General features: G+C 64.3%; 97 protein-coding genes and 2 pseudogenes (2 of these 99 running past the window's edge). 29 read left to right on the forward strand and 70 right to left on the reverse strand.

All coding sequences use genetic code 11. The features are described from left to right. The 3 genes in view from P5W98_RS16095 to P5W98_RS16105 are tightly spaced (each overlapping or abutting the next) and all read right to left on the reverse strand, a layout consistent with a single transcriptional unit that may run on beyond the window. Positions 1–280 carry the beginning of a cytochrome c gene (locus P5W98_RS16095; protein ID WP_421025315.1) on the reverse strand. The gene continues 980 nt to the left of window position 1, outside the view, so 280 of the gene's 1260 nt are visible here — the first part of the coding sequence; the start codon lies at positions 278–280; its stop codon lies beyond the left edge, outside the window. Further along, positions 277–990 (reverse strand): (2Fe-2S)-binding protein, encoded by a 714-nt coding sequence (locus P5W98_RS16100; protein WP_421025314.1) that lies wholly within the window; start codon positions 988–990, stop codon positions 277–279. The genes P5W98_RS16095 and P5W98_RS16100 overlap by 4 nt, the downstream gene beginning before the upstream one ends. Then, positions 987–3851 carry a xanthine dehydrogenase family protein molybdopterin-binding subunit gene (locus tag P5W98_RS16105; RefSeq protein WP_421025313.1) on the reverse strand — a complete coding sequence of 955 codons (2865 nt, stop codon included), beginning with the start codon at positions 3849–3851 and terminating at the stop codon, positions 987–989. The genes P5W98_RS16100 and P5W98_RS16105 overlap by 4 nt, the downstream gene beginning before the upstream one ends. Before the next feature lie 404 nt (positions 3852–4255). On the opposite strand from P5W98_RS16105, the gene P5W98_RS16110 reads away from it, so the two are divergent. Next, complete coding sequence (locus P5W98_RS16110; protein ID WP_421025312.1) at positions 4256–4537, forward strand: DUF4148 domain-containing protein; 282 nt, start codon at positions 4256–4258, stop codon at positions 4535–4537. Between the two features lie 58 nt (positions 4538–4595). On the opposite strand, the pseudogene P5W98_RS16115 reads toward P5W98_RS16110, so the two are convergent. The 7 genes and pseudogenes from P5W98_RS16115 to P5W98_RS16145 form a co-directional block, all read right to left on the reverse strand. After that, positions 4596–5180: pseudogene (locus P5W98_RS16115) on the reverse strand (ATP-binding protein); the annotation flags it as partial. After that, positions 5176–7670 (reverse strand): annotated as a pseudogene (locus tag P5W98_RS16120) (efflux RND transporter permease subunit); the annotation flags it as partial. The pseudogenes P5W98_RS16120 and P5W98_RS16115, both read right to left, overlap by 5 nt. Before the next feature lie 6 nt (positions 7671–7676). Beyond that, the gene (locus P5W98_RS16125) at positions 7677–9143 is read right to left on the reverse strand and encodes an efflux RND transporter periplasmic adaptor subunit (protein ID WP_421025311.1); all 1467 of its coding nucleotides are present in this window, start codon (positions 9141–9143) and stop codon (positions 7677–7679) included. 10 nt (positions 9144–9153) lie between these two features. Continuing rightward, entirely contained in the window at positions 9154–10440 is a 1287-nt protein-coding gene (locus tag P5W98_RS16130) for a TolC family protein (RefSeq protein WP_421025310.1), read from the reverse strand. 338 nt (positions 10441–10778) lie between these two features. Further along, positions 10779–11024, reverse strand: a complete 246-nt coding sequence (locus P5W98_RS16135; protein WP_421025309.1) for a hypothetical protein — start codon at positions 11022–11024, stop codon at positions 10779–10781. Between the two features lie 108 nt (positions 11025–11132). Further along, positions 11133–12449 carry an MFS transporter gene (locus P5W98_RS16140; protein ID WP_421026990.1) on the reverse strand — a complete coding sequence of 439 codons (1317 nt, stop codon included), beginning with the start codon at positions 12447–12449 and terminating at the stop codon, positions 11133–11135. A gap of 145 nt (positions 12450–12594) precedes the next feature. Next, positions 12595–14232 carry a gamma-glutamyltransferase family protein gene (locus P5W98_RS16145; protein WP_421025308.1) on the reverse strand — a complete coding sequence of 546 codons (1638 nt, stop codon included), beginning with the start codon at positions 14230–14232 and terminating at the stop codon, positions 12595–12597. Positions 14233–14346: 114 nt separating this feature from the next. On the opposite strand from P5W98_RS16145, the gene P5W98_RS16150 reads away from it, so the two are divergent. Continuing rightward, entirely contained in the window at positions 14347–15219 is an 873-nt protein-coding gene (locus P5W98_RS16150; protein WP_421026989.1) for a LysR family transcriptional regulator, read from the forward strand. 92 nt (positions 15220–15311) lie between these two features. Here the strand turns inward: P5W98_RS16150 and hutG are convergent, their stop codons facing one another. From hutG to hutC, 6 genes are all read right to left on the reverse strand, one after another. Beyond that, positions 15312–16121, reverse strand: a complete 810-nt coding sequence (hutG, locus tag P5W98_RS16155; protein ID WP_421025307.1) for an N-formylglutamate deformylase — start codon at positions 16119–16121, stop codon at positions 15312–15314. A 50-nt stretch (positions 16122–16171) separates the two neighbouring features. Then, positions 16172–17572, reverse strand: a complete 1401-nt coding sequence (locus P5W98_RS16160; protein ID WP_421025306.1) for a formimidoylglutamate deiminase — start codon at positions 17570–17572, stop codon at positions 16172–16174. A 35-nt stretch (positions 17573–17607) separates the two neighbouring features. Then, positions 17608–18834 carry an imidazolonepropionase gene (gene hutI, locus P5W98_RS16165; RefSeq protein WP_421025305.1) on the reverse strand — a complete coding sequence of 409 codons (1227 nt, stop codon included), beginning with the start codon at positions 18832–18834 and terminating at the stop codon, positions 17608–17610. 36 nt (positions 18835–18870) lie between these two features. After that, positions 18871–19560 (reverse strand): HutD/Ves family protein, encoded by a 690-nt coding sequence (locus P5W98_RS16170; RefSeq protein ID WP_421025304.1) that lies wholly within the window; start codon positions 19558–19560, stop codon positions 18871–18873. Next, positions 19557–21245, reverse strand: coding sequence for a urocanate hydratase (gene hutU, locus P5W98_RS16175; protein ID WP_421042689.1), 1689 nt, complete (start codon positions 21243–21245; stop codon positions 19557–19559). The genes P5W98_RS16170 and hutU overlap by 4 nt, the downstream gene beginning before the upstream one ends. 264 nt (positions 21246–21509) lie before the next feature. Beyond that, positions 21510–22223, reverse strand: a complete 714-nt coding sequence (gene hutC / locus P5W98_RS16180; RefSeq protein ID WP_421027105.1) for a histidine utilization repressor — start codon at positions 22221–22223, stop codon at positions 21510–21512. A gap of 317 nt (positions 22224–22540) precedes the next feature. Here hutC and P5W98_RS16185 point away from each other — a divergent pair, with 317 nt between their 5' ends. Continuing rightward, a complete protein-coding gene (locus P5W98_RS16185) occupies positions 22541–23161 on the forward strand; it encodes an alpha/beta fold hydrolase (RefSeq protein WP_421026987.1) in 621 nt (206 codons plus the stop codon). Between the two features lie 83 nt (positions 23162–23244). On the opposite strand, the gene P5W98_RS16190 is transcribed toward P5W98_RS16185, so the two are convergent. The 7 genes from P5W98_RS16190 to P5W98_RS16220 are packed head-to-tail and all read right to left on the reverse strand — an operon-like array spanning position 23245 to position 30059. Beyond that, positions 23245–24291 (reverse strand): ABC transporter substrate-binding protein, encoded by a 1047-nt coding sequence (locus P5W98_RS16190; protein ID WP_421026986.1) that lies wholly within the window; start codon positions 24289–24291, stop codon positions 23245–23247. A gap of 12 nt (positions 24292–24303) precedes the next feature. Then, positions 24304–25440, reverse strand: a complete 1137-nt coding sequence (locus P5W98_RS16195; protein ID WP_421026985.1) for an NAD(P)/FAD-dependent oxidoreductase — start codon at positions 25438–25440, stop codon at positions 24304–24306. Then, positions 25433–26857 (reverse strand): NAD(P)/FAD-dependent oxidoreductase, encoded by a 1425-nt coding sequence (locus P5W98_RS16200; RefSeq protein ID WP_421026984.1) that lies wholly within the window; start codon positions 26855–26857, stop codon positions 25433–25435. The genes P5W98_RS16195 and P5W98_RS16200 overlap by 8 nt, the downstream gene beginning before the upstream one ends. Then, complete coding sequence (locus tag P5W98_RS16205; RefSeq protein WP_421026983.1) at positions 26854–27183, reverse strand: (2Fe-2S)-binding protein; 330 nt, start codon at positions 27181–27183, stop codon at positions 26854–26856. Before P5W98_RS16205 ends, P5W98_RS16200 begins: the two co-directional genes overlap by 4 nt. Positions 27184–27235: 52 nt before the next feature. Next, positions 27236–28030 (reverse strand): ABC transporter permease, encoded by a 795-nt coding sequence (locus P5W98_RS16210; RefSeq protein ID WP_421026982.1) that lies wholly within the window; start codon positions 28028–28030, stop codon positions 27236–27238. Positions 28031–28057: 27 nt separating this feature from the next. Beyond that, complete coding sequence (locus tag P5W98_RS16215) at positions 28058–28975, reverse strand: ABC transporter permease (protein WP_421026981.1); 918 nt, start codon at positions 28973–28975, stop codon at positions 28058–28060. After that, positions 28968–30059 carry an ABC transporter ATP-binding protein gene (locus P5W98_RS16220; RefSeq protein ID WP_421026980.1) on the reverse strand — a complete coding sequence of 364 codons (1092 nt, stop codon included), beginning with the start codon at positions 30057–30059 and terminating at the stop codon, positions 28968–28970. Before P5W98_RS16220 ends, P5W98_RS16215 begins: the two co-directional genes overlap by 8 nt. 319 nt (positions 30060–30378) lie before the next feature. On the opposite strand from P5W98_RS16220, the gene P5W98_RS16225 reads away from it, so the two are divergent. Next, positions 30379–31215: an IclR family transcriptional regulator gene (locus tag P5W98_RS16225; protein ID WP_421073360.1), complete on the forward strand. Its 837-nt coding sequence runs from the start codon at positions 30379–30381 to the stop codon at positions 31213–31215. Positions 31216–31257: 42 nt separating this feature from the next. On the opposite strand, the gene P5W98_RS16230 is transcribed toward P5W98_RS16225, so the two are convergent. From P5W98_RS16230 to P5W98_RS16240, 3 genes are all read right to left on the reverse strand, one after another. Then, a complete protein-coding gene (locus tag P5W98_RS16230) occupies positions 31258–31452 on the reverse strand; it encodes a hypothetical protein (protein ID WP_421026978.1) in 195 nt (64 codons plus the stop codon). A 106-nt stretch (positions 31453–31558) separates the two neighbouring features. Further along, on the reverse strand, positions 31559–32965 hold the full coding sequence (locus P5W98_RS16235; RefSeq protein WP_421026977.1) for a sensor histidine kinase: 1407 nt from the start codon (positions 32963–32965) through the stop codon (positions 31559–31561). Positions 32966–32987: 22 nt separating this feature from the next. Beyond that, positions 32988–33665 (reverse strand): response regulator, encoded by a 678-nt coding sequence (locus P5W98_RS16240; protein ID WP_421026976.1) that lies wholly within the window; start codon positions 33663–33665, stop codon positions 32988–32990. Positions 33666–33868: 203 nt separating this feature from the next. Between P5W98_RS16240 and P5W98_RS16245 the strand changes: the two genes are divergently transcribed. The 3 genes from P5W98_RS16245 to P5W98_RS16255 all read left to right on the forward strand — a co-directional run bounded on the left by P5W98_RS16245 (position 33869) and on the right by P5W98_RS16255 (position 36678). Next, entirely contained in the window at positions 33869–34888 is a 1020-nt protein-coding gene (locus tag P5W98_RS16245) for an ABC transporter substrate-binding protein (RefSeq protein WP_421026975.1), read from the forward strand. Between the two features lie 85 nt (positions 34889–34973). Then, positions 34974–35768 carry an ABC transporter ATP-binding protein gene (locus P5W98_RS16250; RefSeq protein ID WP_421026974.1) on the forward strand — a complete coding sequence of 265 codons (795 nt, stop codon included), beginning with the start codon at positions 34974–34976 and terminating at the stop codon, positions 35766–35768. Between the two features lie 46 nt (positions 35769–35814). Beyond that, entirely contained in the window at positions 35815–36678 is an 864-nt protein-coding gene (locus P5W98_RS16255; protein WP_421026973.1) for an ABC transporter permease, read from the forward strand. A 122-nt stretch (positions 36679–36800) separates the two neighbouring features. On the opposite strand, the gene P5W98_RS16260 is transcribed toward P5W98_RS16255, so the two are convergent. After that, a complete protein-coding gene (locus tag P5W98_RS16260) occupies positions 36801–37457 on the reverse strand; it encodes a peroxiredoxin (protein WP_421026972.1) in 657 nt (218 codons plus the stop codon). Positions 37458–37812: 355 nt separating this feature from the next. Here P5W98_RS16260 and P5W98_RS16265 point away from each other — a divergent pair, with 355 nt between their 5' ends. After that, the gene (locus tag P5W98_RS16265) at positions 37813–38178 is read left to right on the forward strand and encodes a hypothetical protein (RefSeq protein ID WP_175196501.1); all 366 of its coding nucleotides are present in this window, start codon (positions 37813–37815) and stop codon (positions 38176–38178) included. Between the two features lie 17 nt (positions 38179–38195). Here P5W98_RS16265 and P5W98_RS16270 read toward each other — a convergent pair whose 3' ends face one another. From P5W98_RS16270 to P5W98_RS16290, 5 genes are all read right to left on the reverse strand, one after another. After that, positions 38196–39692 carry an efflux transporter outer membrane subunit gene (locus P5W98_RS16270; RefSeq protein WP_421026971.1) on the reverse strand — a complete coding sequence of 499 codons (1497 nt, stop codon included), beginning with the start codon at positions 39690–39692 and terminating at the stop codon, positions 38196–38198. 2 nt (positions 39693–39694) lie between these two features. Then, positions 39695–42856: an efflux RND transporter permease subunit gene (locus P5W98_RS16275; protein WP_421026970.1), complete on the reverse strand. Its 3162-nt coding sequence runs from the start codon at positions 42854–42856 to the stop codon at positions 39695–39697. 3 nt (positions 42857–42859) lie between these two features. Then, complete coding sequence (locus P5W98_RS16280; protein ID WP_421026969.1) at positions 42860–44563, reverse strand: efflux RND transporter periplasmic adaptor subunit; 1704 nt, start codon at positions 44561–44563, stop codon at positions 42860–42862. A 326-nt stretch (positions 44564–44889) separates the two neighbouring features. Next, positions 44890–46218: an MFS transporter gene (locus P5W98_RS16285; protein ID WP_421026968.1), complete on the reverse strand. Its 1329-nt coding sequence runs from the start codon at positions 46216–46218 to the stop codon at positions 44890–44892. 81 nt (positions 46219–46299) lie between these two features. Further along, complete coding sequence (locus P5W98_RS16290; protein WP_421026967.1) at positions 46300–47475, reverse strand: M20 aminoacylase family protein; 1176 nt, start codon at positions 47473–47475, stop codon at positions 46300–46302. Between the two features lie 123 nt (positions 47476–47598). Between P5W98_RS16290 and P5W98_RS16295 the strand changes: the two genes are divergently transcribed. Then, a complete protein-coding gene (locus P5W98_RS16295) occupies positions 47599–48549 on the forward strand; it encodes a LysR substrate-binding domain-containing protein (RefSeq protein ID WP_421026966.1) in 951 nt (316 codons plus the stop codon). A gap of 102 nt (positions 48550–48651) precedes the next feature. Next, the gene (locus P5W98_RS16300; RefSeq protein ID WP_421026965.1) at positions 48652–49728 is read left to right on the forward strand and encodes a phytoene/squalene synthase family protein; all 1077 of its coding nucleotides are present in this window, start codon (positions 48652–48654) and stop codon (positions 49726–49728) included. 53 nt (positions 49729–49781) lie between these two features. On the opposite strand, the gene mmsB is transcribed toward P5W98_RS16300, so the two are convergent. Together mmsB and P5W98_RS16310 are read right to left on the reverse strand one after the other, a co-directional pair. Beyond that, complete coding sequence (gene mmsB / locus P5W98_RS16305) at positions 49782–50672, reverse strand: 3-hydroxyisobutyrate dehydrogenase (RefSeq protein ID WP_421026964.1); 891 nt, start codon at positions 50670–50672, stop codon at positions 49782–49784. A 42-nt stretch (positions 50673–50714) separates the two neighbouring features. Then, positions 50715–52241 (reverse strand): CoA-acylating methylmalonate-semialdehyde dehydrogenase, encoded by a 1527-nt coding sequence (locus P5W98_RS16310; protein ID WP_421026963.1) that lies wholly within the window; start codon positions 52239–52241, stop codon positions 50715–50717. Positions 52242–52493: 252 nt separating this feature from the next. Between P5W98_RS16310 and P5W98_RS16315 the strand changes: the two genes are divergently transcribed. Then, positions 52494–53447: a LysR family transcriptional regulator gene (locus P5W98_RS16315; RefSeq protein ID WP_421026962.1), complete on the forward strand. Its 954-nt coding sequence runs from the start codon at positions 52494–52496 to the stop codon at positions 53445–53447. A gap of 152 nt (positions 53448–53599) precedes the next feature. Here P5W98_RS16315 and P5W98_RS16320 read toward each other — a convergent pair whose 3' ends face one another. Together P5W98_RS16320 and P5W98_RS16325 are read right to left on the reverse strand one after the other, a co-directional pair. Then, a complete protein-coding gene (locus P5W98_RS16320) occupies positions 53600–54010 on the reverse strand; it encodes a BON domain-containing protein (protein ID WP_421026961.1) in 411 nt (136 codons plus the stop codon). Positions 54011–54419: 409 nt separating this feature from the next. Continuing rightward, on the reverse strand, positions 54420–55301 hold the full coding sequence (locus P5W98_RS16325) for a LysR substrate-binding domain-containing protein (RefSeq protein WP_421026960.1): 882 nt from the start codon (positions 55299–55301) through the stop codon (positions 54420–54422). 114 nt (positions 55302–55415) lie between these two features. Here P5W98_RS16325 and P5W98_RS16330 point away from each other — a divergent pair, with 114 nt between their 5' ends. Then, positions 55416–56660, forward strand: a complete 1245-nt coding sequence (locus P5W98_RS16330; protein WP_421026959.1) for an MFS transporter — start codon at positions 55416–55418, stop codon at positions 56658–56660. A gap of 436 nt (positions 56661–57096) precedes the next feature. Further along, positions 57097–57798 (forward strand): carbonic anhydrase, encoded by a 702-nt coding sequence (locus tag P5W98_RS16335; RefSeq protein ID WP_421026958.1) that lies wholly within the window; start codon positions 57097–57099, stop codon positions 57796–57798. 77 nt (positions 57799–57875) lie between these two features. Here the strand turns inward: P5W98_RS16335 and P5W98_RS16340 are convergent, their stop codons facing one another. The 8 genes from P5W98_RS16340 to P5W98_RS16375 all read right to left on the reverse strand — a co-directional run bounded on the left by P5W98_RS16340 (position 57876) and on the right by P5W98_RS16375 (position 66588). Beyond that, positions 57876–58901 (reverse strand): VTT domain-containing protein, encoded by a 1026-nt coding sequence (locus tag P5W98_RS16340; RefSeq protein WP_421026957.1) that lies wholly within the window; start codon positions 58899–58901, stop codon positions 57876–57878. Positions 58902–58927: 26 nt separating this feature from the next. Beyond that, a complete protein-coding gene (locus P5W98_RS16345; protein ID WP_421026956.1) occupies positions 58928–59209 on the reverse strand; it encodes a hypothetical protein in 282 nt (93 codons plus the stop codon). Between the two features lie 504 nt (positions 59210–59713). Continuing rightward, positions 59714–61480 carry a gamma-glutamyltransferase gene (ggt, locus tag P5W98_RS16350; RefSeq protein ID WP_421026955.1) on the reverse strand — a complete coding sequence of 589 codons (1767 nt, stop codon included), beginning with the start codon at positions 61478–61480 and terminating at the stop codon, positions 59714–59716. A gap of 167 nt (positions 61481–61647) precedes the next feature. Then, entirely contained in the window at positions 61648–63051 is a 1404-nt protein-coding gene (locus P5W98_RS16355) for an MFS transporter (RefSeq protein WP_421026954.1), read from the reverse strand. 218 nt (positions 63052–63269) lie between these two features. Then, entirely contained in the window at positions 63270–64049 is a 780-nt protein-coding gene (locus P5W98_RS16360; protein WP_421026953.1) for an NTP transferase domain-containing protein, read from the reverse strand. Positions 64050–64070: 21 nt separating this feature from the next. Beyond that, positions 64071–65081: a flippase-like domain-containing protein gene (locus tag P5W98_RS16365; protein ID WP_421026952.1), complete on the reverse strand. Its 1011-nt coding sequence runs from the start codon at positions 65079–65081 to the stop codon at positions 64071–64073. Beyond that, on the reverse strand, positions 65078–65923 hold the full coding sequence (locus tag P5W98_RS16370; RefSeq protein WP_421026951.1) for a HalD/BesD family halogenase: 846 nt from the start codon (positions 65921–65923) through the stop codon (positions 65078–65080). The genes P5W98_RS16365 and P5W98_RS16370 overlap by 4 nt, the downstream gene beginning before the upstream one ends. Next, a complete protein-coding gene (locus P5W98_RS16375; RefSeq protein ID WP_421026950.1) occupies positions 65920–66588 on the reverse strand; it encodes a CDP-alcohol phosphatidyltransferase family protein in 669 nt (222 codons plus the stop codon). Before P5W98_RS16375 ends, P5W98_RS16370 begins: the two co-directional genes overlap by 4 nt. 380 nt (positions 66589–66968) lie before the next feature. Between P5W98_RS16375 and P5W98_RS16380 the strand changes: the two genes are divergently transcribed. Next, positions 66969–67400 carry a hypothetical protein gene (locus P5W98_RS16380; RefSeq protein WP_421026949.1) on the forward strand — a complete coding sequence of 144 codons (432 nt, stop codon included), beginning with the start codon at positions 66969–66971 and terminating at the stop codon, positions 67398–67400. Between the two features lie 50 nt (positions 67401–67450). Here the strand turns inward: P5W98_RS16380 and P5W98_RS16385 are convergent, their stop codons facing one another. Then, entirely contained in the window at positions 67451–67987 is a 537-nt protein-coding gene (locus P5W98_RS16385; protein ID WP_421026948.1) for a hypothetical protein, read from the reverse strand. Between the two features lie 309 nt (positions 67988–68296). On the opposite strand from P5W98_RS16385, the gene P5W98_RS16390 reads away from it, so the two are divergent. From P5W98_RS16390 to P5W98_RS16405, 4 genes are all read left to right on the forward strand, one after another. Next, positions 68297–68713 carry a hypothetical protein gene (locus P5W98_RS16390; protein WP_421026947.1) on the forward strand — a complete coding sequence of 139 codons (417 nt, stop codon included), beginning with the start codon at positions 68297–68299 and terminating at the stop codon, positions 68711–68713. A 4-nt stretch (positions 68714–68717) separates the two neighbouring features. Further along, the gene (locus P5W98_RS16395; RefSeq protein WP_421026946.1) at positions 68718–69881 is read left to right on the forward strand and encodes a porin; all 1164 of its coding nucleotides are present in this window, start codon (positions 68718–68720) and stop codon (positions 69879–69881) included. A gap of 376 nt (positions 69882–70257) precedes the next feature. Continuing rightward, positions 70258–70611 carry a sugar ABC transporter ATPase gene (locus tag P5W98_RS16400; RefSeq protein ID WP_421026945.1) on the forward strand — a complete coding sequence of 118 codons (354 nt, stop codon included), beginning with the start codon at positions 70258–70260 and terminating at the stop codon, positions 70609–70611. 116 nt (positions 70612–70727) lie between these two features. Continuing rightward, complete coding sequence (locus P5W98_RS16405; protein ID WP_421026944.1) at positions 70728–71234, forward strand: metal-dependent hydrolase; 507 nt, start codon at positions 70728–70730, stop codon at positions 71232–71234. A 298-nt stretch (positions 71235–71532) separates the two neighbouring features. Here P5W98_RS16405 and P5W98_RS16410 read toward each other — a convergent pair whose 3' ends face one another. After that, positions 71533–71736, reverse strand: a complete 204-nt coding sequence (locus P5W98_RS16410; protein WP_421026943.1) for a DUF6900 domain-containing protein — start codon at positions 71734–71736, stop codon at positions 71533–71535. 326 nt (positions 71737–72062) lie between these two features. Here P5W98_RS16410 and P5W98_RS16415 point away from each other — a divergent pair, with 326 nt between their 5' ends. Continuing rightward, the gene (locus P5W98_RS16415) at positions 72063–72746 is read left to right on the forward strand and encodes a helix-turn-helix domain-containing protein (protein WP_421026942.1); all 684 of its coding nucleotides are present in this window, start codon (positions 72063–72065) and stop codon (positions 72744–72746) included. Positions 72747–72758: 12 nt separating this feature from the next. Here P5W98_RS16415 and pcaQ read toward each other — a convergent pair whose 3' ends face one another. Then, positions 72759–73799 carry a pca operon transcription factor PcaQ gene (gene pcaQ, locus P5W98_RS16420; protein ID WP_421026941.1) on the reverse strand — a complete coding sequence of 347 codons (1041 nt, stop codon included), beginning with the start codon at positions 73797–73799 and terminating at the stop codon, positions 72759–72761. Between the two features lie 137 nt (positions 73800–73936). Here pcaQ and pcaH point away from each other — a divergent pair, with 137 nt between their 5' ends. Together pcaH and pcaG are read left to right on the forward strand one after the other, a co-directional pair. Further along, positions 73937–74641: a protocatechuate 3,4-dioxygenase subunit beta gene (gene pcaH / locus P5W98_RS16425; protein ID WP_421026940.1), complete on the forward strand. Its 705-nt coding sequence runs from the start codon at positions 73937–73939 to the stop codon at positions 74639–74641. After that, positions 74641–75231 carry a protocatechuate 3,4-dioxygenase subunit alpha gene (pcaG, locus tag P5W98_RS16430; RefSeq protein ID WP_421027104.1) on the forward strand — a complete coding sequence of 197 codons (591 nt, stop codon included), beginning with the start codon at positions 74641–74643 and terminating at the stop codon, positions 75229–75231. Before pcaH ends, pcaG begins: the two co-directional genes overlap by 1 nt. A 135-nt stretch (positions 75232–75366) precedes the next feature. Here the strand turns inward: pcaG and P5W98_RS16435 are convergent, their stop codons facing one another. Continuing rightward, positions 75367–75945 carry an NnrU family protein gene (locus P5W98_RS16435; protein WP_421026939.1) on the reverse strand — a complete coding sequence of 193 codons (579 nt, stop codon included), beginning with the start codon at positions 75943–75945 and terminating at the stop codon, positions 75367–75369. Between P5W98_RS16435 and P5W98_RS16440 the strand changes: the two genes are divergently transcribed. Further along, on the forward strand, positions 75905–76102 hold the full coding sequence (locus P5W98_RS16440) for a hypothetical protein (protein WP_421027109.1): 198 nt from the start codon (positions 75905–75907) through the stop codon (positions 76100–76102). The genes P5W98_RS16435 and P5W98_RS16440 overlap by 41 nt on opposite strands. Before the next feature lie 97 nt (positions 76103–76199). Here the strand turns inward: P5W98_RS16440 and P5W98_RS16445 are convergent, their stop codons facing one another. The 10 genes from P5W98_RS16445 to P5W98_RS16490 form a co-directional block, all read right to left on the reverse strand. After that, on the reverse strand, positions 76200–76430 hold the full coding sequence (locus P5W98_RS16445; RefSeq protein WP_035533873.1) for an H-NS family nucleoid-associated regulatory protein: 231 nt from the start codon (positions 76428–76430) through the stop codon (positions 76200–76202). 333 nt (positions 76431–76763) lie between these two features. Continuing rightward, positions 76764–82739 carry an excinuclease ABC subunit UvrA gene (uvrA, locus tag P5W98_RS16450; RefSeq protein WP_421026938.1) on the reverse strand — a complete coding sequence of 1992 codons (5976 nt, stop codon included), beginning with the start codon at positions 82737–82739 and terminating at the stop codon, positions 76764–76766. A 157-nt stretch (positions 82740–82896) separates the two neighbouring features. Continuing rightward, a complete protein-coding gene (locus P5W98_RS16455) occupies positions 82897–83994 on the reverse strand; it encodes an NADH:flavin oxidoreductase/NADH oxidase (protein WP_421026937.1) in 1098 nt (365 codons plus the stop codon). 317 nt (positions 83995–84311) lie between these two features. Beyond that, positions 84312–84995, reverse strand: a complete 684-nt coding sequence (locus P5W98_RS16460) for a type 1 glutamine amidotransferase domain-containing protein (RefSeq protein WP_421026936.1) — start codon at positions 84993–84995, stop codon at positions 84312–84314. A 201-nt stretch (positions 84996–85196) separates the two neighbouring features. Then, on the reverse strand, positions 85197–85799 hold the full coding sequence (locus P5W98_RS16465) for a TetR/AcrR family transcriptional regulator (RefSeq protein WP_421027103.1): 603 nt from the start codon (positions 85797–85799) through the stop codon (positions 85197–85199). 211 nt (positions 85800–86010) lie between these two features. Beyond that, positions 86011–86340, reverse strand: a complete 330-nt coding sequence (gene cyoD / locus P5W98_RS16470) for a cytochrome o ubiquinol oxidase subunit IV (RefSeq protein WP_421026935.1) — start codon at positions 86338–86340, stop codon at positions 86011–86013. After that, positions 86341–86952 (reverse strand): cytochrome o ubiquinol oxidase subunit III, encoded by a 612-nt coding sequence (gene cyoC / locus P5W98_RS16475; protein WP_421026934.1) that lies wholly within the window; start codon positions 86950–86952, stop codon positions 86341–86343. It abuts the gene before it with no gap. After that, positions 86952–88988, reverse strand: coding sequence for a cytochrome o ubiquinol oxidase subunit I (cyoB, locus tag P5W98_RS16480; protein ID WP_421026933.1), 2037 nt, complete (start codon positions 88986–88988; stop codon positions 86952–86954). Before cyoB ends, cyoC begins: the two co-directional genes overlap by 1 nt. 6 nt (positions 88989–88994) lie before the next feature. Further along, on the reverse strand, positions 88995–89882 hold the full coding sequence (cyoA, locus tag P5W98_RS16485) for a ubiquinol oxidase subunit II (RefSeq protein ID WP_035533912.1): 888 nt from the start codon (positions 89880–89882) through the stop codon (positions 88995–88997). 356 nt (positions 89883–90238) lie between these two features. Then, positions 90239–91786, reverse strand: coding sequence for an NADH-quinone oxidoreductase subunit M (locus tag P5W98_RS16490; RefSeq protein WP_421026932.1), 1548 nt, complete (start codon positions 91784–91786; stop codon positions 90239–90241). 628 nt (positions 91787–92414) lie between these two features. Here P5W98_RS16490 and P5W98_RS16495 point away from each other — a divergent pair. Continuing rightward, a complete protein-coding gene (locus tag P5W98_RS16495) occupies positions 92415–92894 on the forward strand; it encodes a hypothetical protein (protein ID WP_421026931.1) in 480 nt (159 codons plus the stop codon). Between the two features lie 47 nt (positions 92895–92941). Here P5W98_RS16495 and P5W98_RS16500 read toward each other — a convergent pair whose 3' ends face one another. From P5W98_RS16500 to P5W98_RS16520, 5 genes are all read right to left on the reverse strand, one after another. After that, the gene (locus tag P5W98_RS16500) at positions 92942–94351 is read right to left on the reverse strand and encodes a sugar efflux transporter (RefSeq protein WP_421026930.1); all 1410 of its coding nucleotides are present in this window, start codon (positions 94349–94351) and stop codon (positions 92942–92944) included. Between the two features lie 552 nt (positions 94352–94903). Continuing rightward, positions 94904–96580 (reverse strand): acid phosphatase, encoded by a 1677-nt coding sequence (locus tag P5W98_RS16505; protein WP_421027102.1) that lies wholly within the window; start codon positions 96578–96580, stop codon positions 94904–94906. Positions 96581–96764: 184 nt separating this feature from the next. Then, positions 96765–98234 carry a glycosyltransferase family 2 protein gene (locus P5W98_RS16510; RefSeq protein ID WP_421027101.1) on the reverse strand — a complete coding sequence of 490 codons (1470 nt, stop codon included), beginning with the start codon at positions 98232–98234 and terminating at the stop codon, positions 96765–96767. A gap of 20 nt (positions 98235–98254) precedes the next feature. Next, on the reverse strand, positions 98255–98830 hold the full coding sequence (locus P5W98_RS16515) for a cytochrome b (protein ID WP_421027100.1): 576 nt from the start codon (positions 98828–98830) through the stop codon (positions 98255–98257). Positions 98831–99140: 310 nt separating this feature from the next. Further along, entirely contained in the window at positions 99141–100604 is a 1464-nt protein-coding gene (locus tag P5W98_RS16520; protein WP_421026929.1) for a catalase, read from the reverse strand. A 351-nt stretch (positions 100605–100955) separates the two neighbouring features. On the opposite strand from P5W98_RS16520, the gene phaP reads away from it, so the two are divergent. Next, entirely contained in the window at positions 100956–101516 is a 561-nt protein-coding gene (phaP, locus tag P5W98_RS16525) for a TIGR01841 family phasin (RefSeq protein WP_421026928.1), read from the forward strand. A 164-nt stretch (positions 101517–101680) separates the two neighbouring features. Here the strand turns inward: phaP and P5W98_RS16530 are convergent, their stop codons facing one another. Both P5W98_RS16530 and P5W98_RS16535 read right to left on the reverse strand, forming a co-directional pair. Next, positions 101681–102370, reverse strand: coding sequence for a FadR/GntR family transcriptional regulator (locus P5W98_RS16530; protein ID WP_421026927.1), 690 nt, complete (start codon positions 102368–102370; stop codon positions 101681–101683). A gap of 132 nt (positions 102371–102502) precedes the next feature. Continuing rightward, a complete protein-coding gene (locus tag P5W98_RS16535; RefSeq protein WP_421026926.1) occupies positions 102503–103435 on the reverse strand; it encodes an aldose epimerase in 933 nt (310 codons plus the stop codon). 326 nt (positions 103436–103761) lie between these two features. Here P5W98_RS16535 and P5W98_RS16540 point away from each other — a divergent pair, with 326 nt between their 5' ends. Further along, positions 103762–105030 carry an MFS transporter gene (locus tag P5W98_RS16540; protein ID WP_421027099.1) on the forward strand — a complete coding sequence of 423 codons (1269 nt, stop codon included), beginning with the start codon at positions 103762–103764 and terminating at the stop codon, positions 105028–105030. Positions 105031–105103: 73 nt separating this feature from the next. Continuing rightward, positions 105104–105940 carry an NAD-dependent epimerase/dehydratase family protein gene (locus tag P5W98_RS16545; RefSeq protein ID WP_421026925.1) on the forward strand — a complete coding sequence of 279 codons (837 nt, stop codon included), beginning with the start codon at positions 105104–105106 and terminating at the stop codon, positions 105938–105940. A 4-nt stretch (positions 105941–105944) separates the two neighbouring features. Here the strand turns inward: P5W98_RS16545 and P5W98_RS16550 are convergent, their stop codons facing one another. The 4 genes from P5W98_RS16550 to P5W98_RS16565 all read right to left on the reverse strand — a co-directional run bounded on the left by P5W98_RS16550 (position 105945) and on the right by P5W98_RS16565 (position 111127). Then, positions 105945–106739, reverse strand: coding sequence for a TSUP family transporter (locus tag P5W98_RS16550; protein WP_421026924.1), 795 nt, complete (start codon positions 106737–106739; stop codon positions 105945–105947). Positions 106740–106952: 213 nt separating this feature from the next. Next, positions 106953–108719 carry an L-arabinonate dehydratase gene (gene araD, locus P5W98_RS16555; protein WP_421026923.1) on the reverse strand — a complete coding sequence of 589 codons (1767 nt, stop codon included), beginning with the start codon at positions 108717–108719 and terminating at the stop codon, positions 106953–106955. A gap of 225 nt (positions 108720–108944) precedes the next feature. Beyond that, the gene (locus P5W98_RS16560) at positions 108945–109892 is read right to left on the reverse strand and encodes a dihydrodipicolinate synthase family protein (RefSeq protein WP_421042692.1); all 948 of its coding nucleotides are present in this window, start codon (positions 109890–109892) and stop codon (positions 108945–108947) included. 116 nt (positions 109893–110008) lie between these two features. After that, a complete protein-coding gene (locus P5W98_RS16565; protein WP_421026922.1) occupies positions 110009–111127 on the reverse strand; it encodes a 4-hydroxyphenylpyruvate dioxygenase family protein in 1119 nt (372 codons plus the stop codon). A 268-nt stretch (positions 111128–111395) separates the two neighbouring features. On the opposite strand from P5W98_RS16565, the gene shiA reads away from it, so the two are divergent. Both shiA and P5W98_RS16575 read left to right on the forward strand, forming a co-directional pair. Continuing rightward, positions 111396–112715: a shikimate transporter gene (shiA, locus tag P5W98_RS16570; protein WP_421026921.1), complete on the forward strand. Its 1320-nt coding sequence runs from the start codon at positions 111396–111398 to the stop codon at positions 112713–112715. Between the two features lie 80 nt (positions 112716–112795). Further along, entirely contained in the window at positions 112796–113566 is a 771-nt protein-coding gene (locus P5W98_RS16575; RefSeq protein ID WP_421026920.1) for an IclR family transcriptional regulator domain-containing protein, read from the forward strand. Between the two features lie 21 nt (positions 113567–113587). Here P5W98_RS16575 and P5W98_RS16580 read toward each other — a convergent pair whose 3' ends face one another. Next, positions 113588–114460: a LysR substrate-binding domain-containing protein gene (locus tag P5W98_RS16580; protein WP_421026919.1), complete on the reverse strand. Its 873-nt coding sequence runs from the start codon at positions 114458–114460 to the stop codon at positions 113588–113590. A 171-nt stretch (positions 114461–114631) separates the two neighbouring features. Between P5W98_RS16580 and ampC the strand changes: the two genes are divergently transcribed. Then, positions 114632–115343, forward strand: the 5' portion of a protein-coding gene (gene ampC, locus P5W98_RS16585) for a class C beta-lactamase (RefSeq protein WP_421026918.1). Its footprint extends 452 nt past the window's final position; the window shows 712 of its 1164 coding nt (coding positions 1–712); it begins with the start codon at positions 114632–114634; its stop codon lies off the right edge, out of view.

Genomic DNA, 115343 nt, shown 5'->3' on the forward strand with positions numbered 1-115343 from the left:
TGCCGTGATCCTTGTCGGGCGTGACGTTCGAGCCGTAGAAGGTGCCGTACGGCGAGGCCAGCGGCGCGCCGCCCGCGAACGGCGCGCCGTCCTTGGCGGTGTGGCACGCGGCGCAGTCGGCGGCCTTCACGAGGTAGCGGCCACGCGCGACCTGCCCGGGCGTGGGCGTGAACGCCGCGCCCGAAGTGGACGATTCTTCGCGGCCGCAGGCCGCGAGCGTGAGCGCACAGGCGGCGAGCAACACGCCGTGCGCGAGGCGGTTCAGGAACGCGCGCTTCATGCCGCGTCCTTCACGAGACCGGGCGTGCTCATCACCACGTCCTTGACCGCTTCGTAGTAGCGCACGTAGCCCGTGCAGCGGCAAATGTGGCCGTCGAGCGCGGCCATGATCGTGCTTTCCACATCGGCCTTCTTGATGGGCTCGCGCTTGAGGCGCTCGAGCAGCACCGTGGCCGCGTTGACGAAGCCCGGCGTGCAGTAGCCGCACTGGAAGCTGAAGTGATCGAGGAACTTCTGCTGGATGGGCGACAGCTCCACCACCTCGCCGGCCTCGTTGCGCTTAGCGTGGCCTTCGACCGTGCGGATCGTGCGGCCGTTGAAGAAGTGCGCGCCGGTGATGCAGGTGCGCATTTCCTCGCTCGAACCGTCCGGCTTGTCGAGGATCACCACGCACGCGTGGCACACGCCCTGCCCGCAGCCGAGGCGCGAGCCCGTCAGGCCCGCGTACTCGTGCAGGAACTCGATCATCATGATGCCCTCGGGCACCTGCATCGGACCGACGGCCTTGCCGTTGATGGTGAGCGAGAGCGCTTTCGGCTTGTACTGCACGAGCGGGCGCTCGACGGGTGCGGGCTGCCGCGAGGTCTGCCGCGAGGTCTGCTGCGAAGTCGGCTGCGCGGTCGGTTGTGAAGCCGGCTGTGAACTTGACTGCGAAGCAGCCACGGCGGCGCTGGCGCTGGCCGCGGATGCAGCAGATTGGGCGAGCGTCATGCGAGCACCTCCAGGATTTTTTGCGGGGTCACCGGCAAGTCGGTGAAGCGATGGCCGATGGCGTGCGCGACGCCGTTCACGACCGCGCCCACCACGGGAATCATCACCACTTCGGCGATGCCCTTGGGCGGATCGGTTTCCGAAAGCGCCGGCAGCACTTCGCCGGTTTGCGTCCAGACGGCGACATCGGACGCGCGCGGCAGGTGGTAACGGTTGAAGTTCCACGTGCCGTTGCCCGGGCCATCCTCGTAGAGCGGCAGATACTCGTGCAGCGCATGGCCGATGCCCATCGCAAGGCCGCCCTGCAACTGGCCCGAGACGAGCTGCGGCGAGATCTGGTTGCCGCACTCCATGATCGAGTGGTGCGTGAGCAGCTCCACCTTGCCGGTGGCTTCATGCACGGCCAGCTCGACCAGTGTGCCGACCGCGCTGTAATAGGTCACCGCCGCATTGTTGCGGCTCATCGGCGGGATGAACGCGCGCTTGCGGTCCAGCACGCGATAGCCGTTCGCCGTCGACGGCAGCGCGGCGTGCGCAGCCGGCGTCAGCGACGCCGCGGGCTTGCCGTTCTCGCCCGCGCTGGCCTTGGCATAGCGCAGCGAGAGACCGTCGATCGGCAGACGCTCGACCGCGCCGCCCACATCGAATTCGGCTTCGGCCCATTGCCAGCGATTGAACACGTGCACGACCGCGCCGGTCGCGAGGCCCATCGCATGCGCCTGCTTTGCGAGCCGTTCGAGCGGCAGCGGCTCGAGGCCCGCTGCGGTCAGCTTGCCGTCCACCCAGCGCGCATCCTCGATGCGCACGACGAGCGGCGCGGCCTGCCCGCCGCCCAGACCTTGCGTCCAGATCGACATGGCCGCCGGCCACAGGCCGTAGCGGAACACCGCGCGCGCGGCTTCGCGCGTGCTGTGCGTGAAGTAGAACGCCGAGTTCGTAGCGCTCGACGGCGACGCGATGTTCGGCGTCCAGCGCGGGTTCGCGCTCAGGCGGTCCTGATCGGCCTGGCTCATGAGGTAGGGGTCGCCGCTCGAGACCATCGCCAGATCGGGCCAGTCGGTCACGGCCACGCGGATATCCGCCGCCGGCTTGCCGAGCCACTTCGCCACGGCCACGGCCTGGGTGGTCGACATGCCCGTGCCGATCTCCGCGCCCGTATGATGGAGCGTGATGACGCCATTCTCGTCGATTTCGACCTTTGCGAACGATGCTTCGGAGCCCGTACCAAAGTCCTTCTGCACGCAGGCGAAGCCCACGCCATAGCGCTTGCCCGGGTTCGCAGCCTCGTATTCGGCCTTGCGCTTCGCGCGCTGCGTCCACAGCGGATGCACCTTCGCGCGCTCCAGCACCTCGTCCACGCGGATCGCGCCGGCGGGAATCGCGCCCTGGGTGTTCTTCATGCCCGAGCGCAGCGCATTCTTCAAACGGAAATCGATCGGATCGACGCCGAGCTGCGCAGCGATTTCGTCGATGGCCATCTCGGTCGCCGCCATGCTCTGCAGCGTGCCGTAGCCGCGCGCCGAGCCCGCGTCGATCGCGCGCGAGGCGATCGCCACCGAGGCGAAGTCGTTCTTCGGGAAGTAGTAGATCGATTGCGCGGCCGTCGCGCCCACCATCGCCACCGAAGGCGAGAAGTTGCAGCGTCCGCCGCCGTTGGCCTCGAAGTCGCCCTTGAACGATTGCAGCAGCCCCGTCTTGCGGTCCACGGCGATGCGGTAATGCATCTTGAACGCGTGGCGTTTCAGGGAAGTCTGGAACTGCTCGTAGCGGTCGTTCGCGAAGCGCACCGGACGGCCGTCGCCATAGAGGGCGGCCACGAGCCCGTAGTATGGCACGTTGAAGTGATCCTTCGAGCCATAGCCCACCGTGTAGCACGGATGCAGGAACAGCTGCTTCACCGGGTAGCGGCTCTTCGCGGCCATTTCCGCGACGGACTGCGCGACTTCGAGCGGCGACTGCGTCGGCACCACGAGGTGCAGCGACTGCGTGGCGGCGTCGTACCAGCCGTTCGCGTTGTCAGGCTCGAGCGCGGCCGTATCGATCGACTGCGTGTTGTACTCGCGGTCGAACACGAGCCAGTCGGCGGAGGCGTGATCGAGCTCGTCGGCGATCTGGGCGGCCCAGGCCATGCCCTGCTCGTCGACCTTGCCGTGCGCATTGGCGTCCGGCCACACCGGCTGATGCTTGCGCATCGAGCTCGGGAAAATCGGCGCGTCCTTGAGGCTCGAATACACGTCGTCGTCATAGGGCGTCTTGCCGCCCACGCGCACGTAGCGGAAGGTCCCCCACGGATCGCGTTCGAGCGGACCAGTCACCGCGCCATAGCGGATCACATCGTCGCGGAACTTGAGCAGGTTCTTCGCGAAACGGAAGCGCGCGAAATCGTGATAGATGAGGATCGCGACCGCGTGGCCCAGATAGGCGGGCGTCTTGCCCGCGGGCAGCAGCATGTCCTCGCCATAGAAGGCCGGGAACGCGACGCCGTCGCGCGCGATGTCCTCGGCAGTGACGATGCGGTCAGGCTTGAGATCGTCGCCGAGCAGCGTCAGGTCGACGCCTTCGTAAAGGCGATCGGCCCGGGTCGCGCGCAAGATCAGCGCGTGGGCCTGCTGCCGCGGCCAGTGGGGCATGTCCGACGCGCGAACATCGCGCGCGAAGATCTTCGAGCCCGTGACTTTGGCGATGCCGTCGATGCGGAACTTGGGCGTGCCGTTGGCGGCATCCCATTTGACCGGTGTGAGGAGTTTTTCTTCGAAAAGGGCAGCGAATGCGCGGCTGCCGAAAGGCGCCACATATACCGCCACGCCCGCCAGCATGCTGGCTTTGAGAAAACCCCGCCGTGACAGGCCGTGGTTTTTCATGAGGGGACCTCCAGGTGCGTGCGCGACTCGCGAAGGCGACAGTCTGTGCCTTGCGGAGCGGCCCGCATTCTGGCATTGGCGCCCGCCCGAGCCCATAGCGATCGTCACATGCGGAACTTATTATTGCGCTTATAAAGCCCGTTCCATAAGGGTTTACGCGATGCGCGCCATTTCCGGCGTGTTGCGCCCAGCCCCCACCTGGCCCATGTCCGGCCGGTTCTGCCCCGCCTGCGATAGCGGGCAACCGGAGCGTGCCCACCGCGTCCTTTTCCTACGAAAACGTCATCTTGCGATCACGTTAGCGCACCGCCCAACCGTCATATTGAACACAGCTTCCAGCGAGGAAGCGAGCCAGTCCAACCCGGCTTCCCGGTTGCGGAAGTCCAAAGAGAAGGAGATTCAGCATGAACGCGAAGTTCCCGATTGCCATCGTCGCCCTTGCCGTCGCACTCGGCACCACTTCGGTAGCGGCGCAAGCGCAGTCGCAGACACAGGGTAAAACGCGCGCCGATGTCCAGCAGGAATTGATTCAGGCCCGTCACGACGGCCTCACGCAATCGAGCCCGACGACGTACCCGCCGAACGCGCAGCAAATCGCCCAAAACAAGGTGCGTCACGAGGCCGGCACGCATCGCGGCGAGCCTTCTGCCGCCGTCGATCAGCACGATCAAATGACGTCGCGCTAACGCTCGCGTGTAGTTCGAGCCCAATCGGCGGCCGCGCCTTCACACCGCGCGGCCGGCGCTAGACCTCGCGCGCCGGAAAGTGCAGCCAAAATGTCGTGCGGACATGCGGCTGGCTTTCGACGCCGCAAGTCCCGCCGTGGCTCTCCATGATGGACTTGACGATGGCGAGCCCCAAGCCCGTTCCCGATGCGGAGTTGTTCCGCGACGGATCCACACGGTAGAAGCGCTCGAAGATCTTCTCGCGATGCCCGGCGTCGATGCCCGCGCCCGTATCCGATACCCTCATTGTCGTTCCTGATCCCGATGCTTCGCACTCTATAACGATCGTCGATCCTGTTGGCGCGTGCGCGAGCGCATTGGAAACCAGATTGCTCAGCGCTCGCTGGAAGAGCATGAGATCGGCTTGCACCCAGCCCTCGCCGCGCACGACCAGTTCGACTGAAGCGTCCTCGGCCATGGGCTCGTAATAGCCCGCTACCCGCTGCGCTTCCTGCACGGCGTCGAGCTCGCGCAATCCCGGGGGATGCTGCGCACTCTCGGAGCGCGCGAGAAACAGCATGTCCTCGATCATGCGCGAGAGCCGCTGATATTCGTCGATGCTCGATTCAACGATGCTGCGGTACTCCCCGGCCGTTCTAGCCGCTGTCGCGGCTGATCTGATTCGGGCCCGGGCCGATCTTCACCGTCGCGAGTTCGGCGAGCGGCACGTAGGGCGCGAGCTCGGTAGTGGGGGCCGTCGTTGCGGCGTTTGCCCCGCTAACCGGCAGCGCGATGGGCAGGCGCTTGATGGCCTGCACATCGGAGCGCAACTCTTCCGGCAAACGCACCACGATATCGAAGCGCCGGTCGCCCTGAAACAGCGTGCCCGCCTTCTGGCCGCCCACGGCAGCCGCCACCGTGTCCTGCACGTCTGCCACGCTCACGCCGTAGCGCGCAAGCTTGTCGCGATCCAGTTCGATCGTGAGCACCGGCAGGCCGGTGGTCTGCTCGACCTTGACCTCGGTGGCGCCCGCCACCTTCTGCAGCGCCGCGGCAATCTCGCCGGCTGTCGTGTTGAGCACGTTCATGTCGTCGCCGAACACCTTGACGGCGACGTCGCTGCGCACGCCCGAAATCAGCTCGTTAAAGCGCAACTGGATCGGTTGCGAGAACTCGTAGACGTTGCCGGGAAACTCGGCCAGCACGGCCTCGATTTCCTTCATCAGATCCTCGCGCGATTTGCGCGGGTTGGGCCACTGGTCCTGCGGCTTGAGCATGATTTATCCGTCCGATGCGTTGGGCGGCATCGGATCCGCGGCGATTTCCGCCGTGCCCGTGCGCGCGAACACGCGCTCGATCTCGGTGAACTTCTCCTTGAGCGCCTTCTCGATCGCCTTCTCCATCTCCACGGACTGCGTGAGGCTCGTGCCCGGAATGCGCTGCGCGGAAATGGCGAGATCGCCTTCGTTCAGGCTCGGAATGAACTCGCTGCCAAGGCGCGTGGCCAGCAGCAAGGTAACGCCGACGATGGCCACCGCCGCAACCAGCACGCGCTTCGGGCGCTCCATGAAGCGGTCCAGCACCGGCTCGTAGGCGCGGCGGGCCCAGCCCATCACGCGATTTTCCTTTTCCTTCACCCGCGAGCCGATGAACAGCGCCACTGCCGCCGGGATGAAAGTCACGGTGAGCACCATCGCGGCGGCCAACGCCATCACCACGGTAATCGCCATCGGATGGAACATCTTGCCTTCCACGCCGCTCAAGGCGAAGATCGGCAGATAGACCACCATGATGATCAGTTGTCCGAATATCATGGCCCGGCGCGCCTCACGTGAAGCATGCATCACCTCGGCGAAGCGCTCGTCGCGCGTGAGCGGCCTGCCTGCGCGAGCTTGTGCGTGCGCGAGCCGCCGTATGCAGTTCTCGACAATGACCACCGCGCCATCGACGATGATGCCGAAATCGAGCGCACCCAGGCTCATCAGGTTCGCGCTGACTTTGGCGTTGACCATGCCGGTGAACGTCATCAGCATCGAAAGCGGAATGACAAGCGCCGTAATGAGCGCGGCCCGAATGTTGCCGAGAAAGATGAACAGCACGGCGATCACGAGCACCGCGCCTTCGAGCAGGTTCTTCTTGACCGTCTGCACGGCCTTTTCGACCAGAACGGTGCGGTCGTAAGCCGGCACGGCCTTCACGCCCGGCGGCAGCGAGCGGTTGACCTCGTCCATTTTCAGGGACACTGCCTTTGCCGCGCTGCGGCTGTTTTCGCCTATCAGCATGAATACGGTTCCGAGCACGACTTCCTTGCCGTTTTCGGTTGCCGCGCCCGAGCGCAACTCGCGGCCGATGCCCAATTGCCCGACGTCCTTCATGCGCACCGGCACGCCGCTCGCGTTGGTCAGGACGATATTGGCGATATCGTCCAGCCCGCGCGCCTGCCCCGGCACGCGCACGAGGTATTGCTCGCCCTCGCGCTCGATGTAGCCCGCCCCGACGTTTTCGTTGTTGCGCTCGAGCGCACGCACGATGTCCGCGAGCGTGAGTCCGTACGACATCATCCTCGTGGGATTCGGCGCGACGCGGTACTCCTTCACGTATCCGCCGATCGAGTCGACATCGGTGACGCCGGGCACGTTGCGCAGCTGCGGCTTCACGACCCAGTCTTGCAGTTCACGCAGATCCGCCGGGGTATAGGGCTTGCCATCCTCCTTCCTCGCGCTTTCCGAGGCCTCCACGGTCCAGAGGAAAATCTCGCCGAGGCCCGTCGACGTGGGGCCCATGGACGGCGTCGCGCCCGGCGGGAGCTTGTCCTTCGCCTCCTGAATGCGCTCGTTGACGAGTTGGCGCGCGAAGTAGATGTCCAGATCACCGTCACCTGAGAGAGGCCATAGCGCGAAATCGAACGCGTCTCCTGCAGATTCGGCAGGCCCGCCATGGCGGTCTCGATCGGCCAGGTAATGCGCTGCTCGGCTTCCAGCGGGGAGTAGCCCGGCGCGGAGGTGTTGATCTGCACCTGCACGTTGGTGATGTCGGGCACCGCGTCGATCGGCAACTGCCGGAAACTGGCGATGCCGAGGGCCGCCACCGCGACGGTGGCCAACATCACGAGCCAGCGATTCGCGATGGCAAAGCCAATTAACCGCTCAAACATGGTCGATCACTCCTCCACGCTGTCCTTCGTCAGCTCCGCATTGAGCACGAAGCTGTTCACCGCCGCATAGCGCTGACCGCTTTTCAGTCCGCCCAGCACTTCCACGTTCTGATCGTCGCGCCGCCCGAGTTCGACGGGCTGCGCCACGAACCCCTTCGGCGACTGCACGAACACCGAGGCCGCGCCACTGATCTCCTGAATCGCGCTGGCCTGAATGGCGAGCGGCACGTCCTGCTCGCCCGCCCCCACCGAGACGTTCACGAACAGGCCGGGCCGCCACGCGCCCTCGGGATTCGCGAGCACCACGCGCGCCGGCGCGGTGCGCGTCTGCTCGCCGAGCAACGCGCCCACGTATGCAATCGAACCGGTGGCGCGCGATTCGAACGCCGATGCGCTGACCGTGGCCTCGCGCCCGACCCGAACGTCGTTAAGGCGCTGCGCCGGCACGGCCATTTCCGCCCAGACCGAAGACAGATCGGAAATCACGAATACGTTGGCATCCGCCGCAATGGATTCGCCCGCCGTCAAATGCTTCTCGACGATGGTTCCGGCGAACGGCGCGCGCAGTTCATAGAGGCTCAGCGCGGACGCGGACGCAGCGGCATTGAGCGCGGCAAGTTTCTGGCGCGCATTCTGTGTTGCGATTTCGGCCTCGCGCAGTTGCACCTGTGCCTGTTGATAGTCCTGCTCCGCCGAGATTGTTTCCTGCCAAAGCGTCTTTTCGCGTGCGTATGCGGTACGCGCCGCCGCGAGACGCCGCTCGGCCGTCAGCAGCTCGCTTCTCCGGTCGGCGAGGTCCGTGCTCGCGATGACGGCAAGCACCTCGCCCTTCCGCACGCGCTGCCCGATCGAGACGTTCACGCGCTCGACCACGCCCGCGACACGCGGAACGACATGCGCAGTCCGGTCCTCGTCGAACTTGATTTCGCCTGGCAACTGGAAACTGCTGCGAATCTGCGCCGGCCCCACCGTGGCAAGCCCGATATTCGCCGCCTTGACCTGCGATGGGCTCAGCGCCACCACGCCATCCGCACGCGAAAAGTTGAGCGAACGGGAGCGCCCATCGACTCGAATGTTGATGGCCGCATCGAACACATGAGGCGTGCCGATTCCTGTCGTACTGCCAAACTTCCCATCCTTTCCAGTGAATTTCAGCAGCTCGCGCGACCCGTCGTAGCGCGTGATCGTGGCGCTGACCGTCGCGCGATCGGGAACCGGCTTGCCATCCACGAACGGATAGACGATCAGGCGCGCGTCTCCCGCCTTTTCTGCAAGCACGATCTCAGCGCCCAACGGGCCGTCGGCGACGATCCGGCCGCCGCGAGGGCCGAGGCCATCGGCCCTGGGTTCGTCGGGCGCGCCAGCGGTCGCGCCTTTCTGTGCAGCCAGTTCCCCAGATAACGCATACGCGCCAATGGCGACGCAAAATAAAAATGCAGTCGCCGCAGCGGCAATCTTCTGTTTGGGCAGCATGTTCGATCCTTCAGTTCAAGCAGGTCGCGCTGTCGCGACCTGCGACGAGCGGCGTGCCGACGAGTCGGCCGATTTCGGCATGGGCCCGATGGGCGGCGCTCGGCGCCCTTACGTATTGGGACTGCGCCTGAAACAGCGTGCGTTGTGCGTCGAGCACGTCGAGGAAACTGAATTTGCCCAATTCGAATCCGCGCAGCATGGCGTCCAGCGTCTGCTTCGCTGCGGGGAGGACCTCATTCCTTAGCCGACGCGCTTCCTGTGCGGCGTTCTCATAGCTCGACCAGGACTGCGCAAGCTCCAGTTGCAGGCGCGCCTTTTCGCTGTCGAGGTCCGCACTCGCCTTCTCGGTGTTGTGGGCCGCTTCGAGAACCGCACCCTTGTTGGTGTCGAAGATCGGCAATGGAATGGATACCCCGACTACTGCCTGGTTATCCGGAATACCTGACGTCCAGACCCGCTTCATACCGGCGCTGACGGTGATGTCGGGCATGCGCCGCGCTTTCTGCACGCTCACGAGCGCGTTGCTGCGCAGCACTTCGGCCTGCGTGACGCGCGACGCAGGCGACTCGTCGAGCCTCGACTGCAAGGCCGACAACGGCTCGATTTCAGGCAGCGCGTCGAGATCGCCCGTCACCGGGCGGTTGCGCACTTGCGGGCTTCCGGTGACGTTCGCGAGCTTCTCCATCGCGAGCGCCGCCTGCGTGCGCGCCGAAGCGAGCGCGATTTGCGCATCGGCGGCGGCCACGCGCGCCTTGGTCGATTCGACGGGCGAGATCTTGCCGGCGCGGGCGCGCTTGTCGGCCATATCGGCCGAGCGCAGCGCGGTATCGGCCGACTCCTGCGCCATCTGCATCTGGCGCTGGGCGGCGAGCATGTCGTAGAACGCGGTGATCACCGCTGCGCGAAGCTGCGCCGCCTGCCCGTCGAGCGAAGCCAGCGCCGCCTGGCGGCCATACGACGCCACATCGAGCCGCGCCTGGCGTTTGCCGCCCAGTTCGAAGGTCTGCTCGATCAATGCCGTGCTGGTGCGGTCCGTGCCGCCAAAACCTTCCTGCAACAGTGAGAGATTCGGGTTCGGACGCGCGCCTGCCTGCATGAGCGCTCCGCTGGACGCGTTTGCGCTGGCCACGGCGCTGCGCAACACTGGATTACTCGCAGCGGCAATGCCGAGCGCGTCGTCCAGTGAAAGCGCCTTAGGGGCGTCCTGCGCGGATGGAACAGGTTCCGCGAGCGGCTGGCTGTGCGCGGAATAGCACAGAGCCATGAGCGCGGCGGCAATGAGGTTGCGCGGATGCATGGGCGGATGGCATGAAGAATGACTTGCCGCCGATGCTACGGTCCCGATGCAATGCAAACATGATCCGAAAATGATATTTTTGTCATCTTTCAAGCGGTCGACGCACACTCTGCCCGGCACGCCAATTAATCAGCATGTCGAATTTTTATTGATGAATATGTGAATGTCCGGATACTGGCGAGCATTTCCCGGCGAACGGACCCGCAATGAGTTCAACCCGGCTTGATCAAATGGAAAGGCCGGACGGGCACAAGCTTCGGCGCCAATGACAAGGGGCCCTCACGGGCCCCTGCGGCGAATATCTGCCTTTCAGTCTTCCAGGCGAGGCGCCATCGCGCTCACGCCATGACCGGCTGTGCTGCCAGCCACTCATCGACGGATTGACGAGCCTTATGCTCCACCATGCTGACCACCATCAGCACGTCGATCTTGAGTTTGGGAAACGCAAGCTCCATGCAAGGCAACGCGACATCGCGCATTTCAGCTTCCGTCCCTTTGATTTCCGCGCGGCATAGCCACTGCGTGTCCGTTGCATCCGCTTTCGTATCGATATTGATTTGAAAACCCCGGTATTCAATTGCCATACACTCTCCACTACCTGTCAAAACGTAAGCTTTTCATCGCTGGATTGCGACGGGGACCGCGAATATAGCACTGCCTCGTGGTCCGTTCAGCGATACGGACAGTTGTGCTCAACGAGCACGCGATGGCCGCGGCATGCGCCAGCCCACGATCGAAAGCGAAATACCCGAAATGATCGCGGCGAGCGAAACGTAGCAAGCAGGCGCGAGCGTGTTGCCGGTCCAATGAATCAACACCTCGGCGATGGTGGGCGCGAAACCGCCGAACAGCGTCACGCCCAGGCTATAGGCAATCGACAAACCGGCCGAGCGCATCTGCACAGGAAAGATCTCCGACATGAGCGCGGGCATCGGGCCGGAATAGGCAGCCTTGAAAATACCGGCCGCGCCTTGCAGCACGAGCAGCCATTCAAGCGTGGGGTGCGCCTTTAGCCAGGCAAACATGGGGTAAGTGAGCGCCGCCAGCAAAACCGACGTGGTGAGCATGATACGCAGGCGTCCGATGCGATCGGACAATGCGCCCATGACCGGCGAAAGCGCGAATTGCAGGCCGCCGTTGAGCACGACCACGCCGAACGAGGTAGCCGCTGCCATGTGAAGCTGCTTCACCGCATACAGCGGCATATAAAGCTGGAGGATATACACGCCGACCGTCGACTGTGCGACGATGCCCACCGCGAGCAGCAAATCAGTCCAGCGGCGGCCGACATGCTCGTGCTTCACAGGCGCAACGTCCTGCCTCGAGATTGCTTCGCGGTTCGCGAGAAACTCGGGCGTTTCGTCAAGATGCGAACGAATGTAATAACCCACGGGACCCAGCACGAGCCCAAAGAAAAACGGCACGCGCCAGCCCCACGAGGCCAGCTCCGCGGGCGGCAGCCAGAGCGCCAGCAACGAGCCGAACGAGGCCGCGAGAATCGCCGCCGCGCCCTGGCTGGCGAATTGCCAACTCGCGTAATAGCCACGCCGCGTGCTGCTGTGCTCGACCATGAACGCCGTCGCGCTGCCGAACTCGCCGCCTACCGCGAAGCCCTGCACGAGACGGGCGAGCAGGACGAGCAACGGCGCCGCGATGCCGATCGTGGCGTACGTCGGCATCACGGCCATCGCGAGCGTGCCTGCCATCATGAACGCAATGGCGAGCGTCAGCGCGGCCTTGCGCCCTTTGCGGTCGCCATAGATGCCCAGCACGATGGCGCCGAGCGGACGCATCAAAAACGAAATGCCGAAGGTGCCGATTGCGAGCAGCGTCGAAAGCCATTCGTCGTGCACGGGAAAGAACTGCTTCGCTATCAACGGCGCGAAATAGCCGTAGACGAGAAAATCGAACCATTCGAGCGCGTTGCCAATGGACGAAGAAAACACGATGCGGCGCACCATGGCGCGCGTGAGCGGCGTCTTTTGGCCGCTGTCGCTTTCAGGCGCCATGACATCCGCAATGGATTGCGAACCACTCTTCATGTCTCGTCTCCCTGCTCTATTGCTTTGTTGTACTTAGTGATCTGGAAAAATCAAAAGCCGGCGCTCCAGCGCTGGCCGGCCGCGTTGCACGCATCGCCGGCCCTGCACGCAATCAGAACCCCGCGGCCAACCCGTCGCGGCGCGAATCGCTCGCTGCCACGTAGCCGCGCTCGGGATCATTGCGATCGAGCTTCCAGATGAACTGGCCAGAGCCGAAGTCCATATACGGATCGTCGATGCTCTTGATCTCGTGACCCCGCGCCGCAAGCTCTTCGGCAACCTGCGCGTCGAGCGTCGATTCGATATCGACCGAGAAATCGCGATTCACCTTCCAGCGCGGCGCATCGCAAGCGGCCTGCGGCTGCTGGCCGTAGTCGAGCATGCGCACGACCGTCTGCAGATGGCCTTGCGGCTGCATGTCGCCGCCCATCACGCCGAAGCTCATGACCGCCTCTTCGCGGCCCTCCACCTGCTGCGTGAGGAACCCGGGAATGATGGTGTGGAACGGGCGCTTGCCGCCTTCGACGACGTTGGGCGAGACCGGGTCCATCGAGAACCCGCAGCCGCGATTCTGCAGCGCGATGCCCGTTCCCGGCACCACCACGCCCGAGCCAAAGCCCATGTAGTTCGACTGGATGAAGCTCACCATCATGCCGCGTTCGTCGACAGCGGACAGATAGATCGTGCCGCCCGACCTCGGCATGCCGAAATCGAACTGCGTCGCGCGCTTGAGGTCGATGAGTTTCGCGCGCTCCTTGAGATAGGCGTCGTCGAGCATCTGTTCGGGCGTCACTTCCATCGAGCGCGGATCGGCGACATAGCGATAGACATCGGCGAATGCGAGCTTCATGGCCTCGATCTGCAGATGCTGCGACTCGATGCCATCGCGCGGCAACGACGTCACGTCGAACTGCTCGAGAATGCCCAGCGCGATGAGCGCGGCGATGCCCTGACCGTTGGGCGGAATCTCATGCATCCGATAGCCACGATATTCCTTCGAGATTGGCTTCACCCAATCGGCGCGATAGTTGCGCAAATCGTCGCTCGTGAGCGCCCCGCCGCCCTCGCGCGCGAACGCAGCGATGCGCTCGGCGATTTCCCCTTCGTAGAAGGCGCGCGGACCGAGCTCGGCGAGCCGCCTCAGCGTGGCCGCGTGGCCCGGCAGGCACACGCGCTCGCTCACCTCGGGCGCGCGGCCGCGCGGCATGAAGGTCTCGGCAAAACCGGGCTGGTCGTGCAACTCGGGAATGGCCGCCTGCCATTTGTGCGCGACGATCAAGGCAAGCGCGTAGCCGCGCTCGGCGATCTCGATCGCGGGCTCCATCAATTCGGCAAACGACAGCGAGCCGAACTTCGCGTGCAACGCTTCCCAGCCGGCAATCACGCCGGGCACGGTGACGGTGTCCCAGCCGCGCTTGGGCTGCATCGCGAGGCCGTTTTCCTCGCCGTACTTGCGCCGGAAGTAATCGGGGTTCCAGGCGGCGGGCGCGGTGCCCGAGGCATTCAGCCCGTGCAGTTGCGCGCCGTCCCAGACGAGCGCGAAGGCGTCACCGCCCAGGCCGCACGACACCGGCTCGACCACGGTGATGGCCGCCGCTGCCGCAATCGCGGCATCCACGGCATTGCCGCCCTTCCAGAGCATGCGCAGGCCCGCCTGCGCGGCAAGCGGATGCGAGGTCGAGACGATGTTGCGGGCGAACACCGGCAGGCGCGGCGTCGGATAAGGGTTCTGCCAGTCAAAGCGTGTCATGGCGGTATCGAACGGAAAGATTGGAAATAGCTGGAATGCCGATGCGTCGATTATCTTGAAGGCTTGAGCAAAAAAATATTAATATTTTGTTTTCAATACTTAAAATTTGCTTACATGCTTTCCCTGCGCATGCTGCGTACCCTGCACGCCGTGGCCCGTAGCGGCTCATTCGCCCTCGCAGCGGAACGGACCGCGCTCACGCAGGCGGCTGTGAGCCTGCAGATGCGCGGGCTCGAAGAAGCACTGGGCCGGCAGATCTTCGATCGCCGCGCGCGCCAGGTCGCGTTGACGCGCGAGGGCCGCGAAATCTGCGCGAAAGTCGAGCGCATTCTCGAACTGATCGACGAGTTGCCGGCTCGTGCCGACGACACGATTCGCGGCTCGGTCATCGTCGGCGCCGTGGTGTCGGTGATCGGCGCCCTCTCGCTCGCCGTCGCGCATCTGAAGACCGAGCATCCCGAACTCGAAGTGCGACTCACCTCGGCGCGCTCCGCGGAGCTAGCGCGCATGGTGGAAGAAGGCGACGTCGATCTCGCCGTGGTGGTTGGCAATGCGGACGGCGCGCTGCACGAATCGCTCGCATGGACGCCGCTTTATGAAGAGCCGCTCATGCTGGTGACGAGCCGCGCCACCGAGGGCGGCGAGACGGGAGGCACCGCGCGCCGCATCCTGCGCGAACGCAGCTTCCTGCGCTTCGACCGCCGCGTGCCGACAGGCGCCGTGATCGACGAAGCCTTGCGCACGCTCGGCATTAAACCGCAGGAATATCTCGAACTCAATTCCATCGAAACAATCGTTTCGCTGGTGCGCAACGATGTGGGCGTGAGCGTGCTGCCTGTGCTCCATAACGGCCACTGGCACGACGATGCCAACCTGCGGCTGATTCCGCTTTGCAATCCGCCGTTCATGCGCACCGTGGGCATGATCCATCGTAAGTCGAACAAGCGCACGCTGCTGTTCAACACGCTAGCGGAAATGCTGCGCTGAGTATTGGGATTTCCGAACGGGTTTCCGAAAGGAAAAAACCGGCTCTGGATCGATGATCCAGAGCCGGTTTTTATTGCGTACACGTTCCGTCTTCAGGCGATCGCGGCATTCAGCGCCTTCACGGCGTCGAGCGCGCCACTCACCATCTCGCGCAACGCCGGCTCGACCTTGTCGGCCAGCGCCGGCGCGTAGTCGAACGGAGCATGCTCGTTCATATAGGTGGACTGGCACATTTCGAGCTGGACCGCATGCACGCCGTCGAGCGGCGCGCCGAAATGGCGCGTGATATAGCCACCCTTGAAGCGCCCGTTCGCCACCCACGTGTATCCGCTGCCTGCCGCAGCCAGTTCGACGCGTGCCTGCACCGATGCATGCGCGGTGCGGCCTTCCTGCGTGCCGATATTGAAGTCGGGCAATTTGCTTTCGAAGAGACGCGGCAACACGCTCGCAATCGAGTGCGCCTCCCAGAGCAGCACGTTCGCATGCTTGCCGCGCAGACGCTTCAGTTCGGCATGCAAAGTATCGTGATACGGCTGCCAGTACGCGGCCACGCGGCGCTGGCGCTCGGCGGCATCGGGCGCGCAACCGTCACGGTAGAGCGGCTCGCCGCGGAACGTTTCGGTCGGGCACAGCGACGTAGTGGTCTGCCCCGGATACAGGCTTTCGTCGTTGGGTGGACGGTTCAGGTCGATCACATAGCGCGAGACGCGCGCGCCCAGAATCGTCGCGCCCAGCGACTTCGCGAAGGCGTAGAGGCGATCGAGATGCCAGTCGGTATCGGCGAGGCTCAGGGCCACATCCGTATATTGGCCGCGCAGCGACTCGGGGATGGACGTGCCCAGATGCGGGATCGAAACGATGAGCGGCGCGTCGCCGCGCTCGAGTGTGTAGAGGTCTGTCATGAGTCGGTCCGTTCAGTGGATTACAGCGCACATCGTCGAGCTTGCTGCGTTCATGTGTCGGCCAGCAAACGCGCAAGCGTCTTGCGATAGTCCGCGTAAAGGCGCTCTTCTGCGCGATGACGCCGGCCTTCGACCACTTTCTCGCCGGCAGTGTAGACGTCGAGCACGGGCGTTTCGCCATGCTCGCAGAACACGACCGAAGAGAGCCACGTCTGCGGCGTCTTTTCCGCGAGATCGGGATGCTGCGGATCGAGCACGATCCAGTCGGCGCGCGCGCCCGCTTCGAGCGCGCCCACTGCGCGGCCTGCAGCGCGTGCGCCGCCCGCGAGCGCGGCGGCAAACAGCCGGTCCGCCACGTTCGCCGCCTGCGGCGCGGCCAGCACGTTGCGCTCGCGCCGCACGAGACGCTGCCCATATTCGAGCAGGCGCAGTTCCGCGCGCCAGTCCACGCCGATATGGCTGTCCGAACCCACGCCGAACACGCCCTGCGCGTCGAGATAGTCGTGCGCAGGGAAAATGCCGTCGCCGAGATTCGCCTCGGTGGTGAGGCACAGCCCCGCCACCGCGCCGCTCTTCGCGAGCGCCTTGGTCTCCTGAGCGTCAACATGCGTGGCATGCACGAGGCACCAGCGCGCGTTCACGTCGAAGCGATCGAGCAGCCATTGCACCGGGCGCGCGCCTTCGGTCTCGACGCAAGCGTCGACTTCGGCGGTTTGCTCGGCGATATGGATATGCACGGGTGCGCCCGGCAACGCTGCATCGAGACCCTCGAGCAGCGTGCACAGCGACGCCTGCGAGACCGCGCGCAGCGAATGCGGCGCCACGCCGTAGCGCAATGCGCCATGCTCGGGCCGCTCGCCGCGCACGGCCTCGATGATCGAGAGCAGTTGCTCAGGCGTATTGATGAAGCGCCGCTGATCGTCGCGCGGCGCACGCGCGCCGAAACCGCTGTACTGATAGAGCACGGGCAGCATGGTCATGCCCACGCCGGTCTCGCTCGCGGCATCGACCACGCGCTGTGCAAGCTCGGCCGGGTTGGCATAGCGTTGCCCGTCGTGCGCATGATGCACGTAGTGGAATTCGCAGACCGACGTATAGCCGGCCTTGAGCATTTCCACGTAAAGCCAGCGCGCGATCGCGCCGAGATCGTCAGGCGTGATGCGCGCAGCGAAGCGATACATCAGATCGCGCCAGCTCCAGAAGCTGTCGGTAGGATTCGCGCGGTATTCGGTGAGTCCGGCCATCGCGCGCTGAAAAGCGTGCGAATGAAGATTAGGCATGCCTGGCATGAGCGGGCCTGACGCCTGGGCGACGCCCGCGGGCGCGGCCGGAAGGTCGGCCTGGACGCGTTGGAGGTTGCCCGCCGCATCCCATTCGAGCAGCACGTTGCGGCGCCACCCTTGCGGTAGCCAGGCGTGCGTCGCGAACAGCGCGCGTGAGTTGGAATTCATAGTCGATGCCTGCTTCAAGCGTTCAATTCATGCGTTCAAATCGTCTTCGAGCGACGCTCGAAGACCGTCTTGCCGCCGCGCACGACGCGTGCGCAAAGCGGCCGGCCGATCCAGTAAGCCAGTTCCGCGAGCGATTGCACGTCCCACACCGCGAAGTCCGCCGGGCGTCCTTCGGCGAGCGTGCCGTGCCGCTCGGCGTCGCCGAGCGCACGCGCCGCGTGTTGCGTCACGCCTTGCAGCACCTCGGGCACGGTCATGCGGAACAGCGTGGTCGCCATATTCATCATGAGCAGTATTGACGTGGTCGGAGACGTGCCCGGATTGCTGTCTGTCGAGATCGCAATCGGCACCTCGTAGCGGCGCAGCAAGTCGAGCGGCGGCAATTGCGTTTCGCGAATGAAGTAATAAGCGCCCGGCAGCAGCACCGCGACGCTGCCCGCGGCTTTCATCGCCGCCACGCCGGCTTCGTCGAGAAACTCCAGATGGTCCGACGACAAGGCGCCGTAACGCGCAGCCAGCGCCGCGCCGCCGCTGTTCGACAATTGCTCCGCGTGCATCTTGACCGGCAGATTGCGGCGCGCGGCGGCTTCGAACACGCGCTCGCTCTGCGCGACCGAAAAGCCGATGCGTTCGCAGAAAACGTCCACCGCATCGACGAGGCCTTCGTCGGCCAGCGCGGGCAGCATGCGATTACACACTTCGTCGATATAGTCGTCGGCGCGTCCCGCGAATTCGGGCGGCAATGCGTGAGCGCCGAGGAAGGTCGTGCGCACCGTGACCGGATAGCGCTCGCCGAGTTGGCGCGCGACGCGAAGCATCTTGCGCTCAGCGGCGAGTTCGAGGCCGTAGCCCGACTTGATCTCGACGGCAGTGACGCCCTCGGCGAGCAGCGGCTCGAGGCGCGCGGCCGATTGCGCGTAGAGCTCCGCTTCGCTTGCGGCGCGCGTTGCGCGCACCGTCGAGACGATGCCGCCGCCATTGCGCGCGATCTCTTCGTAGCTCACGCCCGCGAGGCGCTGCGCGAATTCGTCGGCGCGCTGGCCGCCGTACACGAGGTGCGTGTGGCAGTCCACGAGGCCCGGGGTCACCCACGCGCCCTTGAGGTCTTCGCGCGGCCACTGCGCGAACTTCGCCGGCAACGACGCCGCCGCGCCCTGCCACGCGATCTTGCCGTTCTCGACGGCGATGGCCGCGTCTTCGATGGTGTGCCGGGGGTCGCCCTGCGGGCACAGCTTCAGGTGATGCCAGACAGTCTGGTTCATGGAGATTGCGCGGCGCTGCGAGGCGCCGCGTCGCTATCAGGTTCTCGAAGGTTCTCGATTCGCTTGCGCGTTCACGATGTCGAGGGCCATGGCGAGCAGTGCGCCCTCGCCTCGCGTTTCGATCCGCACAGCACGCGCCAAATGCGTCGTGTCGATGCGCAGCGTGTCGCCGGCCGCGAGCGCCGTGAGCTCGCCGCCATTCACGCGCACCTTCGCTTCGCCCTGTGCGCAATAGAGCAGCACGGTGTCGGCCTCGATGCGGCGCGCCACGTTCTCGCGCCACACTTCGAACTGCGCGCGCGCCGCGTCGCGGCGCACCATCAGGTTGAAGTCGCGCGTGGGCCCGTCGACGAGGCGCGCATCGATCGGCGCTTCGCCGTCGAAGCGCGCAACATCGAGCGCCTGCGTCAGCGTATGCGTGCGCACCGGCGCACCGCCGTCCGCCGCCGTCTCGTCGAGCACCATGCCGGCGCCTTCGAGCAGCACCAGCGTGCGCGCCACGCCGTCGAAACGCGAGAACGGGCCGGCCTGCCCGACGTCCGCCACGCTCACGCGCCATGCGAACCCATCGGCGGCCTGGCCCGGCACGGCGCCCGGCAGATGCGCGAGCGCGATCTCGCGCGTGACGCCGCCGCCGTTCTTCCACGGCGACGCCACGAGATCCGCCCCGCGCAGCAGCGTGAGCCGCGCGGCGCCCGCTTCGTCTACCTCGCGGGCGATGCTCATCGGCCCAGCATCGGCAGCTTGAGCCCGGCTTCGCGCGCCGTCCGCTGCGCAAGCTCGTAGCCCGCATCCGCGTGACGCATCACGCCCGTCGCCGGATCGTTCAGCAGCACACGGCCCAGACGCTCGTGCGCCGCCTGCGTGCCGTCCGCCACGATCACCACGCCCGAGTGCTGCGAGAAGCCCATGCCCACTCCGCCGCCATGGTGCAGCGACACCCACGACGCGCCACCCGCCGTATTCAGCAACGCGTTCAGCAGCGGCCAGTCGCTCACCGCATCCGAGCCGTCCTTCATCGATTCCGTCTCGCGGTTCGGGCTTGCCACCGAACCCGTGTCCAGGTGGTCGCGGCCAATCACGATCGGCGCCTTCAGCTCGCCGTTCTTCACCATCTCGTTGAACGCCTGGCCCAGACGATAGCGGTCCTTCACGCCCACCCAGCAGATCCGCGCCGGCAGACCCTGGAACGCGATGCGCTCGCGCGCCATGTCCAGCCAGTTGTGCAGGTGCGGATCGTCCGGAATCAGCTCCTTGACCTTCGCGTCCGTCTTGTAGATGTCCTCAGGATCGCCCGAGAGCGCCACCCAGCGGAACGGGCCCTTGCCCTCGCAGAACAGCGGGCGGATGTACGCCGGCACGAAGCCCGGGAAGTCGAACGCGTTCTCCACGCCCATTTCCAGCGCCATCTGGCGGATGTTGTTGCCGTAGTCGAGCGTCGCCGCGCCGCGTTCCTGCAGCGTCAGCATCGCCTTCACCTGGTGCGCCATCGACTGCTTAGCCACCTTCACGATGCTTTCCGGCGCCACCTTCTGCGCCTCGCGCCACTGCTCGACCGTCCAGCCCTGCGGCAGGTAACCGTTGATCGGGTCGTGCGCGCTCGTCTGGTCCGTCACGCAGTCCGGCGTGATGCCGCGTGCCACGCACTCGGCGAACACGTCGGCGGCGTTGCCCAGCAGGCCCACCGACACCGGCTTGCCCGCCTTCTTCGCTTCCTCGACGATGGCCAGCGCCTCGTCGAGCGTCCTGGCCTTGCGGTCCACGTAGCGCGTCTTCAGGCGGAAGTCGATGCGCGTCTCGTCGCATTCCACCGCGATCATCGAGAAGCCCGCCATCGTCGCGGCCAGCGGCTGCGCGCCGCCCATGCCGCCCAGGCCGCCCGTGAGGATCCAGCGGCCCGACGGGTCGCCCTTGAAGTGCTGGTTCGCCACCGAGAAGAACGTCTCGTAGGTGCCCTGCACGATGCCCTGCGAGCCGATGTAGATCCAGCTGCCCGCCGTCATCTGGCCGTACATCATGAGGCCCTTGCGGTCGAGTTCGTGGAAGTGCTCCCACGTGGCCCAGTGCGGCACGAGGTTCGAGTTCGCGAGCAGCACGCGCGGCGCGTCGGCATGCGTGCGGAACACGCCCACCGGCTTGCCCGACTGGATCAGCAGCGTTTCGTCTTCGTTCAGGTCCTTCAGCGACGCCAGAATCTGGTCATAGCATTCCCAGTTGCGCGCGGCGCGGCCAATGCCGCCGTACACCACCAGCGCGTGCGGGTGCTCGGCCACTTCCGGGTCCAGATTATTCTGGATCATGCGGTACGCGGCTTCGGCCAGCCAGGTCTTGCACACCTTCTCGCTGCCGCGCGGTGCGCGGATCGTGCGGCTCGGGTCGAGGCGGGGATCGGTGAAGTTCGGATGGTTCATGGCATTCGTCTCGGGATAGAAGTTCTTGCGCGGCCCAGGCCCTTCTGCCCACACCGGGCGATGGCCGGAAACGGCGTCGCGGCAACGTGAGCACCAGTCTACCGCCGCCAAGTTGTATATACAACTCGTTTCGACAAAACAAGCGTAGGGAATTACCCTGGCGGGTTTTCCAGCGGGGACTCAAGGGATAGAAGGGATGGAACGCCGGACGAAGGCGCCTATTGACTAGACAAGATGATGGCAGCGGCGCGAAGCCGCGCCATTTCAGACGGTGCCGGCCAGATGGAAGCGCGAAGCCGGGTGCCAGAGCCGCACCGAAGTCGCGACGTGCTTGCCGACCCACGTGCGGCGCAGCAGCAACAGGCAGGGCTCGCCGATTTCCATGGCGAGATGCTGGCGCACGTGCGCGTCCGGCTTTTGCGCGTAGATGCGGAACTCCGCGCGCTGAATGGGCGCGAGGCGCACCATGTAATTGTTCGGCGTTTCGAGCGTGAAATCCTGCGCGAGATAGTCGGGAAATACCTCGGGATTGACGTAGCGATCCTCGTACTGAATCGGCTCACCCTCTTCGTAGTGCACGATGCGCGAATGAAACGCCGGCCCGGCGTCGAGTTCGAGCGCGGCGATGGCATTCGGGTCCTCGCTGGATTCCAGCGCGAGCACGCGCGCCGTGTGGCGATGGCCGCGCGCGGCGATTTCATCGGCGATGTTGCGGATCTGCAGGACCGTCGATTCGTACTGGCGCGGCGCGACATAGGTGCCCGAACCGCGCACGCGGTTCAGCACCCCTTCGGCCATGAGTTCGCGCAGCGCGCGCGAAACGGTCATGCGCGCAACACCGAACTCCTTGACCATCTCCGTTTCGGAGGGCACGACGTCGCCCGGCTTGAGCGCGCCGCTTTCGATCTGGGCGAGGACGTGGCGCTTGATCTGTTCGTATGCGGGCAAAGGCGTGCCGCGCGCCGGCTTGTTTTGCATAATCGTCATCTGGAAATGGGCGGGCGCATTGCCCGGCTTTCGGCCTTGTTTTCAACTGGGCACGAGCGCTGCGCTCGGGCAAAGCCAACCTGACCGGGGCACATTGTACCGTCAGCGATCGGTCGTGCCGCACGTGTTGGTCCATGCGTTCGCCGATGCCTCGCCCGTTCCGCCCCGCGCGAGGCGGCGCGAGCCTGGGCCCGTGCTAAGATCGGCGGCTCCCACTCCGGCGGCGACGCCTCAACGGCGACCCGGCGGCGCAGCCCGCGACCGCAACTGCGCGGAATCCGCAAGACCCACGCTACAGGCCTTCCAACGTGAACGCTCCCACCCAACTCCTGTTCCTGCCCGGCGCGTCGGGCGATCCCGCGTTCTGGCAGCCGCTCGCAGACCAGCTCGAGCATCCCGCCGAGCGTCGCTTCCTCACTTATCCGGGTTTCGGCGGCGCACCCGCGGACCCCGAGGTCGAGAATTTCGAGGATCTCGTGCGCCAGATCGTCCAGCAGATCGACCGGCCTAGCGCGCTGATCGCCCAGTCGATGGGCGGCGTGCTCGCGTTGCGTGCCGCGCTGGCCAAGCCGGCGCTCGTCACGCATCTGGTGCTTGCCGCCACCTCGGGCGGCCTGGACACCCAGGCGCTCGGCGCGAGCGACTGGCGCGAGGAATTCGCCGCGCAAAACCCGCACTTGCCCGACTGGTTCCTCACCTTGCGCGAGGACCTCACGAGCGAGCTTGCGTATGTCCAGCAGCCGGTCATGCTGCTGTGGAGCGACGCGGATCCCATCAGCCCGCTAGCCGTCGGCGAAAAACTGCTCGAACTGTTGCCGAACTCGGAGCTCGACGTGGTGAACGGCGGCGGCCACGACCTCGCATGCGAGCATGCGCGCGTGCTTGCACCGCTCGTCGACGATTTCCTGCAAGCGGGCGTCGCCGCGTAGTCAGCGCCCGAGACCGGTCTGGCTACGCGTCGCTGCCGTCACAAGACGCGTGCATGGCGAGCGGCATCCATGCACGCGTCAGTTCATTGCTCGATCTGCCGGTTCCAGCGCGAATCCCACTGTGCGCGATGCTGGTTGATCACGTCCCAGTCCACCACCGTCACCTTCTTCACGAGCTGGTTGAGGTCGCCAAGGCTCTTTTGCATGTCCGGCGGCATGGTCGCGTTCTGATTGGTGGGAATCTGCTTGCCGGCAGCCGCGGCCTTGCTTTGAGCAGGCGCCGAAAGCAGGAATTGCGCGAGTTTTTGCGCGAGTTGCGGATCGGAATTGTTCTTCACGACGCACAGGTCGACGAGCAGCAGCACCGCGCCTTCCTTCGGATTCGCATAGGCCACGGGCAAGCCCTTATCCTTCAGGTCGCCGACGGCAGTGGGCGTGAGCGGGAAGATACCGGCCTCGCCCGTCTGGATCATCTCCGAGAGCTTGGCGGAGTTCGGAATATATTCGACGACGTTCGGCCCCACCGTGCTCGGCCACTTCGTGAAGCCCGGCTCGACGTTGTTCTCGCTGCCGCCCATCAGGCGGTTGATGGCCAGAAAGCCGTGCAGCCCGAAGGTGCTGCTGGAAGCAGACTGGAACACCACTTTGCCCTTGTACTTGGGATTTTCAAAATCGAGCCATGAAGTGGGGGGCGCCCAGCCTTTCTCGGCGAACAGCTTGGTGTTGTAGCCGATGCCGGTCATGCCGAGTTGCACGCCCGCGCCCATGTCGCCCTTCATGCGCGCGAACGGATACAGTTCCTTGAGCACCGGCGAATCGTCGAGCTTCTCGCACACGCCCATGCTGACCGCGCGCGCCATCACGCCGTCGTCGAGGAAAGCCACATGAATCTGCGGGCTGTTGCGGTTCGCCATGAGCTTGGCCAGCACGTCGGACGACGTGCCCGGCACGACCACGACTTTGACGTTATTGGCCTTTTCGAAGTCGGGCAGGACTTGGCTCGTGTAGGCCTTCTCCATCGGACCGCCGTTCATGCCGATATAGATCGTCTTCGTCTGCGACCAGGCAGAGGTGGAAAGACCCAAGGCGCAAAGCGCAGCCAGCGAAGCCAATGTGCGTGCGAATTTCATCAAGTGGACTCCTTATTGGATGGGGAGAGCGGCATGAACGGAAGGCTCGGTGAAGCGGCCGATTGAAAACGGTTCGATGGGCGTGCTCGCTGTGCCTTCGATGACGAGCTCAGCAAGAACTTCACCCACGCCCGGCGCGAGCAAAAAGCCGCCGCCGGAAAAGCCGAAGGCGTGCAGCAAGCGTGGCGTGGTATGGCTGGGGCCAATGATGGGATTGCTATCCGGCGTTTCGCCTTCTACGCCGCTCCAGGTGCGAATCAGCAACGCGTTGCGCAGTCCGGGCAGCAGCGCGCAGGCTTCGCGCATGACGGCGCGCGTGGTATCGCTGGAAGGCTGCGCGTACTCGCCGTCGCCGTGTCCGCGGCCGCCGCCGATCACGCAGTTGCCGCGCTCGACCTGGCGCGCGTAGACGCCGCCGCCATACACGCCCAGGTTGTGCTGAATAAAACGCGGCAGCGGCTCGGTCACCCACATGTTCGGATAAATCGGCTTCATCGGCGCCACCTCCCCGAATGCGCCCGCGACGGTGTTGGCCCAGGCGCCGGCGGCATTGATGAACCAGTCGGCGCTGATGCGTGCTTCGCCAGCGCGCATCTGGAAGCGGCGCCCATCAAAGCTCAGGTTGCCGAGCGCGGTTTGCTCCTGCACGTGCGCGCCCGCGCGGCGCGCCGCCGCCGCGAAGCCGGGCGAGACGAGACGCGGATTCGCCTGGCCGTCGCTCGCGCACAGCGACCCGCCTATCGCGGCCTTGCCGACCCACGGGTAGCGGCGGCGAAACGCGTCGCCGCTCATGACCTGCGACTCGACACCGTGTTCGCGCGCCATCGCGGACCATGCGTGAAGCGCCTCGATGTCGCTCTCGCGGCGCGCGAGGCGCAAATGCCCCGATACAACGAACTCCCCGTCGATGCCGATCAGTTCGGGCAGACGGCTCCAGACGCGCCGGGCCCGTACCGCCAGCGGCAACTGCTCGGCGGAACGGCCCTGGGTGCGCACGCCGCCGTAGTTCACGCCGCTTGCCTGCGCGCCGCAAAAGCGGCGCTCGAACAGGCCCACGCTCAAGCCCTTGCGCGCGAGCGCGAGCGCCGCCGAAGCACCCACGAGCCCGCCGCCCGCGATCACCACCTGGAAATGGCGTGTGTCATTCATCGTGGGCTTCCTCGTCGACGACCTGAACGCCGTCCTCGAACAGCATGGGTGAAATCGGGATCGGCTTGATGGGCGCCTGGCTACGCAACCGGCCCACTTCGTGCAGCGGCTTGCCGGTTTCCGCGCTGAGCAGCGCCACGGCCGATTCGCCGCACATGCGTCCCTGGCAGCGTCCCATGCCGATGCGCGTGAGCGCCTTCAGACGATTGACTTCCGTTGCAAGGCCACTGCGGATACAACTGCGCAACGTGCCCGCGCTCACTTCCTCGCAGCGGCAGACGGTCAGATCGTCGGGCCAACTGGCGGCACAATCGGCGGGCGGCGCAAAGGCCTGCTCGATACCCGCACGAAAGCGCGCGATGCGTTCGAGACGTTTCTCGATGGTGGCCGCATCGTGCGACTGCCCCGCCGATGCGATGCCGAGGTCTTCGAGCACGGCGAGCGCGGCACGGCGGCCCGCCAGTTCCGCTGCATCCGCGCCCGCGATTCCCGCGCCGTCGCCCGCGAGATAGACCCCTTCGAAGGAGCTACGGCCTGCCGCGTCGCGCTCGGGCAGCCAGCAGCGGTTGAGCGCATCGAAGCCGAAGCGGCAGCCCGCAAGATCGGCGAGCTGCGTTTCCGGACGCAGGCCGTAACCGAGGCCGACGGCGTCGCATGCGAGACGCTGCTCGACACCTTTGGCCGAGCGCCAGCGAACCGCTTCGACGGCCTCGCGGCCATCGATGGCCGCGAGAGACACGCCATGCTCGACACGCACGCCGCGCGCCTTGAGCGAGGCCACGTAATAAACGCCCTTCGCGAACGTGGCCGGTTGATTGAGCAGCGCGGGCGCGGCAGCGGCCTGGCGCGAGAACGGGCTGGTGTCGAGAACCGCAGCCACCTGCGCACCCGCTTTTGCGTATTGGTAAGCGACGAGATAGAGCAGAGGGCCGGTCCCTGCAAACACGGTACGATGGCCGATCGCGCAGCCTTGCGCCTTGAGCGCGACCTGTGCGCCGCCGAGCGTATAGACGCCGGGCAGGGTCCAGCCAGGCAGCGGAACGATGCGGTCGGTCGCGCCGCTCGCGATGATCAAATGCGACCACGGCACGCTCGCTTCCCTGCCCTCGCCCAAGGTCTCGATCCGCCCGGGCTCGCACGACCAGGCGAGCGTATCGGGCCGGTAGTCGATCTTCGAAAGAATCTGTGCCATGGCTTCGTGAGCCGCGTGAGCCTTCGTCGCCTCGAAGCCGTAGAGCGCGGCCCTGGTGCGCGAAAAACCGCCGCCCGCCTCGGGTTGGCGATAGATCTGCCCGCCCCAGCGCGCGTTCTCGTCGATCACGGTCGGCCGCAGGCCAGCGGCGACGAGCGTCTGTGCAGCGCGAATGCCGGCCGGCCCCGCCCCGACGATAACGATACGAGGAGTCATCGTGCTCATTTCCCAATTCCTTCGTTATCCGGATTGTCTTGCGTGAGCACACGCATGCCTTCGCGCAACGGCGTCGAGCAAGCGCGCAGCCGTGTGCCGTCCTCGCAGCGGACCCAACAGTCCTGGCACGCGCCAATCAGGCAAAAGCCCGCGCGCGGCGCGCCGCTGAATTCGCTGCGGCGCACGCGCCGCTGCTGCGTGAGGATCGCGGTGAGCAGCGTGTCGCCCGCGAGCGCCTCGACCTCGACGCCGTCGAGAACGAAGGACACGCGTGCGCGAGCCGTTTCGGCAACACGGACAAACTGGGCAAAGGGAAGCGGCGTGACGGTGCTCATATGCGGTCAACTGGCTGGCGTCAAAAAGTCAGGCGAAGTATCGGCACTGCGTTCAGTGCCGCCCTATCAGGATGCGATTGAGCCCGTAGACGCGATCGAGCAGCAGCATCGCGCCCGCGGTAATAAAAATAACGAGCGCCGATACGGACGCCATCATCGGGTCGATCGATTCGGTCGCGTACATGTACATGCGCACGGGCAGTGTGACGGTCTGCGGCGACGTCACGAAGATCGACATCGTCAGTTCATCGAAACTATTGATGAACGCGAGCAGCCACCCGCCCGTGATGCCGGGCACGATCATCGGCAGCGTGACGCGACGGAACGTGGTCCACGCGTTCGCGCCGAGCGACGAGGCCGCATGCTCGATGCTGCGGTCGAGGCCGCTCACCGAGGCGAGCACGAGCCGCATCACGAACGGCGTGATGATGATCATGTGCGCGAGAATCAGCCAGGCGAACGATCCGGTTGCGCCGATCAGCGCGAAGAAGCGCAGCAGCGCGATGCCCAGCACGAGGCCCGGTATCACGAGCGGGGAAAGCAGCAGCGCGTTGAGAAAACCGCGCCCCGGGAAACGCGCGCGGCCAATCGCGAGCCCGGCCGGCAGCGCGATGGCGAGCGAGAGCGTGGCCGAGGCGAAGGCGAGCTTCAGGCTGTTGAAGAATGCCGTGATGAAGTCCGGGTAGTCGAGAATGGCACGGAACCAGCGCAGCGAAAAACCGTGCGTGGGCAGCGTCAGGGTTTCGTCGGGCGTAAAGGCCACGAGAATGACGATGACGAGCGGCGCCAGCACGAACAGGATGACCAGGCTATGGAACGTGAGAGCGAGCAGTCCGTTTTTGCGCATGATGTGTAATCCGACGATGCAGGAACATCAGCCCATGCTGCGGGCGTAGCGGCGCTCGAGCACGCGGTAGTACGTGAGCATCACCACCAGATTCGCGACCAGCAGGAGCACGGCGATCGTTGCGCCGAGCGGCCAGTTCATCGAACTGAGGAACTGGTCGTAGACGGCGGTCGCCGCCACTTTCAGGCGCCTGCCGCCCAGCAGGCCCGGAATCGCGAACGCGCTTGCCGAGAGGCCGAACACCATGAGGCTGCCCGAGAGAATGCCGGGCAACAGTTGCGGCAGCACGATGCGGCGCAGCGTGGTGGCGGGCGACGCCATCAGCGAGAGCGCCGCATGCTCCGTTTGCGGATCGAGCCGCTGCAGCGAGGTCCACACGGGAATCACCATGAACGGCAGCATCACGTGCACGAGCGCAATGACGATCGCGAAGGTCGTGTATTCGAGCTTGAAGGGCCCCGCGCCGAACAGGCCGAAGAACTGGTTCACGAGGCCGTTCGTGTTGAGCAGCATGCTCCAGCCAAACGCGCGCACCACCACCGAAACGAGCAGCGGCGCAAGAATCACGAGCAGGAATAGCGAGCGCCACGGATCCTGCATGCGCGAGAGAATGTAGGCCTCGGGCGTGCCGATCACGACGCACAGCAGCGTGGTCAACGCGGCAATGCCGAAGGTGCGCAGGAAGATCGTATGGAAGTACGACGAGCCGAGCACCTCTACATAGTTGTGCAGATCGAATGCGGCGACTGGGCCGCTCGACGGATCGAAACGGTAGAAAGTCAGCGCGAACGTCATGGCGAGCGGCACGAGCACGAGCGCGGCGAAGAGCAACAGCGCGGGCGCGCTCATGAGCCACAGCGGCAGATAAGCCTGCCAGCCCCCGTGTGCCGTGGCGCGCGGCGCGCGTTGCGGAGTGGGTTGAGAAGCGGGAAGCGTGCTAGACATGGGGGCCGTCCTGCCGGATGAAGCGAATCGCGTCGCTATGCCAGTCGATGCCCACCTGGTCGCCTTCCGCAAGCGGCTCATTGCCTTCGTTCTGGCAGCACACGAGCATCTCTCCGGCACGGCTGTCGAGCCGGTAGAGCCACTGGCTGCCGAGGAAGAAGCGGCTCGTCACGCGGCCCGCGAGACGTCCCGAGCCGCTTGCGCACAGCTTGAGCTTTTCGGGGCGGATGCACAGCGTGATCGCGTCGCCCACGCCTACCGCCCGAGCGCGCTCGGGCAACTGCGCCATCGAGCCCGTCTCCGCGAGGTCGTTGCCGAGATCGACGCGGATCGTGTCGCCCTCGCGCGCGACGATGCGGCCCGCGAGCATGTTGGCCTTGCCGATGAACTGCGAGACGAAGTCGTTCTCGGGGCGTTCGTAGGCGCGATACGGCGTATCGACCTGCGTGATGCGCCCATGCTCCATCACGACCACGCGGTCGCTGATCGAAAGCGCCTCCGACTGATCGTGAGTGACCATCAGCGTGGTCGTGCCGATCTTGCGCTGAATCGCGCGCAACTCGAACTGCATCTCCTCGCGCAACTTGGCGTCGAGATTGGACATCGGCTCGTCGAGCAGCAGCACCGGCGGCGCAATCACGATCGCACGCGCGATCGCCACGCGCTGGCGCTGGCCGCCCGAGAGTTCGCGCGGAAAGCGGTGCGCATAGGCATCGAGACGCACCAGCGCAAGCGCCTCGTGGATGCGCGCCTTGCGCTCGGCCTTCTCGACGCCGCGCATCTCCAGGCCGAAGCTCACGTTCTGCTCGACGCTCATGTGCGGAAACAGCGCGTAGCTCTGGAACACGATGCCGAGGCCGCGCTTGTTCGGCGGCATGTGGGTGATGTCGCGGCCATCGAGCGTGATGCGGCCGTGCGTGGCCTCCACGAAGCCGGCAATCATCTGCAGCGTCGTGGTTTTGCCGCAGCCCGAGGGGCCGAGCAGCGACACGAATTCGCCCTTTTCCACCGACAGGTTGATATCGGCGACCGCCTGCAAGTCGCCGAACGATTTCGACACATCCGTCAACGTGAGGAACGACATGGTCTGGCCTTCCTGAATCGATCGCATTGCGTTGAAGCGACTCTAGCTAGCCAAATTTTCGACCGTCAATTTAAAATTCCAATGAATGATAGAGATTTGTCTTATATTCCGTTTAATGGAATATATTGACGAACTCACGGCCACGTCATTTCATCAGGCGATCATCGGGAAATCCCTGAATGAATGCTCACAAGCAAATCCGCACAGGCTGCGGCACACGGATTCAGACAGCGCATCAAACCGTATGGTTACCGGCCAGATATTCCGCTGAATGGAATAAATCGACAGAGACGCAACAGCAATGGAAGAGAAAAGTGGCATGCAAAGCGACGACGCCCGCGGCGCGGGCGTCCTGCAACGCGCATTCGCGGTGATCCGCACGCTGGGAGAAAGCGAGGCGCAAGGCAGCCGCGTAACAACGCTCGCCAAGGCCGTCGGCCTCACGCCGGCAACGGTGCACCGCCTGCTGCAGGGGCTGATTGCCGAGGGCGTGGTCGAGCAGGATGAAGGCACGAAGCGCTATCGCCTGAGCGTGGACTTCTTTGCAATGGCCGCGCAGGCCGGCAATCCGAGCGGCATGCGCACGCTGTGCCGCCCCGCGTTGTTGCGCCTGTGCGCAAGCCTTGGCGACACGATCTTTCTGCTCGTGAAAAGCAGCTTCGATGCAGTGTGCCTCGACATGTGCGAAGGGCCGTTTCCGATCCGTTCGTTCACGGGCGACATCGGCGGGCGCGTCGCGCTGGGCGTGGGCCAGGGCAGCCTCGCGATTCTCGCTTTTCAGCCCGAGGCCGAGCGTGAGGAGATCATCCGGTTCAACGTGCCGCGCCTGCGCAGCTATGGCGTGCTCGACGAGGTCTATCTGCGCACGGAGATCGAGCGCGTGCGCAAGCTCGGCTACGCGGGGCGCAATACCGGCGTGCTGGAGGGCATGGCAGGCGTGGCCGTGCCCATCCTCGACCGCAACGGTTGCGCAGTGGGCGCGCTGAGCGTCGGCACGCTGGCTGCTCGCTTGACCGAGGAGCGCTTGCCGACAATCGTCGAATTGCTCAAACGTCAGGCGGAGATCATCGGCCCCCAGACCAATCCGTTCGACGTGGCGGTGCGCCGGCCCATGCACGGACTCACGCGCGCGATGACGACACAGCCATTGGCGTAAGCGGTATCCTCCTGGCTAAAGCCGCCCCGGCAGACCATCATTTCAATAAAAGCCCAACTGCCGAAGCTCGAGCACGGTTGCCATGATGCCTGGTGCCACGATGGCTTCTGGAATGACATGGTTGGTCAGATCGGCAGCCAGCGCATCGATTGCGATGCTTGTCGGGGTTATGGCCCGCTTCGTGCAGTCTTCGTGCAATGTTTCCGCGAGCTCCCAGATGGCGTTATGGCACGTCATGAAGACCACGCCTCGCGCGCGCTGCGCGGGGATGCTGTTGTCTCGCGTCGAATAAAATTGCACGAATCGCCCACGCCGATCGACTGGGCGCAAGTGCCTGGCGTGCTTACGTTTCGATAACCTTCTCCTGCCGCGGCTCGCGCAACCGCGCGAGCCGCACGCGCGCACGCACGCCGCGTCCGTTCGCGCCCGCATCCAGGCCGACTTCGCCACCGTGCGAATGCACGATCTCGCGCACGATTGCGAGGCCGAGCCCCGTGCCCTCCGTGTCCGATGCCGCCCTGAAGAACGGCTCGAACACGCGGGCACGCGCTTCGGCGGGAATGCCGGGTCCGTCGTCGAGCACCTCTAGCGTCACCGCGTCCTCGCGCGACTGCACGCCCACGGTGACGCGGCCTCCAGGCTGCGTATAGCGCAGCGCGTTATCCACGAGGTTGCTCACCATCGCGCGCAGCAGTTCGCGGTGCCCCGAAACGAGCGCCGCGCCATGCAGTTCCGCGCCGAGGTCGATGTCGCGCGCCTGAGCCAGCATCACGAGCCCCTCCACGGCCTCGTGCGCGAGTTGTGCCATATCCACGGGCACGCCAGGCCGCTGCGCGGTGTCGAACGCCTCGGCCTGCGCCAGCAACAGCAGCTTGTTTGTCAGCGCCACCATCGACCGATTGCTCTCGCGCATGGCCGCGAAAACCTCGGCAAGCGCCGGATCCAGCGTCCCCTGCGAGCACGCGTACTGCAATTGCGTGCCCAGCAGCGTAAGCGGCGTGCGCAACTGATGCGATGCATCGGCGATAAAGCGCCGTTGCGCGGCGTTCTGCGCACCGAGGCGCGCGATGCACTGGTTGATCGCATCCACCACGGGCCGCAGCTCCGCATGCAGCCCCTCGGAGCGAATCGGCACGAGGTGCATCGGATCGCGGTCGGCGACCTCGTTCTTGAGCTTCATGAGCGGACGCAGCTCGAACGTGAGGCCGATGCACGCCAGCGCCACCGCCAGCAGCACCATGCCGATCTGGCGCGCGAGCTGGGGCCGCCACAAAGCCGTCGTCATGGCGTCGCGCGAATGCTCCGTCTTGCCCACCGAAACGCGCACGCGCCAGACGCGGCCGTTGTCGTACATCGAGCGCAGCACGCTCACTGCGCGCAGCGCCTCGCCGTGCAGCGCGGCGTCGTACCAGACCGGCGCGTCGACGGCGGGCGCCGTTCCCGCAGCCGGAAAATCGGGCATGCCCGCGAGCAGCGGGCCATCTTCCACGCTGACGTGGTAGAACACCTGATCGCGCTGCGGCGACGCGAAAAGCTCGAGCGCCGCCGGCGGCACGTTCGCGCGCAGCGCGCCGTCGCTCCACTCCACCGAACCCGCAAGCATGCGAGCAGACGAAAGCAGCCTTCCGTCCTGCACGAGATCGGCGGTGTGGCGCGCCGCGCGATACTCGTAGGTGGTCGTGAAAATCACATACAGGCCGAGCGGCACCAGCATCCACCACAACAGCCGGATGCGCAGGCTACTCGTCATCGCGCGGGTTCCTCGTCATGCCTCAAGCCACTTCGTCGCGCTTGCGCAGCAAATAGCCGAGGCCGCGCAGCGTGACGATCGTGGCCGAGCTGCCTTCGAGTTTCTTGCGCAGCCGCGACACGTAGATCTCGATGGCGTCTTCGCTCGGATCGTCGGCGAGCGTGAAGATCGCGTCGGCCAGCGCGGACTTCGAGACGGTCTTGTTCAGACGCAGCATCAGCGCTTCGAGCACGGTGCGCTCGCGCGGCGTCACGTTGAGCGGCGCGCCGTCGAGCGTGAACCGCCCCGTGTTGATGTCGAAGACGAGGTCGCCGCAACTGACTTCGTTGGCGCGCGCCGGCGTCTGCCGCCGGATCAGCACCTTGACGCGCGCCACCAGTTCGCGCACTTCGAAGGGCTTGACGAGATAGTCGTCGGCGCCGCTGCCCAGCAGTTCCACCTTTTCGTCGATCGATCCGCTCGCCGTGAGCACCATCACCGGCGTGGCGTCGCCGCGCTGGCGCAGCCGCCGCAGCACGTTCTTGCCCGAAAGCTTCGGCAGGTTCAGGTCGAGCAGCACGACATCGTAGGCATTGGTGCGCAGGAGCGAATCGGCGGCATCGCCGTCCTGCACCGCATCGCAGGCAAAGCCCTGCTCCACCAGCGTCTTGACGAGCCAGTGAGCGAGCGTGGGGTTGTCTTCGATGAGCAACAGCTTCATGGGCGGGGCGTTGGATGGAAACCGTGTGCGGCGATTGTGCCGGATTGTGCCGCCCCGCGAGCATGGCCGCCTTGCGGGTTAACACGGACGTTCGTGAAGGGGTATCGAAGGCTGGCAGAAAGGTTAGCGTTTCTATAATCGGCCGCATCCATCAAAAAAGCGCGGCCCGCGAGGCCTCGCGCCATACTCAAGGAGACTCCACGATGCCCACGTTGCGCCAGATCGCCGCCGTATCGAGTGTCGCTTTCGCCCTCGCCGCCACCTCCGCCGCCGCGCACGCGGAAAAGATCACCATCATGGTGGGCGGCGCAACCAAAATCATCTACCTGCCCGCCAAGCTGACCGAGCAGCTCGGCTACTTCAAGGACGAAGGGCTCGACGTGGAAATCCAGTCGCAGCCGGCCGGCGTGGACGCCGAGAACGAGCTGCTCGCGGGCGCCGTGCAGGGCGTGGTGGGCTTCTACGACCACACCATCGATCTGCAAAGCAAGGGCAAGGAAGTCCAGACGCTGGTGATCTTCGGCCAGGTGCCGGGCGAAGTGGAGATGGTGTCGAACGCGGCGGCCGGCACGATCAAGAGCATGGCCGACGTCAAGGGCAAGACGCTCGGGGTGACGGGTCTGGGCTCGTCCACGAGCTTCCTCACGCAATACCTCGCGCAGCGCGCCGGCATTGCCTCGAACCAGTACACGCTGCTGCCCGTGGGCGCCGACGCCACCTTCATCGCCGCGATGAAGCAGAACCGCATCGACGCGGGCATGACGACCGAGCCCACCGTCTCGCGCCTCTTGCAGACCGGCGACGCCAAGGTGCTGGTGGACATGCGCACGCTCGACGGCACGCGCACCGCGCTGGGCGGCACCTACCCGGCATCGAGCTTTTATGTGCAGCGCGCCTGGGCGCAGTCGCACAAGGACGAAGCCACCAAGCTCGCGCATGCGTTCTCGCGCACGCTCAACTTCATCGCGACGCATAAGGCCGAGGAGATCGCGGAGAAAATGCCGAAGGATTACTACGGCAGTAATAAGGATCTCTATGTAAAGGCGCTGGCCGCTTCGCTGCCGATGTTCACGAAGGACGGCCGCATGCCCGCCGATGGTCCGGAGACCGTGCTCAAGGTGCTTTCCGCCTTCAACCCTTCGGTCAAGGGCAAGCATATCGATCTCGCGAAGACGTACTCGAACGATTATCTGCCGGCCGCGACCGCCACGGCGGCAAAGTAACGCCGCCACGCAAATCGACATCGACGCTGCATCAACACCCTATCGACCACGCACCATCGACGAAGCACTACCGAGGCAACGAAGCATGAGCTCCCTCCACGCGCAAGGCACGCCGGCCATCGAGCTGCGCAACGTATCGTGCCGCTTCATCTCTCCCGACGGCAAGGCGACGCTCGCCCTGCGCGATTTCAGCATGGCGGTCGCCCGTGGGGAGTTCGTTGCCATCGTCGGTCCCACGGGCTGCGGCAAGTCCACCACGCTCAGCATGATCACGGGCCTGCTCAAGCCCACCACGGGCGAAGTGCGCGTGATGGGCGCGCCCGTGAACGGCATCGATCCGCGCATCGGCTTCGTGTTTCAGGCCGACGCCGTGTTTCCGTGGCGCTCGGTGCTCGACAACGTGGCCGCCGGCCCGCTGTTTCGCGGCCGCTCGAAATCGGCGGCCTACGACGAGGCGAACGAATGGCTGCGCCGCGTCGGCCTCGACAAGTTCGGCAAGCACTATCCGCATCAGCTTTCCGGCGGCATGCGCAAGCGCGTCGCGCTCGCGCAGACCTTCATCAACAAGCCCGAAATCCTGCTGATGGACGAGCCGTTCTCGGCGCTCGACATGCAAACGCGCACGCTGATGCAGGACGAACTGCTGCAACTGTGGGGCGGCACGGGCTCGGTGGTGTTCGTCACGCATGACCTCGAAGAAGCGATTGCGCTGGCCGACCGCGTGTTCGTGCTCACGGCGCGGCCCGCGACGCTCAAGAAGGTGTACGAGATCGACTTGCCGCGCCCGCGCATCACCTCGGAAATCCGCTACGCACCGCACTTCGTCGAGCTGTCGCGCGATATCTGGCACGACCTGCGCGAAGAAGTGCAGATCGGCTAACCCGGTCGAATTGGCCAAAACATCAAGCAAGCTGGAGCGCTCGCTCATGTCCACCCCGCAACAAACCTTGCCGCAAGGCATCGACGCGGCCTCGCTCGACGCCGTCGAGCGCGCCGCGCAGCGCCGCATCCGCCAGCGCCATGCGCTCGTGATCGGCCTGCGCATTCTGGTGCTCGTCGTCGTGCTCGGCGGCTGGGAACTGGCCGCGCGTCATAAATGGATCGACCCGTTCTTCTTCTCGATGCCCTCGCTGATCTTCGAGCAAATCGTCGACTGGTTCGTGAACGGCACCTCGCAAGGCCCGCTGCTCACCCAGGTCTGGGTCACGCTCGAGGAAACCGGGCTCGGCTTCATCATCGGCTCGATCGGCGGCGTGTTCTGCGGCATCGTGCTGGGCCGCAACAAGCTGCTCTCCGACGTCTTCAGCCTCTACATCAAGATCGCCAACTCGATTCCGCGCGTGGTGCTGGGCTCGGTGTTCGTGATCGCGCTGGGACTCGGCATGGCGTCGAAGGTGGCGCTCGCCGTGGTGATGGTGTTCTTCGTGGTATTCGCCAATGCGTTCCAGGGCGTGCGCGAAGCGGACCGCTACATGATCGCCAATGCGCAGATCCTCGGCGCATCGCGCCGCCAGGTGACCACGTCGGTGGTGATCCCCTCGGCGCTTTCGTGGATTCTCGCGAGCCTGCACGTGAGCTTCGGCTTCGCGCTGGTGGGCGCCGTGGTGGGCGAATTCCTGGGCTCCAGGCAAGGCATCGGTCTGCTGATCTCGACCGCGCAAGGCGCGTTCAACGCGAGCGGCGTGTTCGCGGCGATGATCGTGCTCGCGGTAGTCGCGCTGATGGCCGACTACCTGCTCACCGCCGTGGAGCATCGTCTGCTCAAATGGCGGCCCACCTCCACGAACTGATTCTGATCGTCTCCTGTCAAGGCTGTCCGGGCGCGAGAGGCTGATATCCTCCGGCCTGTCATTCGCGGCGCACCTTTGTGCGCCGCTTTTTTTACCACTCCGCTACCCCCGAAAACCCCGCGCTACTTGGGCTGCTCGACCGTGCGCAGATACGGCTTGAGCGTCTTGAAGCCCTGCGGGTACTTCTGTTTGGCCGCATCGTCCGACACCGAAGTCGGGATGATCACGTCTTCGCCCGGCTTCCAGTTTACAGGCGTGGCCACCGTGTGCTTGGCAGTTAGTTGCAATGAATCGAGCAAACGCAGCACTTCATCGAAATTGCGGCCCGAGCTCATCGGATATACGAGCATGGCCTTCACCTTCTTGTCCGGCCCGATGATGAACACCGAGCGCACCGTGGCATTGTCGACCGCCGTGCGCGGCGCGCCGCCGCTCGCGTTCGGATGAATCATGTCGTAGAGCTTGGCGACGTTGAGGTCCGCATCGCCGATCAGCGGATAGTTGACCGCGTTGCCCTGCGTCTCCTCGATGTCCTTGACCCATTTCTGGTGGTCGCTCACCGGATCCACGCTCAGGCCGATGATGCGCGTATTGCGCTTGTCGAATTCGGGTTTGAGCCGGGCCATGTAGCCGAGCTCGGTCGTGCAGACGGGCGTGAAATCCTTCGGATGGGAGAACAGAATGGCCCAATGATCGCCAATCCATTCGTGAAAACGAATCGGTCCTTCGGTCGTTTCCGCAGTGAAATCGGGTGCATCTTCTCCTAGACGAATGGTCATCTCGAGCCTCCATGGGTGGTTGCACTACAGCGCCTCGCGGTCGTGCAAGGCGTGTTCTCGACTCTTGATTTTAGGAAGTCCAGCGGACGGTTTTGCGATTTGTTGAAGTGGCGTTCGGCGATATGGGGCGCGACCAAGGCGTGGCGGGATTGGGACCGGGTGCAGTTTGATTTCAGCCTGGTGTCAGTCCTGGTTTGCATACCACCCGCAGCCAGGCGACGCTATTCCCGTAGACTGCGCGCGCGGCACGTCTATTGCTCCAACGAGCTTGAGCCAGGCATGATATTGTGGAATCCCGGAGTCGTAGCGCGCATGTGCCCGTCAATCGAACTCTGTCACCTTCGCGAGCGTCGCCATGAGTGATGTACGCCACCATCTGAGCCCACGCGACCGCGTGGAGCTGCTCTGCTGGCTCACCTGCGGGAGCCTCGGAGCCTACTACCTCAACGAAACCTGGCCCAACGCGGCTTTTCACGTGCAGGCAGCGCACAAGTGGCTCGACCGCCACGCGCGTGAAGCCGACTGGCTCGCGATCGCGCGGCTGACCGCGATCGCCCAGGAAATCGCCAGACAGCACGCATGGTTCGTCGACGCCACCTGGGCGCGCGACGCCGTCGAGGAAATTCTCGACACCGACGACCTCAACTATCAGGCCAAGCTCGTCATGCAGGTACTGAAGGACTGCGAGCTCGCGCTCGCAGACCGCAGTTCCCCCGACTGACTCGCCACCCCCGCGCGTCAGGACTGCGGCGCGGGATGTTGCGGAGCCTGGCTCGCACCCGCCTGTGCCGGCGGCGTCCACCCGTAGCCGAGCGCCTTGTAGAGGTTCACGACCTCCGCGAGCCGCTGATCCTGCAACTGCGATTGCTGGATTTGCGCTGCGAACAGGCTGCGCTCGGCATCGAGCACTTCCAGATAGCTCGTGTAGCCGCCCTCGTAGAGATCGCGTGAAAGCGATGCGTACTGCGCAAGCGCGTCCACCTCGCGCGTGGTGGCCTCGAGCTGATCGTGCGCACGCGCGGCGCCCACCAATGAGTTCTCGACATCCGCGAAGGCCTGCTGAATCGTCTGCTCGTAGTTCAGCAGCGCTTCCTGGTGCGCGGCCTCGGCCGAATGCACGGAGCCCGCGATCGCGCCTCCCTGGAAGATCGGCTGCGAAACCGCGCCCGCGAACGACCATACCCGCGCAGGCCCGGTCCAGAGACCGGATAACGCCGTGCTGGCCGCGCCGAACATGCCCGTGAGCGAGATCTCCGGGAAGTACTGCGCGCGAGCGGCGCCAATCTGCGCATTGGCCGCGATGAGCGTCTGCTCGGCTTGCTGAATATCGGGGCGGCGCTCCAGCAGCGACGACGGCAACCCCGCCGGTATCGCCGGCACGGCAAGCTGCGAGATGGATTTGCCGCGCGGAATCGGCCCCGGATTCTGGCCGAGCAGCAAGGAAATCGCGTCCTCCTGCTGCGCGATCTGCTTCTGGATCGAATAGACCGATGCCTGCGCGGATTCGTATTCGGAGCGCGCCTGGCTCAGTTGCAGCTTCGAGACCACGCCGCCCCCGAAGCGCTCCTCGAACAGCTTGACCGAGTCGTCGCGGCTCTTGAGCGTCTCCTGCGCAATCACCAGTTGATTGTCGTAGTCGCGCAGTTGCAGATAGGCCGTCGCGACATTGGCGATCAGCGCAATGCGGGTCGCCTGTTGCGCCGATTGGGTGGCGAGATACTCGGCGCGCGCGGCTTCGGTCAGACGGCGCAGGCGCCCGAACAAGTCGAGCTCCCACGACGCCACGCCCTGAAGCTGCACCTGATTGCCGACCAGCGGCGGATAGCCGGGCGCGGGCACGCCACGGCTGCGCGAGCCGCCGAAATTCACGCTCACTTGCGGGAACAGTCCGGAGCGCGCGACGACATAGCGGCCGTAATACTCTTCGACGCGTGCCGCCGCAATGCCGAGATCCTTGTTCTGCGCCAGCGCCTTCGTGACCAGATCGTCGAGGACGGGGTCGTTGAACTGCTTCCACCAGTCGAGCGACGTATCGACCACTTCCGCATCGGACGATGCGAACCGGTAGGTGGACGGCGTGTCCACCGTGGGCCGATGGTAGTCGGGGCCCACTGCGCAGGCCGCGAGCCAGAGCGTGCTCGCGGCGATGAAGATCGGTTTCAATGCAGGCTTCAACGCGAATTTCAAGGCAGGCTTCAATGCGGGTTTCGCCGCGCGCATGATTTTCGGGCTCATGTTCAACCCTCCTGCGCGGGCGGCGCCGCCGGCGGCGGCAAGTCCGGTTCGGCTGTGGGTTTTTTGCGCGACGAGAGCGTTTCGAGACCCCAGAAGAACATCGGAATGAAGAACAGCGCAATCAGCGTGGCGCCGAGCATGCCGAACACCACGCCGGTGCCGAGCGAGCGGCGGCTTGCCGCCGACGCCCCGCTGGCGATGGCGAGCGGCACGCAGCCGAGAATGAACGCCAGCGAGGTCATGATGATCGGCCGCAGACGCAGCTTCGCGGCGTGCAGGGCCGCCTCGTACGGCGACATGCCCTCCTTCTCGCGCATTTCCACGGCGAACTCGAAGATCAGAATAGCGTTCTTTGCCGCGAGCGCGATCAGCACCGTGAGGCCGATCTGGAAGTACACGTCGTCTTCCATGCCGCGGATCAGAATGCCCACGAGCGCGCCGAACACCGCGAACGGCACCGCCAGCAGCACGCCGACCGGCAGCGACCACTTCTCGTACTGCGCGGCGAGAATCAGGAACACCATCAGCAGCGCGAAGCCGAACACGAGCCCCGCCGTCGAGCCGGCGGTCTTTTCCTCGTAGGCCTGGCCGCTCCACGCGAAGCTGTAGCCGTCGCCCAGCACCTCGTTCGCAATCTCCTCCATCGCCGCGATCGCTTCACCCGAGCTATGGCCGGGCGCGGCGTCGCCCGTGATCTTGGCGGCCGGGAAGTTGTTGAAGCGGTTGACGATGTCCGCGCCGTTCACGAACTTGTAGGTCGTGACGGCCTTGATCGGCACCATGTCTCCGGAGCGGTTACGCACGTAGAGCTGCTGGATGTCCTGCGGACGCAGGCGGTATTGCGGCTCGGCCTGAACGATCACCTGGAAGAGGCGGCTGCCCTTCGGGAACTGGCTCACGTACGACGATCCGAACATCGTCTGCAATGCGTCATAGACGTCCTGCACCGCCACGCCCTGCGATTCGGCGCGCTCGCGGTCCACTTCCACGAGCAATTGCCGCGAGTTCGTGTCGATGGTCGAGTTGACGCTGCGCAGCGCCGGATTCTGGCGCGCCTTCGCAATCACCTGGCGCACCTTCTCTTCGAGCTGCTGATAGCTGCCGTCGCCAGTGGTCTGCACCCAGAACTCGAATCCCCCCGTCGTGCCGAGGCCGGGGATCGAAGGCGGATTGACCGGTATCACCACACCGTCCTTGAAACTCGCGAACGCGCGACTGGCCGCGGTGATGAGGTCGCTGGCCGAGCCGTTCTTGCCGCGATCATGGAAGTCCTTGAGCGTGACGAACAGCGTGCCGGCGTTGGCCTTGTATTGCCCGTCGATCAGGCTGTAGCCGATCGGCGCGGCCACGGCCTTCACCGCTGGCTGCTTCATGAACCAGTCTTCGGCGCGCTTCGAAACGTCTCCGGTACGGTCGAGACTCGCGGCATCCGGCGTGATGACCGCGCCGAACAGATAGCCCTGGTCCTCGACCGGCACGAACGACGTCGGGATCTTCTTGAAGAGCAGACCGGTGGCGGCGCACATCACGGCAATCAGCAAGATCGAGAGCGTGACGCGGCGAATGGCCGACTGCACCGACTTGCCATAGCCTTCGGTCAGCCGCTCGAAGCGCTCGTTGAACCACGTGAAGAAACGGTTCTTCTTGTGTTCGCCCGGCTTGAGCAGAATGGCGGCCAGCGCCGGCGAGAGCGTAAGCGCGACGATGCCCGAAAGCACCACCGAGACCGCGATGGTCACGGCGAACTGCTTGTAGAGCTGACCCGTGATGCCCGAGAGGAACGCAACCGGGATGAACACGGCAAGCAGCACGAGCACGATCGCCACCACCGGGCCGCTCACCTCGTCCATGGCGCGCTTGGCCGCCTCCTTCGGCGGCAGCTTGAACTCGGTCATGTTGCGCTCGACGTTCTCGATCACGACGATGGCGTCGTCCACCACAATGCCGATCGCGAGCACCATGCCGAATAGCGTGAGCATGTTCACCGAGAAGCCGAACGCCAGCATGCCGATGAACGCGCCCACGATCGACACCGGCACCGCCAGCAGCGGCACCAGCGTGGCGCGGAAGCTTTGCAGGAACATGAAGACCACCAGGATCACGAGGATCACCGCATCGCGCAGCGTCTTCACCACCTCGTCGATCGACTCGTGCACGAACGTCGTCGTGTCGAGCGCGATTTCATACTTGAGGCCGGCCGGGAAGCTCTTGCTCAACTGCTCGAGCGTGGCGCGCACCTGCTTCGAAACCTGCAGCGCGTTGGCGCCCGGCTGCTGGTAGACCGCGAGCAGCGTGGCCGTCTTGCCGTTGTAGCGGCCGCGCATCGAGTAGTCCTTCGAACCCAGTTCGGTATGGCCGATGTCCTTGATGCGCACGATAGCCGCATCGCCCGACTTGGCGCGCAGGATGATGTTGTCGAACTGGGAGGGGTCGGTGAGACGGCTCCCAGTCGATACCGGGAAAGTCTGCAGCACCGGGTCGCCGGTTGGCGACTGGCCGAGACGGCCGGCCGAGAATTGCTGATTCTGCGCGCTAACCGCGCTCTTCACGTCGCCCACGGTAATGCCGAGCTTGGCCATGCGGTCCGGCTTGACCCAGACGCGCATCGCATAATCGGCGGAGCCGAGGATCGCCGACTGGTTCGCGCCCGGCAAACGCTTGATGGCGTCGAGCACATACACATTCGCGTAGTTCGCGACGTACTGCTGGTCGAACGTGTTATCCGGCGAATAAACGGCAATCACCATCATGAACGCCGACGAGCGCTTCTGCACCGAAACGCCCTGCTGCGTGACCGCCTCGGGCAGCGTGGGCAACGCAAGGTTCACCCGGTTCTGCACGTCCACCTGGGCGAGCGAGGGGTCGGTGCCGATGTTGAAGAACACGGTAAGCGTCATGTTGCCCGTCGAGGAACTCGACGAGTTCATGTACATCATGTTGTCCGCGCCGTTCACCTGCTGCTCGATGGGCGCGGCAACGTTCTGCGCGATGATGTCGGCGCTCGCGCCCGGATAGGTCGCTGTCACCGTGATCTGCGGCGGCGCGATGTCGGGAAACTGCGCGACCGGCAGGTTGAACATGGCCACGAGGCCAGCGAGGACGATGATGATCGACAGGACCGACGAAAAAATCGGCCGGTCGATGAAGAAGTGCGAGAACTTCATCGCTCAACCTCCCGCTGCGGGCGAGAGCGTTACGTCCACGCGGCGGGACTTGTCGGCCGGGTCCGTCGCGACGACCTTCGCAGGCTTGCGCATCTCGATGCGCGCGTCCTGCACGCCCGCAACGATCAGCGCCGTGCGCACGGTCGAGGCGCGCGCATGGGCGAGGCGCTCGTTGCTCGCGTAGGAGCCGCTCGAATCGGCGTAGCCCGAAATCACCACATGCGCCTCGGGCGATGCGGCAAGACGCTGTGCGACCGCGGCGAGCGCCGTGGCCGATTGGGCGTCGAGGCTCGCGCTGCCCGGCGCGAAATAAAGCTGCGCCAGCCCGGTTGCGTTCGCATTGGCGGCGGACGCCTTCGTCTGGCCTGCCGCGCCGGCGCCTGCCTTCGCGTTGGCCGCCTGTGCCGCCGTCGCCGCCTTCGCGTTGGCATTCGTGCCGCCGGCACTGCCCGCACCCGCCATACCGGTGTTGCCCGCGCCCGAACCGCCCGCGGCACTGGCAGCGTTGGCGGCGTTCGCGCCATTGGCATCGGCCGCGCCAACCGGCTGCCCGCCGATCTTCACCTCGTCCGACGGCATGGGTACCACCGTTTCCTTCACGGGTGCGCCCGGCATCAGCTTGAGCGTGTTGTCGATTACGACATGGTCACCCGCGTGCAGCCCCGAACTGATGACCCAGTCGTTACCGTTCCATTCACCGGTTTCCACCGCGCGCTGCTGCGCCTTGCCATCCTTATCCACGGTCCACACGTATGCGCCGCGCGGCCCCTGCTGCACGGCCACCTGCGGCACCGCCACCGCGTTCGCCCGATCGGCGCCCAGCAGCTTGATACGCACGAACTGCCCCGGCCGCAAGCTGCCGGTCGGATTCTTCACTTCGGCGCGAATCATGTACGTGCCCGTCTCTTCGCTCAGGGAAGCGTCGGCGAACTTGATGCGGCCGCGCTCGGGATACACGCTGCCGTCGGCGAGGACGATCACCGCCTCCAGTTCGCCGATCTGCGGCAGCTTGAGCGCGCCGCTCTTCACCTGCGAACGCAGGCTCAGCATCTCGTTTTCGGAAAGCGAGAAGTTGATCCACATGGGATCGAGTTTCGCAACGTAGGTGAGCAGACTATTAGTGGCGTCGATATAGGAGCCGTCCTGCTTCTTCGCAAAACTCGACAGCCCGGTGACGGGCGCCGTGATCGTGGTGTAGCCGAGATTCAGCTTTGCGCTCGTGACATTGGCGCGCGCCTGTTCGAGCGCCGCCGCGGCAGCCCGTTCCTGGCCCACGGAATCGTCGAGGTCCTTCTGGCTCAGCGCATTCTTGGCCGCGAGCGGGCGTACACGCGCCAGATTGGCCTGCGCCGTGTCGAGCCGCGCCTTTTGCCGCGCATATTCGGCGTTCGCAGCATCGAGCGCGGCCTGGAAGGGCTTGCGGTCCATCTGGAACATTACGTCGCCCTGATGAACCAGCGAACCTTCTTCGTAGATGCGCTTTTCAAGAAAGCCGTTGACGCGGGAGCGTATCTCGACTTGCTGCGAGCTCTCGGTCTGCCCCACGTAATCGAATACCACTGGCACGTCGCGCATCGCGACGTTGATTACGTCCACATTCGCAGGCGGCCGCGCCGACGCCTCAGGCGTCTTGTCGTGACATGCAGCGACCCCCAATGCCATTCCCACGGACAGGCACAGCCGTGCCACCCTGATTCCGCTCGTCATGCTTTTTCTCCGTTTTCGACGATCAGCGCTGGACCGACGAACACCGGACGAATCCCGTCATGCCGGATATGCCGAATATGCTGCGCCGCCAGAAAGCCCGGAGCGAAATCTTACTGTGTTTCTCTTTTTGGCTGCGTCGAGATTGTCTGCAAACGACAGGTGTTTGCCGGCAATCAAAACTGTCTACGAATTGCGAAATAATTGAGCGAAATGTTACGCAAACAGCAACAAATCAAGAAAAGTCGGAATGCCAACCTTTACAGCGGCCGAGGCAGCGCCCAGGCGGCCCCGTCCGCCTGACTGACGCCTTCGAGCCGCTGGCGTGCTCAGTCGAGCGGCCGGCCCGCCGGTTCGCGGATCAGCGGCAAGGCCAGCAGCGAAACGAGTCCGCATCCGATCAGATACCAGGCTGGCGCGAGCGGGTTATCGAGCAGCTTGATGAGCCAGGTCGCGAAGAACTGCGCGAAGCCGCCGAAGATCGACACGCCCACGCAATAAACGATGGACATGCCCGTCACGCGGATCGACTGCGGAAACAGCTCCGGCAGCATGACGATGTTGGGCACCGCGGTGAACGCGACGAGCGCGCCCAGCACGGCGACGACGGCGAGCACCGTCGGCACCGTGGGCATGGCGTGAATCACCATGAAGGCCGGATAGATCACCGCGACCAGCAGCACGCGCGAATAGCCGAACACCCGCTTGCGGCCAAAGCGGTCGGACAGGATGCCGGCGAACGGCGAGCACGCGGCCGTCACGAGCGCGGCCACGAGCGCCGCGCTCATGCCCACCGACATCGGCAGGCCGAGGATCTTGATCGCATAGGTGGACATGTAGAACAGCACGATATAGTTCGCCGCCGTGCCGCCGATGGTCGTCACGACGCCCGCGACGAGCGCCGCACGATGCTTCGAGAAGATCTCGAGCAGCGGGCGCGCAGTCTCGGTCACGGGCGCGGTCATGTCCACGGGTTCGGCGTGCTCGAGGGTTTCGTCGAGATGGCGGCGGATATAGACGCCCACCGGCACGATCAGCATGCCGATCACGAACGGCACGCGCCAGCCCCAGCTCTGCAGCGCCTCGGGCGAGAGCGCCGAGGAAAGCGCCACGCCAAGCAGCGCGCCGCACACCACGTTGAGCCCCTGGCTCACGAACTGCCAGCTGCCGTAGAAGCCGCGCGTGCGGTCGTCGGCGTATTCGAGCAGCATCGTGGTCGAGGCGCCCACCTCGCCGCCCACCGCGAAGCCCTGCACGAGCCGCGCGAGCACGATCAGCGCGGGCGCGGCGAGACCGATCTGCGCGTAGGTGGGCGCGAACGCGATCATCGCCGAGCCGAGCGCCATGAGCCAGAGCGTGAGCGTCATGGCCGCCTTGCGGCCCACGCGGTCGGCGAATGCGCCGATCAGCACGCCGCCGAGCGGCCGCACGATGAAGCCCACGCCGAAGCTGCCCACGGCCAGCAGCAATTGGTTCAGCGAACCGTGCACCGGAAAGAACAGCGTGCCGATGGTGGTCGCAAAAAAGCTGTAGACCGTGAAGTCGAAAAACTCCAGGCCGTTACCGAGCGTGATCGCGGCGATGGCCTTCGCGCGCGAGGCGCGCGTGTGCCCGTGCGCGTCGGCGTTCGCCTGCGAATTCAGCGAAGTGGCGTTCATCGTGGGTCTCCTCATGTCTTTGTATCTTGATCAGAAGCGTTGATCGAATGCGCTGTAGTGCACTTTGGACGATGGTCAGGCTCAGGCGCGCAAGAAGCGCTCGGCGAGCTTCACCCAGTACGTGGCGCCGGTTGCGAGACAGTCGTCGTTGAAATCGTAGCCGGGGTTATGGACCATGCAGCCGCCTTCGCCGTCGCCATTGCCGATGATCAAATAGCTGCCCGCGCAGTGCTCGAGCAGGAACGAAAAGTCCTCGCTGCCCGTGAGCGGCGGGAGATCGTCGATCAAGCCCGCCTCGCCCAGCCATTCGCGCGCGACGTCTTGCGCGAATGCCGTCATGTCCGCGTCGTTCACGAGCACCGGGTAGCGGCGCTGGTAATCGATGCGAGCGGTGGCGCCATAGGCGCTCGCCTGCGCGTGCACGAGCGTCGTGATGCGCTCTTCGAGCAGGTCGCGCACCTCGGGGCGCAGCGCGCGCACCGAGAGCCGCATCTGCGCGGTCTGTGGAATCACATTGGGCGCCTCGCCCGCGTGAATCGCGCCCACCGTGACGATCGCCATGTCGAGCGGCGGCACATTGCGCGAAATGATGGTTTGCAGCGCGAGCACCACGTTCGCGCACACCACCACGGGGTCGATGGCCTTGTGCGGCACGGCGCCGTGGCCGCCGCGCCCGTCGATGTCGATGATCACCGTGTCCGAGGACGCCATGAACGGCCCCGGTCGGAAGCCGAGCTTGCCCGTGGGAAAGCCCGGCATGTTGTGCATGGCAAAAACCGCATCGCAGGGGAAGTGCTCGAACAGACCTTCGTCGAGCATCCGCTTCGCGCCGCCGAGCCCTTCTTCGGCGGGCTGGAAAATGAGATGCAGCGTGCCGTCGAACGAACGCGACTGCGCGAGATGCTTCGCCGCCGCGAGCAGCGTGGCCGTGTGGCCGTCGTGGCCGCACGCGTGCATCTTGCCGGGCACACGGCTCTCGTAATCGAGCCCGGTGTTTTCCTGGATGGGCAGCGCGTCCATGTCGGCGCGCAGGCCAAGGCGCTTCGTGCCCGTCCCTACTTTCAGCGTGCCCACGACGCCGGTGCCGCCCAGCCCGCGGTGCACCTCGTAGCCCCATTCGGCGAGCCGCCCGGCCACGAGGTCGCTCGTGACGAACTCCTCGAAACCGAGCTCCGGATGCGCGTGGATCGCGTGGCGCAACGCGATCATTTCTGCTTCGATTTCCGCGATAGCCGGGGGGATCGCCATGGTGTTCATCCGTCGTCTCCTGTGTTCAAAGCATGGATTGCGTGACGTCTCAGGATAAACACGCCGTTTTCCCCCGGACAGTCCTAGAATGGTTAGCCTGCCAACCGCAGGTTCTCACTCGGGTTTCCACTTATGAAGTTCCACCAGTTCAGGGCGCTCGTCGCCATGGCCGACGCCGGCAGCATCCGCGCGGCGGCGCGCGCGCTGGGCATCTCGCCCGCAGCCGCCACCAAGGCCGTGCGGGAGCTGGAAGCCGAGCAGCAGATCGCGCTCGTGACGCGTAATGCGAATGGCATCGCCTTCACCGAGGCCGGCCAGGCGCTGCTCGTGCATGCGCGGGCCATCGTGCGCCAGATGTCGCGCGCCCAGGACGAACTCGACGCGCGGCGCGGGCGCGGCAGCGGCAAGCTCTCGATCGGCGTAACGCCGTGGCTCGCGCTCTCGTTCCTGCCCGACGCCGTGACGCTGTTTCGCGCGCGCATGCCGGGGATGCAACTGGAGTTTTATGAGGGACTGCTCAATATCGTCATGCCGCGGCTGCGCGACGGCACGCTCGACTTCTCGCTCGGCAAGCCAGGCCCGGCTTCGCTGCACGCCGAATTCACGCAGACGCCTATCTTCGCCACCGAATCCGCCGTGGTCGTGCGCAAGGGCCATCCGCTCGAGCACGCGCAGTCGCTCGAGGAACTACAGGACTGCGAATGGCTGCTCAACTGGGATCCGGCGAGCAAGGAGATGATCACCGACGATATTTTCCGCCGCCACGGCCTGCCGCTGCCGCGCACGGTGCATCTCGCCCATTCTTTCGTGGTGGCCATGGGACTCATCATGAACACCGACATGGCAAGCATCTTCCCGTGGCCGCTCGTTGAGACGCGCTTCGCGCGCGAGAACCTGCGCGCGCTCTCGCTCCAGGAGGAAGTGGACCGCACCGTGGTGAGCGTGGTCGCGCGACGCGGCGTGCCGCTCTCCGCCGCCGCCGAATGCTTTCTCGCCTGCCTCAAGGAGGCGATCCACGCGGGCGAGGCGTCCCAGGATCCGGAACGGCGCCGGCTTTATCACTCGCTAGAGCTACTGATTTGAGGCGCGTGGGCGGGCTTGCCGGCGTGCGTCGATCGAACCGCTCCGATCCCCCGTCACTCGTCCACGCTACAATGCGGCTGCCGTTCCACTGCCCCCATCGACATGCAGAATTCTAATCGGGCTTTCCTGCTCGGTCCGTTGCTCAAAGGCGTTTCCCGCTCGTTCTACCTCACCATGCGCGTGCTGCCCGCCGGGATGCGCGACCCGGTGGGCGAGGCCTATCTGCTCGCGCGCGCCGCCGACACCATCGCCGACACCTCGCTGATTCCGCCGCCCCAGCGTCTCGCGCTGCTGCTTGCGCTGCGCGAGCGCATCAACGGCACGGCTTGCAGTGCGGCGCACGACGATGCCCTGCAGCGCATCGCCGGCGAAGTCGCGGGCCAGCAAACGCAATCGGACGAGAAGTTGCTGCTCGAATCGCTCGACGGCGCGCTCGACGTGCTGGCGCAACTCGAGCAGGCCGACCGCACGGCCGTGCGCGAGATCGTCACGACGCTCACCGAGGGCATGGAGTTCGATCTGAACACCTTCCCCGACGAGCGCTCAGGCAAGGTCGCCGCGCTCGGCACGTGGGACGCGCTCGACCGCTACACGTATCTGGTGGCGGGCTGCGTGGGCGAATTCTGGACGAAGATGACCTATATGCATCTGCCCGGCACGCTCGACCCCGCGCTGCGCGAAACGATGCACCAGCGCGGCGTGCGCTTCGGCAAGGCGCTGCAAATGGTCAACGTGCTGCGCGATTGCGGCAAGGACCTGCGCATCGGCCGCTGCTACCTGCCCGCGACCATGCTCGCGCAGGCTGGCCTCACGCCCGAGGACCTGCTCCATCCCGGCACCTCGGCGCGCGCCCGGCCGCTGATGTTCGGGCTCGTGCGCATCACGCTCGATCACTTCCGCGCCGCCATCGACTACACGTTCGCCTTGCCGCGCCTGTCCGTGCGCCTGCGGCTCGCGTGCCTGTGGCCAATCCTCATCGGCCTCGAGACGCTGGAGCGGCTGGTCGGCAACGACGACTGGCTCGATCCCGCGCGCCCATCCAAAGTCACGCGCAACGATGTCTATCGCATTCTTGCGTGCTCGACGCTCGCAGCACCTTCCAATGCGCTGCTCGACCGATGGTTCAAGCGCCTGCTCGCACGTATCGAGGCACGCATGGCCGCAATCGAGAAGGCGTAAAAAAAACGGCGCGTGCCGTTAAAAGCACGCGCCGGACATGCACTGCGAACCGCTCAGCCCTTCTCGCCGCGATACAGCTTGATAATGGCCGAGAAGTCGAGCTTGCCGTCGCCGCGGCTGCTCATCGCCTGGTATAGCTGCTGTGCGAGCGCGCCCATATAAGCGGGCTGGTGGACGGTCTTCGCGGCATCGGTCGCGAGGCCCATGTCCTTGAGCATCAGATCCGTGCCGAAGCCTCCCGTGTAGCCGCGCGACGAAGGCGCCGTCTCGATCACGCCCGGGAACGGGTTATACGTGTCCGAGCTCCAGCAGCGCCCCGTCGACGTATTCATGATGCCGCCCAGCACCTTCGCGTCGATGCCGAGCGCCTCGCCAAGCGCCATCGCTTCCGCCACGCCCGCCATCGTCACGCCGAGCACGAGGTTGTTGCAGATCTTCGCCACCTGCCCCGTGCCGGTCTCGCCGCAATGGACGATGTTCTTGCCCATTCCGGAAAGCACGGGCTTCACGCTTTCATAGAGCGCGGCACTGCCGCCCACCATGAACGTAAGCGTGCCCGCCGCCGCGCCGCCCGTGCCGCCCGACACCGGCGCATCCACGAATGCGTTGCCGTTGTTCGCGGCGAGCGCGCCGAACGCCTTCGCGCTCGCCGGGTCAATGGTGCTCGAATCGATGATCGTCACGCCCTTAGCGATGCCCGCCAGCACGCCGTCCTCGGCGGTCAGCACGGTGCGCACGTGCGCCGCTGCGGGCAGCATCGTGACGACCCACTCCGCGCCCGCGGCGGCCGCCTTGGGCGACGCGGCTTTCGTTGCGCCCGCGTCGGCGAGCGTTTGCATCGCCTCGGCGCTCAGATCGAACACGGTAAGCGCGTGCCCTGCCTTGAGCAGATTGAGCGCCATGGGCGCCCCCATGTGGCCCAGCCCGACGAAACCGATTTTCATGAGCGATTCTCCCTTGATGGTTAATCAGGCAACTGCGGCGCTTCAGTGCAGGTTGATCGTCGTGTTCACGCCGGTGTTGAGGGTGGCGTCGTCGAACCAGCGCGCCGTCACGGTCTTGGTCTGCGTATAGAACTGCACGACCTGCTTGCCGTACGGACCGAGATCGCCGAGCTTCGAGCCGCGCGAGCCCGTGAAGCTGAAATACGGCACCGGCACCGGAATCGGAATATTGATGCCCACCTGACCAATGTCGATTTCACTCTGGAACTTGCGCGCCGCCGCGCCGCTTTGCGTAAAGAGCCCCACGCCATTGCCGAACGGATTCGCATTGACGATGGCGATGGCCTCGTCGAGCGTATTCGCAGTCAGCACCACGAGTACCGGCCCGAAGATCTCGTTCGTATAGATGTCCATATCGGTTTTCACATTGGTGAACACCGTCGGGCCAACGAAATTGCCATTCTCATAGCCGGGCACCTTCACGTCGCGGCCATCGAGCGCGAGCGTGGCGCCCTGCTTCACGCCCGATTCGATCAGGCCCAGAATGCGGGCCTTCGCGGCACGCGAGACGACCGGGCCGACGTCGGTCTTCGGTTCGTTGCCGGCATTGACCTTCAGCGTCTTCGCCTTTTCGACGAGTTCGGGCACCCACTGCTGGGCCTCGCCCACGAGCACGACCACTGAAGTGGCCATGCAGCGCTGGCCCGCTGCGCCGAATGCCGCGCCCGCGAGCGCGTTGAGCGCCTGCTCGCGGTTGGCGTCGGGCAGCACGACCGCGTGATTCTTCGCGCCCATCATCGACTGCACACGCTTGCCATGCTCGCTGCCCAGCCGATAGACATGCGTGCCCACCGCCGTCGAGCCCACAAACGAAATCGCCTTGACGAGCGGATGCGTGCAGATCGCGTCGACGACTTCCTTGCCGCCGTGCACCACATTGAGCACGCCCTCGGGAACGCCCGCCTGCACGGCCAGTTCGACGAGCTGCATCGTGGAGAGCGGATCCTGCTCGGACGGCTTGAGCACGAACGTGTTGCCGCAGACGATCGCCATCGGGAACATCCATAGCGGAATCATCGCGGGAAAATTGAACGGTGTGATGCCCGCGCATACGCCTAGCGGCTGCTGCAGCGTGTACGTATCGACGCCGCCGGCGACGTTCTCAGCGAACGCACCTTGTTGCAGCGTGCCGATCGAGCACGCGTGCTCGACCACTTCGAGGCCGCGGAAAATGTCGCCCTCGGCATCGGGCAGCGTCTTGCCCTGCTCCGCCGTGAGCGTCTGCGCAATGCGCGACATGTTCTCGCGAATCAGCGCCTGCAGCTTGAGCATGATGCGCAGGCGCGTACCGATCGGCGTGTTCTTCCATGTCGCGAACGCGGCATGCGCGCTCTTGACAGCCCTGTCGACTTCCTCGACGGTCACGAACGGGACGCGCGCCAGCACTTGCTGGGTGGCCGGATTGACGATATCGCGCCATTCGGTGGTTTTCGATTCGACGAACTCGCCGCCGATCAACAGCTTGACGGTCGAGACTTGAGCGTTGGAGGCCTGGGTGACTGCGTTCATCTTGAACTCTCTCTGTAAAGTCTGAACGGGCCGGCGTGAGCCGGATAGACAGGATTACGATCTAATTTCGGGGTGCTTCAGGCATGGCGTGAGCGCATCGGAGTGCGCAAACGAAGGCGTCGTGGCGGCGTGCTGATCGGCATCGCGTGTCTCCATCTTTATTTCATTGTAGGCGGGCGCTTATGAAGCGGTCTCCAACCGAGTATAGTTATTCGAATATCCACGTTGTAGAGACGAAAAAACCCATCCGATATGCAAAAAAGCACAATGAGGCCGATGGAGACGCTGAACTGGGACGATTTACGCTATTTCCTGGAAGTAGCGCGCACGCAGCGCGCCAGCGGCGCGGCCAGGCGCCTCGGCGTCGACCACACCACGGTCGCGCGCCGCGTGCGCGAACTGGAGGCGGCGCTGGGCACGGTGCTGTTCGACAAATCGCGCTCGGGCGGCTTCGTGCTCACGGCCGAAGGCCAGCGCCTGCTGGCCTATGCGGACACCATCGAAAGCACGGTCCAGTCGGCGAGCGAGCAATTCGCGCTCGGCGCGCAATCGCTTTCCGGCCATGTGCGGGTGGGGTCGACCGAAGGATTCGGCTGCTTCTTTCTTGCTCCCCAACTGGCCCGCTTCACCGGCAAGCACCCCGACATGTCGATCGATCTGCTACCGGTGCCGCATTTCGTGAGCCTCTCGAAGCGAGAAGCCGATCTGGCGATCATGCTCGAGCGCCCCGAACGCGGCCAATACGTCTATACGAAGCTATGCGACTACCGCCTGCGTTTATATGGGACATCTGACTATATCGAGCAGCATGCTCCCATCCGGACGGCGGCCGACCTGCGCCATCACGCGTTCATCAGCTATGTCGCGGATCTCGCGTTTAGCCACGAGCTGCTCTACCTCGAACGCACGGCGCCGAACGTCACGGCGAGCCTGTGCAGCACGAGCGTGATCGCGCAATATCATGCCGCGCTGCAAGGCAGCGCGCTCGCCATCTTGCCCTGCTTCATGGCCGAGCCCGACCCGCGGCTCGTGGCGATCCTGCCGGACGAAATCGTCGTGACACGGCGTTTCTGGCTATGCAGCCGGGAAGATTTGCGCAAGCTGCGGCGCATCACGTCTCTTTGGGATTATTTGCGTGCGGCTGCGGATGCGAACCAGGCGCTGCTAATGGGCGAGTCGTCAGAGATGCACTACATCGAGCCCTGACTGCACCAATGACATGAAGAAAAAGCCGTACATGCAATCCGGTTCACGGACTGCATGTACGGCTTCCGCAGTAAAAACCAAAATTGGTGAACCCGAATGCATCCGGAACGGACCGACTCCGTTCCGGATGCCATTCAGTCACGGTCCAACTATCAGGTCCCGACCGGACGGATCGTCAGCGCGTTCTTAACCGACGTCACGCCAGCAACCCCCTTCGCCACTTCCGTGGCGTGGTCGATCTGCGCCTGCTCCGGCACGGTGCCTTGCAGGACGATGGCGCCGTCCTTGGCGCGCACGGTGATGTTGGCCACGCTGATGTTCTTGTCCTTGGCGAGTGCGCCACGCACCTTGCGCGACAGCGCGCGGTTAGCGGCCTTTGCCTTCTTGAGTTCGGCCTTCGACTGCTTCACCTGGGCCTGGGCGGCGTCGGTCGGTGCAGCTGTCGGCGCGGCGGCTGCCGGAGCGGCGGCCGGTGCGCTTGCGGCGGTCTGCGCATACACGTGGAGCGAAGCGGCGACCAGCATCGTGCCGGCTGCCAGTTTGAACGCCTGAATAGCCTTCATGCGGTTTCTCCTGTTGTCACAGTTTTTTGATGGCCCTCGATGGACCGGTGCACTACATACCATTCACTGCCGGTTAAACAGCCGCTGCCAATGCGGCTGACTCCCCATTGATTCCCGGTCGAGTCCGCCACGAAGAGCGCATTGGGAAGTAACGATACTCCATTTACGTCAGACCTGACGCGAAACCTGCAATTGCCAGCCGCTATTGCCACTCAATGCTGCCACCATTGCAAATGCTATTGAACGGCATTTACGGCTAACGCTTCCCTTTCATGAATGACCGATACCGCTAATTCCATGTATGCGGCATTGCAGGTCCTTATTGACCAGCAACGCATACCGATAGCGTGCCGTTGACAGGCCCGGACACAGGTTTTACCCGCATTTACTCATAAAAAAATAGCATGCGTTAATTGACGAGCTGCGTTTTCACCCAGCGATAGAACTGCTGGATCGCCGCCTCGCGCGGATGACCCTCGCGCCACGTGAAGTAATAGTCCAGCGACGCGGGAATGCGCACCTGCCCCAGTTGCACCAGCTCGCCGCGATCGATGAAGCCGCGCGCGAGTTGCAGGCGCGCTGTGGCGGCGCCTTGCCCGGCCACCGTGGCCTGCAGCAGAAGACCGGCATCGTCGAATACCGGTCCGCGTTCGGGCTCGTCGCCCCCCACGCCTGCCGCTTCGAAGAAGTCGCGCCACGAGCGGCGCGAGAAGCGCAGCAACGGCATGGCGGCGAGGTCTTCGATACGAAACGCCGGGTAGCGCGCGAGCAACGCGGGACTGCAGACGGCCACCACCTGATCGTCCAGCAGCTTGCGGAACTGGAAACCCGGCTCGTCCACGCGCCGATGCCAGATGCCGATATCGAACGGATAAGGATCGGGCGGCGTGACGTCGGCGTGCATGCGCAACGAGAGATCGACGTTCGGATGGCGGTCGTAGAAGTCGCCCAAACGCGGTATCAGCCAGACCGAAGCAAAATCGGACATCACGCTCAATTCGAGCCGCGTGACGCCGCTCACGCCCGGACGCGTGGCGTCGAGCGCCTCGCGCAGTTCTTCGAGACTGCGCCTCACACGATCGGCAAGCTGCGCGCCGGCCGCCGTGGGAATCATGCGGCTGCCCACGCGGCGAAACAGCTCGACGCCCAACTCGGCTTCAAGCGCGCGCAGATGATGACTCACGGCGCTATGCGTCAAATGCAATTCTTCGGCCGCACGGCTGAAACTGCGCCGCCGCGCCGCTGCTTCGAGCGCGCGCAGGGCCTGCAAGGGTGGGAGCGGTCGGGACATGACGTCAAATTCTACTCACAATCGCGTCTGAAATCTCTCGCTGGCATCGGAACCGGCTTCTCGCCAATAATCGTGAGCCAGTTATTCCATTCGCTTTCAGGTCTCGTACGCACCATGACCGCACTCAGATTGCGCGTATTCGCCGTTTTCGCACTCGGCTATTTCATTTCGTATCTTTTTCGCGGCGTCAATCTGGGATTTGCCCCATTCCTGACGCATGAAATGGGCCTCACCGCCACCGATCTGGGCACGCTTACGAGCCTCTACTTCCTCGGCTTCGCAGGCGCGCAAATCCCCGCCGGCGTGCTGCTCGATCACTTCGGCCCGCGCCGCGTCACCGCGTGCGTGATGCTGGTGGCCGCCGCCGGCGCGCTCGTGTTCGGGCTGTCGCACAGCATGGGCGCGATGATGGCCGGGCGTCTGATGGTTGGCGTGGGCGTCTCGGTTTGCCTTGGCGGCGCATTCAAGGCCACCGCCCAGCACTTCCCGGTCGCCCAGCTCACGCTCGTCAACGGCCTCGTGATGGCGGTGGGCGGCCTCGGCGGCGTAGCGGTCGGCGCACCGCTCTCCTGGCTGCTGACGATCGCGCCGTGGCGCAGCGTGAGCGTCGGGCTCGCCGTGCTCACGGCGGCAGTCGCGGCCATTATCTGGATCGGCGGTCCGCATACGCGCGACACCCATCATCAAGCGAGTGTGCTCGATCAATTCAAGGGCACCGCCCACATTCTGCGCAGCCATGCGTTCTGGAAGACCGCGACGTTCTCTGCTTTCACGCAGATCGTGTTCTACGCGATGCAGTCGCTGTGGGTGGGCGCCTTCCTGCGCGACATGGCGCCCGCCGGCACCGCCGATGCGGCCTCGCGCGCGGCGTCGCTCATTTCCGTGCTCGGCGGCGCGTTCATCGTCGGCAACATCGGGTTCGGTGCGCTCGCACGCACCTTCGAGCATTATGGCGTGAGCGTCGCGCGCTTTTCCGGCGTGACCATGACGCTCTTCGTACTCGTCCAGACGCTGCTCGCAGCCCGCGTGCCGCTGCCCGCTGCGTTTCTATGGGCCGCGTATGGCGCATTGGGCGGCACCGGGATACTTACTTACGCCGTGCTCGCCGAACACTTTCCGCCGCGCCTGATTGGCCGTGTCAACACCACTTTCACGCTCGTCATCTTCATCGGAATTTTTTTCGCGCAGATCGCGATCGGCGCAGCGCTCAGCCGCTGGAGCGCCGTGGACGGCCGCTATCCGGTCGTCGCCCATCAAGCCGTCTGGGCCAGCCTGATCGGGCTGCAGGTGCTCGCCGGCGTATGGTACTTCCTGCCGAACCGGCGCGCCGGCGCCGCACACCCCGTCATGGAATCGTGAGTTCGAACGCATCGGCCATGCCTCGAGTCCTTCGGCATCCAAACTAATTTCCCGCGGCGCGAAATCGGTGCCCGTAATCGGTTCGATCACGTGCCAGCGGTTCCGCTTGCCCCCAGCCCCCTCCTTCCCCACCCCTCGCATATATTCGTGCGTCGAGTACAATGCTGCCCCGCCGGCCTCGGGTAGATGCGCGCCGTCCGGACTTCGGCGTCGCTCGCCAGGCCAACCGACTGACCGGTTGTATGACGAATAAGGCAAGCCTCGCGACACGATGTTTTATATGCGGCTTGCGCAGGCTCGTGATGATCGGGAAACCAGAAAACGCACGATCGGACGGAATTTTCCGAACCGAAACACAGCGACCGGACGTAACTCGGCATAAACTGCCGCTGTTGCTATTCGAATGTGTCGATTCATGACTAAGAGAGAAACTTCCATGCCAGACCATACCCATTCGCACGACGGTCATTCCGACTCGTGTGGTTGCGATTTGCTGCACCTTCTCGACGGCGTGGATGAGTTCGCTCGTAACGTATTCCCGGGTGACAAGGAGCTGTTTCGCAGCCTTGCCAACTTCCAGGCGCCGCATACGCTTTTCATCACCTGCGCCGATTCGCGCGTCTCGCCCGAACTGATCACGCAAACGCGCCCCGGCGAGCTGTTCGTCTGCCGCAACATCGGCAATATCGTGCCGGCCTACGGGGAAATGCTCGGCGGTGTCTCGGCGGTCGTGGAATTCGCGGTGCTCGCGCTGAACGTGCGGCAGATCGTGCTGTGCGGCCACACCGACTGCGGCGCCATGAAGGGCCTCGCCGATGGCCCCGAGGCCGCGGCGGACATGCCCACGGTGCAAGCCTGGCTGCGCAACGCCGAAGCGGCGCGCAGCGTCGTGCAAACGCGCGGGCTGAACCCCGATCAAGTGGTGCAGGCGCTCGTGGAGGAAAACGTTCGCCTGCAGCTCACGCACCTGCGCACTCACCCTGCGGTTGCGGCCCGCGTGGCGCAAGGCAAGCTTCAGGTGCAGGGCTGGGTGTACGACATCGGCCACGGCACGATTTCCATCTTCGACGACACCCACGGCCGCTTCGAATCGCTCGGCGCGGCGCGCGCCCGGATGCTCAAGGACACCACGGGCTGAACCGCCGAAACAGGTCATGCCGCGGCCCGGCAAGCACGGCCGCCTGATGTGCCGACAGGCGGCGACGAGCGGTCGAACTACTCCGGCACGCCGGCCCGAACTGTGAACTCCTGCTCGGCGCCCGCTTCGAACGCCTCGTCCTCGCGCGCATATGCGCCATGAAATTCCGCAGAAAGCGGCTCGACGGGATAGCCATCGCGCTCCCAGGCGTCGAGGCCGCCCTTGAGCGCGTGAGCGTGATGAATCTGCTTGCTGCGCAGCCGGCTCACGATGCGCTTGGCCGTCGCCTCGTTCGGGCACACGCAATACACCACAATCGCGCGCGCGAGCAGTTCGGGCGCGAGCACCTCGGTCGAGTCCAGATCGAGCGGACGCGCGCCCGGAACGCGATAAGCCTCCCTCTCGCGCACGCTTTGGGGGCGTGCGTCGAACACGAGCGGCGGCAGCGGCGATTTCATCATCTCGTCGAGCTGCGCGGGCGAAATCCGGTGGGTGGCCAGCCAGCGGCGCAACTGCATGCGGCGCACCCAGCGATAAGCGAGAAATAGCAGGCCCGCCAGTGCGAGCACGTCAAAAATGGTCCAGCCGTTGGCGCGCACGAACATCGCGAAGCGGGCAATTTGTGTGTGCAAGGCCGCCCCGCCGATGAGCCATGTGCCGGCCCAAAGCGTTGCCCCCACGGCGTCCCAGATCAGGAAAAGGCGCAGGTCCATCGACGTGGTGCCGAGCAGCGGCGCGGACATGAGTCCCAAGCCGGGCACGAACTTCGCCACTGCGAGGATGGGCGCGCCGTGGCGCTCGAACACATTGCGCGCCACACGAATCGTCGTATCGAGCGAAAGCGAAAAGCGGACGAGCGAATTGAGCAGGCGACGGCCGCGCATGCGGCCCGCCGTAAACCAGAGCGTATCGGCGAACAAGGTCGCGACGACCGCAGCCAGCAGCAGACTCGCATACGACGCTTCCTGTCCCGCGGCCATGGTGCCCGCCAGTATCAACACCGGCGCAGCGGGAACCGGCGCGCCCAGCTGCGTCACGAGCACGCTGAGAAAAACCACCCCGGCACCGAAATCGGGCGGGATGGCGGTGGGAAGCGTCCACATATCGGGATTTCCTGCGCGAAAACGTTTTAATCCGAAAGCAAATTGATGTGCAGATGCAGCACGAAGTTGGAGATTACCCTAACCGGGTGCATTTTTGCTTGCCACCTTGCTTCGCGTCGCGCAACACACCATCTCGCCCACATCAACTCAGCGCCGCGGCGGTTGCAACAGCCGTGCGAGCGCACGAACGACTCATGCGAGAGCAGATCGCTCACCCGTCCGGCCCCGCGGCGCGAGAGCAACGCGTGCGCCAACGGATCGCGGTACTGGAAGTAGTGCTCGTAATCGCCCAGAGTGCCGGCGGACATGTTCAACGCCACACGACGCGCATTTTCCTGCACGCCATCCCACACACAGGAACCCAGAGTCCGCGTGCAGCAGGTCGGGCATGAACCGCCCCACTTCGAGCCGCAGGTCGCCCTCGGGCAACGTGCGGTCGGCCATCAGCTTGAAGACGTCGGAGCGCAACGCCAGTTCGCGGCTAGTGAGAAGCATGCGCGACGTGAATGACCGTGAGTTGAAAAATGCCTGGATGGCTGCCGGGTCGGCCCGTTGCCATTGTGTGCACAAACATCGGAGCAGCCGCAAACATCAGAGCGTATTTAGCGTTCCCGGCCCATTCAAGAAAACCCGTGCGTGCGCGCGACCGAAGCCGGGAAAGAAAAACGGGCGGCAAAAGCCGCCCGGGAAAACACACGCCGGTTGAGTTTTCACGTCACCGGAGCTTGCACACTACGAGATGAATCCAATCGCCGAATCCTCAATAAAGACGACAAAACGCATACGAACATTCATCGCACGCGAGCTTCGATTCATTGAATCACGCGTGTCACGCCGCGTCCGCGCGGATCGGCGGCCGCCTCCGGCGTATCGCCGTCGATGCGGATCGCCTGGATGTCGCCGCTGAAGTCCTGACCCTTGAGCACGTAGCCCTTGGCCTCGACCTGCTTGGCGAGATCGCCGTCGATCGGATGGTACGGCTCCCAGAAGATCGTGTTGGGCGGCAGCAGTTGATGATGGAAGCGCATCGCGCCCACCGCGTCCTTCAACGGCATCTTGAAGTCGTAGATGTTGTTGATGACCTGGAAGATCGACGTGAAGATGCGCGAGCCGCCAGGCGTGCCGATCACGAGCGCCACCTTGCCGTCCCGGGTGAGGATCGTGGGGCTCATCGACGAAAGCGGGCGCTTCTTCGGCGCAATCGCATTCGCATCGCTGCCCACCACGCCGAACATGTTCGGCACGCCCGGCTTGGCCGAGAAGTCGTCCATTTCGTCGTTCAGCACGATGCCCGCGCCCGGCACCACCACGCCCGAGCCGAAGTAGCCGTTGATCGTATAGGTGTTCGACACGGCGTTACCCCACTTGTCGACCACCGAGAAGTGCGTCGTCTCCGCCTTTTCGGGCATCTTGTTGCCGTGCGCCGCGTCCGCTTTTTCCGGCATCGAGGTGCCGAGGCCAGGCTGCACGCCCTTGGTGTCCGACGGCTTGTCGGGGTTCACGTCGGCGGCGCGTTTGGCGAGATAGGCGTCGTCGGTCAACTGGGAAACCGGCACCTTGTAGAAGTCCGGGTCGCCGAGGTATTGCGCACGATCGGCGAACACGCGCTTTTCGATCTCCGCGATCAGATGGATGTATTGCGGCGAATTGAGCGGCACATCCTTGAACTGCGGCGCGAGCATCGCCTTCATCTTGAGCAGTTGGACGAGACCGACGCCGCCCGAGCTCGGAGGCGGCGCCGTGATCACCTCATAGCCGTTCCACCTGGCTTCCACCGGCTGACGCCAGACGGCCTTGTACTCCTGCAGGTCGCGCTTGGTGATGAGTCCGTGGCCCTTCATCGACGCCGCGATCAGGTCGGCGGTCTTGCCGTCGTAGAAGTCCTTCGCGCCCTGGGTCGCGATGCGCGTGAGCACGGCCGCAAGATCAGGCTGCTTGAAATTCGCGCCCTCTTTCATCTCGCCAAAGAACTGGTCGAAATTGGTCTTGCCGCCGAACTCCTTCGACGCCTCCTCGCGGCGCTTGGCCAGTTGCTCGTCGACGACGAAACCGTCGCGCGCGTACTTGATCGCGGGCTGCAGGACCTGCTTCCATTGCAGCTTGCCGAAGCGGCGCTGGGCCTCCCACATGCCCTCGACGGTGCCCGGCACGCCCACGGCGTCGTAGCCATAGAGGCTCTTGCCCTCGATCACATTGCCCTTGTCGTCGAGGTACATGTTGCGCGTGGCCGCCAGCGGCGCGCGCTCGCGATAGTCGAGAAAGTACGGCTTGCCGTTCACATACAGCGTCATGAATCCGCCGCCGCCGATGTTGCCGGCTTCCGGGTACGTGACCGCCAGCGAGAAGGCAATCGCGACCGCCGCATCGACGGCATTGCCGCCTTCCTTGAAGATCTGTTCTGCGGCGTCGGCAGCGTACTTGTCGGCAACGGCCACCGCCGATGCGTTCAGTACGGCGGGACGCTGCTGCGTGTCCTTCGCAATGGCGGGCGTGGCTTCGAGAAAGCCCGCGGACAAGGCGGAAAGCGAAACGAGTGCGAGAGCAGCAGCGGAAATTTTCGTTCTATCGACCAGCTTCATTGAGTGACCTCCATGATTCGGTTCATCGAGCACCAACTTACGACCCGGTTTTTCATTCGACTTTCAGCCCGGATCCTGCGCTTATAGCACGCACAGAAAACGTTTGCGATCAGGCCATCCGCCGATAGCCATCCCCCGACAAGCAAAAGCGAAATCGGGCGAAAAAATCAGGTATTGCCGTGCCGCCCGCGCGCGATCTCTTCGCCTGCGTTGGCGGGCAAGCGCATCGTCACCGGGATCGAAGCCACAGAAAACAGCGCCACGACAAAGAACGCCGGCCAGAAGTCCGACCACACGATGGTCGAATGCCCCTGTATCCGATGCGAAATCTGCAGCACGATGCCCGCGATGGTCACGCCGAGCCCCAGCGAAACCTGCTGGATCACGCTGGCGACGCTGGTGGCGCGGCCAATGTCCCGGGTGGGAATGTCGGCGTAAGCGAGCGAGTTGAGGCCGCTGAACTGAAGCGAGGGAAACACGCCGCCCAACAGCACCACGAGCCAGATGAGCCAGACAGACGTGCCCGGCGTGAACAGCCCATAGACGGCAATGGACGCGCCCGCCAGCGCGGCGTTGACGATCAAGGTGCGGCGAAAGCCAAAGCGGCCCAGCACACGCGAAACTACCGACTTCATGAAGATCGAGCCGAATGCCGACGCGCACGTGATGGCGCCTGAAACAAACGCTGTCATGCCGAGCCCTTCCTGCAGGGTGAGCGGCAACAGAAACGGTACGGCGCCCAGTCCGATGCGAAACAGCGACCCGCCAGCCACGCTCGCGTTAAAACTCGGGATGCGCAGAAATTTCAGATCGAGAACGGGCCGTTCGACGCGTTGCGCGTAGAGCCAGTAAGCGCCCAGCAGCAGCGCGCCGGCCACGCACATCGCCACGGCTTTCGCATTGGAAACCAGTTCTCCGCCCACCAGCGAGAGGCCGAGCATGAAGAGCGAAGCACCGCCCGCGGAGAGGAGAAAGCCGATCCAGTCGAGGGGTCCGGGATGCTCCTCGTGCATGTTCGCGATGTGGCGGTTCGCAAGCCAGATGCCGAGCAGGCCAATCGGAATGTTGACGAAGAAAATCAGCCGCCAGTGCAGATACGTCGTGATGAAGCCACCGAGCGGCGGCCCCATCACGGGACCGAGCAAGGCCGGCACGGTGAGATAGTTGACGGCGCGAATGAAGTCCGATTTGGGCAGCGAGCGAAAGATGATGATGCGGCCCACGGGCACCATCATCGCGCCGCCGATACCCTGCACGAAACGTGCGGCCACGAACATCTCGAGCGACCTGGACGCGGCGCACAGCAGCGAGCCCGCCATGAAAATGCCGATGGCGGTGCGAAACACGTTGCGCGAGCCGAAGCGGTCGGCAACCCAGCCGCAAATGGGAATGAACACGCCCAATCCGATCACGTAACTCGTGACAGCAAGCTTGAGTGTGATGGGGCTTTGGCCGAGATCGCGGGCCATCGCGGGGAGCGATGTGACGATGACCGTCGCGTCCACGTTCTCCATGAACATCGAGCACGCGACGATGAGCGGAACGATGAAAGTGCCTAGGGCAAGGGGCATGGGCGGAAACGACAATCAGCGGGGCTGATGGCGTAAAGCTGCCATTATGGCACTGTGTTGCCAAAAACGGTGAATCCGCAACAGATGAAGCGGCGCACAAAAACATGAAGCAGCGCGCCGGGAAAATCACGAGGGCCGTGCGGTGCATTACCGCATTCACGCGGCAACGCCCTTCACGGCCCCTGCATGGCGGAGACGAAATGCGGCTCAGCCTGCCCTCAAAACGCCGCCTGCTTCACGCGGCTCATGGCCGGCGCCAATTGCGGCAGCACTTCTTCCGCAGCGCGTTTCACATCATTCGGGAAGTCGATTTCAATCCACGGCGCGCCGGTGACGTCCGCGGTTTCGAATTCGCTGCCGCGTTCGAGCAGCAAATCACGCAACGCTTCTTCGTGCGGCATGTTCGCACGACCCGTATCGACATAGCCTTCGACGATTTGCGCAAAGCGGCGCGCCGTCGCTTCGTTCAGGCGGAAGAAACCCACCGATTCACCAATCGTGTCGTACTTCAAACCGACTGCGAGCTGCTTGCGCAGTTCGACGGGCACGCCATCGCGCAGGCACAGCTTCACGGGTTCGTCGCCCGCCTCGAAGTCGCGGTCGATCAGCAGGCGGTTGGCCGGCGCCTCGCCCGCCACGAGCGGCGCGAACACGCGCTCGTCGTAAAGCACGTCGGCGTCCATCAGCAACACGTCGCCGCCGCGCGTGAGCGCTTGCGCCGTGCGATGCACCGTGAGCACGCTGCCGAGATCGAAGCGCGGATTGAGCACCACCTCCACTTCATGCGGCCAGCCGATGCGCTTGATCTCGGCCTCGACCAGCTCCGGTTGAAAGCCGAGTGCGAGCACGACTTCGGTCACACCCGCCGACTCGAGCATCTGCAGATGGCGCTCGAGCAGCGTCAGGCCCTCGAATTGCAGCAGACATTTCGGAAACTGTTCTCCAGCGGGTTGCTGAAGGCGCAGGCCGAGACCTGCCGCGAGAATAATGGCGCGCATGCGTTCCTTGGGTGAAAAAAATCAATCGGCAACTTCGACAGCCGGCACGCTCACCGCACGCCGCCGCTGCCAGCTACGTTCGCTGATATGCAGGTAAAGCAGGCCCGGCAGGCCCAGTACGATTTCTCGCGCGCGCTTGGCGAGCGAGAGCGCGAGCGCCGCCTCGGGCGGCAGACCGACGAGCGGCGCGAGCAGCAGATACCCGCCCTCCTGCACGCCGAGCGAGCCGGGAATGGCGAAAGCCGCGCCGCGAATCGCCTGGCCGATGCTTTCGAGCAGCAGCGCATCGACCCAGCTAACGGGGTGACCGAGGAAATGCAGCGCGAGCCACACCTCCACGGTGCCGACGAGCCAGCCCACGAAGCTCAACGCGAAGCTGGCCGCCGCGCGGGAGCGATCGGCATAGAGCGCCTTGACAGCGGCGTCGACGGCATCGGCTCGCGTGGCGAGCGCCGACCAGTCGCGCTTGCCGAACACCTTCGAAGCGAGACGCAGCACGCGGCCGAACAAACCGCGCCGTTGCGCGGCGTAAAAAAGGCCGATCAGGCCGGCGAGCACGCCGGTCGCGATCAGCGCGGCCATGCCGAGATTGCGCGGCGCGTCGTCCGCTGCGCAGACCGAAAAGAGCACGATGCCGAACACCGCGAAGACGATTTGCGCGAGCGCCTGCAGCGTCGTGCTCACCGTGATGGCCGCAGCTGCGTCGCGCATGGCCATGCCGCGCTGCGCAAGCTGACGCACCATGACGACCGGACCGCCGATCTGCCCTGCGGGCAGCAGACTGTTCACGGACTCGCCGCTCCAGCGCGCGAGCACCGCGTCGCGCCGGTCAACTTGCCCGCTCTTGCGAAACAGCACCGCGATCGCGCCGGCATCGAGCACGAGCGGCACGACGTGGAACGCAGCCACCAGCGCGAGCCCCCAGCCGGCCGCTGCGAGCGCGCCCGTCACCGAGCCGATGCCTTGCCATGCAAGCAGTGCGATGAAGAGTGCCGTGCCGACCGACAACAGCAAAATGGCAATGCGGCTCACACCGGGCCTCCGGCCTTGCCGCCGCCCGCGCGCGCGGACTGGAGCGCCTTGCGGAACACCTGGCGAAAACCGAAGTACGCGATGGCGTCCTTCATGTTCGAGATGAAACGCCGCCACGGGCGCATGTTCGGGTTCGTCACGTATTCGAACGTAAGCGACACGCGTACCTCGCCTTCGCGGCTGGGCGTCACGCGATGGCGCAGCTTGTCGCCGTCAAACAGCACGAGCGCGCCTGGCGGATATTGCACGGCACCCGGCTCGTCAGGCTTGCTGTCGTCGCGCGTGTGCAGTTCGTAGTCGAGAATGCACGACGATTCGTCGATCACGCCCAACAGCACCGTATAGCGACGGCCGTCGTAATACGAGGTGTCGTAATGCCAGCCGATGTGATCGCCCGCGCGCGTGTAGTAATAGAGCGCGTAAGCATGCGGATCGTCTTCGGGAGAAAGCTGAAGCCGGTCCCCGGTGATTTTTTCGAGCCACGCGATGAGCTTCGGCGAGCGGTACAGCTCCGCGATATACGGCTGCAAGCGGTCGATCGTGTGACGGCTCACGCTGCCACCGGCCTTGTGGCCCGGGATGAAATTGCGATTGACCTCGGGCATGAGCGCGTTGGCGGCATCGATGAGCCGCTGCGTCGCGTCGCGAGGCAAGAAATCGGAGAGATAGAGGAACGAGCCCTGATTCACGTACTCGTCGCGCAGTTGCGCGGCGTCCAGCTTGCCCAGCGCCTGGCCGATTGCGGCATCAGGCCGTGACGCCAGTCCGGCTGCCGACGCGGCGGTCGGTGCACCAGCGAAACGCCCGGTGGACGCGACTTGTTCTTCTGCTTGCACACTCATCTGCTGATCCAGACCTGACGGGGTTCCTTGCCCGAGCTCACGCGGCGCGTGACGCGCCAGTAGTCGAGCACCACGTAGATGGCGAAAAGCGGCGCGCCGAGAGAAGCGGCCACCACGAACGGCCCGACGATCCCGGTGAGCGTGACAAGCGGCAACAGATAGAGAACGTCCTCCGTTTCGAAGCCGCCGATGAACGCCTGCTGGGTGCCGGCCTTGCCCGCCATTTCCTCGATGCGCATGCGCAGGAAGAAGATCACGGCAACCGCCACGCCCGCGATCCCGCCAAGCACGACGGGCGGCACTCGCCATTCGGTCGCGGGGGCGCCGGTTGCGGCAGCCACGGCGCCGAGCCCGTAGCCCATGCCGAGAAACAACAGAACGGTCGTTACCGCGTCGGCGGCGAGATCGTAGAAATGGCCGATGCGGCTGGTCTTACCGCTGATCCGCGCGAGCTCACCATCCGTGTGATCAACGAAATTCGACAAGACAATCAAGAATGCGCCAATATTGACATTCAGGAAGTCGCCGCGCGCCAGATAGTAAGCCCCGACGAGGCCGATCAGCAAACGCAGCGTGGTCAGATGATTGGGCGTAACGCAGGTAGGCACGAGCGGCGTCACGAGCCAGCGCGCCGCGCGCGCGTCCCATGTGCGCGGCTGCGGCACCGTTCGCGGAGCGGGTTTCGGGGCCGCACTGGGGGACGTGTTTGGGACCGCGCTTGGGACCGCGTTTGGGACCCCGTTTGGGACCCCGTTTGGGACCACGCTTGGGACCGACTCGGCAGATTTGTCTTTTCCAGTCATAACCGCGAAATAATATACGGCTTCCAGAAAACTTGCAGATTTTCCGGATGCGCAAGCGAAATTGAAAGGAACAATGAGACCACGTCGCCCGGGACTCGCAAGAGGGTCCCACAATGTGGCACCGGAAACGGCACCGCAAGCAAGTTCGCCCGAACCCGCGTACAGTGCAATCCGCTGTGCGCGCGCCCCAGGCAACGCGTGGGGATGCCGGGCATCAGCGCGACTCACTCGCCAGAATTTCAATGAAACGTCTTACTGCTGCTTTTCTGCTTGGAACGCTGCCCTTCGTGCCTCTCGCAGGCCATGCCGCTGCACTCGACGATGGGCTGACCTGCAAGGAATCGGCGCACCAGTTCATCTCCGGGCTCATCGACCAGAAGCTGATCAACGCAAAGCCCATGAGGGTCGAAAGCAATTCGATCAACGCGTTCTGGCCCGCGAGCGGTCAGCACCTTACGGCCTATGGCTTCAGCGTGTTCGCGATCGTCGGCTTCCAGCAAGACGACCCGCTATTCCAGACCGGCAGCGGCAAGCCGATCGCGCGCTCGGCATATGGCGCGGTGGTCGTGGCCACGCAGGCCCGGGTGCAGGAAGCGCTCGACGCGGCCGGCAATACCGCCATCGTCCATCATGCCGGGCCGTTGCTGACCGCGATTTTCTGCCAGCAGGACTGAGCGCCCTCTCGCCGGCGCCTTATTGATTACCGTGTGATTGCGCCGTCACGTCAATCGATACGGCCGAAGCCGCCTTCGACCCAGGACTCGGCTCGCGCCTTGGTCAGCTTGAAGGTGGGTGCGACTCGCACCTGCGCGATCTGCTCGCCGAACGCGTCGAGCGCCGTGAGCAGCGCGTAGGGTTCGTATTCGTCGGGCACGATATCGAGAGTCACGTCGATGTCGCCGTCGTCGGTCTGCACACCCAGGCGCTTGTGCAGCATCGCATGCAATTGCTGCTCGTGGCGGCGCAACACCTCGGATGCCGTTTTCACCAGCGTGTTGAACGCCGACGTGTCGAGCGGCTTCGGATTCTTCTTGTCGCGGCCCATGGTCCAGGGACCAACCAGTGCGGGCTCGGGCTCGCCATCCTTGATCATTTCGACGGCCCAGCCGTCATCGTCCTCATTCTTGATGACACGCGCCATCCAGCCGTCCTTGTGCCACAAGCGCGGGTCCTGGACCACTTCGGACGAGCCGGCATCCGGATCGTGCAAGGTGTCCCCGGAGGGATCGGCGGGAGAGACAGCGGGCGAAGAATCGGTCATGGCGGTTTCCATCGGGTTCTGCGGAAGCTGCCCGTTGCATCGCGGGCAGGGGCAAGATTTTAACCGCAAGCGTCCGGCCAGCGGCCATGCTCTCTTCCCGCGCCATTGTTCGGTTCGCCGTGAATTTGCCCGATTTCAAATAGCGCAGTCCTTTAGCGCATGCATCCGAAAATGGCCGCGACCTGTGCGCGCCAAAACGCGGCAATAGACTTTCATCGTTTCTCGCAACACTATTTTGCGCGCATCAATTCGAACTGAAAATATTTCAATATCAACGGGCCAAAAAAAAAAACGCGGCCCGGAGGCCGCGTGAAACAGATGAAAAAGACCACCCTTGGTCGAGGGCTGGGTGCAATTGTAACGCCGACATCTCTTTCAATAGAGACCCCGATTTGGAACAGTACCTTGCACAAATCGATTGAAATATCTCGTAATACACGTCATGATAGCGCTCAATCCCGACCGATAGGCCACCTACGGCGTCGCGCCCACACAACATGTCTCAAATGGCGCATTTTGTCGCATCGTCCATTTATCCAGAAAAATCGTTTCAACGCAGCAACTTACAAATATAAAAATCGCTATTACGATTTTGAAAATGTATTGTTGCGCCGCACAGAACAAAACATCGAGATTGCCGGAATAAACTTCGCTCCGAATCTTCAGACCACAGGAACACCGCAGCATTCGTTCCCCGTGAGATTCCCAAGTACAGTTCGGAGTTAAAAGCATGAAAAAAACCTTTATTGTCGCAGGCATTATTGGTGCATTTGCAATGAGCGCACATGCACAAAGCACCGTAACCCTTTATGGCTCGCTGGATGCCGGCCTCCTCTATGCGAACAACGCTGGTGGCCACAGCCAGTGGGCGCAGGGCACCGGGGCGTTGTCGCACAACTACTTCGGCCTCAAAGGCGCTGAAGACCTTGGCGGCGGCATGAAGGCGATCTTCACGTTGGAGAGCGGCTTCAACCTCAATAACGGCGGCTACCAGAACGGCGACAATGGCTTCAACCGTCAAGCCTTTGTCGGCCTGCAGAGCGACAAGTACGGCACGCTGACTCTCGGCCGCCAGTACGACTCGATGAACCAGTACCTCGCGCCGCTTTCGGAAGCGGGCATGGGCTACGGCAACAACCTGGCCGGCCACCCGTTCGACAACGATAACTTCGCGCAGTCGTTCTCGATCAAGAATGCGGTCAAGTACTCGAGCGCGAATTACGCGGGCTTCCAGTTCGGCGGCATGTACGGCTTTTCGAATGAGGCCGGGGGCTTCTCCAACAGCCGCGCATGGAGCGCAGGCGCATCGTACAACCGCGGCCCGCTCAATCTTGCGGCTGGCTACCTGCAGTTGAACAACTCGGGCACCTATGGCGGCAACGCCAATGGCGCAGCCTCGGCTGACCAGAACATCTCGGCCCGCTCGCAACGCAGCTTCGGCGCCGGTGCGAACTATACGTACGGCGCGGCGCAGTTCGGTTTTGTGTATTCGCACTCGCAGATCGACGGTCTGCAAAGCCTCGGCAGCGGCGGCATGAATATCGCTGGGGTCAGCGGCCTGAACCTGCACCTCAACAACTACGAAATCAACGGTTCCTACCACTTTACGCCGGCGCTCTCGCTCATGGGTTCGTACACATTCACTGACGGCACCGTGACCGGCACCGGCGCTGGCGATCAGCATCCCAAGTGGCACACCGTCATGGTCGGCACCGACTACTCGCTCAGCAAGCGCACCGACGTCTATCTCGCCGGCGTGTACCAGCACGCATCGGGTTCGCTCGGCATGCAGAACGGCGTGCCGATCGCCAACGTCGCGGCAATCAACACGCTGTCGCCTTCGTCGACGGGCAACCAGGTTGCCGCAACGATCGGCCTGCGTCACCGCTTCTAAAACGGACCGGCTTGCGCCTCGCAGCGCAAGCCTTCGGGCAGGCCGCGAGGTTCGCCGCTCTGCCCGCTTTCTACCCAACGCACATGCGGCACAACCGCATGTGCGTTTTTTGTTTCGCTTCGTTCATGCGGATTGTTGCGCTGCCTTCCCCCGACTCGTTCCCTGGGCCTTGCTCCGAATTTTTCTCGCGCGTTTTCTCAATTTCGTATCGGCAACTTTCGTAGTGCTATCGCGGCTAGCTCGCACGCCAGGTTCGCCGTGTTGCATCTTCTTACTTCTGCGTGAACCTGCACTGTCAGACCTGTGCGTATACTCATCTACACGCCCGCCGCAGCGCATCGCGCGCTGCTTTTTCCCTGCATTCGCTACGACGCCCATGAATATGCTCACGCAACGTCTTGCCGCCGCCTTGCCGCTCGCACTCGTCGCCGCCTGCGGATCGTCGCCGCCCAGCACCAGCTCGGGCAATGGCGCAATGGTCTACGCATCCTCGGCACGCTCGCCTTCGTCAATCGCGAGTTGCCTCAGAAGCCATCTGTCGCACACGCATGAATCGCACTCGGGCAACGCCACCGAACTCGCGATTGGCTCGAGTTCGAACGCCTCATACTTCGTCTCACTCACGCCGAACGGCAGCGGATCGGTAATTCGCGTGACGCACGGAGCGTCCAGCTCGAACGATCTGCCCGAGGAAAATCTGCGCTTCGCCGTGGCGCGCTGCGCAACCTGAGTTATCAAGCGGCGGTCTCGATCGGCGCGCGGTGAATTCCTCGTGTACCCCCTGTCACGAAGCCGTCGCATCTGCGAAGATTGCGCCCTCTTTCGACTTTGCACTCACACTGCTTCATGGCATCAGGGACCGCACATCACGCCACCGGCTGGGCTGCCGGCGTTATCGCCGCTGCAATCGTCACGCACGCCGGAGCGGACAGCCCATGGCATCTCTATGCCGCACTAGCGTTCGTTGCGGGCGTGGCCGGCGGCACTGCGCCCGACTGGCTGGAGGTTGCATGGTGGAGCAAGAAGCGCCGACTCTGGATTACCCATCGGACCTTCACGCATTGGGGCGTGGGCTGGATTGCCCTGCTTTGGTGGTCGTATCGCGAACTCGGGCATCTGCCCGTTGCCGCACCGGCATTCGGCTTCGCGTGCGGCGGTCTGATCCATTTGTTCGCGGACTGGCCGAATCCTCTCGGCGTGCCGTGGATCGTGCAGCGCCACTCGTTGAATTTGTGGCGCAGCGGCCGATGTGATCTGATCGTTGTCGCGGCCTCGTGGGTTGCCGCGTGGTTCTTCGCCGTGCATGGCGTACCGCATGGGTGGTCGCTCGAGCCGCTACGCCGGCTTGCCTGACGCTTGCAAGCTAGCAACGGTCGCATTGATTGACTGACTGCGCAGCAGATCGCGGTGCGCACGCGACACACAGTTTGATCTGCTATCCAAATTAAATGAGCGCGCCGCCTGACGGCTGTCCGGCCGTGCCTGGTGCGGAGAACAGGATCGCGCGCAGGGCCCGTTCGCGGTTGGCGTTGTTACCGCCGGGTTCGAGAAACGCACGTCCAAAGCGCTATTTGAATTTCCTATCGGAAACTTCGAATACGCAGCGCGGTTTCCGGTCGGAAAAATAACGCCGCTGCCCGACCAAGCCCTTTCACGACCCTTCGACGCATTCGTCGCGCCCCACCCTTCGACCGATGATCAGCCCTGCGTCATACGCGGATTCCAGCGCGCGGCCAACGGCTTCCGCACTGACCAGATGGCAGTCCACAGTTTGCTTGCCGGTCAACTCGAAGCGCTCGATGCCGAGCGTTCTACGCGAAATGGCCAACAGCAGTTCGAGACGTTCGTCGCGCATTTTCTTCTCCAAACTTGATCTATATCGTCCAATCAAATAGCAAGGATCGCCATACGATTCGCCGCGTGACCACGCGACGCTGATCGAGGCTCTAATCAAAATTCTTACTGAAAGACCTTTTCCACGACGACAAGATCCATGGCAATCTTTAAAGATGGTCAATTCGGTTCCCTAGTAGCGCGAATCGAAACCATACGATCTGTCGAACCCGCGTGACGCCGATAGTCAGATTGCAAACGTTAGTCATCCGGCCGATGTTTCCTAAAGGCGACGGTTTGCTATGATCGGAAACGTGTCAGAACACCCGATCCTGCTCGTCACCACTCATGGACTCCACGCTCACGCAATCAGCGGCTTCGTCGACCGCAGACCTCGGCCGCCGCGTCCGCGCCGCCCGCCTCGTTCTCGACCTGACGCTCGAACACGCGAGCCAAGCGTGCGGCGTGTCGCGCTCCACGCTCTCCAAAATCGAAAATGGGCTGATGTCGCCCACCTTCGACGTGCTGCAGAAGATCGTTGCCGGCCTGAAAATCGACTTGGGCGAGTTATTCGGCTCGACGCCGAAGCTCGACTTCGGCGGCCGCCGCGCACTGACGCGGCGCGGCGCAGGCAAGCCGCACGCGTATCGCGGCTACGAGATGGAGTTGCTCGCCACCGAGCTTGCGCACAAGGCCATGCTGCCGTTTCTCGTGCGCGTCACGGCCCATTCGGCGGACGCATTCGAAGACTGGGGACGGCACGAAGGCGAAGAATTCATCTATGTGATCAGCGGCAGCGTATGTCTGCACACCGAGCTCTACACCCCCACACATCTTGAGGCCGGCGACAGCCTCTACTTCGACAGCCGCACCGGCCACTTTGCCGTTTCCACCAGCAAGGAAGACGCGCTCGTGCTCTGGATGTCGACGGGCGCCACGGTGCCCGGCGCACTCGAAGCCGCCGAAGCCACGGAAGCGGCCCCGCCGCCCAGCAAGCCGCCCCGTTCCAAAAAGAAACTTCCTGCAACCTGAGGCACGAACGCTTTATTTGCCTTTGGCACCGCCCGAGCGCCCCTTGCCTCCGGTGACGGCGGCCGCGTGCGAGCGTTGGCGCCCGCGCCGCACCGCCGGGGTGGTATGCGCTGCCGCATTGCGTTCGCGCGCGGCTTCCCTCACTGCGTCTATCAATGCTCGGCCCGCGGCCGTCGGTTGGGTGTCGGTGCGCTGGATCAGCCCGACGGGCTCCTCGCCGCCCGCGCTTGGCACCGGCAGACGCACCAGCGTCCCCTCGCGCAGATCGTATTCGACCGCCCCAGATGGCACGAACCAGACAGCCTCGTTTTCGAGTGCAAGGGCGCGCCCCACCGAGACCGACAATAATTCGACGAACGAGGTAAGCGGAGGCGCGCCCCACGCCGCCAGCAGACTGTCCGCGGCCTGACGAATCAGCGTTCCGAACGGCGGCAGCACGAGCGGAAACTGCGTGGGAAACGGCGCAAGCAGCGGCGCCGATCCAACCTCCTGCGCGAGCGGATGACCCGAGCGCACGACCACCGCCAGCGGTTCGTTATAAAGCTGCTCGAAGCTCAGTCCCACCATGCGCTCCGGATCCGCAAGACGGCCGACCGCGAAACTGATCGCCCCTGCTTTGAGTCGCTCGAGCAACTCTGCGTTGGCAGCCGTCATGAGCCGCACGCTCACGCGCGGCCACTCTCTGCCGAAGCGCCGCAACGCGGCAGGCACGAGTGCGGTCGCCACGGTCGGCAACACTCCGATATCGAGCGTTGCCGCCACCACGCCCTCTTCGCGTGCCAGCAGCGCAACCCCCTGGCGCAGCGCGCTCACGCATGCGCTCGCGTGCGGCATGAAAAGCTGGCCCTCCCGCGTGGGCACCGCCCCGTGACGGCCGCGTTCGAACAGCCTCACGCCGAGCGCCGATTCCAGTTCGGCGATCGTCTTGGACACCGCAGGTTGCGTAATCGACAGGCTCTCAGCCGCCTGCTGCACGCTGCCGAACTGCGCAACCGCGAGAAAGCACTGAAGGTGACGAAATTTGACGCGCGAGTCCGCAAGCCGGTTTTGCATAACGATTGGTTATACGAGACGCGAGAAAACGTCATTTTGCATAACTTTTCGCCTTGGATAAAGTGGCTGCATGCGCGCGCTGCGACCGTCCGCCGCGTTTCGCACCCTCTTACCACCATCCTGCCAGGAGACACCCCATGGATGAGTCCTTCCTGTCGCCGCGCGACTTCGACTCGCATCCGGCGTATGTCTATCCGCCGTACCGCTCGTCGGTCAAGCGCGGCCCGACCTTGCCGCTGATTCCACTAAAGGAAAAATTGCGCAATCTGCATGCGCCTGTGTACGGCGCGGAAGAACTCGGCGCGCTCGATCACGATCTCACGCGCAATGCGGCGCGTAACGGCGCACCGCTCGGCGAGCGCATCATCGTCACAGGCCGCGTGCTGGACGACGGCGGCAAGCCGGTGCGCAACTCGCTCGTGGAAATCTGGCAGGCCAACGCTGCGGGACGCTATGTTCACAAGCAGGACCAGCACGATGCGCCGCTCGATCCGAATTTTCTGGGCGCGGGACGCTGCCTGACCGACGACGAAGGCCGCTATCGCTTTCTCACGATCAAGCCGGGCGCATACCCGTGGGGCAACCACCCCAATGCGTGGCGGCCGAATCACATTCACTTCTCGCTATTCGGTGATTACTTCGGCTCGCGCCTCGTCACGCAAATGTATTTTCCCGGCGACCCGCTGCTCGCCTACGACCCGATCTTCCAGGGCACGCCCGAGCAGGCGCGCGATCGCATGATCTCGCGCTTCTCGCTCGACACCACCGAAGAAGGCTTTGCACTCGGCTACGAATTCGACATCGTGCTGCGCGGCCCGAACCAGACTCCCATGGAGCGTTGATCATGGCACTCAAGGAAACGCCTTCGCAAACCGTCGGCCCGTACTTCGCCTACGGGCTGTGCCCGCAGCAATACGACTTCGACTTCAAGAGCCTCTTCACGCCCGAGATGGCCGGCCCGCAAACACCCGGCGAGCACATCACGCTGATGGGCCGCGTGATCGACGGCGACGGCAAGCCGGTCTTCGACGCCATGCTGGAGTTCTCGCAAGTCGATGCCAGCGGCCAATATCCCGCGTCGCGCGCGCAAGTGGCCGAAACCGGCTTTCGCGGCTTCGCGCGGGTGGGCACCGGCACGGACCCCGAGCAGCGCTTCATCGTACGCACGGTAAAGCCGGGACGCGAGCAACCGGACGAAGCCCCGCACATCAACGTGATCGTCATGATGCGCGGCATGCTCACGCACACGTTCACACGGCTCTATTTCGACGACGAGGCCGCCGCGAATGCCGCTGATCCGGTGCTCGCCTCGGTACCCGAAGCGCGTCGCCACACCCTGGTCGCGCGGCGCACCGAGCAGTCTGGCAATATCGTCTATCACTTCGATATCTGCATGCAGGGCGAACGCGAAACGGTGTTCTTCGATCTGTGACCTGAAATCCGTCGCGCACTTTCATGCGGCTTTCACGGACGCCTCAAAAAATCGCAGCGGCTGCGATTTGATCGCGGAACTCCCAGTCGTACCGTGAAGAAGCCTGCCTTGAGCAGGCTTCTTTTTTGCAGCGCGTCAGCCGAGCGGGCGCACGCCGATCAGCACGCCATGGAGCCAGAAAGCGAATACGGCCCACGCGGCGAGTCCACTCACGACGACCAGCATGTCGCATGCAAACGTGCCCTGCGCGCGTACGACGCCAGCCTCGCGATCGCGCCGCCGGTCTGCACGCAGTTTGATCAGCGCCCAAACCAGCAATGCGCCAAACAGGACGATGGCGTGCAGCGTGCCGTTGGCGAGCAGATGCGCGAACGCCCAGAGCGCCACGCCGCTCAAAAAGGGCTGGCCCAGCGCACGCTTGAGGTGATTGCCCGGCACGCAGGCGGCCGCAATCATCACGAAGGCAATCGCGGTAAGCAATGCGGTGACATGCGCCATTCCGAACGGCGGGAGCCAGACCGGCACGGGATAGCGCCGTGCAAGGCCGTAGCCCCGGACGATGAACACGACGCCGAGAATCGACAACAGCCCGAAGCAAGTGCGCCACACAGGCATGCCGAACCGCTCGATCTGCGCCTCGCGCCATGGTGCAGCCACGACACGAATCAAATGCATGGCGATGAAAATTGCCAGCCCCAACACCAGCAACGCCATATTAGCCCCCCTGAATGCGGCACTAGCGCAATGGCCGGCATTGTTGCGCAACGCCATGGCGCGGCCAATCGGCAAGAGCAACAACCTGCCGATGAATATGCGCTTAAACGGCTTATGGTCAAACCGGAACGGGCGGATACGAAGCGCCATTGATTAAATGGCAATATCCACCAAAAGGTATTTTTAAAACGATACTGAAAATACTGCCAGAACCGGCAAAACCACCAGACAGCCTGCCGCGCAACACCTCGCCACTAGCAGCGGAAATGCTCTATGTCCTGCCCCGCATGCTTGTAACGCAACAACCAGGACGGCATGTCGCCTTCCCCATTCCAGGTATTGCCGTATGCATCACGGTACATCGGCTGCCGTTCACTTTCGGCAATGGATAATTCAAGATCTTCGAGCGTAATGTCGTACTCTTCCATGCGGCGTTTAATCCACAGGATGAGCCGTTCGCGCGCCTCACCGTCGAGGTCGAACATCGGATAATTCCTCTCGCATCGCAAGAACCAGGCGTCGATCGATATCGATTCGTCTGCCCTGAAAAGACGAAGGCTTCGCCAGTTGCCGCGAAGCCCTGCTGCACTGATGAGGTGGCCGGGGTATGAAACCCGCGACCGGTTCGGAGGGGATCTGAGGTCCGCTGCTCCACTCGCCAGAATGTGCCGCTAAAAATGCACGGCGACTTGCTGCAAGCGGAGCCCATCATACCTTGCGCGAGCCGCCCAGATCAAGCGGTTTGACGCCCGCGAGGCCCACACGGAGCGCTCGCGGGCGTCGAGCACGACGCGCCCATGGAGCCGCCACGGGACCACTTACGAAGCGCTGGCCCGCCGATTCGCGGCACGCGCGCCATCGGAGTCGGCATCGTCCGCTCCCTCGTCGCGCACCACCAAGGACGGCAACGACTGCGCGCCGCTCGCCGTGCGCGCGAGCACGGGCCGCAGTGCCGCGCCGGTGTGGCTCGCGGCCACCTTCACGAGCCCCTCCGGATGCGCCGCGCCGACAATCGTGCCGCCGCCCACGCCGCCCTCGGGGCCGAGGTCGATAATCCAGTCGGCTTCGGCGATCACGTCGAGGTCGTGCTCGATCACGACCACGCTATGCCCTGCGTCGGCGAGGCGATGCAGCACGCGAATGAGGCGCGCCACGTCCGCCATGTGCAGGCCCACGGTGGGCTCGTCGAGCACGTAGAGCGTATGCGGCGCCTTCTGCCCGCGCCGGGTGACGTCGTCGCGCACTTTGGAAAGCTCCGTGACGAGTTTGATGCGCTGAGCCTCGCCGCCCGAGAGCGTCGGCGACGGCTGACCGAGCGTGAGATAGCCAAGCCCGACGTCCTTCATGAGTTGCAACGGATGGGCAATGTTCGTGATCGCGCCGAAGAACTCCACGGCCTCGTCGATTTCCATCGTCAGCACTTCGCCAATATTCCGGCCGCGCCACGTTACAGCCAGGGTTTCCGGATTGAAACGCTGGCCATGGCAGACATCGCACGGAACTTTCACATCGGGAAGGAAGCTCATGCCGATCGTGCGCACGCCCTGGCCCTCACACGCCGGGCAGCGGCCGTCGCCGGTATTGAACGAAAACCGTGACGCGCTGTAGCCACGCGCGCGCGCCTCGAGCGTATCGGCAAAGAGTCGGCGAATCGCGTCCCACACGCCGATATAGGTGGCGGGACACGAGCGCGGCGTTTTTCCGATCGGCGTCTGGTCGACTTCGAGCACGCGGTCGATGGTTTCCCATCCGCTAATTGAGTCGCAGCCCTGCCACACATGCGAAACATCGAGCTTCGGCTTCACGCTCGTGCGCGCCAGAACGCTCGAGCGGCGCTCGGCCGCGCCTGGCGCGCTTTCCTTCGCCGCCTTGCGCGCGCGGCGCTCTGCCGGCGACGACAGCACCGACCGCCCCACCGCGTCGAGCAGATTCGAAAGCAGCACGTCGCGCGCGAGCGTCGATTTGCCCGAGCCGCTCACGCCCGTGATCGCGACGAGGCGGCCGAGCGGAATCTGCGCGGTCACATCGCGCAGGTTGTGCAGCTTGCCGCCATGCACCGTAAGCCACTGCGCGGGCACCGCTTCGCGGCCCGCGCGCGCCGGTTTCACCTCGCGGCGCGACTGCAACGGATGCACGATCGGATGCGCAAGATAGCGGCCCGTGATGGAGTCCGCCTGGGCCGCGAGATCGGCGACCTTGCCCTGCGCGACTACGCGTCCGCCGCGCTTGCCTGCGCTCGGCCCGATATCGATGATGTGATCCGCGCGGCGGATCGTGTCTTCGTCATGCTCGACGACGACGAGCGTGTTGCCCTTCTCGCCGAGACTGCGCAGCGCATCGAGCAGAATCTGGTTGTCGCGCGGATGCAAGCCGATCGTCGGTTCGTCGAGCACGTAGCACACGCCCTGCAGATTGCTGCCGAGCTGCGCAGCCAGGCGGATGCGCTGCGCCTCGCCGCCCGAGAGGCTCGGCGCGGCGCGATCGAGGCTCAGATAGCCGAGCCCGACTTCTTCGAGAAACTGCAAACGGCTGCGGATTTCGCTCACCACGTCGCGCGCGATTTGCGCGTCGCGTCCGTTCAATTCGAGCGATTCGATCCAACGGCGCGTTTCGGCCACGGTCCACTGTGCGACATCGACGATCGCATGCGCGTCGAAGGTCACCGCGCGCGCCTCGGGATTCAGGCGCGTGCCGTGGCAATCCGGGCACGGCTCGTCGACCATGCCCTCCGGCTCCTGCTCTTCCGATGGCAAAGTCTGCTCGCGGCCGCGATCGTCGGCGGCAAGGACGGTATCGTCATAGACCGCGCGCTGCTCGCGCGTGAGCGCAAGGCCGGTGCCCACGCAGGTCGTGCACCAGCCGTGCTTGCTGTTGTACGAGAACATGCGCGGATCGAGCTCGGGATAGCTCGTGCCGCACACGGGGCAGGCACGCCGCGTCGAGAGCACTTTCACCATGCCGATGCGCGCAGTCGAATTGCCGTTGCCAATTGCATGATCGAGCCCGTCGAGCGGCGCCAGCAGATGCATGACACCCTTACCGGCTTCGAGCGTCGTGTCGAGCAACTGGCGCAATTGCGCCTCGTTTTCGGGCTCGATCACGAGATCGCCGACCGGCAACTCGATCGTGTGCTCGCGGAAGCGGTCGAGCTTCGGCCACGGCGCCACCGGCACGAATTCGCCATCCACGCGCAGATGCGTATTGCCACGCGCCCTGGCCCATTTCGCGAGATCCGTGTACACGCCCTTGCGGTTCACGACGAGCGGTGCGAGCAGTCCCACGTGCTGGCCGCGATGCTCGCGCAGCAGCTGCGCGACGATGGCATCGGTACTTTGCGACGTCACGGGCGTGCCATCGTGCACGCAATGCTGCACGCCGAGCTTCACATACAACAGCCGCAGGAAGTGCCACACCTCGGACGTGGTCGCCACCGTGCTCTTGCGGCCGCCGCGCGACAGACGCTGCTCGATGGCGACCGTGGGCGGAATGCCGTAGACCGCATCGACCTCCGGCCGCCCAGCGGGCTGCACGATGGAGCGTGCGTAGGCGTTCAGCGATTCGAGGTAACGGCGCTGGCCCTCATGGAACAGAATATCGAACGCGAGCGTAGACTTGCCCGAGCCCGACACGCCGGTAATGACGTTGAACCGGCCATGCGGAATGTCGACGTCGAGCGCCTTGAGATTGTGCTCGCGCGCGTTCACGATGCGCACCACGTCTTCGCCCTGAATCTCGCGGCGCGCCTGCGCCGCGCGCAACGCCGTCTGCAGCGCCACGCCTTCTTCTTCGGCAACTAGCGTGCCGACACCGTTGCCGAGCGCGGCTTCATAACGTTCGAGCGCCGCGCCCGTATGCGAGCGCGGGCAAGCGGTCACGTCGTCCGGGGTGCCCACGCACACCACCTCGCCGCCCGCGTCGCCCCCTTCGGGGCCGAGGTCGATCAGCCAGTCTGCAGCACGGATCACGTCGAGGTTATGCTCGATCACGAGCAGCGAATGGCCGCTCGCCAGCAGCTTGCCGAACGCACGCATCAGCTTGGCGATGTCGTCGAAATGCAGGCCGGTGGTGGGCTCGTCGAACATGAAAAGGCGCCCGCCCGCTGCGGTCTCCTTGCTCCCCTTGCCGTTCGCCTGCGCCGTTTCCGCGAGATAGCCCGCGAGCTTCAGGCGCTGCGCCTCGCCGCCTGAAAGCGTCGGTACGGGCTGCCCGAGCTTCACGTATTCGAGGCCCACGTCGACGATCGGCTGAATCACCCGCAATACTTCGACGTCCTCACTGAAGCACTGCGCCGCCTCGCTCACGGTGAGATCCAGCACGTCCGCCACCGAAAGCAAGCGGCCGCCGCGCTCGATCTTCACTTCGAGCACTTCAGGGCGGTAGCGGCTACCGTCGCAGTCCGGGCAACGCAGATAGACGTCGCTCAGGAACTGCATTTCGATATGTTCGAAGCCCGAGCCGCCACAGGTCGGGCAACGCCCCTCGCCCGAGTTGAAGCTGAACATGCCCGCCGTGTAGCCGCGCTGCTTCGCGAGCGGCGCCTTGGCGAACAGCTTGCGAATCTCGTCGAACGCGCCCACGTAGCTGGCCGGATTCGAGCGCGCGGTCTTGCCGATCGGCGACTGGTCGACGAACACGGCGTCGCTGATCTGCCCGGCGCCGCTTAGCTGGCGATAGACGCCCGGCGCTTCGGTCGCCTTGCCGAGATGGCGCGCGAGCGCCGGATACAGCACATCCTGCACCAGGGTCGATTTTCCCGAGCCCGATACGCCCGTCACGCACACGAGCCGCTGCAACGGAATGTCCACCGTGACATCGCGCAGGTTGTGCTCGCTCGCGCCTTCGAGCACGAGGCGCGGCGTGTCCGCATCGACGGCTCGGCGTGTCCAGTGCGACGCGTCGGCGACGGCCCGGCGACCGCCCAGATACTCGCCCGTCAAGGTGCCGGACGAGCGGATGTCGTCGGGCGTGCCATCGTAGACGATCGTGCCGCCACGCTCGCCGGGACCCGGCCCCATGTCGATCAGACGGTCGGCGGCCAGCATCACCGAGGGATCGTGCTCGACGACCACTAGCGTGTTGCCGGCGTCGCGCAGGCGCTGCATGGCCTCGACGATGCGGTTCAGATCGCGTGGATGCAGGCCGATGCTCGGCTCATCGAGCACGAACAGCGTTTTCGTAAGCGACGTGCCGAGTGCGGTGGTCAAGTTGATGCGCTGCACCTCGCCGCCCGAGAGCGTGCGGCTCTGGCGGTCGAGCGTGAGATAGCCGAGGCCGACGTCGCACAGATACCTCAGCCGCGTGCGCACTTCAGCGAGCAGCAACTTGAGCGCGTCGTCAAGCAGTGCTGAGGATAGCGAAAGACTGTCGAAGAAGCGGCGAATGCGCTCGATCGGCAGCAGCATGACATCGTGCAGCGTGAGGCCGGGCAGCGCTTCGAGCTGCGCGCGCGACCACTCCACGCCGTGCGGCATAAAGCGCGCTTCGGGCGCGAGCACTTCGCTGGCGTTCTCGCCGGTGCCGAGGCGCCATTGCAGCGCTTCCGTTTTCAGACGCGCGCCGCCACACGTTTCGCACGGCGTATAGCTGCGGTACTTCGAAAGCAGCACACGAATGTGCATCTTGTACGCCTTCGACTCCAGATACTGGAAGAACCGCTTGACGCCATACCACTGCGATTGCCAACTGCCCTTCCAGTCAGGCGTGCCGTCGAGCACCCAGTCGCGCTGCTCCTGCGTCAGTTCCGACCACGCGGTGTCGCGTGGGATGCCGGCCTTGGCGGCGTAGCGCATCAGGTCGTCCTGGCACTCCTTCCACGCGGGCGTTTGTAGCGGCTTGATCGCGCCGCCGCGCAGCGTCTTGCGCGCGTCGGGAATCACGAGCCCCCAGTCGACGCCGATCACGCGGCCAAAGCCGCGGCACACCTCGCACGCACCGTAAGCCGAGTTGAACGAGAACAGCGCCGGCTGCGGATCCGCATAGCGCAGATCGCTGTCGGGACAATGGAGGCCGGTGGAAAAACGCCAGATCAGCGGCTCGGATTTCGCATCGGAAACGTCGGCGGCGCCGTTGGTTTCCGATACGACATAAATGTTCACGCGTCCAGCGCCGCGCCTGAGCGAAGCCTCGATCGCCTCGATCACGCGGCTCTTTTCGGCGTTCTGCAAGCGGAAGCGGTCGGCCACCACGTCGAGCATCTTGCGCGTGCCGTCGGCGGTCTTGACTTCGCGCTGCGCCTGCACGCGCGTATAGCCGCTCGCGGAAAGCCACTGCGCGACTTCTTCTTCAGTAGTCGTCTCGGGCAGTTCGACCGGAAACGTCACGACGAGGCGCGGGTCGTCTGCCGCCGTGCGTGCGCGCAATTCCGCGTAAATCGTCTCGGGCGTATCGTGGCGCACCGGCTGCGCGGTCACGCGGTCGAAAAGATTCGCGGCACGCGCGTAGAGCAGCTTCAGGTGGTCGTTGAGTTCCGTCATCGTGCCGACCGTGGAGCGCGAACTGCGCACCGGATTGGTCTGGTCGATGGCAATGGCGGGCGGCACACCGTCGACGCGATCGACCTGAGGCCGGTCCATGCGGTCAAGAAACTGACGCGCATAGGCACTGAAGGTTTCGACGTAACGGCGCTGACCCTCCGCGTAAAGGGTGTCGAATACGAGACTCGACTTGCCCGAACCGGACGGTCCGGTCACCACCGTCATTTGGCCGGTGTGCAAATCGAGGTCGAGATTCTTGAGGTTGTGCTGGCGGGCACCGCGGATTCGAATGGATCGGTTATCGCTCACTTGCGCTGGCATTCCGGCTGGATCAAATGCAGGATACCGGGCGGTGCCGCCCGGCCGTTCGCAGCCCGGCGCGGGCTGTCGTGGTCAGAATTCTACTGTATATTTATACAGCACGCCGGACGTGTGCACCGCTCGATTTCCGATGGGCAATATTTGCCCGTCGCCCCGCTTAACTCACTTTGTAACGTTCGAGCCAATGCGCGTAAGGCGCGGGCAGCGTCCATGCAGCGCGCTCGACCTTCAACTCTTGCGCGGCGAAGTACGGCCAGTGCGGATTCGCGAGATGCGCGCGGCCGACCATCACCAGATCGAGTTGCTCCGAGGCCACGCAACGTTGCGCAAGCTCGGGCGTGCCGATACCCCACGCCGATGACACCGGCAGCCCCGCGGCGCGGCGCACCTTCTGCGCGATCGGCGCGAGGAACGCCGGCGCCCAGGGAATCCGCGCAGCCGGCGTCGAGAAGCCCGCACTCACGCCGAGCATGTCGAGCCCTTCGCGCTTGAAGCTCCTGGCTAGTTCGATCGACTCGGCGAGCGTCTGCTCGTCGCGGCCATCGTATTCGATCACGCCGAAACGCGCAGTCAGCGGCAGATGCTCCGGCCAGACTTTGCGCACCGCGGCCAGCGTTTCCAGAAGGAAACGGCTGCGGTTTTCGAGGTTGCCACCATAGGCGTCGTTGCGCTGGTTCGAATGTTCGGAAAAGAAACTCTGGCCGAGATAGCCGTGCGCGAAGTGCAGTTCGAGCCATTCGAAGCCGGCGTCGAGCGCACGTTTGGCTGCCGAAACGAAATCCTCGCGCACGCGCGCGATGTCGTCGAGCGTCATTGCACGCGGGACCTTCGGCAGATGCGCGCCGAACTCGATCGGGGACGGCGCGATCGCCTGCCAGCCGCGCGCGTCGCCTTCAGCGATATGGTCGTCGCCTTCCCACGGGCGGTTCGCGCTCGCCTTGCGGCCCGCGTGCGCGATCTGGATGCCCGGCACCGCGCCCGCCGCCTTGATTGCGGCGACCGTCGGCGCAAAGGCCTTGGCCTGCTCATCGTTCCAGATGCCCGCGCAGCCCGGCGTGATGCGGCCTTCCGGAGAAACCGCCGTGGCCTCGACAATCACGAGGCCTGCGCCGCCGCGTGCGATTTGAGCGTAGTGGACGTGATGCCAGTCGTTGATCATGCCGTCGACAGCCATGTACTGGCACATCGGCGGAACGGCAATGCGGTTGCGCAGCGTTGCGCCCTTGAGCTTGAACGGCTCGAACAATGCAGACATCAAATGCTCTCCTGTATTAACCGGAGCCGCCACTTTAGTGGCTCGCTCCGATCACGTAACGGTTACTGATTGACGCAAGCGCGCAATGCGCGCGGATCGGCTGAAAAATCGGGATTTCCTGGCGTTGCCGAAAGGAAATAGAGACCAGAAGCGGACGACGGCGGTCATGAATTCGCCGCCGTCATCGATTGAGCACCGGCCCGCAACGGGCAAACCGGCGCGCTCACCGGATACAACTCGCGTGCGAAGCATCCGGTGACGAGACTCGAAGCTGGACTCGCCGTGCCTGCAGCTCTTTACAGGCGACCAGCCCGTGCTTACTTGCTGCGCAGCGCCGCAAGCAGCGCGTGGGCAACCGGCTCCGACGAAGCTGGGTTCTGCCCCGTGATGAGCAATCCGTCAGTTTCGACGTGCGGTGCCCAGTCAGCGGCTTTCGTGTACTTGCCACCGTTTTCCTTGAGCACGTCCTCGACAAGGAACGGCACCACATCGGTCAACTGCACCGCGGCTTCTTCGCTATTCGAAAAGCCGGTGACCGCCTTGCCCGCCACCAGCGGCTGGCCGTCCGCACCCTTCACATGACGCAGCACGCCCGGTGCATGGCACACGGCAGCGACCGGCTTGCCCGCCGCAATTGTCTTCTCGATCAGTGCGATCGAGACCGGATCTTCCGCGAGGTCCCACAGCGGGCCGTGGCCGCCGGGGTAGAACACCGCGTCGAACGCACTCGCGTCGATCTCGACGAGGCGTTTCGTATTGGAAAGCTCGGCACGCGCCGTGGCGTCAGCGTCGAAACGGCGCGTCGCGTCGGTCTGAGCCGTGGGGTCGCCGCTCTTTGGATCGAGCGGCGGCTGGCCGCCCATGGGCGAAGCCAGCGTGATTTGCGCCCCCGCGTCGCGCAACGCGTAGTACGGCGCGACGAATTCTTCGAGCCAGAAACCGGTCTTCTTGCCCGTGTTGCCGAGGTCTTCGTGCGAAGTCAAAACGATCAGTACTTTCATCAAGGTTCCTCTTTTCGGTGATGTCCGTCGCTTGCGCAATCTGCGCGACCCACCTCGAAAACTGCTCCGCACAGCACGCCGGAAACGGACTATTAGACCAGTCGTCTAGTAACAGGCTGCACCAGCCCATTTGCATGGCGCCCGCTCAAGCGCGCCGCTTCATTGCAATGCTGATGCCCGGAAACGCCGGCTCGCGTTCGATCAATCGCCTGCCGGGAGATTCAACAACTGCCGCGTAGTCGCCATCGCAGCGTCGAGCGGGCTGCGGTCGCGGCGGATCTTCTCCATCAACGTCGCACCCAGCCATAGCTGATACAGGGCCCCCGCCGTTACGACAGCATCGTTCACGCCCGCAAGCGACCCATCCGCGCGACCTTCTTCGATGCATGCCGCAATGCGTCCGATGATCTCGTCCGTGCCGCGGCGCAGGACCGCGCGCATCGTCTCCGAAAGATCACTGACTTCCGCACCCAGCTTCACCGCCAGGCACTTGCCGTCCGGACCGTCCGCGCATTGCATCACGCGCCACGCGTCGAAATAACCAATGAGCCGCGTGGCCGGCGTACCCACCTCGCTCGAGAGTTGCGCCGCGAGGCGTTCCGCGTACTCGGTGAAATACGACGTCAGCAACGCTTCACCGAACGCTTCTTTCGAGCCGAAATAGTGATAGAACGACCCCTTGGGGACCCCCGCAGCCGCGAGGATCTCATTGAGACCCACGGCCGAAAAACCCTTGCCCAGCAAGATGGGCATGGCAGTATCGAGAATGTGTTGCCGCGTTTCGACGGCTGGCGCTGCGTTCATGGGTTGCCATGTTACCGGCGGAATAGACCAGTCGTCTAGTAAACACGCATCCGGCGTAGTGTTTTCCACGATCGGAAATTCCAGCGCTCCGCATCGTTTCCGAAACGAAACTCCAGGCTCAAAAACGAAAAACGCCGCCGGGCGCGAGCCCAGGCGGCGTTGTCTTGGCCGTCGCGCCCGGCGCGAGCGCCGGACTTGACAAGACAAGAAATTAACGCGACATCATATTCATGCCGACGTTATGCATGACCCACAGCGTACCGCCGACGATGATCAACACCGTCAGCACCGTGTAGGTGAACGCGGTCACGTTCCAGCGCTGGCTCGACGACGAGTTCATGTGCAGGAAGAACACGAGGTGCACGAGGATCTGCACGACCGCCAGCACGGCAAGGCCGAGCAGCGCGGTTTCGCGCGAGAAGCCGCCATGCAGCACGAGCCAGAACGAAGCGGCCGTGAGCACCACCGCCAGGACGAAACCTGCCAGGTAACCGCCGAGGCTGCCGTGGCTTTCTTCTTCGTGGATGGAATGAGCACTCATTTAGATCACGCTCGCAAGGTAAACAAAGGAGAACACGCAGATCCAGACGATGTCCAGAAAGTGCCAGAAAAGGCTCAGGCACGACAGGCGGCGAATTTCGCGCTCGCCGATTTCCGGCGCCTTCAGGGTCTGCACCATCAGCACGATCATCCAGAGCATGCCAAACGTCACGTGGATACCGTGGGTGGCCACCAGCGTGAAGAACGACGAGAGGAACGCGCTGCGCTGCGGGCCCGCGCCTTCTTCGATCAGGTGCGCGAATTCATGCAGTTCGAAGTACAGGAAGGTCGCGCCCAGCAGGAACGTGACGGCCAGCCAGAACATCACCTGGCCGGTGCGCTTCTTGTACGCGCCGATCATCGCGAAGCCGTACGTGATGGACGACAGCAGCAGCACTGCCGTTTCCAGCGCGACGCCCGGAATGTCGAACAGGTCCTTGCCGGTCGGGCCGCCTGCGAACTGGTGCTGCATCACGGCGAACACTGCGAACAGCGAGCCGAACAGAATGCAGTCCGTCATCAGGTACAGCCAGAAGCCGAACACCGAATGTGACGGCGGGTGATCGTGGTGATCGTGCGCCGCCAGTGCGGCCGCACTTGTATTCGTCGACATCAGTTGGCCTCCAGTGCTGCTTCGTCAACCTTGCCACGGCGCTGCTTGTCTTCGAACGCCTTGACCAGTGCGCGATTACGCGCTTCTTCATCGGCCCGGACCTTGGAGGCCGGGATGTAGTAACCCTCGTTCTTCTGGAAGCTGTAGCCGATTGCCGTCGCGAGAATGCCGACGAAACCAGCGATCATGAGCCACCAGATGTGCCAGATGCCCGCAAAGCCGACCACCAGGCTGAAGAAGCCGATAAAGACGCCTGCGCTCGTGTTCGAGGGCATGTGGATATCGGTGTACTTCGTGTTCGCGACGTCCGGCGTTTCGCGGCCCATTTCCTTCATGTGCGCGAATTCGTCGAGCTCGCTCACGTGCGGGATAACCGGGAAGTTATACGACGGCGGCGGCGACGAGATCGACCATTCCAGCGTACGGCCACCCCACGGATCGCCCGTCAGGTCGCGGTTTTCCGGCAGGTTGCGGTCGCGAACCGAAACGTACAGCTGTGCGAACTGGTGCACGATGCCGATCAGCACGAGCACGGCGCCGAACCAGGCGATGATCATCCACGGATGCCATGCCGGGTTGTCGTAATGGTTCAGACGACGCGTTGCGCCCATGAAGCCGAGCACGTACAGCGGCGTGAACGCGACATAGAAGCCCGTGAGCCAGAACCAGAACGCGCGCTTGCCGAGCTTTTCGTTGAGCTTGAAGCCAAATACCTTCGGGAACCAGAAGTTCATGCCGGCGAAGTAGCCAAACGCCACGCCGCCGATGATCACGTTGTGGAAGTGAGCAATCAGGAACAGCGAGTTGTGCAGCACGAAGTCCGCGCCCGGGATCGCCATCATCACGCCGGTCATGCCGCCGATGGTGAAGGTGACCATGAAGCCGAGCGTCCACAGTACGGCCGAGTTGAACTCAAGGCGGCCGCGGTAGATCGTGAACAGCCAGTTGAAGATTTTCACGCCCGTCGGGATCGAGATGATCATCGTGGCGATGCCGAAGAACGCGTTGACGTCCGCGCCCGAACCCATCGTGAAGAAGTGGTGCAGCCACACGAGGAACGCCAGCACCATGATCGCGCAGGTCGCATAGACCATTGCCTTGTAGCCGAACAGCGGCTTCTTCGAGAAGGTCGAAACGACTTCCGAGAAAATGCCGAACGCCGGCAGGATCAGGATGTACACCTCAGGGTGACCCCAGGCCCAGATCAGGTTCAGGTACAGCATGGCGTTGCCGCCGGCATCGTTCGTGAAGAAGTGCATGCCCAAGTAGCGGTCGAGGCCGAGCAGCGCGAGCGCGATGGTCAGGACCGGGAACGAAGCCATGATCAGCACGTTCGTGCACAGCGCCGTCCACGTGAACACCGGCAGCTTCATCATCGTCATGCCGGGGGCACGCATCTTGATGATGGTGACGAAGAAGTTCACGCCGGTCAGCAGCGTGCCGACACCGGAGATCTGGAGCGCCCACAGATAGTAGTCGACACCAACCCCTGGACTGTATGCGAGCTCCGAAAGCGGCGGATACGCGAGCCAGCCGGTCTGCGCGAATTCACCGACGACCAGCGAGATCATCAGCAGGGCCGCGCCAACGGCCGTCATCCAGAACGACAGCGAGTTCAGGAACGGGAACGCCACGTCGCGCGCACCGATCTGCAGCGGCACGACGATGTTCATCAGGCCGACCATGAAGGCCATGGCCATGAAGAAAATCATGATCACGCCGTGCGCCGTGAAGATCTGGTCGTAGTGATGCGGCGGGAGAAAGCCCGGCGCGTTGTACGCGAGCGCGAGCTGGCTACGCATCATGATGGCGTCGGCGAAGCCGCGCACGAGCATGACGAGAGCGACGATGATGTACATCACGCCCAGACGCTTGTGGTCGACGCTCGTCAGCCACTCCGTCCACAAGTATTTCCACTTACCGAAGTAAGTGATGCCACCGAGCAAGAGTGCGCCGATGACCGCCATGCCGAACATCGTGCCGAGAATAATCGGCTCGTGATACGGAACGGCATCCAGTGTAAGTTTTCCGAACATGCCTGGTTACCCCTTGGTCACGCACGACGGGTCACTGAAATTCGTGACGTGGCCGTTGTTGTACTTCGCAATGATGTTGTTGAAGAGCTTCGGGTCGACCGTCGAGAAGTACTCAACCGGAGCCTTTTCGCTCGGCTTGGCGACCGTCGCGTACTGATCCATCGAAAGCGACGTTTGCGACGCCTTGACCTTCTGGACCCATGCGTCGAAGTCTTGCTGGTTCGTTGCGATCGTGCGGAACTTCATGTCCGAGAAGCCCTTGCCGCTGAAGTTCGCCGACAGGCCCGCGTAATCGCCGGCTTCGTCCGCGATCAGGTGCAGGCGCGTCTGCATGCCGGCCATCGCGTAGACCTGGGTGCCCAGTTGCGGGATGAAGAACGAGTTCATCACCGAGTCGGACGTGATGCTGAAGTTCACCGGCGTGCCAACGGGCACAGCCAGCTGGTTCACCGTGGCAATGCCGAGGTCCGGATAGATGAAGAGCCACTTCCAGTCCAGCGCGACCACTTCGACGTTGATCGGCTTGACGTTCGATTCGAGCGGCTTGTACGGGTCGAGCTCATGCGTGGTTTTCCACGTGAGCACGCCGAGGAACAGAATGATCAGCGTCGGCACGGTCCAGACGACGACTTCGATAGCCGTCGAGTGCGACCACTTGGGCGCATAAGTGGCGTTGCGGTTCGACGCGCGGTAACGGTACGCGAACCACAGCGTCAGGATGATCACGGGGATCACCACGATCAGCATGGCCCAGGTGGAGGTCGCGATCAGCGACTTTTCCGCCATCCCCACGCTGCCTTTGGGGTCGAGGACTTCCAAGTTGCATCCGGAAAGACACATGGCCAATCCGGCACTCACGGGAAGCAATAACCTTTGCAAGGTCGTTCTTTTCATCACGTTTGCCTGAAATTCATTCATTGAATAGTTCCGGACACACCCCTTTGACATGAGACAAGGGAAGCGCGCCCGAATCATACAGCCGCTCTGATCGAAGACAATCAATGAATGCAGAAATGATCTTTGTCAAAACCGAAATCGAGACACTATGTCGCATGTGTTCGCGAGGTTTGTCGCGCCTCGGAAACACACGCACATCGCGCCCCGATACGGCCTTGACACCGATCCGCAGCGGCTTTTTTCGAACATCAAAATTCGAAACCTTCTGGACGCACCTGCGCGCCGCGCCGCCTCATGGCGGGGCGGCGCGCGAGGTGCGCCGTCATTCCTTGCTGATCACGACCTTTACGTCGTTACGTCGGCGAGTGCTGCGCGGCACGCACGTCGGTGCCCGCACGCACGGCTTCCGCAGGCGCACCGTCGTCAGCGGGCTGCTTCGAGCGGCCTGCCTGGTTCACGAGGTTCGCTGCCGAGAGCTCGATCGCATCGGTCATGGGCTTCGGGTAGAGGCCCACTGCCAGCACCAGCGCTGCGAGCGAAGCGAAGATCAGCGTTTCGCGGCGGCCGAGGTCGGCCAGTTTCGCCACGCGCTTGTTCGCCACAGCGCCGAAGATCACGCGCTTGTACATCCAGAGGGTGTACGCAGCGCTCAGAATGACGGTCGTCGCGGCAATCGCGCCGACCCAGAAGTTCACGCGGATCGCGCCCATGATGACCATGAACTCGCCCACGAAGCCCGAGGTGCCCGGCAGGCCCAGGTTGGCCATGCAGAACAGCATCATGAAAGCGGCGTAGCGCGGCATCACGTTGGCGACGCCGCCATAGGCCGAGATCGTGCGCGTCTTCGTGCGGTCGAACAGCACGCCGACCGAGAGCAGCAACGCGCCCGAGACAAAACCGTACGAGATCATCTGCACGATCGCGCCTTCGGTGCCGATCTGGTTGAAGAGGAACAGGCCCAGCGTGACGAGACCCATGTGAGCCACCGTCGAGTACGCGAGCATCTTGGTCATGTCGGTCTGCGCGAGCGCGAGCAGGCTCGAGTACACCACCGCCACGAGCGAGAGCGTGATGATCGCCGGCGCGAAGAAGTGCGCGGCGTCGGGCGTGATCGGCAGCGTGAAGCGCAGGAAGCCGTAGCCGCCGAGCTTGAGCATCGCCATCAGCACGGTCGCGCCGGTGGGCGCCTCGAGGTGGACGTCGGGCAGCCAGGTGTGGAACGGCCACATCGGCACCTTGACCGCGAAGGCCGCGAAGAAACCAATGAAGATGAGAATCTGCGGAACGAAGCCGAGCGTGAGGTTATGCCACACGGACATGTCGAAGGTGTGCGACTGGCTGTAGAGATACAGCATCGACAGCAGCATCAGCAGCGAGCCCGCGAGCGAGAAGAAGAAGAACTTGACCGCCGCGTAGGTGCGACGAGCGTGGCCCCATGTGCCGATCAGCAGGTACAGCGGAATCAGTGTCGCTTCGAAGAACACGAAGAACAGCATGCCGTCGGTGGCCGCGAAGGTGCCGACCATCAGACCCGAGAGAATCAGGAACGCGCCGAAGTACTGCGCGACGCGCTCCGTGATCGACGCCCACGAGGCGATCACGATCACGAGCGTGGTGAACGCGGTCAGCACGACGAGCCACATCGAAATGCCATCGATCCCGAGACGCCAGGCAACCCCGAACTCGGGCAGCCAGTTGCGAAATTCGACGAACTGCATGCCGGCAGCGTGGTTGTCAAAACCAGTGATCAGCGGCAAGGTCAACAGCAGGCCAACGATGGCGCCGATCAGCGACAGCCAGCGCGCGCGCTGCGGTTGACGATCCGATCCGACGCGCAGGACGGCCACGCCGAACAGGATGGGAATCCAGATCGCCAGACTCAGGAATGGAACGGAATGCATTTCAACGGGACCCTAAAAATGCGGAGCGAATAGCTTCCTCGGCGCACGGATTGGTGCGCAAGCAATTTGAAAGATTGACGTGGGGTGAAAATCGGACCAGCCGCGCTGTAACGAATTTGTCAGCTACAAGGCGAAATGCAACACACGTTCAAGGGTTAACGAGGGTAATCGGAATACGGAAGTTTTGCAGCGCAACAACTCGCACCGGATCAAAGCTTGATACAAGTCATTGTTTTTATTCAGATTCATACTAAGACGAAATACAACACATTGCGTCAGACGCATGTTTTTTGATCTGGAAAGTCCCCCTTGAGACTTCCTTGATCAACCCAGGAGCGACATGTCGTCGCTCCGCGCGGCCCGAATAATACCTTACTTGTTTCTTTCGGTTCAATGACTTATACACAAAACTCAGGGGCGAGAAACCGTGCCTGCCCCGCCCCGCGCGCGTTTGCGCGGTGCAAAAAACCTCCCGTTCGTTTCGCGCCGCACAGTCAGCACGCCAAATAGCCTCAATTCCACCATGGTTAATTTATTAAATGATAATCATTTGCATTTAAGAAGGATTTGCAGCATCATGACGCCAGAGTCCGTGCTGAAGCACGCCTTCCAGCCGACAGGAGGCTTCATGAACCCGACTACCCTATTCGCGAGAAACGACACGCTGATCGACGAAACCTTCGTCCAGCATCCGGACAGCGCCGAGCAAACCGTGCTGCGCGCGGTGCGCACCTGGCTGCGTCCGCACTGCGATGCGCATGGCAAAGCCGAAAACTGGCGCGGCGTGCTAGCCGAGGCCGGGCTCGCCCCTCACGGCATCGACCACTTCGAACACTTGATGGCCACCCTGTGCCGCGCCTCGTGCCGGCCGCTCGACACGCGCTGCCGCTGCGCATCCGAGCTCGCGAAGGACGAAGGCTCGCTGCTGCAGGTCATCGCGCTGCTGCAATCGACCCGCAGCGAGGCCGCCGTGCAACTGCTCAACGACTGGCTGCCGACATCGAGCGTGAGCGGCATGCTCAAGACCGCGCGCTGGTTCGCCATCGCGCTGCTCGATGCTGGCTTGCGGCTGAGCCACCGCGCGCGCCGCGTTACGTACATGCATTGAATGCTTGGGGCCGCGCAACGAGTGCGCGGTTTTTCGCCAGCGGAAAATCAATCAGGATCGCCAACTACATTGTTGTGTTGCTTCGTACTGCGGGTGCTGCGGGTGCTGCGGGTGCTGCGGGTGCGCGCATAACGCCGCGCCGCGTACGCCAGGCGCGGGTACATTTCGCCCGGGACCGCGAACAGCACAAGCGCGCAAAGCGCGAGCACGCCGCAGAACAGAAACGTGCCGCGATACCCGAACGCCTGCACGAGCAGGCCCGAGAGCACGCCGGACAGAATCGAGCCAAGCCGCGATGCGTTGAAGAACAGCGCGGTGGCGCGCCCGGGCGATTCGGGCATCAGGTCCTGCACATAGGTCATGCCGAGACACGAGGTGACGGCCACCACGAATGCGTTGAGGATCTGCATGGGAATCAGCGCGTACACGCCCGGCGCTGCCGACATCGACACGAAATACACCGCGTGCACGACGGCGCAGGCCGCGAGCCAGCGCAACTTGTTCAGCCGCGACGCTTTCGCGCCGAGCGCGAGCATCATCGGAATCTCCATGAACGCGCCGAGCCCGAGCATGATCGAAACGTCGAGGCGCGAGCCCTGCAGGCCATGCACGATATAGAGCGGCAGCACGATCATCGTCGCGTTGGCGGCGAGGCCGATGAGCGTGAGCGCCACCACCGCGCGCATGATGTCGCTCTGCGAGACGTCGGGGGCGCTCGCATGCGCGCGCTGCGTCACGGCAGGCTGCACCTCGGCCTGGGTGAGCGGCTGGCCTTCGTACGGCGCCATGGCCTCTTGCGCCAGCTCCGCGGCCACCTCCTCGGCCGTGGGCCGCGTCATCAGATGCTGAGTCGCGTGCTCGTCCTGGCGCGGCTCGCGCATGCGCCAGACGATCGTGCCGCACACAGCAAAGCTCGCCGCCGCAAACAGGAATAGCCCATAGAAGCTGGTGGCCGCGAGCACCAGTGCGCCAACCGCCGGCCCGAACACCCAGGCTGCTGACAGAATCGTGCGCAAGGTCGCGCTCGCGAAGGTGCGCTCGGCATCGTCGGCGGCCGGCAGCGCCGCACGGCTGAACGAAAACACGAGCGAGAGCGCGCAGCCGCCCGCGCCGATGAACACCACGCCCACCGCGAGCAGCAAGCGGTAATCGCGCACGACGCACAAGCACAAATAGCCAAGCGTGGCCGCACACAGCGAAGCGAGCAACAGCGGCCGATGCTTGCCCGAGGCATCGCTCCAGCGCCCGGCCGCCGTGCTGGCGATGACGCCGCTCGCCGCGATCGCAGTCATGAACACGCCGAGCCGCAACGGCGTCATGCCGGCGCGTTCGACGCCGAACAAGGACAGGTACGGTGCGGTGAACGACATCGCCACGCCCAGCATGAGCGTGGCGCCGGCGAGCGGCAGAAAACCGGGAATACGCAGAAGACCGGCAAAGCGCGAGTTCTTGAGCACGGCGCGACGCAGAGTGGGAGGAGAAGCCGCGACACGCAGGCGTCGCGATCATGTCGTAATCAGGCGTATCGAGGGCGATTATCGGGCGCAAGCCGCGCCGCGCGCAAGGCGCTTGCCAGGCGTGTCAGCATCTGGGTGCGCTATCCACAGATTTCGTGCATAGGCCTGTGCGTAACTCAGGGACGAGTGCGGCAAGTGTCTGATGCGTATCGGATTGTGCGTGCCGTTTCCGAATGCAGCAAATTTGCCGCAGAAACGAAAACTAGCGCCACGCTTGTCCACAGATTTTGTTCACAGCCTTGTGGGCAACCTTGGGACATCGATGCCAAGTCCATGATTTTAAAAAACAAGCCTGCGGGAGCCACGGCGAATGCACAAATTTTGCACGAAAAAGTTGTCCACAGTTTTTCTGGACAACTCTGTTGATAACCGCCTGGGGATCTCGCCAACTCATTGATCGGACGACAAGTTCATCGATTCAGTCACGGAAGCGGCAACTGCGTTTCCAATGAGCAACCCGCCGCTCCCCGCTCCATGCGACCACGAATGCCATCACGCCAGATCGAGTGCCGCAGTCAGATCGCCCGGCGGCATCTGCCCGCGCGCGGCGCACGCGCGCTCACGCGATGCCACGCCGTCGAGCGGCGCGAGTCCGTGCACGCGGCTGATGAAGCGCAGGATCGAGTTGGTGTCGTAGAAAGTGTGGTCCACGAAGCCCTTCTTCGCGAACGGCGCGACCACGAGCGCCGGGACGCGCGAGCCCGGCCCCCAGCGGTCACCCTGGGGCGGCGCGACTGGATCCCACCAGCCGCCGTTCTCGTCGTGCGTCATCACGATCACGGTATTCGCCCAGTGCTCGCTGCGCTGCAGATGCTCGATCACGGTGGCGATATGGCGGTCGCCCGACGCCACGTCGGCGTAGCCCGCGTGCATGTTCAGGTTGCCCTGCGGCTTGTAGAAGGTGACGGCGGGCAGCCGTCCCGCGTCGATGTCGGCGAGCAGGCGGTTGGTGGCCGGATCGTCGCCGAGGCCCGCATCGCGCAGGTGTCGTGCGCGCGCGGCCGTGCCGGGCGCGTAGTTGGCGAAGTAGTTGAACGGCTGGTGGTGATACTGGAAGTCGGGCACGGCGCCCGTGTCGCGGTGGTCCAGCGCGTATTGCCAGGCGCCGCTGTACCAGGCCCAGTCGACGCCATTCGCGGAGAGCCGGTCGCCGATCGTCGCGTAGGTTTGCGGCGGCATCACGCGCGGATTGGCGGGATCGGCCCATGCGGGATTGCCGTCTTCGGCCGGCCGCACGCTGCTCGGTTGATACGGCGGCGCCATGGTGTTGACCGCATAACCGTCGGGCGTGAACAGGCCGTCGTTCACGAATTTCGGCGGCCCGCCCAGCGCCGAAGGCGGGCATGCGGGCGCGAGCTTCAGGCGCGTGCCGAGCGGGTCGTCACCCTCGAGCACGGAGACGAGGTGCTTCGCCGGGCTCGACTGAATGTTGGGATAGTACGGCGCCTGCGCGGAGATCAGATAGATGTGGTTGAGCCACGAGCCGCCGAACGCCGCCATGAAAAAGTTATCGCACAACGTGTATTGCTGCGCGAGTTTCCAGAGCCGCAGTGTTACGGCGGAGTTCTCGTAATAGCCCATCACGAGGCCGCCCGAATCGCCCCACGCGGCGAACTGGTCGTTGCGGCCGGCGTTGATCTGCATTTGGTTCTGGTAGAAGCGATGGATGAGATCGCGCGTCTTGATTCCGTTCGGCAACGGATTGCCGTGCGCGTCGCCGATGCGAAACGGCCGGTTCGCAAGCCCCGTAATGTCCTCCTGGCCGATCATGTAGCGCTTGCCGTCGAGTTCCTGCGCCTGCGGAACCAGTCCGCCCCAGATCTTCGGCAACTGCGCGAGCGGCGTCTTGCCGTCGCGGTCGAGTTGCATGTAGCGCTGCGCAGGCACGCGGGAAAGCGGCGTCTGCACGCCCGGGAAGTCGCCGTAGAGATTGACGAAGCTGCGGTTCTCCGCATAGATCACGACGATGTGGCGCACCTGGTCGCGCAGCGCCGCGTCGAGGCGCGCGTCGCCGGCATTGCGCGGCGCCTCGCCCGCGCTGCGGGCGGACGACTGGCAGCCGCCGAGCGCGAGGCCCACGCCAACCGCTGCGATTCCGCCCAGCACGCGGCGACGGGCGGGATCGTCCGGGCCATGATGGTCCGTGCCGATGTGGTCGGGGCTGCTCATGCCCAGCGCTTGGTCATGGCTTTGCGGGTCCGGTGCCTTCGGGTCGTCTTGCCGCATCGGCTTGCCTCCTGTGTCGTATCGGAAATCACGCGAGCGCGTGCGCTCCGCATGTCACGAGGAGGATACCGTGAGCGCGCCGATATGCGGGCTCCGCAGCACATTCAGCCGCATTCGGCGCAACCGGCTACACCACCGTCCCGCGCCCCCGAGGTACGCCCAGGCCGGTGCGCTGCTGCACGCCCCACTTGCGGCGCCCGAGCAAAAAATACAGCCAGCCGAGCGCGGCGCCCGCGTGGCGCATCAACTGGAACGAGAATGGCTCGAAGATCGCCGCAAGCAGCGCCATGCCGAAACTGGAGGTCGTACGGTCGCCGCTCCAGCGCCGGTATAAATGCACCGAAAACAGATGAAACGCGAGATCGATCACGATCTTCCCGACGATCACCGCGAGCACCGGCAGCACGATCGTGAAGCGCCCATCGACGAGAAATCCGAGCAACAGCGCGAACGCCGTCAGGCCGTAAATGGGCTGCACGGTATCGAACGCCTTCACCGGCAGCATCATGAGACCGAGCTTGCCGTAGCGACGGTTCCCGGTCATATCGCGATACCAGTATTGGGTCTGCAAGAAACCCGCGAACCAGCGGCGGCGCTGCCGCAGAAAGCTCGCAAGCGTGCCGGGTGCGTCGGTGCGGGCGGGCGCGGCGCCAATCACGCGCACGTCCCAGCCGAGACCTTCACGCGCCGAATAGCGCCGCAGCCGGTGGATCAGTTCGTAATCCTCTACAAGACAATGCGGATCGAACCCGCCCACCGCCATCACCGCGTCGCGCCGGAAGGCCGCGAACGCGCCGGAGACGAGCAGCAGGCTGTCCGCGCGCATCCACGCGAAGCGCGAGATGAAATTGCGAATGTACTCGTAGGTCTGGAACCACTGAAAAAAGCGCCCGCTCGGCGAGTGTCCGCAAACCGGCATGAGCAGCCCCGCCGCTGCCACGAGCACTGGCTCGCGGCCAAACGCGTCGATCATGGCCGCGCAAGCGTCGGGTTCGAGCAGCGTGTCGGCATCGACCGTCATCACCGCGTCGGTCCGGATCACGCCGAGCGCCGCATTGAGCGCGCGCGCCTTGCCGCCGTGCGGCAGCTTCAGCCAGCGCAGAGTCGGATAGTCAGGTGAAGGCGGGCTCAAGCACCCTTCGCCCGGATCGGCCAGCCCATAGCGCTGCGCAAGCCACACTGCGGTGCCGTCGCTCGAGCCATCGTCGGCAATCACGATCTGTTGCGGTGCGCGAGTCTGCGCGAACAGCGCGTCCAGCGTGATGGGCAGCACTGCCGCCTCATTGCGCGCGGCGACGATCACGCCGAGCGTCGGCTGCGAACCGGGCGCAGCAGCAGCCGTGATCGCCGCCGCGCCGGCTGGACGCAGCAGCACGCGCGCCTGCCATGCCACGAACACGAGCAGCAGCGTGTCGTAAATCACATAGGCCATGCCGGTCGACCACGCAACCACGCCTTGCAGAAGAAATGCGCGCGCAAACAACACGCACCACAGCACCATGACGCCCAGGTGAATCGCGATGCTGGCAAACGGCGTTCGCGGCGGCGCGAGGCGCGGCGACGTGCGAGCGAGCGCCTCCTCTAGCGAGTTGTTCAAGGCAGTCTTCGTTGCGGTGTTCACGGCATCATCCGGCGCAGCACCGAATGGCGATCGATCCATTGATGCTTGAGCGCCCCCGCGACATGCAGCGCGAGCACGCCATACAGCGCATAGCTGCACGCCGTGTGCAGCGCGCCGAACTGATCGTGCAGCTGGTTCCTGGTCGCCAAATCGAGATTCATGATGAAGCCGATGCGCGGCCACTCAAACAGGCCGAACAGATACATGGGATGCGACGCGGCGGCCGCCCACGCGGAGTCGTGCAGCCAGCCCGAAATCGGCATTGCGAAGATGAGCACGTAAAGCGCAATGTGCGCGGCATGCGCCGCCGTGCGCTCCCACGTGGGGAACTCGGCGGGCAATGGCGGCGGCCGGTGCGTGAAGCGCCACAGCACACGCAGGATCGCAAGGCCGAGCACGGTGATGCCGATGGATTTGTGCGTGTCGATGATGAAGCGAATCGACTCGTCGGAAAGCGCGCCGTCGGGCAACAGCGCGGCGGTCAGGCCGAGTGCGACGTTAGCGAGGATCAGCAAGGCGATCGACCAGTGCAGCAGCACGGCAACGTGCGTGTACTTTTGCGCGGATGCCATGGCCGCGGGACCGGGTGCGGTGGAAAGGGAAGTTTTCACGTGAGCATGCCGTAACGTTTCAGTCTGGAATAACGCGCCGCGCGGCGGATTTATTCCCTCGCGTGCAATGCGGACCGCGCAGACTGCATGCACCGCACGACGATCCGCGCATTATGCGCCCTCACCTCGCGCTCACGCAGAAGCACCACGGCACACTTCGTGCCGATGACACGAGGCACGCACAGCCACGCATCGATAAAAAACGGCGCGGTGCACAAGCACCGCGCCGGTTCAAACATTCAACGCAATAACAAGCCAGCTAACAGTGGCCTTACTTGCTGTTGCCCGCCCTGGCTTCGATCGCGCGCCCAACCTCGGCATCGATATTTTTCCAGTACTCGAATACGCGCTCGCGCACCGGGCTGCGCACGCCGTTCATGCTCGCCACCACCTGGTCGACGAGTTGCACGCGTTGCGCGTCATTGAAAACGTTGCGCACGAGATGACCCGCCTGGCCAAAATCATCGTCTTCGGCATGCAACGTATAGGCGCTGCGCACCATTTCGCCATCGGATTCCCAGCCCGCTTCTACGGAGCCGGTCTGGTCGGCCCACGGACGCCCGCCGCTGTTCGGCGCATAGACCGGCGCGCTGCCGCTGTGCTCGTAAGTCATGTTGCCATCGAACATATAGGTCTGCACCGGCACTTTCGGACGGTTCACCGGCAATTGATGAAAGTTCGTGCCAATGCGCGCACGCTGCGCATCGTTATAGGCAAACGCGCGGCCCAGCAGCATCTTGTCCGGAGACAGCCCGATGCCCGGCACCGTGTTGCCCGGCGAGAACGCCGCCTGCTCGATCTGCGCGAAGAAGTTCTCCGGGTTGCGATTGAGCGTCATCGTGCCGACCTTGATGAGCGGGTAGTCCTTGTGCGACCACGTCTTGGTGAGATCGAACGGATTGAAGCGATAGGTCCTGGCGTCGGCATAGCGCATGACCTGCACCGAAACTGTCCACGACGGATGCTCGCCGCGCTGGATCGCCTCGAAGAGGTCGCGGCGATGAAAGTCGGCGTCGCGGCCAGACATGGCTTCCGCCTCGGCGTTGGTGAAGAACTGCATGCCCTGGTTCGTATGAAAGTGATACTTGACCCAGAACTTCTCGCCCTGCGCGTTCATCCACATGTACGTATGCGAGCCGTAGCCGTTCATATGGCGCCATGTCCTCGGCAGCCCGCGCTCGCCCATCAAATACGTGACCTGGTGCGCCGTCTCCGGATTGCTGGTCCAGAAGTCCCATTGCATGTGGCTGTCGCGTAAGCCCGAATCGGGCAGCCGCTTCTGGCTGCGGATGAAGTGAGGGAATTTCATCGGGTCGCGCACAAAGAACACCGGCGTATTGTTGCCGACCAGATCGTAATTGCCTTCGGACGTATAGAACTTCAGCGAAAAACCGCGCACGTCGCGCCAGGTGTCGGGGCTGCCCATCTCGCCGGCCACCGTGGAAAAACGCGCGAGCACTTCCGTGCTGGCACCCTTCTGGAACAAGGCCGCTTTCGTGTACTTCGAGACGTCCTCCGTGATTTCGAGCTCGCCGAACGCGCCGGCGCCCTTCGCATGGGGTTGGCGCTCCGGCACTTTCTCGCGGTTGAAGTGCGCCATCTGCTCGAGAAAATGCACGTCGTGCAACAGAATCGGGCCATCGGGGCCGATGGTCAGCGAATTGCGGTCGCTGACGGCCGGCGCGCCCGTGCTCGTCGTGGATTTGCCGAAAGACTTGCCGCTCGAATCAGCCATTTCACATCTCCTGTGTCGACCAGAGGTGGCCAGAGAGCGCCATTGTGCCTTCGGTCACAACAGGCTGCGCGTGGGCAGTTCAGCGCGCGCTTCATGCGTTTCGCATCGGAAATTCCGGGTGCACAACGACGCTTTCGGAACGCCTTCGCTGTGTCTCGATTTTCCGAGGTGAATCAGGTGCTTACGAAATTGGTGCGACGCACAAAAATTGCTTGACACGTATTTGTTTTGAGATATCATGGAATCGATTGCTGCATCGCACCAATGCGCGAACCGGTGATCGATCGACAGAAAAGTTTTCTTTTTTTCGTAACGGAACCGACGTAGCGGTCCACCCTCAGGAACGACGACATGACTCTGCCTACCCCCGAACAATTCGCCGCGACCCAGAAAGCCGGTCTTGAAGCCCTCTTCGGCCTCACGAACAAGGCATTCGAAGGCGCAGTCAAGCTCGCCGAACTGAACATCGAGACGGCTCGCGCCGCCATCGTGGAAGGCCAGGAGCACGCCCAGCGCACGCTGTCGGCCAAGGACCCGCAAGGTTTCTTCGCCCTGCAAGCAGGCTTCGCACAACCGGCCGCCGAAAAGGCGCTGGCCTATGGCCGCAACGTCTACGCGATCGTCTCGGCCGCACACACGGAATTCGCGCAAGCCGCGCAAAGCCAGTTCGAGCAGCAGCAGCACGCCGTGCAATCGCTGATCGACAACGCAGCGAAAAACGCACCGGCCGGTTCGGAAACCGCTGTCGCGGCATTCAAGTCGGCGATCACGGCTGCTCAAGGCGCCTACGAGTCGGTGAACAAGGCTGCCAAGCAGGCTGCCGAAATGGCCGAAAGCAACTTCGAAGCGGTCACCAAGGCTGCATCGAAGGCCGCCGCTCAAGCCACGCGTGGCGCGAAGCAATCCGCTTAAGCCATAAGCCACTTAAGCCACTTAAGCCAGGCCATTAAAAACAACGCCTCTCGGCGTTGCTGACCGGGTGCCCGAACGGGTGTCTCGGTCAAACAAAAAGCGGGATTCGCACCAGCGAAGCCCGCTTTTTTCATTCATGGGCCGAACACGGCCCCAAGCGTGGATCAAGAACCGAACATGCGGCTCACCGCGTTCTCGAGGTGCTCGCGCATGGCCCGCGACGCGCGCCCGGAGTCGTGCGCCTGAATGGCTTCGAGCACTTCGAGATGCTCCTGCTGCACGATGCGCTGCCGCTCGATGGACTTCACGAGCGAGAGGTTGCGCGACAGGTTCATGCTGAACACCATCTGCTCCTGGATGCCCGAGAGCGCGGTGATAAAGAACTGATTCTTCGATGCGCGCGCCACGGCCATATGAAACGCGAAGTCGTCCTTCGCGCCAATGCCCGACGTTTCGACGATGGTCTGGAGGTTGTCCCATTCGTGGCGAATCGCGGCGACATCGGCGTCGTCGGCCTTCTGCGCGGCGAGGGCCGCCGCGCCCGCCTCGACCACCACGCGGTACTCGTAGCAGCGCCGGATGTCCGACAACGTTTCGAGTGGCGCGAAGCGGCGCACGTCCGGGTCCGGGCGGCGCATGACCGTCGTTCCCGAGCCATGGCGCGTGGCGATGATGCCGTCCGCGCGTAACTGCGCGAGCGCCTCGCGCACGGTCGGACGCGAGGTCGCGAAGCGTTCCGCGAGCATGTGCTCGGTCGGCAGCCGCTCCCCTTCCTTGTATTCGCCTTCGATGATGCGGCTCAGGATGTCGCTGTAAATCCGCGCCGGCATGTTCGGCGCTTTCTGCTCAGCCATGGTGAAGTGCTACGTGCGAAGTTGTCAGGTGTGTTTCGGATTGTAAGTCATACGGCGCGCGCATTGAGCGCACCGGGCCTGCCGCGCGGCTTGCCGCAAACGCGAAACCGCCTGAGTTGCCCAACCCGCCCGTCAATCGAGCGTGCTCACGCTGATGCGCAACGAAGCCTCTTCTGTCTGCCCCGGCTCCAGCCACCGCAATCCAAGGCCGCTGTGGATCGCATCGGGCAGGCCGAGCCAGGGTTCCACACAGTAAAAGTCCGAATCGGGCGCGAGCGTCCACGACGTCACGGCATACCAGGGTATCGAGCCAGGACGGCGCAAATCGATCTCGACGGCGCGCCGCAGCGCAGGCATTTCGATGCGCACCGGAGACGCCGGCGCGCCTTCGAGGCAATGAAACCGGTCGACGATCCGCGCGTCGTCGAAGCGATAGCGCTCGGCGCCTGCCTCGGGCGTTGTCGTCGTGCCGTCCGCGAGTTGATGCCGGTACACGTTGCGCGGCAGCGCGAGCGTCGACGCACTGCGCTGCCCATGCGGCAAGGCGAAATAGAAGTGATGGCCGGCGTAGTACGGCATGCGGTCATCGTGCGTCGCGGTTGCGCCCGCCGTGGCCGTGTTCGTCGTCATCAACTCGACGTCGAGCGTGGTTTCGTCCACGAGCCGATAAACGGCTTCGAAGCGAAAACTGAACGGAAAGCCCGTGCGCGTAGCCGTGCTGTCGGTCAAGGTCAGGCGCACGCCATGGTCCTGCGCGTCCACGTGCGCATCGAACGGCAGATCGCGCGCGAAGCCATGCATCGGCACTTCGCGCACCACGCCCTGCGCGTCGCGCCATAGCCCGATGCGCCCGTCCACGCGATGGCGGGCGATGAAAGGAAACAGCAGCGGGTTGCCGCCGCGCACCAGCGCGGGCTGGCTCCAGTCGGCCTCATCGGGCCAGTGAACGATCGGCGCACCATGCACATGCCACGAGAGCAGCCGCCCGCCGGCTTGCGGCGCAACCCGCAGACACGAGCCGCCGCGCACGATTTCGATGATGTCCTGCCCCTGAAACTGCGCCATTTCGTATCGGAAAAGGAGAAAAATTTCGACGTGGCCTTTTGGTACCGCGTCGGCCTCGCTCGCATTGTTGTAATACAACAAAATCATTGTCAACTCGCCGCCTCGTCTCGATCACGAGCCAAGCCGTCGATCAACTCAGCCCGCCCCGCAAGCATGGGCGCCGCAGCGCGCCCAGGGAAATCCCCATCGAGACACAATTTGCTTTACAACTTCACGGCAAATAGAATGCTGTCTTACATGCAGATGCCGATCACCGGCACACCAGGAGACGAGCAGTGCAACGCAAGACTATCAAGGGGCTGCGGTGGTGGATCATCGGCCTCATCATGATCGGCACCGTTTTCAACTATCTCGCGCGCAGTTCGCTTTCCGTCGCGGCGCCCACGCTCACCGAAACGCTGCACATGTCCACGCAACAGTATGCGTACGTGGTCACGGCCTTCCAGGCCTGCTATGCACTCTCTCAGCCCATCGCCGGCTTCGTGCTCGACTCCGTGGGCGTCAAAATCGGCTTTGCGATCTTCGCGTTCGGTTGGGCCATCGCCAACATGCTCCACGGCCTTGCCGCCAGCTGGCCCGCGCTCGCCTTCTTCCGCGGCCTGCTCGGCGCAAGCGAAGCGGCCATCTTCCCGGCCGGCATGAAGGCCATCAGCCAGTGGTTTCCGGCCAGGGAGCGTTCGGTCGCAACGGGCTGGCTCAACACCGGCACGTCGATCGGCGCGATGATCGCTCCGCCTCTCGTGGTCTGGTGCATTCTTAAGTACAACTGGCAATTCGCTTTCGTGGTGACCGGCGGCGCCGCGCTGATCTGGGTCGCGCTGTGGCTCGTGTTGTTCCGCTCGCCGGCCGAACACCCGCGGCTCTCGCAGGACGAGGCCGAGTACATTCGTGCAGGCCAGGACGCCGCGCAACAGCGCATCTCCGGCAAGCGCCCGTCGTGGAAGGAAGTGCTCAAGCAGCGCCGCTTCTGGGGCATCGGCATCCCGCGCATGCTCGCGGAGCCGGCATGGCAGACCTTCGGCGCATGGATTCCGCTGTATATGTTCACCGTGCGCCACATGAACCTGAAGGAAATCGCGCTGTTCGCGTGGATGCCGTTCCTCGCCGCCGACCTCGGCTGCCTCGTCGGCGGCTATCTTGCGCCGCTCTTCATCCGCTGGTTCGGCTGCTCGCTCATCACCTCGCGCAAGCTCGTCATCACCACCGGCGCGGTGCTGATGATCGGCCCGGCCTGCGTCGGGCTCGTCGCGAGCCCGTATGCCGCCATCGCGCTCTTCTGCGTCGGCACCTTCGCGCACCAGACCATTTCGGGCGCCCTGTTCACGCTCGCCTCGGATGTCTTCGGCCAGCACGAAGTGGCCACCGCCACGGGCCTCTCGGGCATGCTCGGCTACCTCGGCGCAACGGTGTTCTCGCTTGTCGTCGGCGCAATGGCGAGCACGATCGGCTATAACCCGTTGTTCGTCTGCCTCATGCTGTTCGATGTGATCGGCGCAGTGGTGGCCTGGCGACTGATTTCGAACCAGCACAACGACAACGAACGCGACCAGGCAGTTGGCGCCGCGCTGCAGCCGGCGCACCAGGCGAAAGCCTGAGCGCTTCATCGGCCGGCGCCCGGGGCACGCTCGGGCGCCGGCTTTCGGCGTTCTTATGTGAGGTAACTCCACCGTGAAGAAAGTTGCATTGTCCGGCGCGGCCGGTCAGCTCGGCACCGTCTTGCGCAAGGGCCTGCTCGAACGCGGCGTGAACCTGCGTTCCGCGGCTGGCTCGAAGCCGCTGGAGCCGCTCGTTCCCGGCGAAGATGTCATGCACGGCGATCTGCGCGATCCCGCAGTGGTCGACCGCCTGCTCGAAGGCGTCGACGTGCTGATCCACATGGCCGGCACGAGCGTCGAGCGCCCCCTGCCCGAGATCATCGAGAACAACCTGCGCGGCCTTGTCGAAGTCTACGAAGGGGCGCGCCGCCATGGCACCAGGCGCATCCTGTTCGCGAGCTCGAATCACGCGATCGGCATGTATCCGGTGGAAGACAAGCTCACGCTCGACTGCGCATTTCGCCCCGACGGTTTTTATGGGCTCAGCAAGGCGTGGGGCGAATCGCTCGCGCGGCTCTACTGGGACAAGCACGGCATCGAGACTGTGAACGTGCGCATCGGCAGTTGCCTGCCGAAGCCCACCGAGTTCCGCCATTTGAGCACTTGGTTCGGCCACGACGACCTGTTCCATCTCGTCGATCGCGTGATCAATGCGGAGTCGATCGGCTTTGCGCTCGTGTGGGGCGTGTCGAACAATACGCGCAGCTATTGGGTACAACACGGGATGCAAAGCGGCGAGCGTGACGATGCCGAGCGCCTGGGCTACCAGCCGAAGCAAAACGCCGAAGACTACGCCGACGAAATTCTCGCCAGGGAGAATCCGCTCGATGCCGTTGCACAGCGCTATCAGGGCGGAAGTTTCGCGAGCTTCGATTTCACGCCGGTGGAAAAGCGCGGCAAGCAGGCGTGACGCCTCAAATCACGCCTGATTTGATGATCATCTGCACCGCCGCCGCCAGCACGCACACGAGCACGATGACCCGGAAAGCCAGCGGATGCAACTTGTCGCGCAACGGCCGGATCAGGAACATGCCCGCGATGGACGGCAGGCTTGCCGCGGCCGAGATCGCGAGGTCGGCGCCGCTGGCGTGCGCGCCGCCGCTGAAGGTGGTGACCAGCGTGAGCACCGAAACCACGAGAATGATCGCGATCTGCTTGGTGAACGCACGGCCCGTCGCGCCCGTGGCGATCAGATACATCGCGAGCAGCGGCCCGGGCACCGACGCAATGCTCTCCATGAGCGCCGCGCCGAACCCCAGCGCGAAGCCCACCGGCTTGACGATCGAAGGCGCGAGCTTGAGCCGCGGCGAAGCCAGCATCAACGCAGCGGCCACGATCAGCGTGATGCCCGAAGCGGCCAGCGCGTGGTGCGGCTCGAGCCGGATCAGCACGGCCACGCCCACGATATTGCCGATCACGGTGCCGAGCAGCGGCGCGGCAATGTGCTTGACGGTCTTCCACAGCTCCCCGCCTTCGAGCGCCTGCGGAATATTGCCGAGAATGATCGGCATCGAGAGCAGCAGCACGGCCTGCTTCACGGGCAGGTAATGCGTGAGGATTGGCATGGCGACGAGCGGCACGCCAATGCCGGTCACTCCCTTCACCATGCCGCCGAGCACCAGCGCAATGGCAATGCCGCAGAGTTCGAGCACATCGAGCGCCTGCATGTGCGGGAGCAGGACGCCCCCGGAGAGATGGAAGTCGAACATTGAAGAGGTCGGGTGCGTGGCGAGGCACGCGAGGCGTCCCCGCGCATTCGGCCAGATTTATCTTGAAAAGCGGACTGCATGATAGCGCAGCCGCGCGAAGCGCACCTGGCGCACTAAATTGCACGCTCCCGAAAAAATCGCGGACTGACCGCACGGGCTACGACGCGTCGCATGCCCGCTGTCGATCGCGCTGTCGATCCCGCTGGGAATCCCTTAGTGAATTTCGGGCTCGCCACCACCACTATCGCCACCACCGCCGCCGCTCGTACCGGCCACGCCGTCACGTTGCAGGAAATCGAATTCGCACCCCTTGTCCGCCTGCATCACGTGCATCTGGTACATCGCGCCATAGCCGCGCGTGAAGCGCGGCGCGGGCGCGACCCATGCGGCCTTGCGGCGCGCCATTTCCGCGTCGGAGATGAGCACGTTGAGGCGGCGTTCGGGCACGTTCAGCTCGATCAGGTCGCCGTCCTGCACAAGCGCGAGCGGTCCGCCGATAAACGATTCCGGCGCCACGTGCAGCACGCAGGCGCCGTAGCTCGTGCCGCTCATGCGCGCGTCGGAAATGCGCAGCATGTCGCGCACGCCCCTTCTGAGGATCTTCTGCGGAATCGGCAGCTGGCCCCATTCGGGCATCCCCGGCGCGCCCACTGGCCCCGCGTGCTGCAGCACGATCACGCTGTTCTCGTCGCAATCGAGCGCTTCGCTGTCGATGCGCGCAGCCATGTCGTTGTAGTCCTTGAACACGATGGCCTTGCCTGTATGCACGTGCAGGCGCTTTTCGGCCGCGCCCGGCTTGATCACCGCGCCGTCGGGCGCGAGATTGCCGCGCAGAACGGCGAGGCCCGTATCCGGCATCAGCGGCTTCGCGCGGCGATAGATCACCGCTTCGTTATGGATTTGCGCATCGGCGATGTTCTCGCCGAGCGTCTTGCCGTTCACGGTCATCTGCGTGCCGTCGATCAGGTCGCCGAGCTCCTTGAGCATCGCGCAAAGGCCGCCCGCATAATAGAAGTCCTCCATGAGGTACTGGCCGGTCGGGCGGATGTTCGCGAGCACCGGTGTGCGGCGCGCGATCTCGTCGTACTGCGCGAGCGTGAGCTCGACGCCCGCGCGGCGCGCGAGCGCGATCATGTGGACGATGGCGTTGGTCGAGCCCGAGAGCGCGAGGCAGGTGGTCACGGCGTTGTCGACCGCCTGGCGCGTGACGATGTCCGAGGGCTTCAGGTCTTCCCACACCATCTCGACGATGCGCATGCCCGTTTTCGCCGCCAGCTGCGCGTGGCGCGAATCGGGCGCGGGCGTCGACGCAAAGCCCGGCAGCGTGAAGCCGAGCGCCTCGGCGGCGCTCGTCATGGTGGAGGCCGTGCCCATCGTCATGCAGTGGCCCGGCGAGCGCGCAATGCCGCCTTCAACGCCCTTCCAGTCGTCCTCGGTGATGTTGCCCGCGCGCAGATCGGCCCAGTACTTCCACGTGTCCGAACCCGAGCCGAGCGTCATGCCGTTCCAATTGCCGTTGAGCATCGGGCCGGCGGGCAGGAAGATGGTCGGCAGGTTCATCGAGATCGCGCCCATCAGCAGCGCGGGCGTGGTCTTGTCGCAGCCGCCCATCAGCACCACGCCATCGGCCGGATACGAGCGCAGCGTCTCTTCGGCCTCCATCGCGAGGAAGTTGCGATAGAGCATCGTGGTGGGCTTCTGGAACGGCTCGGAGAGCGTCTGCACCGGCAGCTCGATGGGAAAACCGCCTGCTTGCCAGATGCCGCGCTTGACCTCTTCCACGCGCTGCTTGAAGTGCGTGTGGCAGGGGTTCATCTCGCTCCACGTATTGAGGATCGCGATGACCGGCTTGCCCGCGTACTCCTCGCGGCTGTAGCCCATCTGCGCCGTGCGCGAGCGATGGCCGAACGAACGCAGGTCGTTCGCGCCATACCAGCGGTGACTGCGCAGTGTTTCGGGGGTCTTTCGCTTGTTGCTCATCTTGCCTTGGCTCCAGGTGTTTCCGCGGATGTTCCAGTCAAACCGTCGGCGCTCCGCTAGCGCCACGCCTTCACGCTCGCTGCGCATCAAAGGATGCCGATCCGCGCCTGAAGTTGTCAAGCAACAGGAGGAAGCGTTGTGAGCCTTTATTGGACGTTTGCCGGAATGCCTGTCATACAGGCGCTAGCAGCATCGCTCCAGTGGTGATCTGCGTGTTCGTTCCGCTCATGCATGCGCCGCCTGCGCCGAACCCGCCAGCGACCGCTCGAACGCCAGCAAAGCCCGCGCGGCCGCGCCGATGGCGGGCAGCGCCTCGGCCGGCGAATGCGAGAGCAGCGGCAGGATCGCGCCCATGTCGGCGATGCCCGAAAGCGTGACGGCGTCGTGCAGCACGCGAATCAGCGAGATGTCGTCGCGCAGCGTTTCGAGCGGCATGAAAGCTTCGTAGAGCCGTTGTGCTTCGTCGGCGCGGCCTTCCTTGGCGGCCTCGAGCAGCGCCGTCACGGCGCGCGCGGCGATGCAGCCCGAGCCCGTGGTCCACGAGGCGAGGCCGAAATCGCGCACATGCACGAGCGCCGGACGCTCGCCCATGCCCGAGACGACGCGCGACGCGCTCACGCTCTGCAGCAGGCGGCGCAAATAAGGATCGTTCGATGGGTCCTCGCGCACGATGGCGTATTTCACCGCAATGAGCGTGCCGCGATCGATGAGGCGCGCCAGCGTGTCCGCGTCGACATAGCTCTCGCTCTTGATATAGAGCGTGAGCGGAATGCCGGCTGTGTCGGCGATGCGCATGAGGCCCGCCTCGACGCCCGCGGGCGTGGTGAAGCCGGCAAGCGGCAACACCATGGCGGTCTGGTGCCGCGTCTGCGCGAGGATGCGCGCCTGGTCGAGCATCTTGCCGTAGTCGGGGCCGATGGCCGGGATCACGCGAGTGCCGGGCGAGGTCGCCTCCGCCAGCATGTCGAGCAGGTCGCGAAACTCGCTCGCGGCGACGTGATAAAGATTCGCGTTGCCGCCGTACAGCAGCGTGCGCAGCCCCCCCGCTTCCATGTGGCGAACGAGCTTACAGTTTTGTTCGACATCGAGCGAGAAATCGGCGCGGCGTGCCAGAGGCGGCACTGCCATCACGGTCGAGGCGAATTCACGCTCGACGATCGGGGACACGTTCATGAGGCCTCGCGCTGGGATGGGTGATCGACATCCGACGGTAGCACTCGCCTCGCTTGGTTGTCAAACAACTTGATCTATTTGTTAGGGTTGGCCTGGAGGGGCGCCTGGCGTCGTGGTCAGGGCTGGGTCGGCTGACTGGCGCGCGAGCGCGCCAGCACGTCGAGATTGCCTTCGCCGAAGCCATGATGGCCGCTGCGCTGCACCACTTCGAAGAAAATTTCGCCGGGGCGGCGCTTCACGAAGGTCTGGAAAAACAGCCGCGGCACGCCGTCCGCGCCAATCTCGCCGTCGATCAGGACATGGCGCTGGCGCAGCGCATCGAGATCGACGCCGTGGCCCGGCAGGCGCGCGTCGACCGAGTCGTAATACGCGGCAGGCGGCTCGACGAACTCCACCCCATTGGCCTTCAACGCGTCGACGCACGGCACGATGTCGTCGGTCGCGAGCGCGATGTGCTGGACGCCCTCGCCCGGATGATCGGGCAGGTAGTCGTGCATGAGCTCGGTGCGGCGCGTGCCCTCTTCGTACACAGGAATACGGATTTCGCCGTCCGGCGACACCATCACGCGCGAGCCCTGCGCCACATGCCAATTCGCGTCGATCTCGTGAATCTCGCGGAAATGCAGCAGATCGCGATAGAAGTCGAGCCATTCGCCGATGCGCCCCGCGCCCACCGTCTGCGTGAGGTGATCGACGCGCTGGAGGCCGGTGCCGCCGTGGTCGAGATCGGCCTGTGCGGTCGCGACATCGATGGGCCGAAAGTCGATGTCGAAGATCGAAATATCGCCCACGCCGCCACGCTGGCCGCCCCGGCCGCGCCAGCGGTCCACGAAATAAATATGCGAATCGCCAATGCCCTGGATAGCCGGAATCTTGAGCTCGCCACTGCCGAGGCGCTCGCCTTCGAATGCCCATGCGCCCAGCCGCAAGGCGTGCTCGAAGGCGCGCCGCGCGTTCTCCACGCGCACGCCGATCGCGCAAATGCCCATGCCGTATTCCTCGGCGTAACGCGAAGCAAACGAATCGGGCTCGGCGTTGACGAGGAAATTCATCTGGCCCTGGCGATACAGCGTGACGTTCTTGCTCACGTGGCGCGCGATGGCCTTGAACCCCAGTTGCGCGAGCTGCGCCCCAAGCACCGCGGGCTCAGGCGCTGCGAATTCGACGAACTCCAGACCGGCCATGCCAAGCGGATTGGCCTGATCCTGCGAGGCAGAACGGGGGTTGGACGACATGCGGAAGACTCCTGAAACGGACGAGAAAGGGCAACGCAGATTTTAACCAGATCGTACACTTCACCCAAGCCGAGGGATGCCCGCCCCCCTCGCCGGCCTTGGTGCTAACCCGAAAAACGTCCGATAATCGCACGCGCCTGGGCGATTATCGCGCATCGTGCGCGCCTGGCGCATTGCCCTGGCGCCTGCGCGGTCCTATGCTCCGTCTCACCGTCGCGGCTCCCCAGGCAAGCGGCTTTGCATGAGACCAGCGTAAGGAGACACCCTCATGACCCCCACCCTCGACACCACGGACGCCGCCGACCCGGCCAACCTCCACCGCTCGCGCAGCCAGGCGAAGAAGGCTGCGCTCGGCAGCTTCGTCGGCGCGGTCGTCGACTGGTACGACTTTCTGCTTTACGGCATCGTTGCCGCGCTGGTCTTCAACGCGGAATTCTTCCCGAACATCGGCCGCAACATGGGCACGCTCGCGGCCTTCGCCACCTTCGGCGTGGGCTTCTTGTTCCGGCCGCTCGGCGGCGTGGTGTTCGGCCACTACGGCGACCGGCTCGGGCGCAAGCGCATGCTCGTGCTCACCGTCATGATGATGGGCCTCTCCACGGTCGCCATCGGCTTTTTGCCCACCTTCGCCTCGATCGGCTGGTGGGCGCCTGTGCTGCTCGTGCTGTTTCGCGCGATCCAGGGCTTCGCCGTGGGCGGCGAATGGGGCGGCGCGGCGCTCATGGCCGTGGAAAGCGCGCCCGCTGGCAAAAAAGCGTTCTACAGCAGCGGCGTGCAGGTGGGCTACGGCGTGGGCCTCGTGCTCGCGACCGGCATCGTCACGCTACTGAGCCACGCGCTCGGCGACGCCGCGTTCCGTTCGTGGGGCTGGCGCCTGCCCTTCATCTTCAGCGTAGTGCTGGTCCTCGTGGGCCTGTGGGTGCGCTCGAGCATGGACGAGTCGCACGAGTTCGTCGAGAAGGTCGAGCACGGCCATCGCAAGCTCAAGATGCCGGTGCTCGAAGCGCTCACGCGTCATCCGAAAGCGTTTCTTTATATCGTCGCGCTGCGCCTCGCCGAACTCTTCACGATGTATATCGTGACCGCTTTCGCGCTCAGCTATTCGACCGCCAACCTCGGCCTTTCGCGCGATCTGTTTCTCGGTATCGGCCTGTTCGTCGGCGCGCTCTCGTGCGTGACCATTCCCTGCTTCGCGTGGCTCGCCGACCGTCTCGGCCTGCGCCGCATCTATCTGATCGGCGCGGTGGTCGGCCTTGCGAGCGCCGTGCCGTTCTTTCTCGCGCTCGAAGCGCGCTCGACGGTGTGGATCGTGATCTTCTCGGTGGCGCTCGCCAATCTCGCTCACGACATGGTGGTGAGCGTGCAGCAGCCGCTCTTCACCGAATTGTTCGGCGCCGAATACCGCTATAGCGGCGCGGGCGTGGGCTATCAATTCGCCAGCGTGGTGGGCGGAGGCTTCACGCCGTTCATCGCCGTGGCGCTGGTGAGCTTCGGCGGCGGCACGTGGCATCTGGTGGCCGCCTACCTCGCCATCGGCTGCCTGATCTCGCTGATCGTGGCCGCGAGCATGAAGCCCGCGAAAGCGTAAGCCGCGACGCGCCCATTCCAGCGCTCGCAATCAACACAGAACAAGGCCGGGCACATGCCCGGCCTTTGCGCGATCCGCTCATGAAAACCACGTCCCTTGCCAAACGCGACTGGATCGCCGGACTCGAAAAAGGCCTCGCCATTCTCGAAGCCTTCGACAATCAGCACGCGCGCATGACCGCGACGCAAGCCGCCGAACGCACCGGGCTCTCGCGCACCGCCGCGCGGCGCTATTTGCTGACGCTCGAATCGCTGGGCTATGTCCATACCGACGGGCGGCTCTTCGGGCTGACGCCGCGCGTGCTGCGCGTGGGCTGGTCGTATTTCGATTCGGCGCGCTTGCCCCGCACCGTGCAGCCGTACTTGCAGCAGCTGAGCGCGACGCTCAACGAATCGGCCTACGTGAGCGTGCTCGACGACTGGGATCTCGTGGTGATTGCACGCAACGGCGTCTCGCGCGTGATGACCACGGGCTTCGTGCTCGGCGCGCGCGTGCCCGCGCCGCTGATCTCGCCCGGCGTGGTGCTGCTTGCTCACCTCGAGGATCAGCAGGCGGTATCGGCCTGGCTCGATACGGTCGAACTCGTGCCGTTCACGCCGCATACGATCACGAGCGCCGCGCGCTTGCGCGAGAAAATCGTGCGCGCACGCGCCGACGGCTATGCGCTCATCGAGCAGCAATTGCAGGTGGGCGTGCGCGGCGTGGCCGTGCCGTTGCGCAACCGCAGCGGCGACGTGGTGGCCGCACTCAGCACCAACATGTCGATAGGCAATGAAAACGCTGAAGCCGCGCTCAAACGCGTGCTCCCGCATCTGCAGGAAACGGCGCTGGCGATGTTGAACGTCTTATGAGCGGTGCAGGCGGGCAACGCCTCACCCGCCGGCCCCCGCCTCCTGCACGACCCAGTCGTGAAACAGCTGCATCGCCGGCGACATCGCGCGCGAGCGCAGCCAGGTGAGCCAATAGCTGCCGGTCGGCACCTCGACATCGAACGGCCGCGCCAGCAGTCCCGCCTGCAACTCGCGCGCGAACATGCGCGCGGGCGCGAGCGCCACGCCCGCGCCCTGCATGGCCGCCTCGGCCATCAGCCGCGACGAATCGAAGATCGGCCCGCTCACCGTCCACGGCTCGAGCCCGGCGGCCACGAACCAGCGCAGCCATTCGTCGGTGCGATAGGAGCGCAACAGCGTCTCTTTCGCGAGATCGGCGGGCGCGGCAAGCCGCCGGGCGATCTCGGGCGCGCACAGCACGGCAAGCGGCGCGTCGAGCAAGCGCGTGTTCTCGGTGGCGGGCCACATGCCGTCGCCGAAGCGGATCGCGAAATCGAGCCCTTCGCCCGCGAGATCGACGAGATTGTTGTTGGTGAGCAGGCGCAGTTCCACGAACGGATGCGCCTCGCGAAACAACTTGAGCCGCGGCATCAGCCAGCCAATCGCGAAGGTGCCCACCACACCCACCGTCAAGACCTCGTGGAGGCGCCCACCCTCGAACTGCTTGAGCACAGCCTCGATGCGGCCAAACGCGTCGCTGAGCACGGGCAGGAGCGCGCGCGCCTCGTCGGTCATGCCGAGCCCGCGCGGCAGCCGCCTGAAGAGCGGCACGCCGAGCCACTCTTCGAGCGTGCGCACCTGCTGGCTGACCGCGGCCTGCGTGACCTTCAATTCGAGGCCCGCACGCGTGAAGCTCAAGTGGCGCGCCGACGCCTCGAAGGCTCTGAGCGCATGCAGCGGTAAATTGGGGCGCATGAGCGACCTATTAGATTGGCTTTTGTCAGAGCCAAATTATCGTCGCTTGTCGCGAGCCCGGCAACGCACCACAATCCCCGGCGCATGTCGTGCTTTTTCGCGGACATGCCTCTGGTTTCGTGCTGTTTCGCCTGCTCGCGCGCTTCACGAAGCCCTTCCGAAAACCTGGTCATGGCCCATCGTATGAAAACCAAGCTAAAACTCTTTCTGATGACGCTCGCGTGCGCGGCAGCCACCGCCAGCGCCGCCCAATCCGATGTGAAAGCCGCCGTGGATGGCGCCATCGCCCCGCTGCGGGCGCAATACGGCATTCCGGGCGTGGCGGTGGGCATTACCGTGGGCGGCAAGCATGCGTTCTACAACTACGGCGTCGCATCGAAGGCCAAGGGCGCGCCGGCGCTCGACAGCGAGACGCTGTTCGAACTCGGCTCGCTCACCAAGACGTTCACCGCCACGCTGGCCTGCCATGCGCAAACGAGCGGCAAGCTCTCGTTCGACGCGCCCGCGAGCCAGTACGTCAGCGCATTGCGCGGCAGCCCGTTCGACCGCGTGAGCGTGCTCAACCTCGGCACGCATACCTCCGGCCTGCCACTGTTCGTGCCGGACAACATCACGAACGACGCGCAAATGACGGCCTGGCTGCGCGACTGGCAACCGCCGGGTCCGATCGGCTCGCAGCGCGTGTATTCGAATCTCGGCATCGGCCTGCTGGGGCGGGCGGCCGCTCAAGGCCTGGGCAGGCCGTTTCGCGACGCCGTGCAGAACGATCTCTTGCCCGCCTTCGGCATGACGCACACGTGGCTCGACGTGCCCGCCTCCAGCATGCCGCGCTATGCGCAGGGCTACGACAAGCACGACGCGCCTGTGCGGCTGCATCCCGGCG

Origin of the sequence: Paraburkholderia sp. A1BS-2L, assembly GCF_051125205.1 — a bacterium.
GTDB lineage: Bacteria > Pseudomonadota > Gammaproteobacteria > Burkholderiales > Burkholderiaceae > Paraburkholderia.

Bases quoted from the DNA above. Each gene is read 5' to 3' on its own strand.
- P5W98_RS16100 (WP_421025314.1), bottom strand. From the start codon at position 990: ATGACGCTCGCCCAATCTGCTGCATCCGCGGCCAGCGCCAGCGCCGCC.
- P5W98_RS16105 (WP_421025313.1), bottom strand. From the start codon at position 3,851: ATGAAAAACCACGGCCTGTCACGGCGGGGTTTTCTCAAAGCCAGCATG.
- P5W98_RS16110 (WP_421025312.1), top strand. From the start codon at position 4,256: ATGAACGCGAAGTTCCCGATTGCCATCGTCGCCCTTGCCGTCGCACTC.
- P5W98_RS16125 (WP_421025311.1), bottom strand. From the start codon at position 9,143: ATGCTGCCCAAACAGAAGATTGCCGCTGCGGCGACTGCATTTTTATTT.
- P5W98_RS16130 (WP_421025310.1), bottom strand. From the start codon at position 10,440: ATGCATCCGCGCAACCTCATTGCCGCCGCGCTCATGGCTCTGTGCTAT.
- P5W98_RS16135 (WP_421025309.1), bottom strand. From the start codon at position 11,024: ATGGCAATTGAATACCGGGGTTTTCAAATCAATATCGATACGAAAGCG.
- P5W98_RS16140 (WP_421026990.1), bottom strand. From the start codon at position 12,449: ATGGCGCCTGAAAGCGACAGCGGCCAAAAGACGCCGCTCACGCGCGCC.
- P5W98_RS16145 (WP_421025308.1), bottom strand. From the start codon at position 14,232: ATGACACGCTTTGACTGGCAGAACCCTTATCCGACGCCGCGCCTGCCG.
- P5W98_RS16150 (WP_421026989.1), top strand. From the start codon at position 14,347: ATGCTTTCCCTGCGCATGCTGCGTACCCTGCACGCCGTGGCCCGTAGC.
- hutG (WP_421025307.1), bottom strand. From the start codon at position 16,121: ATGACAGACCTCTACACACTCGAGCGCGGCGACGCGCCGCTCATCGTT.
- P5W98_RS16160 (WP_421025306.1), bottom strand. From the start codon at position 17,572: ATGAATTCCAACTCACGCGCGCTGTTCGCGACGCACGCCTGGCTACCG.
- hutI (WP_421025305.1), bottom strand. From the start codon at position 18,834: ATGAACCAGACTGTCTGGCATCACCTGAAGCTGTGCCCGCAGGGCGAC.
- P5W98_RS16170 (WP_421025304.1), bottom strand. From the start codon at position 19,560: ATGAGCATCGCCCGCGAGGTAGACGAAGCGGGCGCCGCGCGGCTCACG.
- hutU (WP_421042689.1), bottom strand. From the start codon at position 21,245: ATGAACCATCCGAACTTCACCGATCCCCGCCTCGACCCGAGCCGCACG.
- hutC (WP_421027105.1), bottom strand. From the start codon at position 22,223: ATGCAAAACAAGCCGGCGCGCGGCACGCCTTTGCCCGCATACGAACAG.
- P5W98_RS16190 (WP_421026986.1), bottom strand. From the start codon at position 24,291: ATGAAATTCGCACGCACATTGGCTTCGCTGGCTGCGCTTTGCGCCTTG.
- P5W98_RS16195 (WP_421026985.1), bottom strand. From the start codon at position 25,440: ATGAATGACACACGCCATTTCCAGGTGGTGATCGCGGGCGGCGGGCTC.
- P5W98_RS16200 (WP_421026984.1), bottom strand. From the start codon at position 26,857: ATGAGCACGATGACTCCTCGTATCGTTATCGTCGGGGCGGGGCCGGCC.
- P5W98_RS16205 (WP_421026983.1), bottom strand. From the start codon at position 27,183: ATGAGCACCGTCACGCCGCTTCCCTTTGCCCAGTTTGTCCGTGTTGCC.
- P5W98_RS16210 (WP_421026982.1), bottom strand. From the start codon at position 28,030: ATGCGCAAAAACGGACTGCTCGCTCTCACGTTCCATAGCCTGGTCATC.
- P5W98_RS16215 (WP_421026981.1), bottom strand. From the start codon at position 28,975: ATGTCTAGCACGCTTCCCGCTTCTCAACCCACTCCGCAACGCGCGCCG.
- P5W98_RS16220 (WP_421026980.1), bottom strand. From the start codon at position 30,059: ATGTCGTTCCTCACGTTGACGGATGTGTCGAAATCGTTCGGCGACTTG.
- P5W98_RS16225 (WP_421073360.1), top strand. From the start codon at position 30,379: ATGCAAAGCGACGACGCCCGCGGCGCGGGCGTCCTGCAACGCGCATTC.
- P5W98_RS16230 (WP_421026978.1), bottom strand. From the start codon at position 31,452: ATGACGTGCCATAACGCCATCTGGGAGCTCGCGGAAACATTGCACGAA.
- P5W98_RS16235 (WP_421026977.1), bottom strand. From the start codon at position 32,965: ATGACGAGTAGCCTGCGCATCCGGCTGTTGTGGTGGATGCTGGTGCCG.
- P5W98_RS16240 (WP_421026976.1), bottom strand. From the start codon at position 33,665: ATGAAGCTGTTGCTCATCGAAGACAACCCCACGCTCGCTCACTGGCTC.
- P5W98_RS16245 (WP_421026975.1), top strand. From the start codon at position 33,869: ATGCCCACGTTGCGCCAGATCGCCGCCGTATCGAGTGTCGCTTTCGCC.
- P5W98_RS16250 (WP_421026974.1), top strand. From the start codon at position 34,974: ATGAGCTCCCTCCACGCGCAAGGCACGCCGGCCATCGAGCTGCGCAAC.
- P5W98_RS16255 (WP_421026973.1), top strand. From the start codon at position 35,815: ATGTCCACCCCGCAACAAACCTTGCCGCAAGGCATCGACGCGGCCTCG.
- P5W98_RS16260 (WP_421026972.1), bottom strand. From the start codon at position 37,457: ATGACCATTCGTCTAGGAGAAGATGCACCCGATTTCACTGCGGAAACG.
- P5W98_RS16265 (WP_175196501.1), top strand. From the start codon at position 37,813: ATGAGTGATGTACGCCACCATCTGAGCCCACGCGACCGCGTGGAGCTG.
- P5W98_RS16270 (WP_421026971.1), bottom strand. From the start codon at position 39,692: ATGAGCCCGAAAATCATGCGCGCGGCGAAACCCGCATTGAAGCCTGCC.
- P5W98_RS16275 (WP_421026970.1), bottom strand. From the start codon at position 42,856: ATGAAGTTCTCGCACTTCTTCATCGACCGGCCGATTTTTTCGTCGGTC.
- P5W98_RS16280 (WP_421026969.1), bottom strand. From the start codon at position 44,563: ATGACGAGCGGAATCAGGGTGGCACGGCTGTGCCTGTCCGTGGGAATG.
- P5W98_RS16285 (WP_421026968.1), bottom strand. From the start codon at position 46,218: ATGAACGCCACTTCGCTGAATTCGCAGGCGAACGCCGACGCGCACGGG.
- P5W98_RS16290 (WP_421026967.1), bottom strand. From the start codon at position 47,475: ATGAACACCATGGCGATCCCCCCGGCTATCGCGGAAATCGAAGCAGAA.
- P5W98_RS16295 (WP_421026966.1), top strand. From the start codon at position 47,599: ATGAAGTTCCACCAGTTCAGGGCGCTCGTCGCCATGGCCGACGCCGGC.
- P5W98_RS16300 (WP_421026965.1), top strand. From the start codon at position 48,652: ATGCAGAATTCTAATCGGGCTTTCCTGCTCGGTCCGTTGCTCAAAGGC.
- mmsB (WP_421026964.1), bottom strand. From the start codon at position 50,672: ATGAAAATCGGTTTCGTCGGGCTGGGCCACATGGGGGCGCCCATGGCG.
- P5W98_RS16310 (WP_421026963.1), bottom strand. From the start codon at position 52,241: ATGAACGCAGTCACCCAGGCCTCCAACGCTCAAGTCTCGACCGTCAAG.
- P5W98_RS16315 (WP_421026962.1), top strand. From the start codon at position 52,494: ATGCAAAAAAGCACAATGAGGCCGATGGAGACGCTGAACTGGGACGAT.
- P5W98_RS16320 (WP_421026961.1), bottom strand. From the start codon at position 54,010: ATGAAGGCTATTCAGGCGTTCAAACTGGCAGCCGGCACGATGCTGGTC.
- P5W98_RS16325 (WP_421026960.1), bottom strand. From the start codon at position 55,301: ATGTCCCGACCGCTCCCACCCTTGCAGGCCCTGCGCGCGCTCGAAGCA.
- P5W98_RS16330 (WP_421026959.1), top strand. From the start codon at position 55,416: ATGACCGCACTCAGATTGCGCGTATTCGCCGTTTTCGCACTCGGCTAT.
- P5W98_RS16335 (WP_421026958.1), top strand. From the start codon at position 57,097: ATGCCAGACCATACCCATTCGCACGACGGTCATTCCGACTCGTGTGGT.
- P5W98_RS16340 (WP_421026957.1), bottom strand. From the start codon at position 58,901: ATGTGGACGCTTCCCACCGCCATCCCGCCCGATTTCGGTGCCGGGGTG.
- P5W98_RS16345 (WP_421026956.1), bottom strand. From the start codon at position 59,209: ATGTCCGCCGGCACTCTGGGCGATTACGAGCACTACTTCCAGTACCGC.
- ggt (WP_421026955.1), bottom strand. From the start codon at position 61,480: ATGAAGCTGGTCGATAGAACGAAAATTTCCGCTGCTGCTCTCGCACTC.
- P5W98_RS16355 (WP_421026954.1), bottom strand. From the start codon at position 63,051: ATGCCCCTTGCCCTAGGCACTTTCATCGTTCCGCTCATCGTCGCGTGC.
- P5W98_RS16360 (WP_421026953.1), bottom strand. From the start codon at position 64,049: ATGCGCGCCATTATTCTCGCGGCAGGTCTCGGCCTGCGCCTTCAGCAA.
- P5W98_RS16370 (WP_421026951.1), bottom strand. From the start codon at position 65,923: ATGAGTGTGCAAGCAGAAGAACAAGTCGCGTCCACCGGGCGTTTCGCT.
- P5W98_RS16380 (WP_421026949.1), top strand. From the start codon at position 66,969: ATGAAACGTCTTACTGCTGCTTTTCTGCTTGGAACGCTGCCCTTCGTG.
- P5W98_RS16385 (WP_421026948.1), bottom strand. From the start codon at position 67,987: ATGACCGATTCTTCGCCCGCTGTCTCTCCCGCCGATCCCTCCGGGGAC.
- P5W98_RS16395 (WP_421026946.1), top strand. From the start codon at position 68,718: ATGAAAAAAACCTTTATTGTCGCAGGCATTATTGGTGCATTTGCAATG.
- P5W98_RS16400 (WP_421026945.1), top strand. From the start codon at position 70,258: ATGAATATGCTCACGCAACGTCTTGCCGCCGCCTTGCCGCTCGCACTC.
- P5W98_RS16405 (WP_421026944.1), top strand. From the start codon at position 70,728: ATGGCATCAGGGACCGCACATCACGCCACCGGCTGGGCTGCCGGCGTT.
- P5W98_RS16410 (WP_421026943.1), bottom strand. From the start codon at position 71,736: ATGCGCGACGAACGTCTCGAACTGCTGTTGGCCATTTCGCGTAGAACG.
- P5W98_RS16415 (WP_421026942.1), top strand. From the start codon at position 72,063: ATGGACTCCACGCTCACGCAATCAGCGGCTTCGTCGACCGCAGACCTC.
- pcaQ (WP_421026941.1), bottom strand. From the start codon at position 73,799: ATGCAAAACCGGCTTGCGGACTCGCGCGTCAAATTTCGTCACCTTCAG.
- pcaH (WP_421026940.1), top strand. From the start codon at position 73,937: ATGGATGAGTCCTTCCTGTCGCCGCGCGACTTCGACTCGCATCCGGCG.
- P5W98_RS16440 (WP_421027109.1), top strand. From the start codon at position 75,905: ATGGCGATGAAAATTGCCAGCCCCAACACCAGCAACGCCATATTAGCC.
- P5W98_RS16435 (WP_421026939.1), bottom strand. From the start codon at position 75,945: ATGGCGTTGCTGGTGTTGGGGCTGGCAATTTTCATCGCCATGCATTTG.
- P5W98_RS16445 (WP_035533873.1), bottom strand. From the start codon at position 76,430: ATGTTCGACCTCGACGGTGAGGCGCGCGAACGGCTCATCCTGTGGATT.
- uvrA (WP_421026938.1), bottom strand. From the start codon at position 82,739: ATGCCAGCGCAAGTGAGCGATAACCGATCCATTCGAATCCGCGGTGCC.
- P5W98_RS16455 (WP_421026937.1), bottom strand. From the start codon at position 83,994: ATGTCTGCATTGTTCGAGCCGTTCAAGCTCAAGGGCGCAACGCTGCGC.
- P5W98_RS16460 (WP_421026936.1), bottom strand. From the start codon at position 84,995: ATGAAAGTACTGATCGTTTTGACTTCGCACGAAGACCTCGGCAACACG.
- P5W98_RS16465 (WP_421027103.1), bottom strand. From the start codon at position 85,799: ATGAACGCAGCGCCAGCCGTCGAAACGCGGCAACACATTCTCGATACT.
- cyoD (WP_421026935.1), bottom strand. From the start codon at position 86,340: ATGAGTGCTCATTCCATCCACGAAGAAGAAAGCCACGGCAGCCTCGGC.
- cyoC (WP_421026934.1), bottom strand. From the start codon at position 86,952: ATGTCGACGAATACAAGTGCGGCCGCACTGGCGGCGCACGATCACCAC.
- cyoB (WP_421026933.1), bottom strand. From the start codon at position 88,988: ATGTTCGGAAAACTTACACTGGATGCCGTTCCGTATCACGAGCCGATT.
- cyoA (WP_035533912.1), bottom strand. From the start codon at position 89,882: ATGAAAAGAACGACCTTGCAAAGGTTATTGCTTCCCGTGAGTGCCGGA.
- P5W98_RS16490 (WP_421026932.1), bottom strand. From the start codon at position 91,786: ATGCATTCCGTTCCATTCCTGAGTCTGGCGATCTGGATTCCCATCCTG.
- P5W98_RS16495 (WP_421026931.1), top strand. From the start codon at position 92,415: ATGAACCCGACTACCCTATTCGCGAGAAACGACACGCTGATCGACGAA.
- P5W98_RS16505 (WP_421027102.1), bottom strand. From the start codon at position 96,580: ATGAGCAGCCCCGACCACATCGGCACGGACCATCATGGCCCGGACGAT.
- P5W98_RS16515 (WP_421027100.1), bottom strand. From the start codon at position 98,830: ATGGCATCCGCGCAAAAGTACACGCACGTTGCCGTGCTGCTGCACTGG.
- P5W98_RS16520 (WP_421026929.1), bottom strand. From the start codon at position 100,604: ATGGCTGATTCGAGCGGCAAGTCTTTCGGCAAATCCACGACGAGCACG.
- phaP (WP_421026928.1), top strand. From the start codon at position 100,956: ATGACTCTGCCTACCCCCGAACAATTCGCCGCGACCCAGAAAGCCGGT.
- P5W98_RS16530 (WP_421026927.1), bottom strand. From the start codon at position 102,370: ATGGCTGAGCAGAAAGCGCCGAACATGCCGGCGCGGATTTACAGCGAC.
- P5W98_RS16535 (WP_421026926.1), bottom strand. From the start codon at position 103,435: ATGGCGCAGTTTCAGGGGCAGGACATCATCGAAATCGTGCGCGGCGGC.
- P5W98_RS16540 (WP_421027099.1), top strand. From the start codon at position 103,762: ATGATCGGCACCGTTTTCAACTATCTCGCGCGCAGTTCGCTTTCCGTC.
- P5W98_RS16550 (WP_421026924.1), bottom strand. From the start codon at position 106,739: ATGTTCGACTTCCATCTCTCCGGGGGCGTCCTGCTCCCGCACATGCAG.
- araD (WP_421026923.1), bottom strand. From the start codon at position 108,719: ATGAGCAACAAGCGAAAGACCCCCGAAACACTGCGCAGTCACCGCTGG.
- P5W98_RS16560 (WP_421042692.1), bottom strand. From the start codon at position 109,892: ATGAACGTGTCCCCGATCGTCGAGCGTGAATTCGCCTCGACCGTGATG.
- P5W98_RS16565 (WP_421026922.1), bottom strand. From the start codon at position 111,127: ATGTCGTCCAACCCCCGTTCTGCCTCGCAGGATCAGGCCAATCCGCTT.
- shiA (WP_421026921.1), top strand. From the start codon at position 111,396: ATGACCCCCACCCTCGACACCACGGACGCCGCCGACCCGGCCAACCTC.
- P5W98_RS16575 (WP_421026920.1), top strand. From the start codon at position 112,796: ATGAAAACCACGTCCCTTGCCAAACGCGACTGGATCGCCGGACTCGAA.
- P5W98_RS16580 (WP_421026919.1), bottom strand. From the start codon at position 114,460: ATGCGCCCCAATTTACCGCTGCATGCGCTCAGAGCCTTCGAGGCGTCG.